The sequence below is a fragment of the Streptomyces sp. NPDC034037 genome (assembly GCF_055575715.1).
The window spans coordinates 1-101,873 of record NZ_JBVISC010000015.1 but is presented as its reverse complement, the minus strand read 5'-3'; the positions used below and the strand labels follow the sequence as shown (position 1 = coordinate 101,873).

105 protein-coding genes and 5 pseudogenes are annotated in these 101,873 nt (G+C 69.7%); 76 read left to right on the top strand and 34 right to left on the bottom strand.

Annotated elements, in window-relative coordinates; translation table 11 throughout:
* Window positions 1-1,141: 1,141 nt before the first annotated feature.
* The gene (locus tag ACZ516_RS33750; protein ID WP_469013587.1) at window positions 1,142-1,762 is read left to right on the top strand and encodes a hypothetical protein; all 621 of its coding nucleotides are present in this window, start codon (window positions 1,142-1,144) and stop codon (window positions 1,760-1,762) included.
* Between the two features lie 55 nt (window positions 1,763-1,817).
* Entirely contained in the window at window positions 1,818-2,237 is a 420-nt protein-coding gene (locus tag ACZ516_RS33745) for a helix-turn-helix domain-containing protein (protein ID WP_451519807.1), read from the top strand.
* A gap of 373 nt (window positions 2,238-2,610) precedes the next feature.
* On the opposite strand, the gene ACZ516_RS33740 is transcribed toward ACZ516_RS33745, so the two are convergent.
* The 11 genes from ACZ516_RS33740 to ACZ516_RS33690 all read right to left on the bottom strand — a co-directional run bounded on the left by ACZ516_RS33740 (window position 2,611) and on the right by ACZ516_RS33690 (window position 12,529).
* The gene (locus ACZ516_RS33740; protein ID WP_469013585.1) at window positions 2,611-3,396 is read right to left on the bottom strand and encodes a hypothetical protein; all 786 of its coding nucleotides are present in this window, start codon (window positions 3,394-3,396) and stop codon (window positions 2,611-2,613) included.
* Between the two features lie 100 nt (window positions 3,397-3,496).
* Window positions 3,497-4,750 (bottom strand): hypothetical protein, encoded by a 1,254-nt coding sequence (locus tag ACZ516_RS33735; RefSeq protein ID WP_469013582.1) that lies wholly within the window; start codon window positions 4,748-4,750, stop codon window positions 3,497-3,499.
* 301 nt (window positions 4,751-5,051) lie between these two features.
* Window positions 5,052-5,522: a hypothetical protein gene (locus ACZ516_RS33730; protein WP_469013580.1), complete on the bottom strand. Its 471-nt coding sequence runs from the start codon at window positions 5,520-5,522 to the stop codon at window positions 5,052-5,054.
* Window positions 5,523-5,751: 229 nt separating this feature from the next.
* The gene (locus ACZ516_RS33725) at window positions 5,752-6,012 is read right to left on the bottom strand and encodes a hypothetical protein (RefSeq protein WP_469013579.1); all 261 of its coding nucleotides are present in this window, start codon (window positions 6,010-6,012) and stop codon (window positions 5,752-5,754) included.
* Window positions 6,009-6,314, bottom strand: a complete 306-nt coding sequence (locus tag ACZ516_RS33720) for a DUF6247 family protein (protein ID WP_469013576.1) — start codon at window positions 6,312-6,314, stop codon at window positions 6,009-6,011. The genes ACZ516_RS33725 and ACZ516_RS33720 overlap by 4 nt, the downstream gene beginning before the upstream one ends.
* Before the next feature lie 355 nt (window positions 6,315-6,669).
* Window positions 6,670-7,065, bottom strand: coding sequence for a hypothetical protein (locus ACZ516_RS33715; protein WP_469013575.1), 396 nt, complete (start codon window positions 7,063-7,065; stop codon window positions 6,670-6,672).
* A 15-nt stretch (window positions 7,066-7,080) separates the two neighbouring features.
* A complete protein-coding gene (gene tpg / locus ACZ516_RS33710) occupies window positions 7,081-7,638 on the bottom strand; it encodes a telomere-protecting terminal protein Tpg (RefSeq protein WP_469013574.1) in 558 nt (185 codons plus the stop codon).
* A gap of 3 nt (window positions 7,639-7,641) precedes the next feature.
* Window positions 7,642-9,774 (bottom strand): telomere-associated protein Tap, encoded by a 2,133-nt coding sequence (tap, locus tag ACZ516_RS33705; RefSeq protein WP_469013572.1) that lies wholly within the window; start codon window positions 9,772-9,774, stop codon window positions 7,642-7,644.
* Window positions 9,775-9,997: 223 nt separating this feature from the next.
* Window positions 9,998-10,807, bottom strand: a complete 810-nt coding sequence (locus ACZ516_RS33700; protein ID WP_469013570.1) for a hypothetical protein — start codon at window positions 10,805-10,807, stop codon at window positions 9,998-10,000.
* Complete coding sequence (locus ACZ516_RS33695; RefSeq protein WP_469013569.1) at window positions 10,804-12,330, bottom strand: hypothetical protein; 1,527 nt, start codon at window positions 12,328-12,330, stop codon at window positions 10,804-10,806. Before ACZ516_RS33695 ends, ACZ516_RS33700 begins: the two co-directional genes overlap by 4 nt.
* Window positions 12,323-12,529: a hypothetical protein gene (locus tag ACZ516_RS33690; RefSeq protein ID WP_469013567.1), complete on the bottom strand. Its 207-nt coding sequence runs from the start codon at window positions 12,527-12,529 to the stop codon at window positions 12,323-12,325. Before ACZ516_RS33690 ends, ACZ516_RS33695 begins: the two co-directional genes overlap by 8 nt.
* Window positions 12,530-12,875: 346 nt before the next feature.
* Between ACZ516_RS33690 and ACZ516_RS33685 the strand changes: the two genes are divergently transcribed.
* The 3 genes from ACZ516_RS33685 (at window position 12,876) to ACZ516_RS33675 (ending at window position 16,370) form a co-directional block, all read left to right on the top strand.
* Window positions 12,876-13,931, top strand: a complete 1,056-nt coding sequence (locus tag ACZ516_RS33685; RefSeq protein ID WP_469013566.1) for a hypothetical protein — start codon at window positions 12,876-12,878, stop codon at window positions 13,929-13,931.
* Window positions 13,932-14,067: 136 nt separating this feature from the next.
* Entirely contained in the window at window positions 14,068-14,469 is a 402-nt protein-coding gene (locus ACZ516_RS33680; RefSeq protein ID WP_469013564.1) for a restriction system modified-DNA reader domain-containing protein, read from the top strand.
* Between the two features lie 98 nt (window positions 14,470-14,567).
* Window positions 14,568-16,370, top strand: a complete 1,803-nt coding sequence (locus ACZ516_RS33675; RefSeq protein WP_469013563.1) for a zeta toxin family protein — start codon at window positions 14,568-14,570, stop codon at window positions 16,368-16,370.
* On the opposite strand, the gene ACZ516_RS33670 is transcribed toward ACZ516_RS33675, so the two are convergent.
* Window positions 16,334-16,564, bottom strand: a complete 231-nt coding sequence (locus ACZ516_RS33670) for a hypothetical protein (protein ID WP_469013562.1) — start codon at window positions 16,562-16,564, stop codon at window positions 16,334-16,336. The genes ACZ516_RS33675 and ACZ516_RS33670 overlap by 37 nt on opposite strands.
* Before the next feature lie 295 nt (window positions 16,565-16,859).
* Here ACZ516_RS33670 and ACZ516_RS33665 point away from each other — a divergent pair, with 295 nt between their 5' ends.
* Window positions 16,860-19,514 carry an ATP/GTP-binding protein gene (locus tag ACZ516_RS33665; RefSeq protein WP_469013559.1) on the top strand — a complete coding sequence of 885 codons (2,655 nt, stop codon included), beginning with the start codon at window positions 16,860-16,862 and terminating at the stop codon, window positions 19,512-19,514.
* 70 nt (window positions 19,515-19,584) lie between these two features.
* On the opposite strand, the gene ACZ516_RS33660 is transcribed toward ACZ516_RS33665, so the two are convergent.
* On the bottom strand, window positions 19,585-19,824 hold the full coding sequence (locus tag ACZ516_RS33660) for a hypothetical protein (protein WP_266542384.1): 240 nt from the start codon (window positions 19,822-19,824) through the stop codon (window positions 19,585-19,587).
* An 89-nt stretch (window positions 19,825-19,913) separates the two neighbouring features.
* Here ACZ516_RS33660 and ACZ516_RS33655 point away from each other — a divergent pair.
* From ACZ516_RS33655 to ACZ516_RS33645, 3 genes and pseudogenes are all read left to right on the top strand, one after another.
* Window positions 19,914-20,889 (top strand): annotated as a pseudogene (locus ACZ516_RS33655) (transposase); the annotation flags it as partial.
* A 118-nt stretch (window positions 20,890-21,007) separates the two neighbouring features.
* Entirely contained in the window at window positions 21,008-21,166 is a 159-nt protein-coding gene (locus ACZ516_RS33650) for a hypothetical protein (RefSeq protein WP_469013558.1), read from the top strand.
* Window positions 21,167-21,328: 162 nt separating this feature from the next.
* A complete protein-coding gene (locus ACZ516_RS33645; RefSeq protein WP_469013556.1) occupies window positions 21,329-21,808 on the top strand; it encodes a hypothetical protein in 480 nt (159 codons plus the stop codon).
* 87 nt (window positions 21,809-21,895) lie between these two features.
* Here the strand turns inward: ACZ516_RS33645 and tpg (ACZ516_RS33640) are convergent, their stop codons facing one another.
* Both tpg (ACZ516_RS33640) and ACZ516_RS33635 read right to left on the bottom strand, forming a co-directional pair.
* A complete protein-coding gene (tpg, locus tag ACZ516_RS33640; protein WP_469013553.1) occupies window positions 21,896-22,213 on the bottom strand; it encodes a telomere-protecting terminal protein Tpg in 318 nt (105 codons plus the stop codon).
* 413 nt (window positions 22,214-22,626) lie between these two features.
* Window positions 22,627-25,965 (bottom strand): RHS repeat-associated core domain-containing protein, encoded by a 3,339-nt coding sequence (locus tag ACZ516_RS33635; protein ID WP_469013552.1) that lies wholly within the window; start codon window positions 25,963-25,965, stop codon window positions 22,627-22,629.
* 619 nt (window positions 25,966-26,584) lie between these two features.
* Between ACZ516_RS33635 and ACZ516_RS33630 the strand changes: the two genes are divergently transcribed.
* The 6 genes from ACZ516_RS33630 (at window position 26,585) to ku (ending at window position 29,649) form a co-directional block, all read left to right on the top strand.
* Window positions 26,585-26,965: a hypothetical protein gene (locus ACZ516_RS33630; protein ID WP_469013549.1), complete on the top strand. Its 381-nt coding sequence runs from the start codon at window positions 26,585-26,587 to the stop codon at window positions 26,963-26,965.
* Complete coding sequence (locus ACZ516_RS33625) at window positions 26,962-27,633, top strand: nucleotidyl transferase AbiEii/AbiGii toxin family protein (RefSeq protein ID WP_469013547.1); 672 nt, start codon at window positions 26,962-26,964, stop codon at window positions 27,631-27,633. The genes ACZ516_RS33630 and ACZ516_RS33625 overlap by 4 nt, the downstream gene beginning before the upstream one ends.
* Window positions 27,634-27,852: 219 nt before the next feature.
* Window positions 27,853-28,053 (top strand): hypothetical protein, encoded by a 201-nt coding sequence (locus ACZ516_RS33620; protein ID WP_469013544.1) that lies wholly within the window; start codon window positions 27,853-27,855, stop codon window positions 28,051-28,053.
* Complete coding sequence (locus tag ACZ516_RS33615; protein ID WP_469013541.1) at window positions 28,050-28,277, top strand: LexA family protein; 228 nt, start codon at window positions 28,050-28,052, stop codon at window positions 28,275-28,277. Before ACZ516_RS33620 ends, ACZ516_RS33615 begins: the two co-directional genes overlap by 4 nt.
* Window positions 28,274-28,606, top strand: coding sequence for a DUF6233 domain-containing protein (locus tag ACZ516_RS33610; protein ID WP_358579860.1), 333 nt, complete (start codon window positions 28,274-28,276; stop codon window positions 28,604-28,606). Before ACZ516_RS33615 ends, ACZ516_RS33610 begins: the two co-directional genes overlap by 4 nt.
* Window positions 28,607-28,731: 125 nt before the next feature.
* On the top strand, window positions 28,732-29,649 hold the full coding sequence (ku, locus tag ACZ516_RS33605; RefSeq protein WP_469013538.1) for a non-homologous end joining protein Ku: 918 nt from the start codon (window positions 28,732-28,734) through the stop codon (window positions 29,647-29,649).
* A gap of 64 nt (window positions 29,650-29,713) precedes the next feature.
* Here ku and ACZ516_RS33600 read toward each other — a convergent pair whose 3' ends face one another.
* The gene (locus ACZ516_RS33600; RefSeq protein ID WP_469013535.1) at window positions 29,714-30,385 is read right to left on the bottom strand and encodes an HNH endonuclease family protein; all 672 of its coding nucleotides are present in this window, start codon (window positions 30,383-30,385) and stop codon (window positions 29,714-29,716) included.
* Window positions 30,386-30,545: 160 nt separating this feature from the next.
* Between ACZ516_RS33600 and ACZ516_RS33595 the strand changes: the two genes are divergently transcribed.
* Together ACZ516_RS33595 and ACZ516_RS33590 are read left to right on the top strand one after the other, a co-directional pair.
* Window positions 30,546-30,785: a hypothetical protein gene (locus ACZ516_RS33595; protein ID WP_469013534.1), complete on the top strand. Its 240-nt coding sequence runs from the start codon at window positions 30,546-30,548 to the stop codon at window positions 30,783-30,785.
* 68 nt (window positions 30,786-30,853) lie between these two features.
* On the top strand, window positions 30,854-31,231 hold the full coding sequence (locus ACZ516_RS33590; protein WP_469013532.1) for a hypothetical protein: 378 nt from the start codon (window positions 30,854-30,856) through the stop codon (window positions 31,229-31,231).
* Here the strand turns inward: ACZ516_RS33590 and ACZ516_RS33585 are convergent.
* The 4 genes from ACZ516_RS33585 to ACZ516_RS33570 all read right to left on the bottom strand — a co-directional run bounded on the left by ACZ516_RS33585 (window position 31,228) and on the right by ACZ516_RS33570 (window position 34,464).
* Window positions 31,228-32,136: a hypothetical protein gene (locus ACZ516_RS33585; protein WP_361088032.1), complete on the bottom strand. Its 909-nt coding sequence runs from the start codon at window positions 32,134-32,136 to the stop codon at window positions 31,228-31,230. The two genes, ACZ516_RS33590 and ACZ516_RS33585, sit on opposite strands and share 4 nt — an antisense overlap.
* Before the next feature lie 10 nt (window positions 32,137-32,146).
* Window positions 32,147-32,962 carry a sigma factor-like helix-turn-helix DNA-binding protein gene (locus ACZ516_RS33580; RefSeq protein ID WP_361088035.1) on the bottom strand — a complete coding sequence of 272 codons (816 nt, stop codon included), beginning with the start codon at window positions 32,960-32,962 and terminating at the stop codon, window positions 32,147-32,149.
* Between the two features lie 125 nt (window positions 32,963-33,087).
* Window positions 33,088-33,297 (bottom strand): hypothetical protein, encoded by a 210-nt coding sequence (locus ACZ516_RS33575; RefSeq protein ID WP_451517575.1) that lies wholly within the window; start codon window positions 33,295-33,297, stop codon window positions 33,088-33,090.
* Window positions 33,298-34,227: 930 nt separating this feature from the next.
* Window positions 34,228-34,464: a hypothetical protein gene (locus ACZ516_RS33570; RefSeq protein ID WP_469013528.1), complete on the bottom strand. Its 237-nt coding sequence runs from the start codon at window positions 34,462-34,464 to the stop codon at window positions 34,228-34,230.
* 75 nt (window positions 34,465-34,539) lie between these two features.
* Here ACZ516_RS33570 and ACZ516_RS33565 point away from each other — a divergent pair, with 75 nt between their 5' ends.
* The 5 genes and pseudogenes from ACZ516_RS33565 to ACZ516_RS33545 all read left to right on the top strand — a co-directional run bounded on the left by ACZ516_RS33565 (window position 34,540) and on the right by ACZ516_RS33545 (window position 43,469).
* Window positions 34,540-37,311: a helix-turn-helix domain-containing protein gene (locus ACZ516_RS33565; protein ID WP_469013527.1), complete on the top strand. Its 2,772-nt coding sequence runs from the start codon at window positions 34,540-34,542 to the stop codon at window positions 37,309-37,311.
* Window positions 37,312-37,547: 236 nt separating this feature from the next.
* Window positions 37,548-38,376 (top strand): annotated as a pseudogene (locus ACZ516_RS33560) (IS5 family transposase).
* A 620-nt stretch (window positions 38,377-38,996) separates the two neighbouring features.
* Window positions 38,997-40,463 carry a hypothetical protein gene (locus tag ACZ516_RS33555; protein ID WP_469013525.1) on the top strand — a complete coding sequence of 489 codons (1,467 nt, stop codon included), beginning with the start codon at window positions 38,997-38,999 and terminating at the stop codon, window positions 40,461-40,463.
* 750 nt (window positions 40,464-41,213) lie between these two features.
* Window positions 41,214-41,891, top strand: coding sequence for a hypothetical protein (locus ACZ516_RS33550; protein ID WP_469013523.1), 678 nt, complete (start codon window positions 41,214-41,216; stop codon window positions 41,889-41,891).
* A gap of 486 nt (window positions 41,892-42,377) precedes the next feature.
* On the top strand, window positions 42,378-43,469 hold the full coding sequence (locus ACZ516_RS33545) for a hypothetical protein (protein WP_469013589.1): 1,092 nt from the start codon (window positions 42,378-42,380) through the stop codon (window positions 43,467-43,469).
* A 634-nt stretch (window positions 43,470-44,103) separates the two neighbouring features.
* On the opposite strand, the gene ACZ516_RS33540 is transcribed toward ACZ516_RS33545, so the two are convergent.
* Entirely contained in the window at window positions 44,104-46,758 is a 2,655-nt protein-coding gene (locus tag ACZ516_RS33540) for a hypothetical protein (protein WP_469013521.1), read from the bottom strand.
* Window positions 46,759-47,915: 1,157 nt separating this feature from the next.
* Here ACZ516_RS33540 and ACZ516_RS33535 point away from each other — a divergent pair.
* Window positions 47,916-48,566, top strand: coding sequence for an HAD family hydrolase (locus tag ACZ516_RS33535; protein WP_469013520.1), 651 nt, complete (start codon window positions 47,916-47,918; stop codon window positions 48,564-48,566).
* A gap of 4 nt (window positions 48,567-48,570) precedes the next feature.
* Entirely contained in the window at window positions 48,571-49,410 is an 840-nt protein-coding gene (locus ACZ516_RS33530) for an NAD(P)-dependent oxidoreductase (RefSeq protein WP_469013518.1), read from the top strand.
* A gap of 7 nt (window positions 49,411-49,417) precedes the next feature.
* On the opposite strand, the gene ACZ516_RS33525 is transcribed toward ACZ516_RS33530, so the two are convergent.
* The 3 genes from ACZ516_RS33525 to ACZ516_RS33515 all read right to left on the bottom strand — a co-directional run bounded on the left by ACZ516_RS33525 (window position 49,418) and on the right by ACZ516_RS33515 (window position 51,956).
* Complete coding sequence (locus tag ACZ516_RS33525; RefSeq protein ID WP_469013516.1) at window positions 49,418-49,987, bottom strand: phosphotransferase-like protein; 570 nt, start codon at window positions 49,985-49,987, stop codon at window positions 49,418-49,420.
* Window positions 49,984-51,021, bottom strand: a complete 1,038-nt coding sequence (locus ACZ516_RS33520; protein WP_469013515.1) for an AAA family ATPase — start codon at window positions 51,019-51,021, stop codon at window positions 49,984-49,986. The genes ACZ516_RS33525 and ACZ516_RS33520 overlap by 4 nt, the downstream gene beginning before the upstream one ends.
* A gap of 182 nt (window positions 51,022-51,203) precedes the next feature.
* Window positions 51,204-51,956: a GntR family transcriptional regulator gene (locus ACZ516_RS33515; protein WP_469013514.1), complete on the bottom strand. Its 753-nt coding sequence runs from the start codon at window positions 51,954-51,956 to the stop codon at window positions 51,204-51,206.
* Window positions 51,957-52,220: 264 nt separating this feature from the next.
* Between ACZ516_RS33515 and ACZ516_RS33510 the strand changes: the two genes are divergently transcribed.
* The 14 genes from ACZ516_RS33510 (at window position 52,221) to ACZ516_RS33445 (ending at window position 64,686) form a co-directional block, all read left to right on the top strand.
* A complete protein-coding gene (locus tag ACZ516_RS33510; protein WP_469013511.1) occupies window positions 52,221-52,619 on the top strand; it encodes a hypothetical protein in 399 nt (132 codons plus the stop codon).
* A gap of 345 nt (window positions 52,620-52,964) precedes the next feature.
* Window positions 52,965-53,573: a hypothetical protein gene (locus tag ACZ516_RS33505; protein WP_469013509.1), complete on the top strand. Its 609-nt coding sequence runs from the start codon at window positions 52,965-52,967 to the stop codon at window positions 53,571-53,573.
* Between the two features lie 418 nt (window positions 53,574-53,991).
* Window positions 53,992-54,174, top strand: a complete 183-nt coding sequence (locus ACZ516_RS33500) for a hypothetical protein (protein WP_361087357.1) — start codon at window positions 53,992-53,994, stop codon at window positions 54,172-54,174.
* A 156-nt stretch (window positions 54,175-54,330) separates the two neighbouring features.
* Window positions 54,331-54,630 (top strand): WhiB family transcriptional regulator, encoded by a 300-nt coding sequence (locus tag ACZ516_RS33495; protein ID WP_469013507.1) that lies wholly within the window; start codon window positions 54,331-54,333, stop codon window positions 54,628-54,630.
* 111 nt (window positions 54,631-54,741) lie between these two features.
* Window positions 54,742-55,098: a hypothetical protein gene (locus ACZ516_RS33490; protein WP_469013505.1), complete on the top strand. Its 357-nt coding sequence runs from the start codon at window positions 54,742-54,744 to the stop codon at window positions 55,096-55,098.
* Between the two features lie 239 nt (window positions 55,099-55,337).
* Entirely contained in the window at window positions 55,338-57,206 is a 1,869-nt protein-coding gene (locus ACZ516_RS33485; protein ID WP_469013503.1) for a DUF2637 domain-containing protein, read from the top strand.
* A 137-nt stretch (window positions 57,207-57,343) separates the two neighbouring features.
* Entirely contained in the window at window positions 57,344-57,895 is a 552-nt protein-coding gene (locus tag ACZ516_RS33480) for a hypothetical protein (protein ID WP_469013501.1), read from the top strand.
* Complete coding sequence (locus ACZ516_RS33475) at window positions 57,892-58,095, top strand: hypothetical protein (protein ID WP_469013499.1); 204 nt, start codon at window positions 57,892-57,894, stop codon at window positions 58,093-58,095. Before ACZ516_RS33480 ends, ACZ516_RS33475 begins: the two co-directional genes overlap by 4 nt.
* A 123-nt stretch (window positions 58,096-58,218) precedes the next feature.
* Window positions 58,219-60,831 (top strand): hypothetical protein, encoded by a 2,613-nt coding sequence (locus ACZ516_RS33470; RefSeq protein WP_469013498.1) that lies wholly within the window; start codon window positions 58,219-58,221, stop codon window positions 60,829-60,831.
* An 11-nt stretch (window positions 60,832-60,842) separates the two neighbouring features.
* Window positions 60,843-61,292 carry a conjugal transfer protein TraB gene (locus tag ACZ516_RS33465; protein WP_469013495.1) on the top strand — a complete coding sequence of 150 codons (450 nt, stop codon included), beginning with the start codon at window positions 60,843-60,845 and terminating at the stop codon, window positions 61,290-61,292.
* An 82-nt stretch (window positions 61,293-61,374) separates the two neighbouring features.
* Window positions 61,375-63,654, top strand: a complete 2,280-nt coding sequence (locus ACZ516_RS33460) for a hypothetical protein (RefSeq protein WP_469013494.1) — start codon at window positions 61,375-61,377, stop codon at window positions 63,652-63,654.
* 40 nt (window positions 63,655-63,694) lie between these two features.
* Window positions 63,695-63,883, top strand: coding sequence for a hypothetical protein (locus tag ACZ516_RS33455; RefSeq protein WP_361087384.1), 189 nt, complete (start codon window positions 63,695-63,697; stop codon window positions 63,881-63,883).
* A gap of 44 nt (window positions 63,884-63,927) precedes the next feature.
* The gene (locus ACZ516_RS33450; protein WP_469013491.1) at window positions 63,928-64,119 is read left to right on the top strand and encodes a hypothetical protein; all 192 of its coding nucleotides are present in this window, start codon (window positions 63,928-63,930) and stop codon (window positions 64,117-64,119) included.
* A gap of 81 nt (window positions 64,120-64,200) precedes the next feature.
* Window positions 64,201-64,686 carry a hypothetical protein gene (locus ACZ516_RS33445; RefSeq protein WP_469013490.1) on the top strand — a complete coding sequence of 162 codons (486 nt, stop codon included), beginning with the start codon at window positions 64,201-64,203 and terminating at the stop codon, window positions 64,684-64,686.
* 81 nt (window positions 64,687-64,767) lie between these two features.
* On the opposite strand, the gene ACZ516_RS33440 is transcribed toward ACZ516_RS33445, so the two are convergent.
* Window positions 64,768-64,986: a hypothetical protein gene (locus tag ACZ516_RS33440; RefSeq protein WP_217144802.1), complete on the bottom strand. Its 219-nt coding sequence runs from the start codon at window positions 64,984-64,986 to the stop codon at window positions 64,768-64,770.
* A gap of 93 nt (window positions 64,987-65,079) precedes the next feature.
* Here ACZ516_RS33440 and ACZ516_RS33435 point away from each other — a divergent pair, with 93 nt between their 5' ends.
* The 17 genes from ACZ516_RS33435 to ACZ516_RS33355 all read left to right on the top strand — a co-directional run bounded on the left by ACZ516_RS33435 (window position 65,080) and on the right by ACZ516_RS33355 (window position 73,208).
* Window positions 65,080-65,850 carry a hypothetical protein gene (locus ACZ516_RS33435; RefSeq protein WP_469013487.1) on the top strand — a complete coding sequence of 257 codons (771 nt, stop codon included), beginning with the start codon at window positions 65,080-65,082 and terminating at the stop codon, window positions 65,848-65,850.
* A gap of 230 nt (window positions 65,851-66,080) precedes the next feature.
* The gene (locus ACZ516_RS33430) at window positions 66,081-66,545 is read left to right on the top strand and encodes an RRQRL motif-containing zinc-binding protein (protein WP_469013486.1); all 465 of its coding nucleotides are present in this window, start codon (window positions 66,081-66,083) and stop codon (window positions 66,543-66,545) included.
* Window positions 66,546-66,574: 29 nt separating this feature from the next.
* Window positions 66,575-67,126, top strand: coding sequence for a hypothetical protein (locus ACZ516_RS33425; RefSeq protein ID WP_469013485.1), 552 nt, complete (start codon window positions 66,575-66,577; stop codon window positions 67,124-67,126).
* Between the two features lie 135 nt (window positions 67,127-67,261).
* Window positions 67,262-67,768 (top strand): hypothetical protein, encoded by a 507-nt coding sequence (locus ACZ516_RS33420; RefSeq protein ID WP_469013483.1) that lies wholly within the window; start codon window positions 67,262-67,264, stop codon window positions 67,766-67,768.
* Window positions 67,765-68,112 (top strand): hypothetical protein, encoded by a 348-nt coding sequence (locus ACZ516_RS33415; RefSeq protein WP_469013481.1) that lies wholly within the window; start codon window positions 67,765-67,767, stop codon window positions 68,110-68,112. The genes ACZ516_RS33420 and ACZ516_RS33415 overlap by 4 nt, the downstream gene beginning before the upstream one ends.
* Window position 68,113: 1 nt before the next feature.
* The gene (locus tag ACZ516_RS33410) at window positions 68,114-68,281 is read left to right on the top strand and encodes a pRL2-8 (protein ID WP_469013478.1); all 168 of its coding nucleotides are present in this window, start codon (window positions 68,114-68,116) and stop codon (window positions 68,279-68,281) included.
* A gap of 94 nt (window positions 68,282-68,375) precedes the next feature.
* Window positions 68,376-69,323, top strand: a complete 948-nt coding sequence (locus tag ACZ516_RS33405; RefSeq protein WP_469013476.1) for an AAA family ATPase — start codon at window positions 68,376-68,378, stop codon at window positions 69,321-69,323.
* Window positions 69,320-69,586, top strand: a complete 267-nt coding sequence (locus ACZ516_RS33400; RefSeq protein WP_469013473.1) for a hypothetical protein — start codon at window positions 69,320-69,322, stop codon at window positions 69,584-69,586. The genes ACZ516_RS33405 and ACZ516_RS33400 overlap by 4 nt, the downstream gene beginning before the upstream one ends.
* Window positions 69,583-69,792 (top strand): hypothetical protein, encoded by a 210-nt coding sequence (locus ACZ516_RS33395; protein WP_469009701.1) that lies wholly within the window; start codon window positions 69,583-69,585, stop codon window positions 69,790-69,792. Before ACZ516_RS33400 ends, ACZ516_RS33395 begins: the two co-directional genes overlap by 4 nt.
* Before the next feature lie 13 nt (window positions 69,793-69,805).
* Window positions 69,806-70,114 carry a hypothetical protein gene (locus ACZ516_RS33390; protein WP_469013471.1) on the top strand — a complete coding sequence of 103 codons (309 nt, stop codon included), beginning with the start codon at window positions 69,806-69,808 and terminating at the stop codon, window positions 70,112-70,114.
* Window positions 70,115-70,207: 93 nt separating this feature from the next.
* Window positions 70,208-70,519: a hypothetical protein gene (locus ACZ516_RS33385; protein WP_469013469.1), complete on the top strand. Its 312-nt coding sequence runs from the start codon at window positions 70,208-70,210 to the stop codon at window positions 70,517-70,519.
* A 90-nt stretch (window positions 70,520-70,609) separates the two neighbouring features.
* The gene (locus ACZ516_RS33380) at window positions 70,610-71,287 is read left to right on the top strand and encodes a GGDEF domain-containing protein (RefSeq protein ID WP_469013466.1); all 678 of its coding nucleotides are present in this window, start codon (window positions 70,610-70,612) and stop codon (window positions 71,285-71,287) included.
* Entirely contained in the window at window positions 71,284-71,493 is a 210-nt protein-coding gene (locus ACZ516_RS33375; protein WP_469013464.1) for a hypothetical protein, read from the top strand. The genes ACZ516_RS33380 and ACZ516_RS33375 overlap by 4 nt, the downstream gene beginning before the upstream one ends.
* Window positions 71,494-71,814: 321 nt before the next feature.
* A complete protein-coding gene (locus ACZ516_RS33370; RefSeq protein ID WP_469013463.1) occupies window positions 71,815-71,979 on the top strand; it encodes a hypothetical protein in 165 nt (54 codons plus the stop codon).
* Complete coding sequence (locus tag ACZ516_RS33365) at window positions 71,979-72,155, top strand: hypothetical protein (protein ID WP_469013460.1); 177 nt, start codon at window positions 71,979-71,981, stop codon at window positions 72,153-72,155. The genes ACZ516_RS33370 and ACZ516_RS33365 overlap by 1 nt, the downstream gene beginning before the upstream one ends.
* Window positions 72,156-72,177: 22 nt before the next feature.
* Window positions 72,178-72,591 carry an NUDIX domain-containing protein gene (locus tag ACZ516_RS33360; protein WP_469013459.1) on the top strand — a complete coding sequence of 138 codons (414 nt, stop codon included), beginning with the start codon at window positions 72,178-72,180 and terminating at the stop codon, window positions 72,589-72,591.
* A 101-nt stretch (window positions 72,592-72,692) separates the two neighbouring features.
* Window positions 72,693-73,208, top strand: coding sequence for a hypothetical protein (locus ACZ516_RS33355; protein WP_469013457.1), 516 nt, complete (start codon window positions 72,693-72,695; stop codon window positions 73,206-73,208).
* A 327-nt stretch (window positions 73,209-73,535) separates the two neighbouring features.
* On the opposite strand, the gene ACZ516_RS33350 is transcribed toward ACZ516_RS33355, so the two are convergent.
* Window positions 73,536-74,105, bottom strand: coding sequence for a hypothetical protein (locus ACZ516_RS33350; RefSeq protein WP_469013454.1), 570 nt, complete (start codon window positions 74,103-74,105; stop codon window positions 73,536-73,538).
* Between the two features lie 833 nt (window positions 74,106-74,938).
* On the opposite strand from ACZ516_RS33350, the gene ACZ516_RS33345 reads away from it, so the two are divergent.
* The gene (locus tag ACZ516_RS33345; RefSeq protein WP_469013452.1) at window positions 74,939-76,204 is read left to right on the top strand and encodes a ParA family protein; all 1,266 of its coding nucleotides are present in this window, start codon (window positions 74,939-74,941) and stop codon (window positions 76,202-76,204) included.
* Window positions 76,201-77,271 (top strand): ParB/RepB/Spo0J family partition protein, encoded by a 1,071-nt coding sequence (locus tag ACZ516_RS33340; protein ID WP_469013450.1) that lies wholly within the window; start codon window positions 76,201-76,203, stop codon window positions 77,269-77,271. Before ACZ516_RS33345 ends, ACZ516_RS33340 begins: the two co-directional genes overlap by 4 nt.
* Before the next feature lie 505 nt (window positions 77,272-77,776).
* Here the strand turns inward: ACZ516_RS33340 and ACZ516_RS33335 are convergent.
* Window positions 77,777-78,001: a hypothetical protein gene (locus ACZ516_RS33335; protein WP_469013447.1), complete on the bottom strand. Its 225-nt coding sequence runs from the start codon at window positions 77,999-78,001 to the stop codon at window positions 77,777-77,779.
* 20 nt (window positions 78,002-78,021) lie between these two features.
* On the opposite strand from ACZ516_RS33335, the pseudogene ACZ516_RS33330 reads away from it, so the two are divergent.
* Window positions 78,022-78,359 (top strand): annotated as a pseudogene (locus ACZ516_RS33330) (hypothetical protein); the annotation flags it as partial.
* Here ACZ516_RS33330 and ACZ516_RS33325 read toward each other — a convergent pair.
* Complete coding sequence (locus tag ACZ516_RS33325; protein ID WP_469013445.1) at window positions 78,323-79,105, bottom strand: oxidoreductase; 783 nt, start codon at window positions 79,103-79,105, stop codon at window positions 78,323-78,325. The pseudogene ACZ516_RS33330 and the gene ACZ516_RS33325 sit on opposite strands and share 37 nt — an antisense overlap.
* Window positions 79,106-79,183: 78 nt before the next feature.
* Complete coding sequence (locus tag ACZ516_RS33320) at window positions 79,184-79,762, bottom strand: TetR/AcrR family transcriptional regulator (RefSeq protein WP_469013444.1); 579 nt, start codon at window positions 79,760-79,762, stop codon at window positions 79,184-79,186.
* A gap of 421 nt (window positions 79,763-80,183) precedes the next feature.
* Between ACZ516_RS33320 and ACZ516_RS33315 the strand changes: the two genes are divergently transcribed.
* Window positions 80,184-80,765, top strand: coding sequence for a snapalysin family zinc-dependent metalloprotease (locus tag ACZ516_RS33315; RefSeq protein WP_469013442.1), 582 nt, complete (start codon window positions 80,184-80,186; stop codon window positions 80,763-80,765).
* A gap of 201 nt (window positions 80,766-80,966) precedes the next feature.
* On the opposite strand, the gene ACZ516_RS33310 is transcribed toward ACZ516_RS33315, so the two are convergent.
* On the bottom strand, window positions 80,967-81,272 hold the full coding sequence (locus ACZ516_RS33310) for a hypothetical protein (RefSeq protein ID WP_469013440.1): 306 nt from the start codon (window positions 81,270-81,272) through the stop codon (window positions 80,967-80,969).
* A gap of 152 nt (window positions 81,273-81,424) precedes the next feature.
* Here ACZ516_RS33310 and ACZ516_RS33305 point away from each other — a divergent pair, with 152 nt between their 5' ends.
* The 7 genes from ACZ516_RS33305 to ACZ516_RS33275 all read left to right on the top strand — a co-directional run bounded on the left by ACZ516_RS33305 (window position 81,425) and on the right by ACZ516_RS33275 (window position 86,426).
* Window positions 81,425-81,799 (top strand): ribonuclease FAU-1 family protein, encoded by a 375-nt coding sequence (locus tag ACZ516_RS33305; protein ID WP_469013438.1) that lies wholly within the window; start codon window positions 81,425-81,427, stop codon window positions 81,797-81,799.
* Window positions 81,800-82,324: 525 nt separating this feature from the next.
* Window positions 82,325-83,077: an RNA polymerase sigma factor gene (locus ACZ516_RS33300; protein WP_469013436.1), complete on the top strand. Its 753-nt coding sequence runs from the start codon at window positions 82,325-82,327 to the stop codon at window positions 83,075-83,077.
* Complete coding sequence (locus ACZ516_RS33295) at window positions 83,074-83,877, top strand: hypothetical protein (protein ID WP_469013434.1); 804 nt, start codon at window positions 83,074-83,076, stop codon at window positions 83,875-83,877. Before ACZ516_RS33300 ends, ACZ516_RS33295 begins: the two co-directional genes overlap by 4 nt.
* A gap of 377 nt (window positions 83,878-84,254) precedes the next feature.
* Complete coding sequence (locus ACZ516_RS33290; protein ID WP_469013431.1) at window positions 84,255-84,383, top strand: hypothetical protein; 129 nt, start codon at window positions 84,255-84,257, stop codon at window positions 84,381-84,383.
* Between the two features lie 11 nt (window positions 84,384-84,394).
* The gene (locus ACZ516_RS33285; protein WP_469013430.1) at window positions 84,395-84,754 is read left to right on the top strand and encodes a relaxase domain-containing protein; all 360 of its coding nucleotides are present in this window, start codon (window positions 84,395-84,397) and stop codon (window positions 84,752-84,754) included.
* Between the two features lie 39 nt (window positions 84,755-84,793).
* Window positions 84,794-85,738: a hypothetical protein gene (locus tag ACZ516_RS33280; RefSeq protein WP_469013428.1), complete on the top strand. Its 945-nt coding sequence runs from the start codon at window positions 84,794-84,796 to the stop codon at window positions 85,736-85,738.
* A gap of 217 nt (window positions 85,739-85,955) precedes the next feature.
* Complete coding sequence (locus ACZ516_RS33275) at window positions 85,956-86,426, top strand: hypothetical protein (protein WP_469013426.1); 471 nt, start codon at window positions 85,956-85,958, stop codon at window positions 86,424-86,426.
* Window positions 86,427-86,485: 59 nt separating this feature from the next.
* On the opposite strand, the gene ACZ516_RS33270 is transcribed toward ACZ516_RS33275, so the two are convergent.
* Window positions 86,486-87,091: an ankyrin repeat domain-containing protein gene (locus tag ACZ516_RS33270; protein ID WP_469013425.1), complete on the bottom strand. Its 606-nt coding sequence runs from the start codon at window positions 87,089-87,091 to the stop codon at window positions 86,486-86,488.
* Between the two features lie 1,416 nt (window positions 87,092-88,507).
* Between ACZ516_RS33270 and ACZ516_RS33265 the strand changes: the two genes are divergently transcribed.
* The 4 genes from ACZ516_RS33265 to ACZ516_RS33250 all read left to right on the top strand — a co-directional run bounded on the left by ACZ516_RS33265 (window position 88,508) and on the right by ACZ516_RS33250 (window position 90,721).
* Window positions 88,508-89,071 carry an RNA polymerase sigma factor gene (locus ACZ516_RS33265; RefSeq protein WP_469013423.1) on the top strand — a complete coding sequence of 188 codons (564 nt, stop codon included), beginning with the start codon at window positions 88,508-88,510 and terminating at the stop codon, window positions 89,069-89,071.
* Window positions 89,071-89,988, top strand: coding sequence for a hypothetical protein (locus ACZ516_RS33260; protein ID WP_469013421.1), 918 nt, complete (start codon window positions 89,071-89,073; stop codon window positions 89,986-89,988). The genes ACZ516_RS33265 and ACZ516_RS33260 overlap by 1 nt, the downstream gene beginning before the upstream one ends.
* A gap of 156 nt (window positions 89,989-90,144) precedes the next feature.
* Window positions 90,145-90,372 (top strand): hypothetical protein, encoded by a 228-nt coding sequence (locus ACZ516_RS33255; protein WP_469013420.1) that lies wholly within the window; start codon window positions 90,145-90,147, stop codon window positions 90,370-90,372.
* A 172-nt stretch (window positions 90,373-90,544) separates the two neighbouring features.
* Window positions 90,545-90,721, top strand: coding sequence for a hypothetical protein (locus tag ACZ516_RS33250; RefSeq protein WP_469013418.1), 177 nt, complete (start codon window positions 90,545-90,547; stop codon window positions 90,719-90,721).
* A gap of 307 nt (window positions 90,722-91,028) precedes the next feature.
* On the opposite strand, the gene ACZ516_RS33245 is transcribed toward ACZ516_RS33250, so the two are convergent.
* On the bottom strand, window positions 91,029-91,379 hold the full coding sequence (locus ACZ516_RS33245; protein WP_469013417.1) for an ankyrin repeat domain-containing protein: 351 nt from the start codon (window positions 91,377-91,379) through the stop codon (window positions 91,029-91,031).
* A 19-nt stretch (window positions 91,380-91,398) separates the two neighbouring features.
* Window positions 91,399-92,673: an MFS transporter gene (locus ACZ516_RS33240; RefSeq protein ID WP_469013414.1), complete on the bottom strand. Its 1,275-nt coding sequence runs from the start codon at window positions 92,671-92,673 to the stop codon at window positions 91,399-91,401.
* A 147-nt stretch (window positions 92,674-92,820) separates the two neighbouring features.
* Here ACZ516_RS33240 and ACZ516_RS33235 point away from each other — a divergent pair, with 147 nt between their 5' ends.
* The 6 genes and pseudogenes from ACZ516_RS33235 to ACZ516_RS33210 all read left to right on the top strand — a co-directional run bounded on the left by ACZ516_RS33235 (window position 92,821) and on the right by ACZ516_RS33210 (window position 98,031).
* Complete coding sequence (locus ACZ516_RS33235) at window positions 92,821-93,402, top strand: CGNR zinc finger domain-containing protein (protein WP_469013413.1); 582 nt, start codon at window positions 92,821-92,823, stop codon at window positions 93,400-93,402.
* A 274-nt stretch (window positions 93,403-93,676) separates the two neighbouring features.
* Window positions 93,677-93,787: pseudogene (locus ACZ516_RS33230) on the top strand (DUF6879 family protein); the annotation flags it as partial.
* A gap of 10 nt (window positions 93,788-93,797) precedes the next feature.
* The gene (locus ACZ516_RS33225) at window positions 93,798-94,646 is read left to right on the top strand and encodes a helix-turn-helix domain-containing protein (RefSeq protein WP_469013412.1); all 849 of its coding nucleotides are present in this window, start codon (window positions 93,798-93,800) and stop codon (window positions 94,644-94,646) included.
* A 326-nt stretch (window positions 94,647-94,972) separates the two neighbouring features.
* A pseudogene (locus ACZ516_RS33220) lies at window positions 94,973-95,119 on the top strand (restriction endonuclease); the annotation flags it as partial.
* Window positions 95,120-95,314: 195 nt separating this feature from the next.
* Window positions 95,315-96,346, top strand: coding sequence for a hypothetical protein (locus ACZ516_RS33215; protein WP_469013409.1), 1,032 nt, complete (start codon window positions 95,315-95,317; stop codon window positions 96,344-96,346).
* A gap of 470 nt (window positions 96,347-96,816) precedes the next feature.
* Entirely contained in the window at window positions 96,817-98,031 is a 1,215-nt protein-coding gene (locus ACZ516_RS33210; RefSeq protein WP_469013408.1) for a hypothetical protein, read from the top strand.
* Window positions 98,032-98,906: 875 nt separating this feature from the next.
* On the opposite strand, the gene ACZ516_RS33205 is transcribed toward ACZ516_RS33210, so the two are convergent.
* Window positions 98,907-101,303 carry a helicase associated domain-containing protein gene (locus ACZ516_RS33205; protein ID WP_469013407.1) on the bottom strand — a complete coding sequence of 799 codons (2,397 nt, stop codon included), beginning with the start codon at window positions 101,301-101,303 and terminating at the stop codon, window positions 98,907-98,909.
* Window positions 101,304-101,873 lie beyond the last annotated feature (570 nt).

The window sequence follows — 101,873 nt, the reverse complement described above, 5'->3', positions numbered from 1 at the left end:
CCCGCGGAGCGGGATATGCCCCGGCAAGCCGGGGCATAGAGCGCGAATTGCGCAAGCGCAATTCGGATTCCCCCGCAAGCGGGGGAATTGAATTCCGCAAGCGGAATTCCTGACGGAATGCAATTCGCGCAAGCGCGAATTGGAGGCGACCGCGCAAGCGCGATCACCGGGGCTGGCTACGAGGGGAGGTGCATCACGCGCGGGCCTGTGTAGGGCTTGGGAATCCCAGTTACCACCCCCGCAACGGAGATGATGGACCGTCGGTCGGATCGGGTGCCGGCCTCACCGTAGTGACGGGCTCCGCTGCGCTCCACCCGAACCCCTCCCCTAGCACCGAATCGGCGCGTTCACGCTTACTGGTACGACGCCAGCATACACGTCTAACCCCCCGAGTGGTGCAGAATCCGCCGCCGCATCACCCGGGCGAGCGAACCCACTGCTAGAGTGATGCATCACGACCACCCGCTGTGTAACGTTTGAGTCCTAGCTGCACCACCCCAGCCCTCAGTGAAAAACTACCGGCAGAATTCGAGATTGCGCGGCCGTGAATTGCTCAGCCACAGAACGGAAGCTCAGATATGCGAGCGCCGGAATTCGACGTGCGGAGGTACCGGAGCTGAACGGCCCCCCGGGGTCGGGCGGCGGAACCGCGCACCGGCACCGGCCACGCCTCCGTGCTTTTGAGCGTCACGGCCGGTACCACCCGGGACTCAGAGCCGCTGCTGCTGTCCAAGGCCCGCACAGGGGCGCGGTCCCGCACGCGAAGCGAGCTCAGCCACGGGGGCCGGCCTCCTCGATCCGGTGGTTGTCGACGGCGACACGCCCGCTGCTGCCAGCTGCTTGTGCCGGGCACCGCGCGGCGTGTCGGCGGGGGTTCGTGTGACAGCCAGGCTCTAGTGACACATAAGAGCGTTCCGCGTCGAAACCGGTTTTGACCTGCGGTGATGTGTAACCGTTTGTTCTAGATCTCCAGAACAAACGCGTCCCGGGTGTTCTGGAGATCTAGAACAAACACCCCCCAAAACTGACGGGTCGTCAGGTGACGGTGAGGCACCGTTTGTTCTGCCCCTCCAGAACAAGCCGGTTTACCTAGTGCTACCGTGCTCCCCGAAACGTTGATCATCTCTGGAGGACTGTGCTGATGGAACAGCTGCCGATCGTCCGCCCCGGCGAGCGCGTCGTCGCGCGGTCGGACGGTAAGGGCGGCTTGATCCTGGGTGTCGAGAAGATCAAGGGCCGCGAGTTCGCCGCGAGCGCGGAGTGCAGCGGCTACGTGCTGGACGCCCGGCTGCTGATGGACGTCCTCGGCAGCCTCAAGATGCCCGGCTCCTGGTTCCAGGTCTGGTGCAAGCTCGTGGCGCTGCAGAACGCCAACCGCGCCGACGACAACCTCCGGGCCGCCGCCCGCGGCTTCGTAAAGACGAGCCAGCGCGACCTCCAGGCCCGGTGCAACTTGTCGGCGGCCTCGGTGAACGAGGCGTCGCAGTTCTTCGCGCACATCGGCTGGATGCGCACCGCCAAGCGCGGGATCCTCCAGCTGAACCCGTGGCTCACGGTGGCCGGCACCTCCGGCGAGCAGGAGAAGTGGCAGGCGCTGTGGAACAGCGCGGAGGGCCCGGCCTGCATCATCCCGCACTCCGACTACCCCACCGAGTGGCGCCAGGCCCGCGAGGCTGAGAAGAAGGCCGCTGAGTCGGCTCGCCGCAAGGAGAAGGTCGTCACGCTGCGGCAGCGTCGGCCCGTGCGCAAGGTGAGCGCATGACCGCGCGCGGCATATCCTCGTTACACGTCAACCGGATCGGAAGTGGTGAGGCTCCGTGAGTAGCTCTTACGTCCCCAGCCCTCCCACCGAGGCACCCGTCACGATCTCTCGTGACGTCCTGCGCCTCCTGGCCCTGGTCGACGTCTCCACCGCCGGCCGCCGCGTCCTGGACCAGCTGCTGTACCTCAGCGACCCGGAGACCGGCACCGCCGAGATCAGCCAGAACGAGATGGCGCGCGAGCTGGGCGCGAGCAAGCCGACCGTGAACCGCGGCTTCAAGGAGCTGCGTGAGTGCGGACTCGCCTGGGGCCTCGAGGACGGTCGCTACCAGCTCCACCCGTTGCTGACCGGCGGTGCGGTGTCCTCCCCCGTCATGGCGGTGCCCGAGATCAAGGCCGCCGACCCCGAGAGCTTCACCGAGCAGCGGCGGGCCCGGTTCGCCGCCCAGGTGGCCAATCTCGCCGCCACCGGCTGAACACCCCACTGAGGCCCCTGAACGGCTCTCCAGCGGGCTCCTGGCCCCGCGAAGACACATAGGCGCTGCACCTCCGGGTGCGGCGCCTCCTTCATGCCTGCCCGCGATCAAGCCGGTAGCACTACGTAAACCGGCTTGTTCTGGGAGAGCAGAACAAACGCAAGCCGTGTCCGCTGCGACAACGGACGGCCGGTAGCACCAGGTGAACCGGCTTGTTCTGGAGGAGCAGAACAACCGGCGGCCCTTCGGAGCACGGACGCTGTATGCAGCAGCCGTCCGCCGTGCGCCCCTGGCCCATGTAAATGCTGCGCTGGACCCGATGCGCGGCCGGGCAGCAGACCACGAGCACGACCAGGACCACGAGCAACAGCGACTACAGCAGAGTCCCGGCCAGGGCCCGGCGATCCCCCGTCAGGGCGTAGCGGCGGGCAGCGAGTCCGTTCTCCACCGTCTCCCCGATCTCGTCGCACAGGAGCGCCAGGACGTCGGCGGCCTCGGTGTCGGACAGGTACGCCGGGGCGACTTCGAGCATCAGCTCTCCGAGCTGGTGCGAGCACGCCGCCAGATCGTCGACGACGGCGCGCAGCGCGGCGTCGGCCGGGTCCGCCGGCGGTTCGACGGGCGCCGGGGGTGGCGCGCTGCGGACGTCGCGGACGGCCTGGCGGACCACGGCGCGCACCGTGGCCGTGTCGAGGGCCTGGAGGCCGCTGTGGGCGAGCGCGGTGAGTCGGCGGGTGATGATCTCCGCGACGGCGTCCGTGCGGCCGGAGACGGCGATCAGGGCCCGCTGGGACAGGCCGTAGTCGAGCGCGGCCGCGGTGCCCGCGTCGGTGTCTCGCGTGCGAGACAGACTGGGGCTGGCGGTGACGGCGTCGTGGATCGCGGCGAGCGCGCGGGCGACGTCGAGGAGCCGGTACGCCTGGGCGCGGCTGATGCCGAACTCCGCCCGGCAGTACGACTCCCAGCTGCTGTGCTCCAGGGGGAGCCAGACGCGGGCAGCGTGCGCGGCGCGGACCCGGGCGGCGAGCAGCGCGACGGAGCGCCGGACGTCGTCCATCGCCTCGCGCAGCCCGGCCGTCATCTCCCGGGCGCGGGCCGCGGTGAGCGGCGGCCGCGCGGGTTCGACGCCGTGCTCCTGGTCCTCGGGGGGCTCGCTCACGACTTCATCGTCCTCCGCGCCGGCGGGCACCACCAGGGCGTGCGGGAGCGCGGGCCGCGAGCTCCACCTCACAGCCTCATACCCTCACAGCTCACCTCGTCTACCTGCGGAAACGGACTGTGAGGCTCATAGGCGGCGCGTCGTCGGGGAACTCGGGGTGTGGAGGTCGGGGTCCGGGGATCAGGGGGCGTGGGCCGCCGGGCATCAGTCCGCGGTTGCGCAGGACCTGGGCCCGTTCGCGGCATCGGGTGGTGCAGAACTTCCGGGGGCGGCGGGTGGCCTGGGGCAGGGGCTGGAGGCAGACCGGGCAGCAGCCGGGAGCGGCAACCGGGGTCAGGCGCTCCAGCAGCCGCCGGACGTGGTCGACCTCTTCCTGGGTGGTGAAGTAGGGGGCGTCGGCGTGGCCGTGGCAGCCGGTGAGGAGTTCGCGGAAGACGGCGCGCAGCTCGGTGAGGTCGCGGCGGCAGGCGCCGAGCAGGTCGAGGAAGTCTTCGACGGGCCAGGAGGCGAGGACGCCGGTGCGGGTGAGGTACAGGCCGACGGTGTCGATCCGGTAGACGTCGGCGGCGTCGAGGAGGAGGTAGCCGGCGAGCTGCCAGGCGGTGCGCTGGGACATCTCCTTGAGCGGGTGGCGGGTGCTTTTGAAGTCGAGCAGCAGGCCGTCGACAGCGAGGTCGGCATCCGCCGTGATGCGGGCGCCGGCGAACGTCGGGCCGCCGTGGCAGTCCTCGGGCCGGGTCCGGGCGCGCACGTCCTGAAGGGGGCTGTGGGTGGCCTTGTGGAGCTGGTTGACGATGTCGTCGACCATGTCGGGGTGCGGGAGCTGAAGCAGGCGCGTGAGGGTGAAGCTGCGGGGGTCCTGCAGGGCGGCCCCGGCGAGTGGGGTGAAGGCGAAGCCGATGGGAGTGCGGGCCAGGACCTGGTACCAGGCCGCGGCGATGAGCATGCGAGCCAGGTCCTCTTCTTCGTCCTGGGCGCGGTCGAGAGGCAGGTCGCGGTTGTCGAGGTCGAGGCCCTGGACGGTCTCGGTCATGCGCGCGGCGAGCTCGTTGCCGACCGCGCGCATCCGCAGGCCCTCACCGTGGCTGCCGATCCGGCCGGTGAGCTCGATCCCGATGAGGGCGGCGTCGTCCACGGGCGCGGCCGCGGTGAAGGCCAGGCGCAGGCGCTGGTCGATTGCCGTGCCGACGGTGCCGGCTTCGGTGCCGACGCCGGGCGGCGGGAGCAGCACGTGGTCGGTGCGGTGCTGGGCGCGGTAGTTCTGCCGCAGCGGGCCTGGGCCGGCGGACAGTTCGCGGTCCAGGAACCGGCGCAGGGGGGAGTGGGGGCTTCGCAGCCCGTCGACCAGGGACAAGGAGGGATCACCACCGTTCGTCGAGCGCCCGCCGGGGCGCGCGGGGGAACGGTTTGGACGGTAGGGAGCGGGACTGACACGGTGTCACCCGCAAGAGGTAGGAACGGGGAGCCGTGGGCGCGGGATTCACCCGGGAGAGGGGCGGCGTGTCACCCTTCGGGCACGGGCGGCCGGGCCAGCTACGGCAGGTACTGCCACCGTGTCACGCAGCCCCTCACAGCCTCATAGACTCACAACTCACTCCGTCTACCTGCGGAAATGGGTTGTGAGGCTCACATCCTCACAGGACGAGGGCGGGGGTTCAGGACTCCGCGACGCCGTGCCCGGCCACCTCCGCGAAGCTGGCGACGCCGATGACCGCCGTCATCCCGACGAGGGCCGACAGCGAGAAGGAAGCGTCGCCCAGAACGGCGGCGGCGAGCTGCAGGCCGGCCAGGGCCAGGCACGTGCCCCACAGGGTGCAGCGGCCGACGACGGTGGAGCGGGCCTCGTTCTGCGAGATGAGCAGCGGGATGCTGGAGAGCAGGGCAAGGACGGCGAAGATCAGGGAGACGAAGAACGCCGGCCACGTGGCGAGGTCGTCCCAGGAGCGGTAGTGCACCAGGGTGTAGGTCATGGAGAAGAGGTAGACGACGGCGCACAGCAAGGCCGCGAAGCCGCCCACCAGGGCGATCAGGGCCACGATGTTCAAGTTGCCGGTGGCCAGGTCCTGCAACGGGCGCTTCGGGCCGGAGGCGTCGCTGTCGGTGGTGGTCTCGTTCTGGCTGCTCACTGGGGCTCCGCGGTGGTGGCTGGGTTGCTGGGGCGCAGAGCGTAGGGGATCACCGGGTGACCGCGTCAGGGGCCTTTCCAGCCACCACGATGGCAGCCGGCCTTCTGGCAACACGGTTGGATACGCGTTGCCGCCCAGGTGGCAACTGGTGGGTACGGCCGTGGCTACGATCGGAAACGCCCTGACCCCGGCAGTTGCGATGCCGGGGTCAGGCCGTTGTCACCGGTGGCTACCCGAGCCAGGTGATGGTCAGGACGGACAGACGGCGCAGGGGCCGGTTCACCCAGTAGGTGAGGGACAGCTGGCCAACGGAGGCGTGGCGCACGTCCTCGCCCTCCGGGTCGTCGGCGTTCCACTGCTGGAAGCCCCACGGAGCGCCGGCGGCGGCGTCCAGGACGTCCCACACCATGTCTTCGACGTGCTCGGGCAGGGTGTCGAGGACCTTCGCAGCCGGAGCGGAGAAGCGGACCGCGTACGGCTGCTCGGTCACCGGCGCCGCCCGCGGAGCTCCGCCATGTCGATGAAGTCGCTGTCGTCGTAGCCGGAGGCGACGAACGCGTCGACAGCCGGAGCTGAGGCGAGACGGCCCTGCCACTCCTGGACGACCGCGTACAGCCCGCCGAGGGAGAACGTGCGCCGGGATTCCTCGAGGGCGGCGGCCCACTCTCGCTCGAAGGCCGGCACCCAGGAGTCGGCGCGCGCGTCGGCGCGCAGCTGGGCGAGGAGTTCGGCCGGCCCTTCGGGAGCGGGGGCGTACGGCGTGACGGGTGCGTGGTCGGGCCGCGCGCTCATCGGCGGGACCTCTTCTTATGGAGTGCCCGTCCGCACACGATCATGTCGTCGTCCGTTCCCCAGCTGCAGAAGGCGCCGAAGGGCACCTCAGCGGAGGTCATGGGAACCATTCCCTCCCAGTTCTTCCCGTGTTCGGCGCAGAGCAGGACGTCTGCGAGGTCTGGATGACGGTAGGCCGCAATAGCGGTGCAAGGAGGAGCGTGGTCAGGTTGGTTACTCATCGTGGCCTCCTTGAAGGGCGTCGCTCCACGGTACGCGCGCCGGATCGCCGTGAATGTGGTGATGAGCAGATCCCGAGGGCCGGGCCCCGGCAGTTGCGATGCCGGGGCCCGGCCCGTGGTGTGTCGACCGGGGGTCAGGCGGCCGGGGTCAGGGCCAGGGTGTAGTGGCGGCCGGTGGCCAGGTGGACCGTGAGGGTGTCGTCGTCGTCGGCGGTGGCGGCCCGGTAGGCGGGGTGGGCCAGGAGCGCGGGGACGACCACGTCGCGGAGCACGTCGGCGGCGGGACCGTCGGCCGGGGCCGGGGCCGGGGCGCCGGTCGACGGGAAGACCTCGCCGTCGGGGCCGTGCTGGAAGTCGAGCACCCAGGTGCGCCCGGCCGCGGTGAAGACGATGTCGCCCGCGGCGCCGGAGTCGGTGACGTCGCTGGCGTCCGGGTGGTCCTCCAGGGCGTCGGCCAGGCGCGCGGCCTCTTCGTCCACGGCGGTCAGGTGGCTCTTGTCGCGGTCGATGGGCGGGAATTGCGTGGTCATGCTTTCCGCTCCTATTCAGTAGTCCAGATCGAGGTAATCGATGTCGTTGATTTCCACGTCCGACAGTCCCATAGCGCGGCCGCCGCCGTCCTGGAAATACACTTCTTTAAACCCTTCGGCGATGATTCCGCGCATCTGCTGGTCGCTGGCGCCCGCGTTGCGGGCGTCGAAGAGGCGCTGCGCGTACTGCGGGGGGAGGTGCACGGTGAGTCGGCGGAACCGTCCGTCGTCGGTCGTGCCGACCGGTGCGGTGTAGCCGAACCGGGCCCTCGTTTCCACCGTGATTCCGCCTGTGGTGGCGGCCTGCTTCTGCCGGCGCTTGCGCACCAGCGGCTGCCACCGCTGCCGTACGGCGTCGTCGATCTTCGCGGCGACGTCGGCGCGGGCGTGCTTGCGGGCGCCGCGCCGGTAGCGGTTGACGGAGTCGGCGGTGACCCCGAGCTCTGACGCGACGGCCTTCGCGCTGCCGAACTGCTTGAGCAGGAAGCCGATCTGGCCCTTGAGGGTCTTGGGCGGGTCCTTGGTGAATGCCTCGCGGTCGGCCCGCTCGATCGCGTCGTCGATCTCCCCCACGGTCTACTCCCCTTCGTCCAGGACGGCGTCGCCGCCCTTGATGTGGCGGGCCGGGTTCAGGCCCTTCTCCATCAAGTCGACCGCCCACAGCATCTGCTGGACGCCCTCCAGCTTCGCCAGGCCGGGCGTGGGCCCGAGGCGGAATCCGCCGGGCTGTGGCTTGCCCGAGGCGGCGTAGGGGAGGAAGTCGAGCGGCGATGTCCCCGGGCTCGGGTAGACGACGCAGTCGGACAGCACGGCCAGCGGGTACAGGCCGGTCATGTCCGCCATGTTGCGCAGCTTGCGGTGCATGTTGACCCGGGCCTTGCTGATGACGGCGGCCCTAATGTCGGGGCGCCACGTCGGCCGGGACAGGGCCGGCCACGTCTCGCCCTCCTTGTAGTGCTTGCCCTGGGGGCGCTCACGGAGCTTGCCGACGCCGCCCTTGACCGTGGCCTTGATTGCCGCGAGGACGGCGGCCAGCGCCGGGTCCTTCTCCTTGTGGTGCTCCATTGCCGCCAGGAACTCGGCGTCGGACAGGTCCCGGGTGACGCCCATGTCGGCGAGGGTGTCGACGTAGGCGTTCTTGAGGCGGTCGTGCCACGGGTCGAGGTACGCACCGGTCTCGCGGCGCAGGTACGCCTCGATCGGGTGCACGTCGTAGCCGAGCTCCTGGGCGTAGGCGAGGGTGTGCGTCTGGTACCAGGCCGGGCCGGCCGGGCGGGAGCCGTCCGGCGTGAACGGGCTGGGCAGGCGCGGGTCCAGCTCGATGTGGGAGACGTCGGCCAGCCAGCTTCCGGGGATCTTCGGGTTGAACGCGGGGGCGTGGAAGTGGTCGGGCGCGCTGAGGCCGACGATCAGGCGGGCCGCGGCGGCGAGGAACGCCGTGTTGAGGTCGAGGCCGACCGCCCACGGCAGGGTGCACTCCTCGTCGGAGAGCGTGTCCACGTCCCGCATCCACTGGTACGCCTCCTCGTTCAGGAAGCCGCCGGTCCAGCCGCTGTTGACGACGACGGGGTGTTCCGGGGTGGCCTCCGGCGGCGCCGGGTCCATGGGCTCGGTGCCGAGGCTGCCCGGGTTGTATCCGGACACCCAGTTTCCGGTGGCTGGGTCTTGCACGGCCTTCGTCGGCGGGCGCAGCGCTGTCATCAGCTCGAGGCCGGAGACGGCGGTGGAGCCGCGCGGGGTGATGACCCGCTGGGCGTACACCCCAAGGACGCGGGCGATGTCGGCTGGCTCCATCTCCGAGACGCCGGGCCAGGAGCGCTCGTCGAGGGCGTCCCAGGACAGGATCGCCAGCTGCACGCACTGGCGGTCGCGGCCCTGCGCCTTGTGGTAGATCCGCGCCCACGGGCCGAACCCGCGCTGGGTGAGCTGCCACTTGGCCTTCGCGACCTGCTTGACGACCGGGTGGTCCTCCGGGAGGCGCAGGGAGCGGCGCTGCTCGTGGCCCTCCAGGCGCTCGGGCAGCCCCAGCTTCACGGCGGCGGCCGCGGTGAGCACGATCAGCGGATCGGAGTCCTTGCCGTACCGGTTGAGCTTCGGCGCGCCGAGACCGGACTCGCGCAGCGTCCACTCCACCAGTTCCGCCACGGTGGTGGCCGGGCAGTCCAGCACGACGCCGCCCACCGCGTACGCGGAGCCGTCGCCATCCAGGACGGCCAGCGGGCCGTGCGGGAAGCGCGGGTCGGTCGCGGGCGTGGCGGCCTTCTTCGCTGCCGGGCGCCGGGACGACGTCGCCGGGCGCCCGGCCGACCGGGAGGGACGCTCCGGCGCGGCGGGTGCGGCGGGCGTCTTTGCCGGGGCGGCCGTCTCGGGGGCCTCGGACGCGGCCGGGCCGGTGAACGTGTCCGGCACCGGGGCGGGCTGAGGCGTGGCCACGGGGGCCGGGGCGGCGGGAGTGCCGTGGGCGGGGTACTTCGCCGCCCACCCTTTGAGGAGCCGCTGGTACGCCTCCAGGCGCGGCGACTTCGGCTCGCTCCGCCCGTTCTCGTAGTTCTTGACCGTCTGCACGGACGACTTCAGAGCCTGCGCAAGGCGGGCCTGGGTGATGCCGGCGGCCTCACGAAGGCGGGCGCGCTCCGCCGGGGGCGGGAGCTGAGGCTCCTCCTCCAGCAACGCGTCGATGTTCGCGAACAACTCTTCCTCGGACGCCATGTCGATCTCCTCTCGTGCCCTCACCCTAGCACCGTTTACCCTGATCTTTAACCTAGTTTTTTACCCATTCGGATTTGCTGGGGAGGCGAAGGTGGACACGCAAGAAGGCCGCTGCGACCGAGCGGGATGGTTGGCGGACGAGCACGATAGTTGGCGTGTCGGCCGACATCAGGATGGCAGCGGGTTCCGACAGCAGATGTCAGCGGTTCCGACGTGAGGTGTGTCAGTAGGTACTGACGTCGTCGGCGTCGGTGAGGCGGAGGCTGTACCGGACGTCGTCGGCCAGGACGGCGGTGCTGTCGTCGGCGCGGACCAGGAGCCCTGCGTCGAGCAGGCCGGCGACGGTGGCTGCGGTCGGTTCCTCGGGGCCGGTGGAGACGGAGCCCTCGTAGGACGCCTGGAACAGTACGGCCGCGTCCTGCCGACTGAGGACGTCGCGTTGGAGCGGCCGGTAGTGCGCATCGCTCGGGTGCCGCCAGGGCTCGGTGTGGTTGGCGGGGTGAACCCAGTTCATCTGCCGGTCGGTGAGGACGTCCAAGCGCGGGCTGAGGGTGAAGTGGGCGGGGGCCGCGCGGCGCAAAGCGTACGGCCCGGCGAGGTGGGGGTATGCCCAGGCGCGTTCGATGGCGTCGGTGACGCGGTCGAGGTTCCAGCCGAGGGATTCGGCGAGGAAGTCGGCGGTGAGCGGGCGGCCGGCGTGGGCGAGCGCGTTGAGGACGGCGAGGGCGTCGGTGTCGGTGCCGGGGGCGGGCTCGGGCGGGAGCTGGGCGTCGAAGTAGCGGGGGTGGTGGTAGACCTCGGCGGCGTACGGGGTGAGGTCGCCGGGGTGGAGGTCGAGGCGTCGGGCGAGTTCGAGAACGACGTGCAGGGGCTGGTTGGGCAGGTTGTCCAGGGAGATGTCGTGCTCGTGGACGCCGAGGAGGTCGGCGAGCTCCCACGCGGTCATGCCCGCGTTGTGCTGGCGGCGGCGTAGTTCCTCGCCCCAGCCGCGGGGTTTGTAGCGCGGGGGCTTGTAGGGGCCGGGGCCGGTCACAGGGCGGCGCCCTGGTCGCTGAGGATGTCCACGTCGAGGCGGCGCGCGGCCATCCAGTCGGTGAGCGGGGCGGGGCCGGCGCCGAGCTGGGTGGCCTGGCAGGAGCCACGGTGCAGCCAGAGCGGATCCACGCCGATGCGGCGGCAGGTGCGCAAGACCACCTCGGTCAGTGCGCGGTCGGTGGCGTCGAGGTCGGGGTTCTTCGGGTCGGCGAAGAAGCGGCGGCGGGTGCCGGCGCCGTCCGCGCGGCGGTGGGCGAGGTGGGCGGCGATGATGTCGGCCGCGTACGGCGGGAGGAGGGTCTTGCCGGTGGTGCGAGCGTAGCTGGGGCACTCGTCCTCGTCGCGGCGGTCGAGCTGGTGGGCCCAGTCGGCGCGGAGGTAGACGGCGTGGTCGGCGAAGGTCGGCAGGTACAGGTAGCGGCCCGCTTCGTCGACGTTGCGGCACAGCAGGTGGGCGAAGCGGTCGGGGGCGGCGGTCAGGTGCAGGGAGAGCACGGTGACGGCGGCGGCGTGGGTGGAGACGGTGGCGCGCAGGGCCCGACAGATGCCGGGGGTGAGCCAGGTGGTGAGCCTGTCGGGGGCGGCGGGTCCGAGGGCGGTGTGCTGCCAGCGCAGCAGGACGCCGCGGGTGAGTAGGGATGCCTGGATGGCGCGGAGGCGGATGAGGGCGAGGCGAGGGCTGGCGGCGGTGCCGAGGCGTTCGTCGCGCAGGTAGGCGTTGAGCTGCCGCTGCAACTCGCCGGGGGTGCGGTTCGGGGTGAGCTGGTTGCGGTGGCGGCGTACGAACTCGTCGGTGCGCTGGGCTTCGGTGCGGTAGGTGAGGTTGAGCTGGTCGAAGGTGTCGCCTGCGAGGCGGCGGCGGCAGGTGGCGAGGAAGAGGGGGAAGTCGACGGCCGGCAGGGCCGGCCAGTCGGCGTCGGGGTCGGGGTGTTCGTCGGGGTTGAGCGGCTGGCGGGCGGCCGGGACGGGCAGCGGCAGCAGGTCCTGGAAGATGCTGATGCCGATCACGCGGACGTCGCGGTGGGGTCCGCTGTGCGGGAGACGGCCGCCGGTGCGGCGGGAGCGGCCGAGGCTCTCGATCGAGTTGCAGGTGCGGGTCGGGTCGGCGGGCGAGGACCAGATCAGCCACAGGTCGGCGTCGATTCGGTCGGCGAGCTTGGCGAGGTCGAGCGGCTCGCCGGGCAGGAGCCGGTGGGCGCGTTCCACGATGACGTCGGTGACACGGGCGGCGGACAGCCAGGCGGCGACGGCCTTCCATGCGTCGGCGACGCTCATGCGCGGGGAGTGGATCGCGGCGGGGTTCTTGCCCGCGGCGGCCAGGACGTCCCACACCAGGTCGGTGGCGGACCGTACAGGGTTGGGGCGGACCACGATCCGGGTGGGTGCTTCGAGGGCGGCCAGGCGCCGGCCCAGGCCCGGGTCGTCGCCGGCGTCGATGACGACGCGGACGGTGCGGTGCGGGACGACGGGCCGGGCGGCGGGGTCCTCGGTCGCCGCGGTGGTGGGCGGGGTCTCAGTCACGCAGGCCGCCGCCGAGGAGGGCATAGGTGTTGTGGACGACCGCCTCGTCGAGGGTGGCCAGGTTCTGCTCGGCGCACAGGGAGGCGGCGGTCCGGAACGGACGGCGCGCTGCACGGCTTGGGTTGACGGCCGTCGGACCGAGGCGGCCCCAGCTTTCGCCGCCGCCTGGGGCCCGGTCGATGCCGGCGAACTGGAGCACCTGGTCGACCAGCTGACCGCAGTGTGGCTGGCGTTACCGGCGCCGACGCATGCCTTACCGGGGAGCTAGCCGACCACTTCCCCCCTCAGCTCCTCCTCCCGCGGGCCGCATGCGTCCGTCCGAGTGAACCGTGACGGTGTTGCCGGTTCTGACTCGGTTACCGGCTGGATGATGGGCGGGTAAGGCCCGAGGCGGGCCACGTTCCGACCGCCGCCCGATCCGGCGCACCGGAACGCAAGGAGCGTGGTACTGCACCGGCCTGCACCACACGGGAATCACATCAGCAGCTCGTCAGTGTTCGTTGACGTGCCGGGATCGGGCAGAGGCGCGTCGGAAAGGCACTGCCGTGAGCGACCGCTCCTCGTGGGAATCCCGCAAACTTCGCTACTGGTCCGAGTGCAGCGGGCAGTACCGCCGCACCGGCCATCGCACCAGCCACCCGGCGTCCGCGGCCTCGCCGGCACAGGCCCGGCTGGAGAGCCTCGTCCTCGAGCAACTGGGCACCGCGCCGGACCTGTGCGCGCACCCCTTCGGCATCACGTCCCTGAGCAGCGCCGCCACGTCCCTCACGCTGCACCTCGACGCCCACATGGGGCACAGGCGGTACTCCTTCCCCGAGCACTGTCTGAGCCGGCTGCTGCCCGCGGCCCCCGCACCAGGAAGCGGCGACGACCCGCACGGGATCTCCGGGCTGCGGATGAGCGGCATCAATGCCGATGGCCGGCAACTGCACCTGCACATGGTGAAAGACCCTGGGCAGACAGCCACGCTCGTGCTCGCCTTGCCCAAAGGGCTGACGGAGAACTGGGCAGACATCGAGCGCCGGCACAGGCGCTGGTGCGAAGACAACGGTCTGCGGCCGCTGTGGACCACCCCCCAACTTGATGGCGTGGAATCCGCCTACCTCAGTGCCTGTCCCAGTCTCGAAGGCTCCCGGGCCAGACGGGCCACGGTGGGCAGCGGGCTGCTGCGGCGTATCGCGCTCTTCCACACCGTCACGGCCTTCTACCGGGTCCAGTGCTGGGACGACGGCGACAGCTGGAAAATCGACGCCCGCACCGCCCACCCCCGGGCCCGCTGGCACGACCAGCTCCTGCAGCGACTGTGCCACCCCCGCTGGGGGCTGTCGGCCCACGTGGCCCACCGGTTCTGCCACTGCGCCGAACCCGACACCCCCTACCAGTGGGATCACACCTGCGCCTTCTACTTCGACGGCCACACCACCGGCAACGACGACCCCATCTACCTGCGCGTCCACGCCAGCCCTGAAGGACACGACTACGACCGGCAGATCGCAACGCTGCGCCAGGTCGGCGCCCCAGCGGACTGGATGGCCCGCGCCTTTCCTGAGCAAGCAGTCCAACAGCATGATCGGCACCGTCAGCAGGAGCAGCTGCGGTAGTGGAGCGGGCTACGAGCGCTAGTAGATTTCTGCTGAACTACTGAGAACGAGAGTAGACGTAAGTAGCTTGTACTGCATAAGGTCGAAGCGAAAGCAAGCGGAAGGGGTCTTGATGCCCCGCCTGACAGGAGACCGCATGGCCACGCTCAGCATTCACTTCGACCCCGCCGTCATCGCCCGTCTCACCAGCGCGAGCGGTGACGACACCATCCATGTCACCCTGTCCCTCGGCGATGGGGCCGATGAGGCGCCGTCCGCGCCCGTCGTCCCCCACGGGCCACTCGCCGCGCTGATGCAGGCCGGCCTGCTGAAGCCGGACACCGTCCTGACCTTCACCCAGCGCCGCGCGGGCCGGTCGGGCCGCGCTGTCGTGACCGCCGACGGCCAGCTCATCGTCGACGGCCACTCCTCCCCGTTCCCCTCGCCGTCGAAGGCAGCGGAAGCCATCACGGGGAACGTCATCAACGGCTGGACCCTGTGGCACACGCCCGACGGCTCCACCCTGGACCAGCTGCGCCAGAAGCTGGACTCCCAGTAGGAGGCCGGGCCCGCTCTGGCCTGCGGCGGTGTCACGCGCGGGCCGGACCGGCACACCGGATCGGATCAGAAGAGCGCGAAGGCGGCCGGGAGACGTTGGTGGAGGAGTACGGCGAGGTGCTCGCCAAGGTGATCGTGCCGCAGCTGACGGCGGGTGCGGTCGCCCAGGAGCAGCCGGTGGTGGTGTTCGTGGCCGGGCAGGCCGGCAGCGGCAAGACGCTGGTGATGGACCTGGTGCAGGCGGCTCTTGACCAGCGTGGTGGTGTGGTGCGGGTGGAGCGGGACACGTACAAGGCCGTCCATCCGCACTACCGCGCCTTCCTGGCAGAGGATGTGCGGACGGCCGGGGTGCGGGTGCGGCCGGAGACCTACCGGTGGCAGGCCGAACTTGAGGCCCACGCGCGTGCACATCGCTACGACGTGGTCGTCGAGGAGGCCTTGGCCGATCCGGCCGCCTTCAGGGCGGCGGCCGCCGTCTACCGGCGGGCCGGGTACCGGATCGAGTTCGTGGCCCTGGCGGTGCCAGAGGCGGTCAGCCAGCTCGGGGTGCTGGACCGCTACCTGCGCCTGGCCGAAGAAGGCCGGGCCCGGTATGTGTCCTGGGACAACCACGACGCCTGCGCCCAGGCGCTCGTGGAGGTCCTGGCGGACATCGAGGCCGGGCACCTGGCCGACCGGGTCGTCGTCGTACGGCGCGGCGCGCAGGTGCTGTACATCAACGAGCACACGGCCGGCGGGCAGTGGTCCCGCTCACCGGGTGCGCGCGAGACAGTGCTGGCCGAACGCGCCCGCAAGTGGACTCCGGCCGAGACCGGCGCGTTTCGCCGTCAGCTCGCAGATGCCGACCGGCGCGCCCACGACCCGCGCCTGCCCGAGGACTGGTCCCTGGCCGTACGGCGCAACGCCGAACGCGCCGCCGCACTGGCGGAGCCGGTGCGACGGATCGCCCAACCTAGGAGTGAGGCACCCGGCGTCGACTACCACCGGCTGACCGGCGAGGAACACCGGTGGATCTTCGACAACCTGATCCTGCCGGACCTCGCCGCGCGCACCAGCCCGCAGGAGAGGCCCGTCGTGGTCTACCTCATGGGCCAGCCCGGGTCCGGCAAGACGAACCTGACGCGGATGATCCTGCGCTCCCTGCGCGGTCGGCCCACCAAGATCAGCGGCGACGACTTCAAAGCCGCCCACCCCGACTACCACCAGCTGCTGCAGGAGGAACCCCGCACCGCCGGCGCCCGCATCCGCGCGGACTACCGGGCCTGGCAGGTCCTGGCCGAACAGTACGTACGCGAGCGGCGCAGCGACGCGGTCATCGAGATCGCCCCTTCCAGCGCGGCCGCGTTCGTCAACGCCGCGATGCTGTACCGGCAGGCGGGATACCGCGTGGAGCTGGTGGTGCTCGCCGTACGGGCCGCCGACTCCCGCCAGGGCACCGCAGAGCGCTGCGCGCAGCTACTGCGGCTGGGCGCAGCGGGCCGGTTCACCACCGCCGAGGGGCACGACGAGCATTTCGCGGCGCTGGGGGAGGCGGTGGCGGCCGCCGAGCAGGTACCGGTCGCCGACCTGGTCACGGTGATGCGGCGGGACGGCAACGTGCTGTACCGCAACGAGCGCGCGTCCGACGGGATGTGGGCGCGGCCGGCGGGCGCGCTCCAGGCGCTGGTCGCCGAGCACCACCGCCCGTACACCGATCGGGAGGCCGCCCGGTTCTGGGCGATCCAGCGGCGGCTGCGCGCGCAGCTGCCGCACTACCGCCGCGACCTGGAGCAGATCGCCCAGCTGGCGCGTTTGTTGATGCCCGAGCACCTGCTGCCTTCCCGGCTGCGCGGGCCCGCCGCGGTGGCCGCCCTGCCCGCGCGGCCCTACACGTCCTCCAGCGCCTTCAGCCGGTCCGCGTAGAGGGCCGCGAGCCGCGCCACTTCTCCGGCGCCGGCTTCTGCGAGTCGGGCGCGGTCCTGGACGCAGGCTCGCTGCTGCGCGAGCAGCTCCTCAAGCCGCCGTGGATCGGTTCCGGCCCGGCGTTCGGTGTGGATCAGCTGGGAGTACCGGGCGATCACCTGGGTCAGCAGCTGTGCCGCCGCCGCATCGTCCACCACTTCCCCCTGCCCGTCCGGAGGCACAGCCCCAGTGTCCTGGCCGGCCTGGGCGTCATCGTCAGGGTTGGGAAGCGCGGGGTCGTGCACAAGAGCCACCAAGTCGAAGGAGAACAAGAAGGGCTCATTCTCAAGCCCCCTGTCGCACCCCGGCAAACCGTCGGCCCCTTGCGAGGGCCCCGCATGCTGCGGCTGGATTCGGCCCGGCAGCGCTGACGGCCGGGTTGGGGCTGCCGGGCGGGGCGGGCTCGGGCATAGGCTGGACTGCCTGGTGATCATTCGGTGGGGGAATCAAGTGACCGATCTGCGTGCCCTGTTCAGCTCGAACGAACCCATCGACACGAGCGAGGCGTTCACCAACCGCGAGCGCCAGTGGGAACTGTTCGCCACCGCGCTCGAAGAGCACCTGCGGCACGTCACCGCACCCGGCTTCGATGCGGCCGACCTCGAGGCGCCGCGCACCAACATCGTGTCCTTCCACGGGGTGGGCGGCGTGGGCAAGTCCACCTTCCTGCGCAAAGTCGAAGCCGCCCTCGGCGGCGCCGGCCAGCGCCCCGCCCAGTGGGGCGAGCCAGTATGGGCCGGGCACACGATCGTGCCCGTACGGATCGACCTGGCCCGCTCGGCCGGCACCAGCTTCGAGGACGTCGTGCTGAGCATCCGGGCCGCGCTCGCCGCCGCGGTGGCCCGGCCGCTGCCCGCCTTCGACATCACCCTGCGCCGGTACTGGGAAGTGCGCCATCCCGGCGATCCGCTGGAGTCCTACCTCGACCGCGGCGGCCTGGCCGGCCGCTTCGGCAAAAGCCTGCCGCAGCAGACACAGAGCGCCCTGAGCGACGTCGCCCAGGCGTTGCTGTTGCCCGGCACCGTCGGCTCGGTGGTCGGGCAGGTCACCGGCGCGCTCGTCGGGGCGCTGCGCGAACGGCGACAGACGGTGAAGGCGCTGGCCGGCTGCGCGCGGCTGGCCCCGCTGCTGGAGGCCGAACCCGACTTCGAGGCACTGTCCTTCTACCCGCACCTGCTGGCATGGGAGCTGGACCGGCTGCCCGCAGGCAGCAAGGTCACCCCGGTGATCCTGCTGGACACCTTCGAGGACGCCGCCGACCGCCACCGCGACTTCGAACGGCTGCTGCAGCGCGTGGTGTGGCTGATGCCCGCCTGCCTGTTCGTCGTCAGCGGCCGCTCGCGCCTGCAGTGGGCCGATCCGGCACTGCACGGACAACTCGACTACACCGGCCCCACCGCCTGGCCCGGCCTGACCACCACGTCCGGCACCGTGCCGGCACCGCGCACGCCGGGCGGGCGGCAGCACCTGCTGGGCGACCTCTCCCCCGAGGACTGCGACGACCATCTCGCCCGCCGCCTGGTCAAGGACGGCCAGCCCCTCATCGCTCCCGCCATCCGCACCGTGATCACCGAGCGGTCCCACGGCCTGCCCCTCCACCTCGACCTCGCGGTCAGCCGGTTCCTGGAAATCCGCCGCACCGGCCTCACCCCCGAGCCGGCCGACTTCGACTGCACCTTCCCCGCCCTCTTGGCCCGGGTGCTGTCCGACCTCACCCCTGAGGAACGCCACGTCCTGCGCTCGGCATCACTGCTGGACGCCTTCGACCTCGAACTGGCCACCCACGCCGCGGGCCTGACACACCAGGCCGTGGCCCGGCGCCTGGTGGAACGCCCCCTCGTCACCGAGAACCCGTTCGCCCTGTGGCCCTACCACCTGCACCGCGCGATCCGCAGCGTGGTGCGCACCGACGACCACAGCGAAGACCGGTGGACCGACACGGACTGGCACCAGGCCGCCGCCCGCGCCCTGGCCGCCCTCGGCGAGCAGTGGACCACCGCCGCGGCCGCCACCCCCAGCCGCATGTTGCTGGTGGCGTGCCTGCGCCAGGGCCTGCTCCTGGCCCGCGACCACCGCCTGACCGGCCTGGGCTGGCTCATCGAAGCCGCCCACGCCTACACCGACGACTCCGTCTGGGAACCCCTCGGCCTAACCGTCTCCACCGACCCGGCACCGGGCACCCCCGCCGATGCCGTGGCCGAACTCCTCACCGCGATCACCCGCCGCCAGCACGAACATCGCCAGCGCACCGCGGATCGCCTCACCGCAGTCCTGGACACTGGACTGCTGCCAACCGAGCTGACCGAGATGGCCCTGTACTACCGGGCCAAGGCCCACAAGGACCTCAGCCACAACGATGCCGCCCGCGCCGGGATGCAGCAGGTCGCCGACGCCGGCGGCCGCCTCGCCCCCAAGGCCCGCCGCGGCCTTGCCAACCTGGCCCGCCTCGCCGGCGACTTCCCCACCGCCCTGGCCGCCGTCCCCACCTTGGGCTGGAAGGGCCGCCACCACCGCGTCCTGGGCGACATCCACTGGTCCCACGCCGACACCGCGGCCGCCGTCGCCGCCTTCGAAGCCGGCCGCGCCGAAGCGGAACAACACGGCGCCGCCGGCGAGCGCGCCATGATGCAGGTTCGCCTCGCCCTCGCCCTCTCCTTCGCCGACCCCGACCGCGCCGCCGACGAGCTCGCCCTCGCCCACCAGCTCCTCGATGGCCTCGACCAGCGCTCCAACACCCTCCTCGCCCAGATCGCCGCCCTGATCAAGGACGCCGGAACCGGCGACGTCACCGCTCGCGCCGAGAGCCTGGGGACCGATATTCAGGCCGCGGGGCTCCCCTTCCTCCACCGGTTCGTGGAGCTCGCCCTCGCCTTCCACCACGCCGCCCGCGGTGAGGATCAGGACCTGGCCGCCACCATCGACCGGCTCCGCGCGCTCACCGTCACTGGCGACTTCGCCTACTTCACCGACATCGCCCACTTCATGGCCGGCCTGCCCTTTCCGGAGCTCTCGACCACCCGCTGGACCAAGAGCGACCACGAGGTCCGCTCCGCCTGGCGCGGCCTCGTCCAGGCCCGGCAGGAACACCTGCTCGCAGGAAACTGACCCCGGACACACCACGGCCCCGACCAGAGGGTGTCTGGTCGGGGCCGCCATCGCGTACGGGCCCGGAAAATCAGCCGGCGTCGGGGCGCTGCCCCACGAGCTGGGTGAGCAGCTCGATGATTTGGGCCTGGTTCCGGTCGATCTTCTTGTCGAGAGCTTCGACCTTCTGGTCCAGGTTGCCGATCTGGAGGCGTACCGCGGTGAGGTCGGACTTGATGATCCCGAACTCCCGGTCGTGCTTCTCCGCGACCTCCTCAAAGCGTCGGGTCAGGGCAGCGAGCTCGCTGTGAGCGATGGGGTCCTCGGGCACTCGGATACTCCTGCCAGATCACAAAAACCGCAGATAAGAGGACTCCACGATAGCGCGCCCGCATCGCGCCTCGTCCCTGCGCTGCAGGGCCGCTGCCGAGGGCGGCTGACGGCCGGCTCGTGCTCGCGGTGGATGTCTCGTCGTGGCTGCGGCCGGACGCCAACACCTGCGCTGACCGGTCCTTTTGTCACACGTTCGGCCGGGGTGAGGGCAAGCATCAGATGGTGCCCGGCTGGCCGTACTCGGTCGTGGCCGCGCTGGAAACCGGTCGCACGTCCTGGACGGCGGTGCTGGACGCGGTCCGCCTGGAGCCCGGCGCCGACGTCGCCGCGGTGACCACGGTGCAGATCCGCGAGGTCGTCGAGCGGCTCGTTGCCGCCGGCCAGTGGCGGCCGGGTAACCCGGAGGTCCTGGTCGTGCTGGACGCCGGATACGACGCCCGCGCATCGCCCACCTGCTGGGCGACCTGCCCGTCGAGATCCTCGGTCGGCTCTGTTCAGACCGGGTGATGCGGCCGAGGGCACGGTCATCCGCCTGGTCGTTCAGACGCTGCCCAGCGGCGGGGTCAACAAGCCGGTCTGGCTGTGGTGGTCGCGCACCGGCGCCGCCGAAGCGGATGTTGACCGCTGCTGGCAGTCCTTCCTCCGCCGTTTCGACATCGAGCACACATTTCGCCTGTTCAAGCAGACCCTCGGGTTGACCAAGCCCCGACTCCGCAGCTCGGAAGCGGCCGACCGGTGGACCTGGCTGGTGATCGCCGCCTATGCCCAGCTCCGGCTCGCCCGACCGCTCGCCGCCGACCTCCGCAGGCCCTGGGAGAGGCCGACAGAGGCGAACAAGCTGACGCCCGCCCGCGTCCGCAGAGGGTTCAGAAACCTGCACGCGAAGACCGGGTCTCCGGCAGGTGCACCGAAACCTTCCCGGCCCGGGCCAGGCAGGCCGCCGGGCTCGAAGAACCGCCGCCCGGCCGCCCGGCACGATGTGAGCAGAGTCCTCGCTACCGGCGAGGCATTCGGTCGTCCCGCTCACCACAAAGTCGGTACGAAACCGCGTCGAACTGGATAAATGACAAGCTGAGTGCTTCAGTTGTCGGGTTGAGCGCAGCCTCCGATCAATGGCCCTCGGGCGGGCCCATGTGCCTTCACTCCCACAATGTGTAACGATCGAACATTGGGAGAGGGACGTGGACGACGAGGAGCAGATCGCGCGAGGTGTGGCCCGGGGCATTGCCCGGCATGAGGCCGCACGAGCGGACGCGCAGGGTCGACAGTTGCTCGGCTGTCTCCTGCTGTTCGCGGTCTTTGCTGGCGGGTTCATTCTGCTCGTCACATACGGCAGCTGAGCGAGACGCACCAGTTCCCTGGTGCTCTGCTTCCGAGCTGGGCTTTCAGGCCAGTCTGGGAGGACCGCTCGACCGAGCTGAGCAGTCCCCTTTGGACGCCGCTGGTACGTGGCCACTTTTGTGCTGTTTCGGTGCGAGCGCGTGCGCTCTACCCTCTGGCTCATGCCGTGGATGACGCTGGTCAGTGCCGTGATCGGTGCCCTGATCGCGACCGCCTCCGCCGCCCTGCTCGACCGCAGCCGCTGGCGCCGCGAACAGGACGATCGACTATTCGGGGTACGACGGGCCTTGTACAGCGATTACCTCACATGCCTCTCTCAGGCCCGAAACGCCTTCCGTAGCCTGGCGCGCAACCAGGAGATGGAATCCCTTGAACGGGCACGCTCCGCCCGTGACAGCTTCGCCCCGTGCTACGGAGTGCGATATCAGATGTCGATCATGGCCGCGTCGCACGTAATTGCCGCTTCCGAGAACGCCTTCCGCCGACTGCGTGACGTACGGGACCTCGCCGCAGCCGGCACCCTTGCTTGGGATGAGGCCTACTCAAGTGGCCGCGCCGAGTACGAAGCTGCCCTCACACGGCTGCGTGAAGCAATGCGTCTCGACCTCGAAGCCGATCGCGTACCGTCCCGCCGGCGCTGAACACTCCACTCCCCAACTCGCGCGCTCACTCGCCAAATGAAGCGCTCAGTCACAGGAATGCCCGGGGCAGGGCGCTTGCGTACGTGCCTACAGGTCGATCTGGATGTGCTCCACGTCGGTGAACTCCACGCTTAGGCCGCCCGCCCGGGTGTTGTTGTTCCGGAAGTCCATCTCCGTAAGTCCTTCGGCCGCGAGGCGCTGGAGCTGCTGCTCGTTGGCACCGCTGTCGCGGGCCTCGAAGAGGCGGTCCGCCCAGCGCGGCGGCAGGGCCTGGCTGATGTCGCGGATCCGAGCGTCGTCGGTCGTGGGGCGGCGGTGAAGCCGAAGCGGGCCCGGGTGGTGACGACCAGGTCGCCGGTGCTCGCGGCCCTCTTCTTGGCCTTCGCCCGAATCTGTGGCTGCCACCGCTTCTTGACCTCACGCTCTATGCGATCCCGGAGGCCGCGGCGGGGCCACTTGAGCTTGCGCGACGTACCGCTCCACGAGCCGTGGTCCGGAACTTCCTCGACCGAACCCCCGGCGACAGCTCCCCTGTCAACATGCAGAGCCCCTCGCTCTGTGAGCGAGGGGCTCTGCAAGAGGGTTTATCCCCTCCGGTATCTGACCACGCCCATTCCCAGACTGACGGCGATAATCACGGGCAGCGGATAGAGCCAGGCATCTTTCGCTCCTGCCCCACTAAGGCTTCCAACTATTCCGCACACGAGATATACAGCGACAGCCACACAGGCAAGAGTGACCATACCTCGTGAGCGGGAGCCTGTCCTTTCGGCGTTCATTCACACCCTTTTCCGCCGCACATGGTCGATGTGCAGTCTCTAAGACAACGATGATTCGATAAGCGCAGAAGTGTTTGCTCCTGCGGCGAAGCAGCCCGCCGTTGAAAGGAATCCACTCTCCGGGCCTGTGGCTGCTTCGCATATCGCTCCGACCACGAATCCCCCGGCGAGGCTCGCTGAACCCCTGGCCGCGCCCACTACGTCACCGGAAAAAAGATCCTTTCCGATGTTGTAGAGCTCTTTCGCGTTTTCAAGTTTCCCGACGACTCCGTCGAAGGCACTCAGCGCCGACAAACCACTTGGGTCGATGCGGTTGACGGGGTCGCCCTCGGCGTAGAGGTAGGGGTTCTCCTCCTGACCCGAGGGGTCGGGGCTGTTGAAGCGGCCGATGTTGGGGTCGTAGTAGCGGGCCTGGAAGTGGTACAGACCGGTGGGGTCCTGGTAGCCGCCGGCGAACCGGTAAGGCTGGCTGATCTTCTCCGAGGTCGTCGAGCGCTCCACGCCGCGCGGGCTGTAGCTGTAGGTGTTGACCTTGGTGCCGGCCTCGTCGGCGAGCGCGACGACGGAGCCGAGCGCGTCGGTGAGGTAGAAGTACGTCTTCCCGTCACGGGTCATGGAGTTCAATGTGCCCCCGGGTTCACGGTTGAAGCCCGTGTCCACACCGGCAGTTGAGGTCGCCGACAGCCCCAGGGGCCCGTTGTGGAAGTAGGTGTCGCCGAGCTTGATGCGCTCGCTCTGGTCGGTGGAGCCGTACTGGCCCGCGTACGTCTTGCCGGCGACGGTCAGCGAGGTGAGCTGGCTGTGGTCCGACCACTTCTCGCCGGTCCGGGTGCCCTCCGGGGTGGAGGCGCCGGCGGTCTCGTTGCCCTCGAGGTCATAGGACCAGTTCGTCGCCGAACCGTTCTTCTCGGTGATCTGCTGGGCGTCGTTGATGCTGTACGTCGTACCACGCGGGCAGCCCTCGGCATTGCCCTGACTGGTGAGATTGCCCGCCAGGTCGTAGCAGTACTGCCAGTCCGACTTGAGCGTGGAGCCCTCGCTCTCGGCCGCGTAGGAGAAGCGACCGGCACCGTCATAGGTGTACTTGGTCTTCCTGCCGGCGACATTGTCGGTCTTGGTGCGGATCTTGTCGCCGTCGGTCTTGGCGTCGGTGCCATATCCGTAGGTGTAGGCCAGGTCGACCAGGGTGCCCTTGCCGGACTTCGCCGTGATCTTCTCGGGGCGGCCGGAGTTGTCGACCTCGAGGCTCTGCACGGTGCCGCCGGGGTAGGCGGTCTCGGTGCGCACGTCGTTGCGGTTGTACTTGTACGTCGTCACCCGGCCCTGCGGGTCCTTGAACTCCTTGAGCTTGTTGACCTCGTTCCAGGTGTAGTCGACCTTGCCGGCCGGGTCCTGGTAGAAGTCGACGTTGCCCGCGGGGGTGTAGGCGAGCAGGGTCTGGGAGCCGTCCTGGAGCGTGCGGACGGTCTCGCGCTGGAGCGGGTCGAAGGCGTACTTGATGGTGCCGGTGGAGTCGGTGCGCTGGGCGAGGTTGCCGTCGCCGTCGTAGAAGTAGCGGACCGTGTCGTTGGTGGTCGAGACGGTCTTGACCCGGTCGAGGTTGTCGTAGACGAAGACCTTCTTGATGCCCCGGCCATCAGTGAGGGTTTCCGTGCGCCCGAGGCTGTCGTAGGTGTAGGTGGTCTCGCCCAGCGGCTTGGGCGGCGTGACCTTGATCAGGTTGCCCTTGCCGTCGTAGGTGAACGACGTCTTGACCGTCTTCGACGCGGTCATCTTCGTTTCCGCCGTGCAGCGCTGCCCCTCGAAGCCGCCGCAGTTTGGGGAGGCAGGGTTGTAGGTGTAGGAGACGTTGCCGCCGCCCGTGCCGGTCTGCGCGACCGACTTGGTGTTGCCCGCCGTGTCGTAGGTGAAGGAGGTCTTCTCACCGTCGGCGTTGGTGGAGTCCTTGGGCACATCCCCGCCGGCGATCGTCTGCCAGCTGGCGACCGCCTTGCCGCCGGTCGGGGACTGCACGCTCTCCAGGTTGTTGCGCGTGTTGAACCCGTAGTCGGTCACGTTGCCGGGCGTGGTGCCGGTGCCCATCGCGTCGGTGGCCGTATCGACGTTGTGGTTCGCGTCGAATTTGGTGGAACGGCTGCGGGTCAGGGCGTCGGTGACGTCGGTGACCTGGCCGTCACCGTCGTGCTTGTACTTCGTCACGTGCTGCTCAGGGTCCGTGACGGTCGTCGTGCCCGCCGCCGTGGGCGAGGCAGCACTGTACTTGTACGTCCAGGTGGGGCCGGTGTGGCCGGTGCCGTTGAGCTCCGTGGCGCGCAGCATGGAGGTGACGCGGTTGGCGTCGTCGTAGGTGAAGACGGTGACGCGGCCTTCGGCGGTGGTGATTTTGGTGAGGCGGTTGGAGGTGTCGTAGCCGAAGGTGGTGGTTTTGCCCTCGGCGTCGGTGGTCTTGTGGAGGTTGCCGTCGGCGTCGAGGTCGAAGACGGCGGTGCGGCCGGAGTTGTCTTTGGCCTGCCACTGGGAGGCGTCGGTCTTGAGCAGGTCGATCCAGCGGCCCGAGCGGGTCTCGGTCAGTTTGAAGCCCTTGTGCTCGTCGCCCTGGTCGTGCTGGGTGACGGTGATGGTGCCCTTGTTCTTGTCGGTGACCTTGGTCAGCGTGCCGTGCTCGTTGTAGCTGTCCTTGGTGTGCGACTTCCAGTTGGCGAGCGTGTAGGTGCCGTCGGCGTTCTTCTTCAGTTCTTTCGAGTAGCCCTTGGGGGTGGTGAAGGAGCCGTCGGTGGCCTTCTTGAACCGCAGGGTGTCACCGGAGGCGTCGTAGAGGACCACCTCGTCACTGAGGACCTGGAGGTAGCGCTCGTACTGCTGCCACCAGCGCTGGGAGACCTTGCCCCATGGCGCTTCCAGCGAGTTGTAGGTGCGCGCCAGGGTCAGCTGCTGGCCGACGCCGGCGACGGAGAAGTCGGTGGCCGCCAGCATCAGGTTGCCGGTGGAGAAGTTGACCCGGGCCGTCAGCGCGTCCGTGACAGCGAAGTCACTGATCTTGTGCCACGGCACATCACCCTGGCCCTCGGGCACATGGGCGGGGATCTCCTGGAGGGAGCGCGCCGTACTGCCCTCGGCGCGCTTCTTCTGCTGGGCCCGCCAGGCGGCCACCGTGCGCGAGGGTGCGCGTTCGGCTTTCGGCGCGACGGGCTTGTTCGAACCGACCTTCACCGCGGGCATCGAGAACGACGGGGCGTCCTTGCCCCACGCCGAACCCGGCTCATCGGCGGCCACCGCGGCCGTGGCCGGCAGCAGGGAGAGGGTCAGGGTGCCGGTGGCCAATACGGCGGCGGTGGCGAGGCTGGTTCTGTTCCGGGCACGCGAAACACGCGCACCCATGGTGCGTTGCGTCAAGGCTTCCCCCCACAGGAAGACACGTCTCGCAGACCCCAGTGGTCACGAGAGGCCCACAACCTGACACATCGCCGACCCTGACCGCGCCGCGATTCCCTCGAACGTCTGTGCTACACGATGCGGAACCGGCCCCTGGCCAAGATCGCGGTGCGGCGGCCGGAATCCTGCGAACGTCCCTCTCTCAACTTGTCTGTTGCGCCCTGCGCACCCGATGCCGGTGAGAAAGTGGCCGGGAAGGTACGTGTATGGGCCCCACACGCCGTGATTGCCGTCTCAATCAAGATGCTCACTCCAGGCATACGACCTCCCCTCCCTGCGGGAGTGGCACCGGGGCAGTGATCTGCCAGACGCGCCCACCGTGCAGATACCGGGGCATAGAGCGGAATGCGCGGGCAGTGGCCCCCCACCGTCGTCTCCTGCCCTGTGTCAGCCCCCTGAGCGCGTCTTCAACTGCTCGCGCGGCGCCTGGTGCCGCCCGGCCTGATCAGGTTGTCCAGCTCCTGAGAGAGAGGACGGCTGGACTCTGGTCGCCGGGCAGGTCGCCGATGAGTTCTCCTGCCGGCCTCCGTGGTGCCCACTGGTGCCCGCGGGCGATACTGGGGGCATGGCCGAGCTGTCCGTGTCCTTCCCCGTGCCGAACGCCGCCTTCGAGGTGCTGTGCGAGCAGTACACGAAGCGGCTCCCCGCTCGCCTGGAGGACCTGGCCGGCCCCACCCACGGCACGGTGGATCTGCCGCTGCACGTGGTCTGGTCGGGCCGCCGCTCCTACACCCTGGACCAGCCCCGCTCCCGGATGGGCCTGTACCGCACCGTCCTGGCCGAGGGCCAGCGCCAAGACCTGATCGACTTCCTCAACCGGGACCTCCTCCTCGCGCAATGGCCTGTGCTGCGCACCCTGATCAGCCGCCCGGCGCGCCACTCGTGGGAAGCCGCCTTCCCCGATCTGACTGGCGCGACTGGCGCCCGTACCACGGCGGCCGTGTGAACCTGAGCGACCTGCACCGCCGGCTCCTGGCCGACGTACTGGCCATCGGCACGCCCTACCCCCTGGTCATCACCGGCGGCTACGCCGTCCAGGCCCACGGCCTGGTCGACCGCCTCAGCCAGGATCTCGACGTCGCCACCGAAAACCCTGCACCCATGGACGAGATCGCCCGCACCGTCAGTGACGGCCTGCTCCAGCGGGGCTGGCGGGTCCGGCAGATCGAGACCAGCCCGCTCTCCGGCCGGCTCATCGCCGCCGACCCCGCCACGGGCGAGGAGTGCGAGATCGACATCCTCAAGGAAGCCTTCTGGTCCCCGCCCACGACGACCGAGCACGGGCCCGTCCTGGCTCTCGATGACGTGATCGGCACTAAGGTCCGTGCACTCGCCGACCGCGGCGCCGTCCGCGACCTCATCGACGTCCACGCTGCCTCCCGGCACCGCACCACCGCCGACCTGGAGGTGCTCGGCCGCCGTCACGCCCGCTTCGAGTTCAGCCTGCACGACCTGCGCGACCGTCTCGCCGGCGCCGAGTGGTGGGACGACGAGGACTTCACCGCGTACGGCCTGGACTCCGGCCAGGTGGCCGCCCTGCGCACCTGGGCCCTGTCCTGGTCAAGCGACCTCGAGGCACGACTCCACGCCGAGGAAGATTCCGGCGACAGCTGACGCGGCGGGCACACCGCGCGACTGGCCCACAGGGCCGAGCACGACGAGGTCGTATTGGGCCTGGGGGTGAGCGCTCACTAGGGGCCTGGGCCGGCTGGCGGTGCGGGCGACGAGCCCTGTCGCAGGAGGACGCCAGTGCGCACGGGCCCCGCGTCGCGCATCTGCTGCGGAACTAGTGACGACTGGCCCAATAATTCGAACACGTGCTCTACTGACGGCATGGTGCACCACAACTACTCCCCCGACCTCGTACAGACCCAGCGCGACTGGACCCGCACCTACCAGACCCTCGCCCACACCCGCGCCCGCCACAACACCGCCCTGCGACGACGCCTCATCGGCCTCTCCCGCCGCCTCGTCCAGGACGTGCCGCGCACCGAGCAGGCCGATCTGCGCCGACGCGCCCAGGGGCCGTCATGAGCCGCCGCTCCTGGACCATCACCGACCGCCAGCGCTCGGTGATGGCCTGCATCCGCGACCGCATCCTGGAGACCGGTGAGGCTCCCACCGTGCGGGAGATCGGCGCCGCCATCGGCCTGTCCAGCCCCTCCTCCGTTCACTACCAGCTGCGCCGCCTGGAGCAGGCCGGCGCCCTCGTGCGCGCCGACAGCAGCAGCTGGAGGACCTACCGGCTCACGCGATGACCGAGATCCGCCGTATCGACGTACTCCGCTTCCTGGAACGGGTCCAGGAGCGGGACCTGGCACGCACCCGCACATGGATCGCGGATGAGGAGCGGCGAGAGGCCGAACGGGTCCGGGGGCAGCAGGCCCGCCCGCCGGCCCCGGACTGGCTGATCCAGCTCGGCATCGGCCAGGGAAAACCCCCGGTGTGCGTACATGTCGGCGGGTGCCACATGGCGGGCAAACGCAGCCGCGGCATCTCCCTCGACCAAGCACGCCAGGCACTGCACGAAGGCATTGCCGCCTGCATCCACTGCCGGCCCGACACCCAGCTCGGCGTACTGGACTGAGGAAGCCGACCCCACCTGCGGGCCAAGACGCGGCACCAGCAGACAGCCGCGGCGCGGCCGGGCATGCGAGCGGTGGCGGGTCTTCCTAGGCTGGTCGTCTCGGGGCTGACCATGGAGGTACCGCCATGCCCGCCCGCCCCGTCTGGTCCGGCGCGATTTCGTTTGGCCTAGTCACGATTCCGATCAAGGTTCTTCCCGCCACCGAGAACCACAGCATCAGCTTCCACCAGTACCATCTGGAGGACATGGGCCGCGTCCGCACCCGCAAGATCTGCGAGATCGAAGACCGCGAGGTCACGACCGCGGAAATCGGCAAGGGCTACGAGGTCAGCAAGGACACCGTGGTCGCCATCGCCGACCACGAGCTGGACGACATGCCCCTCCCCACCGCGAAGGCGATCGAGATCGCCGCGTTCGTCCCCTACGAATCGATCGACCCGGTCCGTATCGGAGAGGGCTACTACCTCCAAGGGGATGGCCAAGTCGCCGCCAAGCCCTACGTACTGCTCAGGAAGGCCCTCCAGCGCAGCAGCAAGGCAGCCATCGCGAAATTCGCGTGGCACGGGAGGGAAAGGCTCGGTCTGCTGCGAGTGCAGCACGACGTGATCGTGCTGCATGCCATGAAGTGGGACGACGAAGTCCGCTCACCCGAGACGATCGCCCCCGCGCCCATGGACCTGACAGACGACGAGATCGATCGGGCCGTCCTGCTCATCGACTCGATGACCGTCGACGACATTACCGACCAGGCGTGGGCTACCGACCGCTACACCGAGGCCCTGGAGGAGGTCATCCACGCCAAGGCCGACGGCAAGCGGCCCCCGCGGGCGGCTGATGAAGAGGAAGAGCCGGCGGGCAAGGTGGTCGACCTGATGGCCGCTCTGGAGGAGTCCGTGCAGCGAGCCCAGGAGAGCCGAGGCGAAGGCGGTGACGCGACCGTGCACGAGATGAAGCCGAAGACCGCGAAGAAGCAGGCCGCCAAGAAGACGACCACCACGGAGGCTCCGGCGAGAAAGACGACCGCCAGGAAGCGCGGCGCCTAGGGGGCGGACCGCCACGGTGGCCATGCGGATGTCCGCCCCGGCGCTCGCGGCCGAGACGCGCGAGTCAGCCAGCGGGTTCGTATTCCACCGTCTCCTGCCCGCACCCGGCGGCCAGCTCCTTCAGCGCCTTCCGCTCGGCCGTGTCGACGGTCAGGTGCCAGCGGAGCTTGGTCGCCACCCAGTGGGTGGTGTAGGTACAGCGGGCATCGGCGAGCGGAGGCTGCCACTGGGCCGGGTCCTGATCCGACTTCGAGCGGTTGCTGCGCGCGGTCACCGCGACCAGCGACCGCTCGTCGCCGAGGTCGTTGGCGTAGGCCTTGCGGCGCCCGGCGCTCCACGAGCTGGCGCCGGAGTCCCAGGCCTCGGCGAGCGGCACCATGTGGTCGATGTCCAGGCCGCGGGGCTGGGTGAGGGATTCGCCGTCGTAGTACGAGTACCACTGGCCTCCGGTGATCTTGCAGCCCGGGCCGATGGTGGGTGCGGTACGGGACTCGGCGATGAGGACCTCCTCGCGGGTGTTGCACCCGTCGCGGTCCTCGTCAATCCAGTGCCTGAACCGGGAGCGTGCGTATCCCTCCCGCGACTCCGCGGCTGTCGGCAGGGCGGCGACCGCCTGCTTCAGCGTCATCGGGAGCGCGACCAGGTCGGCATCGGCGGCCGAGGCCGGGGACGTTGCGGTGAGGGGCAGGGCGAGACAGGCTGCGGCCAGGGCCGCGCGCATACAGGTGGTAATCACGGTCCGGTGATACCGGGGCCCGCCGGCAGCCGAGGGTGGTTCGGGTGAAGCATCACCCGGGTGAGCGCAAAGGTCGTACCGGCGGACCGTGTCAGGCAACGCCGGGACACGACCAGCACGTCGAACAGGAGGGCGACACCCCGGCTTAGGATCCATGTCCGTGGCAGACATCTCCGATGAGCTGATCAAGCTGGAACGTTCCGCCGAGGAAGCACGAGCGAAGCTCGCCGGTCTTGCCGGTGAGGAGTACCAGGCGCAGTGGCGCAGCTGGTACGAGGCGGCAGCCGCCTTCCAGGCCGCCGTCACCGCGCACGCCAAGGCCACCGGCCAGCCGCGGCACGAGGTCGAGCAGGCCGTGAAGGTGGCGGTGCGGCACGCCGAGGAGGATCCTGCGGAGTAGATGAAGCCGCAGCCCGCACCGCCGTCTGGGCGGCCAGCCGGTACTGACGAGGCGTCGAGGAGGACATCGTGGAGGACCTGCCGCTGCACGAGCTGGGGCTGCTGCGCGGGGCAGTGGAAGGTCACGACACCCGCTATCTCGGCTCACTGTTCGCGCTCGACCGGCACGCACACCTCATGCTGCGGGCCGCTTTGATCATCCCGGTCCGGGCCGGCGCGTCGCGAGACGACGCCTGTCAGTTCTACGAGGCCACCCCAGCCGGCCGCGCGTTCTACGCCGCCCATCTCTCCGGCCTGGACGAGCGCGCCATTGGCCGAGCCAACGCCTGGGGCGGCCACCCGCAACTCGTCTCTGCGGCCCGGGCACTGGACCGGCTGCTGGATGCGGTCGAGCACTCGGCTGACGAGCCTCGTGCGCCAGGCGCCACCGGCAGGGGTGAGGGTTAGGCCAGCGCGCCGACGTCGAGGAGGAACCGCATGAACACTTCTCGGTGGTCTGACTTGTGGGGGCGTTCGGAGGGGATCCGTCTCCAGGTGCGGGGGGCGACGGTTTCGCGGAAGTCGGAGGCGCTTTCGGCGTCGGGTGCCGCGAGCTGGACCAGGACGTGGTCGGGCTCCGGCGTTTCGGGGCGGGGGGCGGCGTCGTCGCTCGGTCTGGCGGGCAGAGGGTGCGGGGGCGGGCCGGGACGCTCTTCGTGCCGGTCGGTGAGGGCGGCGAGGAGGATCTGCAGCTTTTCGGCGAAGTAGGGGCCGGGGGCGGGGATCTCGAGGTCGGGGTGGCGACGGTATCCGTCGGTGACGGCCGCGGTGGTGTAGGACATGACGGCGAGAGCGGCTTCGCTGTACGTGCGATCGCTGTCGCCCGTCATCTGGGCGACGATGCGCAGGATCGTGGCGGTGCTGGCCTGGTGGTCTTCGCCTGCGTCAGTGCCGGCGGCGGCCTGGTCGAGCCAGAAGCCCGCGGCGTGTTCATCACCTTGTGCCCGGTGGTGCAGTGACAGGCAGTGGCTGGCGCCGCGCTCTCCTGCGCCGGCGGCGTACTGCCACCAGTAGCGGGCTCCGTCCTGGGCGCCGGCGAGGTGCAGCAGACAGCCCAGGATCCAGGCCCCGCGGGGGCTGGGGAGCTGGTCGGTGATGAAGTCGGTGAGCTGGGGGGCGGTGGCGTGGGTGACGGCGACGGCACAGAGCGAGTGCAGGTGGCTGGCGGCCGTGTCGTCGCCCACGTCGTCGGCGCCGGGGTGTTGGGCGGGAAACTGTCGGGGACGGGTGTCCACGTAGGGGACGGTGTCCGCGGGGATACGCGGGTTCTTCAGGAGGGCGGCGCGGGCGAGGAGGTCATCGACGGTGGTCATATCGGGGTGATCACTCCCGGGCTGTCGGACGAAGGAGCTGTTCCAGCGCTCCTCGTGCGTGGTGGTCGAGGGTGTGGATGTGGGCCGGGGACAGGCCGGTGGCCTCCTGAACTTCTTCAGCGGGGAACTCGCACAGGTAGCGCAGGACGATGACATCGAACTGGTCGGGGGGAAGATGGCTGATGGCGTCGAAGAACGCGGCGACTTCACTGATCTCGACGAACCGGGCCACCGGCTCCTCGATCCGGCTCTGCGCGACCGTCATGAAGGCGGCCGGCCGCAGGTCGGGCCGCCCGTCCGGGTGCCGCCGGACGCGGAGCAGCACCCGTGAGCGTACGAGCCGCCAGGCCTTGCGGGGGAGGTTCGGTCCGGCGGCCACTTCCTCCCAGCCGGCCCAGAGGATGTCGAAGGCCTCGTCGACGATGCGTTCGGGCCGCTCGATGTGCAGCAGTGCCTGGGCGTAGGCGACGTAGTAGTGCTCCATCTTCTCCATGAAGCCGCGGTGTTCCACGGGCCGCTCCTCGGGCCCCAGGGGCTGGACGGCCCGGATGCTTCGTGTGATCCACCTGGTGGGCTTGGCGGCTTCGTAGGCACCGGAGGTCCACAGACGGCGCAGGGGCCAGGGCGGCAGGCCCAGGGCGTGGACCACGCTGTAGGTGATCTCCCAGCTCGGGTAGTACTCGATGCCCCGCAGGAGAGCGGAGATCCGGGTCTTGGAGAAGCCGGAGCGCCGCGCCAGGTCATCGAGGGTGGCGCCGCTGACGGATATCTGGTGGCGCAGCCGCTCCAGCATCGCCTGATGGCTGGGGCCGATCGTCTCCGACATCGGCTCCGCGCGACGGCCCCGCCGTCCAGGCCTGAACGAAGATCTGGGCGCTAAGGACAAGGGTGCGTCGGGGGCGTCACCGGTAGTGGACGGCTCGTCCTGCGGGTCGGAAGAGGGTGAGGACGTCATGGCTGCGGCTCCTGCGGCCGGGCCGGCGCCGGGGCGCTGACCGCTCCCGTGCTGGAGCTGTGTACGGCGGCGAGCTGCTGCACAAGCAGTCCGAGCGATGGCAGCAGCGCGAGGACCGCGGCGAGTTGCCCCAGCGCGGTCATCACTGTGCTCCACGCGAGGACCGCCGCCACGACAGCGAGGGTCCACAGCTTTCTCCTGGGCATTGCACCTTCCCTGAATTCAGGTTGAGGGGTCTGGAAGGCTCCTCCCCCGGCGGTGCTCAAGCGCCGGGGAAGGAAGTGTGCACAGCATGGTGCGCGCCACCGCCGGCACTCAACGTGATCATGGAGTCACGGAACAAATGCGTTCGATGGACTCCTCAAGAGGGAGGAGTCTCGCCAACTACCGTCACAGCAGGGCCAAAAGGAGTCGGGAAGCGTGCGTTTTTGATCGCCATCCTGCAATTGCACGGCCACCCTTCTGAGCAGGGGCACCATGAAAGAGACGCTCGCGCCTGGCGTCACACCTTCCCGTCTGGAAGGCCGCAGGGGCCCCTCGTGCTCAAGAACCATGGAGGGGCCCGTGCCACTCCCGTCCAGCAACCAGGTACTGCTGGACGGGAGCTCAACATCACCGCGCACGACGTGCCCCACGCCAAGACCCAGCACGCCCCGAGGCTCCGCCGCCCCCCCCGCCGGGGTGAGCAGCTCCTCGCCAACGGCGGCGGTCGCTTGGCCCCCGCCGCCCGCCTCGCCGGCGTGATCAGCCTCAGGTTCGCCGGGTAGTCCCTGTCCAAGACCGTGACCAGGCGTGCGTCGGCGTTGCTGGCCGCGGCGAACACCGACCGCCTCGGCCAGGCCGCAGACATCCAGGCCGCCGGCCACCAGCGCCAGCAGGTCCGTCCATCAGTGCGGCCAGGCCCTCGGGACTCTGGGCGCCGCGGGCGAGCAGGCTCCAGTCCAGGCCCCGGCCCCCCGGATGCGCTCGCCATTGAGATCAAGGCGCACCCCTCTCCGGACTACATCAACAACCGGGTCCGGCACCCGAGTGCACACCGACGCGGAGCCGCCCACCTACCGGGGGATGGCACGCCAGCCCGTCCTATGGAGCGGCCTGCCCGCTGCATACGAGTAGGACAACTTCCGTCTGGTGATTCAAGCGATCAGTGCTGTAAGGGCTGCGGTCACCGTCGCGGCGAGAGTGAGGACCGCGGCGAAGGTGGTGGCGGCCCGGATGAGGGCAGCGGGGTACGTAGCGCCATCCAGGCGGGCGAGTTTGCCCGCGCCGGCGGCGGCCAGCAGTGCGACGACGATCACGAGCGCGGTGGTCAGAAGGACGACGGCCACGAGGACTCCCGATAAGTGATGGGCGTTGACGTGGTCGAAGGTCATGGAACCGGTGTTCGCCGGGGTTCGCCGGGACGAGAATGAACACCGGCGAACACATCGGGGCCCCGGGGAAGGTGCATGGACGAGCAGAACGGTCATGGCCCGCAACTCACCGAGCTGCGCGTGAGACTGGCCGACGGGCTGGCCCGGGCCCGGTTGAACCAGACCCAGCTGGCCCAGCGGGCAGGCCTAGGACGGACCACCGTCTCCGAGGCGCTCTCTGCCCAAAAGCCCGTGCCGTCCGCAGAGACGGTGGCAGCGCTGGCACGCGCACTGCAGCTGCCCTTGGCAGAGATGCTGGCGTTGCGGCGCACTGCGGCGCAGCAAGTGGGTACAAATGCGTCAGAGGGGCCGGGCCGCCCCATTGGCGAGTGGGCACCGCATGATCTGGAGGTCCACCGGGCCAGACCCGGCCCGGCGGCCGCGGGCTTAGGCATGACTGCAGATCGGGCCTGGCCCGCCTATGTGCGCCGCGAGCATGACCGCGTGCTGGACAAAGCAGTCGAGGACGCCATGGCCGGCCGCAGCCGGATCATGGTGCTGGTGGGCTCCTCCTCGACGGGCAAGACACGAGCGTGCTGGGAGGCCGTCCAACCCCTTGCCAATCAAGGGTGGCGGTTGTGGCACCCCTTCGACCCGACCAGGGCGCAGGCCGCCCTGGAGCAGTTGCACCGAGTCGGGCCGCGCACGGTGGTGTGGTTGAACGAGGCCCAGCACTACCTCGGCGACCGGGCAGTAGGTGAACAGATCGCGGCAGCCGTGCACCGTCTGCTAATCAGTCCCGAGCGCGGGCCCGTGCTGGTGCTGGGCACGCTCTGGCCCGAGTACGCCACCCAGTACACGGCTCTGCCCACACCGACCGAACCGGATCTGCACAGCCAAGTACGAGAATTACTCGCCGGCCGCCTCCTGGCAGTACCTGATGCCTTCGACGCCCCGGCTCTGGCTGCGGCCAAGGCCCTTGCCGAGGATGGCGACTGGCTGCTGGCCGATGCACTCACCCGTGCACAGATCGACGGCCGGATCACCCAGGACCTGGCCGGCGCTCCCGAACTCCTCAACCGCTACCAACACGCCAGCCCGGCCGCCAAGGCAGTGCTGCAGGCCGCGATGGACGCGCGCCGCCTCGGAGTCAGCCTGCACCTCCCGCAGGCCTTCCTCACCGTTGCCGCCACCGACTACCTCAGCCAGAGCGACTACGACCTGCTCACCGACGACTGGGCAGAACAGGCATACGCCGAACTTGCCAAGCCTGTCCACGGCAAACAGGCTCCCTTACGACAGACCATCCCCCGCCCCTTGCGACGTCCGCCCGCCCCTGCCTCTGCCGGCACCACGGACGCAGAGGCAGCGAGAGGACCACAGTTCCGGCTCGCCGACTACCTCGAGCAACACGGCCGCACCAGTCGTCGTCACCTGTGCCCGCCCGCATCTTTCTGGCATGCCGCGCTCACCCGTCTCGCTCACCCCGATGACCTGAACCGCGTCGCCGATGAAGCTGAGAAGCGCCTGCGGCTGCAGTGGGCTCACCACTTGCGCCACCAAGCCGCCGCCAACGGCAGCCCTGTGGCCCTGGCCTTACTAGCGGTGTTGCGAGCGGAGGCCGGGGACCTGGACGGCGCCGAAGTCCTAGCCCGGCAGGTTGCCGACCACGGCGACACCGATGTCCTGCGCCAAGTGGCGTTGATGCGGGAGGGAGCCGGGGACTCGGACGGCGCCGAAACTCTGGCACGGGAGGCGGCTGGCCTCGGCGACACCAGTGCCTTGCGCCAGTTAGCGGGTATGCGGGAGATAGCCGGGGATCGGGTCGGTGCCGAAGCCCTGCTAGGCCAGGCCGCTAACCTCGGCGACACCAGTGCCTTGCGCCAGTGGGCGGTGATCCGGGAGGAAGCCGGGGATCGGGTCGGTGCCGAAGCCCTGCTAGGCCAGGCCGCTAACCTCGGCGACACCAGTGCCTTGCGCCAGTGGGCGGTGATCCGGGAGAAAGTTAAGGACCGGGAGGGTGCCGACGCCCTGATTCAGCAGGCTGCCGACCTCGGTGACACCGACGTTCTGCACGAACTGGCGGTGACGCGCGAACTCGCCGGGGACTGGGACGGTGCCGCAGCTCTGCTTCGCCAGGCCGCTGGCCTCGGCGACAGCGATGCCTTGCGTCAGTTGGCTGAGATGCGGGAGGAAGCTGGGGACCGGGACGGTGCCGAAGCCCTGATCCAGCAGGCCGCCGACCACGGTGACACCGACGCCCTGCACCAACTGGCGGTGACGCGCGAACTCGCCGGGGACCGGAGTGGCGCAGAAGCCCTGGCCCGGGAGACCGTCGTCTACGGTGACGCCATCGCCCTGTGCCGGCTGGCGGTGATGCGGGAGTCTGCCGGGGACCCAGCCAGCGCGGAAACCCTGGCCCGGCAGGCTGCCGACCACGGCGACACTGATGCCTTACGTCAGTTGGCGGTGATGCGCGAGAAGGCCGGTGACCGGGACGGTGCCGAAGCCCTGAGCCAGCAGGCCGCTGACCGCGGTGACACCATCGCCCTGTGCCAGCTGGCGGTGATGCGGGAGGAATCCGGGGACCGGGTGAGCGCGGAAATCCTGGCCCAGCAGGCCGCCGACCACGGTGACACCATCGCCCTGCGCCGCCTGGCGGAGATACGGGAAGTCGCCGGGGACCGGGCGAACGCGACACTCCTAGCTGGGCGAGCTGCCGACTACGGCGGTGCCTCTCTCAATTACGAAGACACGGCGTGGGCCTCGATGCTCCGCGCGCGATGGCCGCACGGTATGGATCCGGACGGCACTCCGACGTCCCCCTGGCGCCCGACGGTGAATGTTCCGCATGGCCCGCTCAAGTAGCGCGGCGCCTAAGGACGGATTCGCCAGGCAGTCATGCGGGGTGTCCGCCCCGGCACCGGGGCGAAGACGCATTGGTCAGCCGGGCGGGCTCGTACTCCGCCGTCTCCTGCCCGCACCCTGCGGCCAGCTCTGCCAGGGCCTGCTGTTCGGCCTTGTCGACGGCCAGGCTCCAACAGCGCCAATACGGCCTAGGCAGTGTCTTCAAATGATCACCGCTGGCGGATCATGGTGTTGTGATACGTCGTCATGAACTGTCCGATGCTGAGTGGGAGTTCGTCCGGCCGCTGCTGCCCGAGTCATTGCGGGGGCGTAAGCGGCTGGATGACCGCAGGATCCTGAACGGGATCGTGTGGAAGTTCCGGACCGGGACGGCCTGGCGGGACGTGCCCGGGCGTTACGGTCCCTGGGGCCACGCTGCATACGCGTTCTCGCAGGTGGGCGGCGGACGGGACGTTCGACCGGATGCTGCGGACTGCGCAGGCGAAGGCGGACGCGGCGGGCGACAACCAGTGGCTGGTATCGGTCGATTCCACGGTCGTCCGGGCCCACCAGCATGCGGCCGGAGCTCGAAAAGGGGGCTCTGCGACCCGGCCCTTGGCCGTTCCCGAGGCGGGCTGACCAGCAAGATTCACCTGACCTGTGACGGCAGGGGCCGTCCGCTCGGCTTCGTCGTCACCGGTGGCAACATCAACGACTGCACCCGGTTCACCGCCGTGATGGAAGCGGTCCGGGTGCCCCGGATCGGACCGGGGCGGCCCCGCACCCCGACCCGATCACGTCCTGGGCGACAAGGACTACAGCTCGAAGGTGATCCGCACCTGGCTCCGCCGCAAGGGCATGCACACGATTCCCGAGCGGGCCGACCAGGTCGCCAACCGGGCCCGGCGAGGCAGCCGTGGAGGCCGCCCGCCGGCCTTCGACCGTGAGGTCTACAAGCACCGCAACGTCGTGGAACGGTGCTTCAACCGCCTCAAGCAGTGGCGCGGTATCGCCACCCGCTACGACAAGACCGCCCGGTCCTACGAAGCAGCCGTCACCTTGGCATCGCTCCTGATATGGGCGTGACATTTGACGACAGAACCTAGGGGACTCGGCGGGGCCGGATGTAAGGCCAGTTAGCTATCCCGTTCGGCTTGGCGCTCCTTCTCCTCCTCAGTGATCCGGCATTCCGTGCACAGTCCCAGCTTCATCTCTTGGCTCAGCTTGTTGAGTCCGCATCCGCAAACCAGGCATACATCCGACGGCTTTTGGTGGTAGCCGCACGATGCGCAGATGCGCACGTCGCTGGCACGGAACACCCGGGGAGACCCGCAGAACTGGCAGTCCTGGGGGCGGCCGCCCACCTCGCCGGGGTGTTTGAAGTGGGGCCAGGTGTTGCGCCTGTCGGGTCGGAAGGTAATCCGCTGAGTTCGGCTCATGGTCCAGAGATCGGCCTTCGGAGAGCAGCTCCTAATGCCCCTTGTGGGTGCCCTGTTCTGGGCTCGGGTGACCCGCGGCCTCGATGTGAGGCTGCGGGTCAACGAGCGGTGTCACAGAAGGTCCCCCGGGGGGAGGACATCCTGGCGACTGCAGGCCCATCACCGCAAGGGGCGAGTGTTGGCGCCGCCGCAGCCGGGGCCGTGAGTCCGTGATGCTGGGCTCGTCCCTGAGCGGGGCTTCGCATCCCGGACCGTGAGGAGAGTGGCATGGGCAAGCGTCAGCGTCGCCGTAGGCGAGAGACCGCTCGAAAACAGCCGGCCCCCCAGCCCTGGTTGGTGGACCTGCCGGTGGAGGCTCCTCTGCTCCGAGTTGTCGGCAGGCCAGAGGTGAGCGAAGACGTCCGCGAGCTGTGCGTGCAGTACTGGTCACTGGCTGACGACGGCACGTGGGCCAAACGCACCAGTGAGTTGGGCAGGGCCGCGACGGTCAGCGCTACGGTCGCCAAGGCCTGTCACGCGATGCTGCTTGCCGTCACGTGCCTTGGATGCGGGGAACCTGTCGAGGTCACCTCTCGGGCGCAGGCGATCAGTTTGGCCGGGCCTCGTCTCGCCCGGGCCAACAAGTGGTTCCGGTGCCCGCCGTGCAAGGAAGCTTTGAGCGCAGAACGGGCTGCCCTCAGGGAGCAGCAGCAGGCCGAGGAAGCTGCGGCCGAGGACCGTGCCCGGAGGGAAGAAGAGAAGTGGCAGGCCAGGTTCGCGGCCTTCCGGGAACGTGAGGACGCCAGGCAGCCGATCGAGGAACCGCTGCTGCCGCATCGGGCTGCAGGCAGTGCCGCGGCGGTGTACTTGGCGATGCTGGACTTCGCGCACGCCTCACCAAACCGCCCGATCCCCAACATCGAGGACCTGGATACAGGGTGGACCGGTGACCCAGAAGTTGACGTTGCGGCAGTTCAACATCTGCGAACAGCGGGGCTAATCGCGATTCATCCCGACACCGCTGACTCGGCGGTGGGTCGGCACGGGACAGATAGTATCGGCTTCTACCCCACGCTGGTGAAGTGGCGGCTAGTCGGCGGCACCCAGCACGGGCAGCGCATGAAGGCGTACATCCAGAAGGTGCTGGAGGTCGCGCCGGGCGCACAGGCTGGCGAGGCCCGCAAAGATCTGGCGCAGCTGGTGGAGTCCATGGAGGTCGCCAATGTGGTGTCATACCTCGATGGACTGCTGATGCTGCAATACCGCTACCCGGAAGTGCCCCCTGCGCGCCGCCATGAGCTGGACGAGGTCGTCAGGGGCGGCTTCGCGCAGGGCTTCACCCCGGGACAAATGATCTGTTTCGCGTGGCGGGCGGCCGACTCCGCCGCGTCCTGGAAGGAACGCAAGCACCTAGGCGAGGCAGAGGCATCCTCCGCCGTCGTCACCATCCTCAGCGGCAAGATCGTGGATGCCATCGAGCGGCACTCCGCCGTGCCGGAGTACGAGCCTCCTCACTGGCACCAGACAATGCCCGCACTGGCACCCGGCCGGGCCCTGGTCGCCACAATGCGCAAAATCCGCTCCCCCGAGGCCATTGCCGCCTGCCTCGTGTGCGACAAACAGGGGTGGGCCGACGGCGAGCGGGACGGCAGGCCGATCGTGTATCGGTGCACCCACCCCATCGATCCTGAGATCGAGGAAACCGGTGGGGAGACCGAGGACGAGTCGGAGGACCTGACAGCCTTCCCCTCTTGACCTCTCGGCCCGCCGTCTACTTCGCGGCTGGTGTCCGAACTGGGATTCCTGGGCCGGCTCAGAGGGCGGGCCGTTGCTGGTGGCGTACTTCCAAGCCGCGGCGCCTTCGAGAGTTGCACAACAAGCAACGTCCCCAACCCGGTGGTGCTACTGGATCCACGGCGCCTCGGGGGTGGATGGAGCAACCTGTGGATGCGGCGCGTACCGCGCTGGAGAGGGGAGCGAGCGTCTCAGCTGCCTCGTGCAGTGCATCCTGCATCTCCGTCACCTGCGTCGGGTTGTCCGGCATGAGGTCGAAAGACAGGTCATTGATCACCGCCAGCTTGGCCCGAAAGCGGCCGATGACGGTATTCGGTTGCTGGAAGGGTTCTTGCATCACATCCTGCCCTCGGCGTGCTGCTCGGGGAGCGGCTGAGTCTCTGGCACGGCCTGCTCCTCAAAGTCCCATGTGCTGTACCTCCACCAACGACCACGGAGCAAAAACGCTTCGGGGGTTGGTCGATGGCGAGCTGTTGCCAGTGGAGGCCCTCCGCAGACTGGACGGGGACTCGCCACCAAGGCCGGGCCTTGGTGGCCTGGCGGCTGACCGTGACCAGAACGCAGATCGGGTGGCTGTGGACTCGCCGGGTCCCGATCTGACCAGCCTCCTAGCGCCCGGCGACGCACGGCGCTGACTCACCGGCCTGGGCCGAATGGGCGACCCGGCCCGGCGGCCCGCCTCCTGGCAGGAACAGCGGCGTTGATCCGGTTGTGGAACTGGGAATCGCAGAGTCGTCCGTCACGATCAAGACCCTGTCGGTGAACGGCAAGCGGATGCCGAAGGCGCTCTATAGTCAGCTGCCGCAGCGCTCCCTGCTGGCCGAGAGCGACTGCGAGGTGGTGGGCCGCCCCTGGGGCCGTGTGGTGGACTCCAAGTGCTGCCACGACGCCCGCCGGAAACCGCACTCGCATGTCCTGTACGAGCACGACGGCGAGCTGTTCGTGTGGATGGCGCTGAAACGGCTGGAGGACGCGCCCTGGCACCTCCAGGACGACGGGTACATGCCGCGCTCGAAGGCGGGTACGGCTTTCGTGGACGCGTGCCTGCTGGAGACACATCTGGGGGCCACCGACTTCTTCCAGGGCAAGGTCTTCGGCCTGATGTCGGAGGGTGAACTGGTAACGCGGATCGAGGGCATCACGGTCTATCTGACCTGCTCGAACGAGGCCAACAGACTCCGTTCGGCCCGCGAGCGGTGGCGGGGCCACCCCAACCTCGAAGAAGCGGAGAAGGAACTCCGCGCCCTATACGAGAAGCGGGGCAAGGGTGCCCAGGAGTGGTACCTGGAGCTGGTCGCGGACGTGAAGCTGGTGAAGCAGGCCCGTGCCAATTACTCGGCGGCGCTGGAGATGGTGGCGGGGCTGCCTCAGCTCTTTCTCGGCGCCTGAGCGTTCACCGCGCCCGGCGCGGTGCGGGCGGTGGGTCCCCGCACTCACGGGCCAGGCCTCGGCCCTGGGCCCTTGCATCCTCGGCCCCTTGGGCGCGGTCCTCGGCGTCTCGAGCGAGGTAGCGGGAGGACTCGTTGCCGACGGCGTCAACGAGCCGGTGCAGCGGCGCGGCCCGGCGCTCCAGGTAGTCCAGGCGGCTGTCGGTCGTGGCGGCGGGGCCGCTATACCGCTATTTCGCCGCCTCCCGCCCCGCGGCCACCAGCCGATTCAACGTCGTCACCTCTGGCAGCAGCACAGCGGCCGGCTGCGGTGGGCCACGGCGTACTCGGCGACGGCGGTCTGCACGGTGCCCTCGCGGCGGACGGCGACGGCCCGGGCCGGGGAAAGCGCCCCGCCAGCAGCGGGTCGTGCGGTCGCGCAGGTCGGGGAAGTGTTGCCCGGCCAGCGCGAATGAATGCACAGGACAATTACAGTTATCCTGTGGCTATGGTGGCGCCCGGTCTGAACGGCCCCGAGACGAGCGATGTGACCGACCAGGCGGAGGGCTCGGCTACGTCCGACCCGCCTTCTTCCGCCCGGGCGACCAAGAACGTACAGCGCCGCCTCGGCGGGGCTCAGGAGCTGGACTTCCCCCCGGTTCCCAATGGCATCGACTACCTGGTGAGCGTCGTCACCCACCTGCAGCCGGACACCGGCGGCACCCCCCGCGACATCAAGTACGCGGTGCTCCACCTCCAGGCCGCCGCCGAAGTCCTACTGAAGGCCCGGCTGTCCCACGAGCACTGGAGTTTGGTGTTCAAGGACCCGAGCAAGGCGGCCCACGGCGCCTTCACCGACGCCTCGTTCGAGAGTTGCACCACCGAGGACGCGGTGAAGCGGCTGCGCAACATCGCCCGCCTCGACATCAGCGCCAAGGACGCGGAGGCCCTCGACAAGCTGGCCAAGGACCGCAACCGCCTCCAGCACTACGGTTTGACCCACAACGCACAGGCCGTCGAAGCCCGGGCCGCCACTGTCCTGGACTTCCTGGTCCGATTCATCGACGACGTCCTGGTGCCGAACCTCCCCGATGCTGAACTGAAATCGGTCGGGTCGCAGATAGCGTCGGTAAAGGAGGGGCTGTTCGCCATCCAGTCGTTCGTCACCCGACGGATGAACCGGCTGCGCGGCAATGAACTGCGGGGTGCTGAAGAGCGGACGCTGCGCTGCCCGGACTGCCAGCAGTTCGCACTGCTCCACGCGGCCCGCACCACCAGCGTCTGCTGCTTCTGCGGCGGGGGATGGCAACCGGACGATCTTGCCTATGTACTCACCGACGCGTCCTTGGGCAGTCCGCTCATGGAGTGCCCCGGCTGTCACGCCCCGACCCTCGCCGACGCCGCGGAGTTCGCCGACGGCCGACGCACCCTCTTCTGCACCACCTGCGCCGCCCGCTTCGACCCAACCAGCCTGGGCAACTGCGTCGGCTGCGGCTGCTACTGGCCCGCAGCGGACGTCATTCCGGAGACCAATCAGCTGCTGTGCGCCGACTGCCAGCGACGCATACGCGAAGAGGAAGAATCGCCTTACTGGACATAGCTCGCGACCGCGGCGGGCTCTGACACACCGCCGGGAAAGGACTCCATGACCCGTACCCATGTACCGGCTCGCCCGTCACCCGCGACACTCGCAACGCAGCACCGCGACCCGCGCGATCTGTAGCCGGAGCACGCCCGCAAGCTGTACGACCACTTGGTGGCGCTGTAGGGAGAATGCCCGCATCAACGAAACCTGCGTAGGCGAACACGTCGGCCGTCTCGCGCGTTACGAGGACAAGCGGGCATACTCGCATCCGCGGGCGAAGCATCATGGACGGTGATTGCGTCCACGCCTGTTCACCTCGTGCGGTGAAGCTGTGCCACCGGGTCGGCGGCTGATTGCTCAGGGCCGGGACACGGTGGCGGGACGCTCGATGGTCAGAGTTCGGAACGGGCAAAGACGCGGTCTCCGTAGGCGTCGAGACTCGTACTCGATACATGCTTGTCTCTCGTACTCGATACGCGCGAGCGCGAAGGTCGTACCGGCGAACATGCCAGGCATTTGCCGGGAAACGACCAGCACGTCGAACAGGAAAGCCAAAGGGTTCTTTCGAGGGCGGCCGCACACCGATCGGCACAACTGTCCAGGCCATCGGCGTCCGCACAGCGGAGCGGTGCTCGGTGCCCAAGGGGCATCAGCCGCCGACGGGAGCGGCCAGGGCGTCATCGGGCAGGGGCCGGATGGCCATCTGCTGCAGGCGCCTGGTCCAACTGCCCTGGACGTCTGCGTCATCCGGTGTGCACTGTCGGGCGTCTGTGGCAGTGCACTGCTCCTGCAACCGGGTCTTCAGCAGGCAGTGGGCGGTGCGTTCACGCGCCCGCTGCGCGGCCTCGCGGGCAGGCGCGTCAGCCCGCGGACCAGTGAAGTAGCAGTCGTAGGAACGCCGGGCCTGCTCGGCGCCGTAGGCCCGGTGGGCCTCGGCTTCAGCTTCTGGAGAACGCGCCAGCGCGGCCAGGGCGGTCTTGCGGGCCTCCTCGAGCAGTTCGCTGGCTCGGGCTTTGACGGCGTAGGCAGCGCAGGCAGCAGCGGCCTGCGGTTCCTCGGCGGAGCGCTCCCCCAGCGCGGCCAGCAGCTCCTGCCCGGCCCGATCCGCTTCTCGCCGCAGACTGGTCAGAGCCCGGTCCCTCACGGCGGCCAGCTGGCGAGGACCGGAGAAGCCGGTCGCCGTCCAAGCCGCCTCCGTCTGCGCCGCCTGCTGGAGCAGCTCATGGGTCTGCCGTCGGTGGCCGCACACCTCGCACAAGCCCGCTGCCTGCTGCTGCCCGCAGTCTTCGCACGGCCGTGCCTGGCGCACCGCGTCGGCGGCGGCCGCGGCCTGGCGCTCACGCTCTGCCTGCTCCTGAGCAGCCGCACGGGCCCCCTCCCGGCGGGCCTGCTCCGCGCGGGCCCGCTCCCGACGCCGTGCGAGGTCCTCCGCCTCGACGGCGGCTTGCTCCCGCAGCCGCTCCTCAAGGACGCGCCGACGCTCCTCGTCGCTCAGCCCGGGCAGCTCCTGTTCAATCTGTGTTGCGATCTTCGCCCGCCGGGCACGGCGGATGTGGATCACGTTGCCGCACATCTCGCAGTCAGCGCCGGTGTCCAGCCGGATTCCGTCGTCGCAGCGCCGATCCGTGCATGACGGCCGCCGCACCAAACCTCGGCCAATCAGCCATCCGAACGGCTTGTTGACCAGAGCCTCGCCCCCGGTCTCCACCAGGCGGTCGGTGAGCCGGTCGGCCAGCAGCCGCGGCGCGCTCTCCGGCGCCACCCCCAGCCCGGCCAGGTGCGCCAGCTCCGCCTTCGCGGCGGCCTCCACCTGGTCCTGCTGCCACCCCGACAGCCGCTCCCACAGCCAGGAGACCGGCCCCAGCGCTACCCGCAGACGAAGGTCAGCCGGAAGGGCCACCCGCCTCTGCTGCTGCGCCTTTTCCCACCCCGCGGCCGTCGGCCGGCCACCGGCACCAGCCCCGGCAGAACGCTGCCCGACCCGCTCATCGACCGGGGACTCCTTCGGTTTTTCCCCGCGCAGCGGGCCGTCCTCGGCCACCGGCGACCCGCTCGCGGCAACGTCGGTCTCGCCGTCGACGGCCTGGTCCTCGCCCGCGCACACGCGCTCCGGCCGACGGCCTTCACCCCCACGGCCTTCGCCGGAAAAACCACAATCAAGCTGCGGAGAAACGACGGTAGTAACCCCAGAAGCGTGGTCTGCGTGGAGCTCTGCACCATCGGGACGCTCCTGATGCACCGCATCCCCGGGCCCTTCGGCACCGCCGATCCCAGACGTACCAAGGGCACCAGCAGTCCCAGCCGGACCATGATCTCCGCACGCACCATCGGGACGCGCCGAAAACACCGACCCGGCCCCCGAAACAGCCTCCACAGAGGCCAGGCGACGGCCGTACGCGCGGGCGACCGGCAGCAGCATGACCCGGCCCCGGCCGCGCATCCGCGTCGACGTCTCCCGGTGCTGCCGCGCCACGACACCGGCCTCCGTCAACCGGGCCAGCACCTTCCGCGCCCCCGACGGCGAGCAGCCCAGCAGCCGGGCCAGCGTCGCCGCCCCGCGTCCCTCACGCTTCTTCACCGACCCGCCGCACAGCTGCAGCCAGCCCGACGCCCTCGTGTTCAGGACCATCAGCAGCAGCCCGAGCCGGTCGGTCGCCGCGCCTTTGCCCGTACGGCCGGCCAGCAGCCCTGGCGGCGTCGGCTCCTTGTCCTTCGGCGTCCAGCCGTGCCCGAACAGCGCCTCACACAGGTGAAGCAGCGTCGCCAGCTCCGCCTTCGTCAGCGCCAGCGGGTGCCCCGCGCCCTCGCCGTGGTGAGCGCGCCACAGAGGCATGACCAGGCAGTCCAGCCCGGTCGGGTGCCCCTTCCCGTCCCTCACGACCTGCGTGTGCACCGCGCCCGAGCCGCGGAGCACCGGCAGCACCTTGTGGTGGACCGTCGACTCCTTCATTCCCATCCACCGGCCGAGCTCCGCGCCCCAGGTCGAGGTCTGGAGGTCGTCCTCCTCCCCCTTCGGCGCCCGCGACTTCGCGTACAGCACCACGGCCGCCAGCTTCGGCGCGTCCTTCAACCCGGCGATCGACGGGTCCGCCAGCAGCGACTGGACCGCGTCGCGCAGCCGCAGCCGCATCGCCCGACCGAGGCGCAGCGGATCCTCCGGACCGTCGCCGTCCGGTTTGCCGGAGGCCGGCACCGACCGCAACGCGTTCCGCTGTGGGGGAAGCCGGGACGCGTCGACGGAGTTGTCGACGTCCTCCCACAGGGGGTGATCCAGCACGGCGGCCGGTGCCGCTACGGCGCTCATCGGCCCACCGCCGGGACACGAGCGGCAGGCACTGCAAGGACCGAGGTCGTCTTCTTCGTCGGGCCGGTGTACACGCGAAAGCGGACACCCCCCGCAGCAGGCAAAGCGCGCGCATCGTGAGCCATCCGCCGACTCTGCACGGGACGGCCTGTGGCCAGAGGCCGTCCAGCCGTGAATACCGTCGGCGCTCCCGCCCGACAGCTGTTGATCTTGCTGCTGGTTCCGTCAGACGGAACGGTCTTAGCGAGCAGAGTGGTAGAGGTCGTCACATCTGCTGCAGGTGTGGAAAACGATTCTGGTGTGACAGATCGGGGTGATGAATCCACTTCCGGCGCGGGTTCTGCAGGAGGAACCGGACGAACCGGCGTGTGACATCCCGCTCGGTCGGCACCACTCGCCTGGCAGACCGGGGTGAAACGGGCATAGCTGGGCTGGAAAACGGCATTGCAGTCCTGCACAATGGCTCCTGTCGTGGAGGCATCGCCAAGACGGCATGACGAAGCCCCCAGTGGGTGCTTCGTGGTTCGGGGAGAACCAAGTACGAGCGTCTGGCCGGCTGCTAACCGGGCGGACGACCCCTTCGGATGGGGCTGCTAACTCCATCCGGTGTCAGGGGGACGCTCAGCCAAGGTGTTGCTGCACCTTGGGAGCTGGGCGTCCCAGCGGCTGGAGCGATGGCTCGCCGCCTCAGTCAGCTACAACGTTGAGGCCTCCACGAGACTGATCCGGCTGCGCTGTCCTCCAGCGCAGAAGCCGTGAGAAGCCGGGCGGATCATCGCCGCGGGCACGTGGGAGGCATCGATGCGCGTACGCGGGTAGCCCACCGGAGCGACGCTCGGGCGTCGCTTCAACAGCGGGGTGGTGTGTGTCCACGCGCGGGTGCGGGTACCCTGCATCACGCGGCCGCCTTTCTCACGAAAAGGTGGGTCGCCGGGTCGGGAGTCTTCTCCCGGCCGAGAGCCCCCACGGACTTGCCTAAGGTCCCGGGGGCTTTTTCCTGTACTGCTTCGGATCAAGTCCGCAGCCACCCTACTCCCCCGGCACCCCACAGAGTGACGACAGGTGACAACGTGTCGGGCCACGACTTGACGGACTGTCAGTGTCCTCCGGACACCCGCTCGACTCACACGCGAGATGGTCTCGGTAGGGTCGTCGGCGTGCAGACCCTGGCTCTCTTCGATCTGGACGGAACGCTTACGGACCGCGCTTCCGCCTACAGCATCGCGATCGCCAATCTGTGCGTCGCCTACGGATACAACAAGCAGGTCGAGCACTGGCTCCTCGCCGAACTTGCCGACCGGGCGAACCCCGACGACTTCATCCGGCTCTGCGACGTCTTCGCATTGACCGAGAGCCCAGTAGCGTTGTGGCGCAGCTACGTCGGCTGCATCGCCAGCTCCGTCACCTGCCGACGTTCCGTCCTGGACGGCCTGGCCGCGCTCCGGCAGGCGGGCTGGACGATCGGCATCGCCACAAACGGCGCCTCCAACATCCAGAGGGCCAAACTCGCCGCGACCGGCATCCTCGACCTCGTTGATGGGATCGCCGCTTCCGGCGACATCGAGGTTCGCAAACCCCACCCGCGTCTTTTCGAACTCGCTGCCACCCGTTGTGGCACCGACCTCGCGGACGGCGGCTGGATGATCGGCGACAACCCGGCCGGAGACATCGGCGGCGGCCACCAGGCTGGCCTGCGAACCATCTGGCTGCGCGGCCGCCCTTGGCCCGACGCACTCCCCACTGCTCACCACGTCGTTGACGACGTCACCGACGCGATCACCATCCTGCTCAACGAGACCTCGGAGTAGCGCCGTGGCCCAGCCGACCGTCGGCATCCTCCACCCCGGCAGCATGGGCGCCGCTGTCGCCGCCTGCGCCACGACCAACGCGGCCGCAGTTTTGTGGTGCGAGACCGGGCGCAGCACCGCCTCGGTGGAGCGCGCCGCCCAGTTCGGGCTGATGTCCGTGGCCTCGATGGCCGAGCTGCTGGACCGCAGCGACATCGTCATCAGCCTCTGCCCGCCGGCCGCAGCCGAGGACCTGGCCCGCGACGTCGCCGGGCACCGCTTCACCGGGGTATACGTGGAGGCGAACGCCATCAATCCTGAACGCATGAAGCGGATCGTCGGGTTGCTCAAACCGACCGCGACTGTCGTAGACGGCGGCGTCGTCGGTTCCCCGCCGGTGCGCGGCAAGTCGCCGACCTTGTACCTGTCCGGGCCTGCGGCCGCCACCGAACGCATCGAGGCGCTGTTCGCGGGCACCGCCGTCCAGACGGCGGTGCTGGGCACGGAGATCGGGAAGGCGTCCGCGCTGAAGCTGTCGTACGCCGCGTTCCAGAAGACCTCGCGGGTGCTGGTGGCACTCGCGATCGGGATGGCCCGCGAGCACGGCGTCGACCAAGAGCTCATCGAGGTCGCCTCGAAGCGCACCGACTCGTACCTGTCCGAACCGCAGTACGTCGCCAAGACCGCGGCCCGCGCCTGGCGCTGGGGCCCGGAGCTCGAGGAAGCCGCCGACACCCTCGCGGCCACCGGCCTTCCACCGGAGATGCTGCGCGCGGCCGCGTCCACACTGGCACGGTGGCAAGAGGTCAAGGACGACAACGAGCTCACGCTCACCGACGCCCTGGACCGACTCGCCCACCCGTAACCCGCGCTCATGCCGACGCCGCCCCCGCCCGGCGCGCCAGCAGCTGGTCGATGAGCCGCGCCGCGTCTTGCGGGGCCGCCTCCGTGGTGTCCACGGTCAGGTCCCAAGTCGTACCCGGGTGCGCGTCCAAGTCCTCGCGGGTCGCGTCCCACGCCGCCAGGCGCGCCGCGGTGTCGCTGTCGCCGCGCCCCGCCGACCGCTGCTCAGTCACCTCGCGCGGACACCACAGCAGCACCACCGACCAGGCGGCCGCGTAGCCGTTGACCAGCGCGCGGACGCCGTCGATCTGCCCGAGGTGCACCACGGGCACCCCGGCCGCGAACGCCGCGTCGACTCCGGGCCGGTCGATCACGTACGTGTTGCCGTACCTGGTGTTCGCGTATACGACGTCGCCTGCGGCCTCCAGCTCATGTAGCTGCTCCGCTGTGCCCATCCGGTAGCCGGCGGACTTGCCCGTCCCCACCTTGAGCCGCGTGAACTGCGCGTACCTCGAGTTCAGCTCGGTGAGCGCGGCGGTGACGGTGTCCTTGCCCGACGCCGGCGGGCCGTACAGGATCACGCCCTGCTTCGGGTTCACGCGTACACCGCCCCCATCGCCTGCCGGGCCTGGTCCGCGAGCGTCACCGCGGTCCCCAATCGGTTGTCGACGACCAGGTGCGGCACGGCCGGGCGCAGGTCGAGGTCGATCGTGGCCATGTACTCGTCCCACCGCTGAAGTTTCCACGCGTCTCGGGCCGCGGAGCGGAATCCGATGTACTCGCGCATCGACTCCTCGTCGCAGCGCACCCATACGGGGAAGACGTCGACTCCCATCGAGCCCGCTCGGTTGGTTAGGCGCTGCATCCAGTCCGGGTCGGTCATCTCGGCAATGAACGGGGCGGTCAGCACGGTGGAGATGCCGCACTTGATGTTGGCCATGGCCGACTGCATCAGGCAGTCGTACTCCACCGGCCGGACCTTCTCGCGGTAGAGGTCGGTGTGCCGATCGTTCGCGTCGCCGCCCAGCGCGACCAGCAGGCGTTCCACGAGCGGGCGGGTGAGCGGGTCCTTGTCGAGCAGGGGCCAGCCGGTGAGCTGAACGAAGAAGCGGGCGAGCTCGGTCTTGCCACTGCCGGCGAAGCCGCCGACAAGGATGAGGACGGGGCGGTGCGGGTCGCCGCCCGTGTGCCGGCGCTTCCACGCGTCGATGATCCGCTGCTGCAGGTCGAAGTGGTCGGCCTCGTCGGAGCCCGGCGCGATGCGATGAATGGCGCGCTCAACAGCCAGGACATGTGATCCGTTGAGGCGGTCGTCCAGCGGCGTGAGCTTGAAGGAGGACTCCTCACCCGGTAGGGCATTGCGGAACCCCAAGTCGGGTTCCGTGGCCCGGTAGAGGAGGCAGTAGGCGCGCCGGTAGTGGGGGCCGGGGAAGACCTCGCCCTGCTCGTGCTGCCACAAAGTCTGAGGATTCGCGGCGGGGATGCCCTTGAGCTTGGCCTGCTCGGCAACCGCCCGGAGGCGCTCGCCGGCCTTCTCCAGGGTCAGGCCGTGAGCCTCCCGCTGCTCGCGCAACCGGTCTGGCCGCCACCCCGCTCGCTGCTTCCCCACCCTCTGCCCCTCCGTCATCGTCATGGCCGCGAGCCTAGAGCTCGGGCCCCAAATCCCGTGTGTACGTGGATGTTGAAAGCCCGTGAACGGAAGCGTGCACGGGCTTCGACAAGCCTTTGTGATGTTGCGCTGCGGCGCTCGCGAGTGTGATGGCCCCCACAAGACGACCAGTCATGAGGGGGTTCGGAATGGGCGAGTTGGCGCACTCAGGCATTGAACGCGTACTCCAGCACGTAGGCCGCGCTGTCCATGGTCATCTCGTTCACTTCGACGGCCTCAAGCTCAGCGTCGAAGGCCGTGCGGCACAGCTTGATGACGGGGCGCTCCAGGGGCATGGCCAGTCCTTCGGCCTCCTCAGCGACGGGCAGCCGACATCGGATCTCTTCGCGGAAGTGAGCGGGTGCGTGCCCGATCTCAGCGAGTCGCGCGTACGTGCCACCTTCCCCGGTGTCCACGCTCATGATCGCAGTGCCATCGGCCAGGCTAAGAGGGAGGTACGAGGTCGCGAGCATGACGGGCCTGCCGTCCAGCACGAAGCGTCGGGACCGAGCGCAAACGAGTTCGTTCTCGTCAACGTCCAGCATCTGGGCGATGTGCGGTGGTGCGGCCACGGTGTCCACACGGACGTCGATCGTGACTGGGCGTTCCTCGTCAGCGGACCAGATGGACTTGCCCGCGCCCCACTGCTCGCGTGCGAGTCGCTGGATGCCGTGACGCCGGATCGGGCGGAACTCGATGACCCGAGCGCCTGCCCCCTTTTTCGTCTCCACCAGGCCCTCAATTCGAAGGATCTTCAACGCCTGGCGGGCGGTAAGCACAGCGACCTCGTACTGGGCGGCGAGCGCGCTCTCGCCCGGCAGCCGATCGCCGGGGCCGTACTCGCCGGACTCGATCGCCGCCTTCAGGCCGTCGGCAATCCGTTGGTACTTGGGCCGCTGGGCGCCCGTCTCACTCGCCATAAATCTCCCTACCTCGTTAGCGATCCTACGGCTGCTTGCTATCGAGGGGCCGACAAGGGCGCCCTGGTATGCGGGGAAGTCGCCGGTAGAGCGTACCTCGCTAACGTACTTCTTGACATCGCTAACGAGCGCCGCTGTACTGAAGGAGAGCCAAACCTCGCTAACGAGGTGAGGGTGAGGGAGCCGAAGAGGCGCTGTTTCGCCCTGCCCACTCGTCGTCGGGACGCCTCCCGAGCTCAGCACATCCGAGAGGAGCACCACTCCATGAACGTCATCTCCCGCCCCGCCGTCAGCCTCGCTACCGAGGACTTCGACGTTGAAATCCAGGAGTTGCTGGCCGCGATCGAGGTGGAGCTGCCGGATTTCGGCGATGTCGACCTGGACGTCGCGTTTGGTACGCCGCTGGAGATGCACGAGTTCGTGACCCCGGGCGAGCTGGCCCGCTGGGACGCCGCTTCCGGCCTGGAGAAGGGCCGGAAGGCCGCGCAGGACAAGGTCGCTCACGACTTCGTGGCGCGCAGGGCGGCTGCCGAGGACATCCTCGCGACAGACCCCTCGATCACCGAGCTGGTCCGTGAGCGCCTGGTCGACGTGCTCCTCCCCTACGCCGCGCAGCTGCGCACCGCGCCGTCGGACGCGGCGCCTCTCCCGATCGCGGCCTGACCTTCGCACCTCCGCCGGGTCTTCGGACCCGGCTCCCCCACCCGGAACTGCCCCCGCGGGCGGCGCCGGATGAGGGAGCCGGACCCTCGGTCTCCTGTTCCAGCCGAACCATTGCAAGACCGCAGAAGTCGTCCGCCCTTCGGGGCGGCCGGGGTAGTCCTCGGGGTCACCCAGGACGCGAGAGCACCATCGAACTCCCCCGGAGCCTGACGGCACGACGACTGCGTGCACGTCGCAGCGCTGTGCGCTGTCTGTCCTGCGGGACGCCGGCTTCGCGCCGTGCGGCCTGGAGGGCGGAGAGAGCATCGCGACGCTCCCCTGCCACTCCGCCCCTGAGGAGTCCAGATGTCTGCTTCGACCGTTGAGCGCACCGCCCGGCCCCGCAAGAGCCGGACCCGCTCCCGCACCGTCAGCGGCCGCCCGGCGCTGGCCCTCTCCTCCCTCAAGGCCCACCAGTACGACCTGCGCCCCGCCTGCGTATCGCTGGTCTGCCCCGACTGCAAGACATGGGTGCCGATCACCGGCCTCGGGACCAAGACGACCAAGGTCGTGCCGCACGACACCGGCCTTGCGAACAAGGACGCGTCCGTCCGGTGCCGCCTGGGCAGCAACCGCCTGGTCACGGTCAACGTCACGGTGAAGAAGTGGCAGGAGCGCCTGGAGGACGGGCACGCGGAGACCGGCCACCGTCGCAAGACCACCGTGCAGCGGAAGCCGAAGGTCGCGGTCGCCCCGGCCGTCAGCCAGATCGCCGCGCAGAAGCAGGCGCCGGCGGATGACGAGCACGGTGACGGTCGACCGATGTGGCTGCTGCGCGAGATGAAGTGGGCGTCGACCGAGTCCGCGGTTCGCGACGCTGACACCCGCCGCGCGCAGCTGCCCGCCGGTGCTGCGCCGCTCGGTGCGCCGCCGGTGCCGCTCAAGAAGCTGACCCCCGGGCGCCACGCGAGCTGACTCGCTCTGGACGAACGACCAAGGCCCCGGCCGCCCCGCAGAGGGGAGGCCGGGGCCTTGGCTGCTCGTACAAGCAGTCAGCTCCCCAAATGGGGAGTGATCGCGACAGCCCTTGGGATTGCGGCCCGGGAGCTGTCCAGGACCTGACTGGAGGACCTGAGGCAGCACAGCATTACACGCACCACGGCGCAGCCGCGGGCCGGAGTCATCGACGACATCGAGCGCGAGGACGACTCCAAGGGCTACGAGCCCGAGGACGCCGCCCACGTCGATGTCGTCCTGGTCCTGGTGCCCAACCTCGCTCCGGTGCTGACCGGTTGGGAGGTGGCGGCATGACCGACGCCGAACGCGAGGTGCTCTCGCAGAAGAACAGGGAGCAGAACCAGCGCTCCGAGAACGAGCGGGCCGGGGACAACCGGTGAGCGCCCGACCCACCGACGACCTGTTCGTCCGCTACATGAAGGCGTTCGAAGACTCCACCACGCACACTGCCGACTGCCCGGCTTGCCAGGGCGAGACGCCGTGTGCGGCGGGCGTTCCGATCCACGAGCGGTTCGCCCGACTCCAGGACACCTACACCGCACGCCAGAAGCAGCGCTGACCCCGGCCCTGCCCGTCGTCCCCGCGCCTTCCCGGCCGGGGCCGGCGGAGAGCGCCGGGAGCTCCCCCGCTCCGGCCGTACGGCCGCCGACACAGAACAGCCCCAGGGTGGCCGCCCCGGGGCTATCTCCTGCACTGGACCTTCTGGGAGGCCCTGATGAACCGCTCCATCGTACGCACCCCGTACTACGGCGCCGTCTCCACCGCCGTCGCACCGGCCCGGCCCCGCCCGGCCTGCGCCGACGAGGACCCCGAGCTGTTCTTCCCGATCGGCGACACCGGCCCGGCCCTGCTCCAGGTCGAGGAGGCCAAGGCTGTCTGCCGTCGCTGCCCGCTGATGGAGAGCTGCCTCCAAGGCGCCCTGGAGCGGGGCGAGATCGCCGGTGTGTGGGGCGGGCTGTCCGAGCCCGAGCGCCGCGCCCTCAAGCGCCGCGCCGCTCGCAACCGAGCTGCCTGATCCGTTCTGACGGTTGCCTGATCCGCTCGCACCGACCGCTGCACCACGGCGGCCGGGACGGGCGGTGACGGGGAGCCGGACAGCCCGGACCGACAGTCGAGGGAGGGCCCCATGGCCACGACGATGACGCTCCAGCCCGGCACGGAAGCCGCCGCCAAGGCCGCCGCGTTCGCAATCTTCGGCAGCGACATCCCGCCGATCGACCCCGACGACTACGACGGCAGCTGGCGCACCACCCTCCACGTCATCGCGGAGGAGTGGGTGGGCGAAGGTCGTGTCGAGCGGCACGCCGCCCGCACCGCGACCGCGATCAACGACCTGCTGAACACCGAGAAGCTGTTCGGCGAGGGATCGCCCGAGGCGCGCACCGCCGGGACCGCGCTCAAGCCGCTGATCGACAAGTGCCGGATCTACGGCATCACCACCGACGACCTCCGGCGCCACGGCGCGCAGCTCCCCACGAGCTGACTTCGCGCCCGCCCGGCGGGAGCCGTTCCCAGTTTCGAGACCGCCCCGCGGCACTTCGCGAGTACGGCCGCCCGCCCCGCGGGCCGCCGGCCTTTTCGTGCGCGCGGAGCGGGTAGAGCCGGTGTCCGGTTCGCGAGCAACGATCCGCACCAAGAGCCGCTTCGGGAACGCCTCACCGCGTTTCGGGAGCAGCCCCCGCCGTTTCGCGCACGCCCGAACGACCCCTCTCGGAGGCCCCCATGACGATCACCGACTGGCCGCACACCGCGGCTGAACCCGACTCCGACTCGGCTTCACCGGCTGCCGTTTCGGGAACGTCCACGCCGGTTTCGCAGACGGCCGACGCCGTTTCGGATACGGCGCAGTTCGTTTCGGAGACGGAAAGCGGAACCGGAACGAAGCCCTCCCCGGGACGACTGACCGGAACCCAGAAGTGGGCGGCCGGTGCGATCGTGATCGCCGCGCTCGTGCTCGCGGGCATCGGCCTGTACCTCAGCTTCGAGCACGTCGCGATCTTCGCCCACGAGGAGCTCCGCTTCGGCTCGCTGGGCAAGGGCCAGCTCTTCGCGGTCGGCGTCGACGTCGGCATCATGGTCATGATCGCGGTCGACCTCCTGATGGCCTGGCTCAAGCGCCCCATCAGCTGGATCCGCTACCCGGTGTGGCTGCTGACCGCCGCGACCGTTGTCCTCAACGCCGCGTCCGGCGCCCCGGAGGGCGCCTGGAAGCTGATCGACTACGTCGCGGCCGGCGCCCATGGCGTCGTCCCGGTCCTCTTCATCACCGTCGTGGAACTGGGCCGTGACGCCATCGACCGCGTTGTCCGCCCTGACCAGGCCGAACGCGACTCGATCCCGCTGCTGCGGTGGATCCTCGCCCCGATCGCAACCGCCCGCATCTTCCGCCGGATGCGGCTGTGGGGCGTCACCTCCTATCCGGAGATGATCCGCCGCGACCAGGACCTCATCGCCTACGAGCAGTGGCTCAAGCGCAAGCACGACGGCGACATCTCCGAGGCCACCGAGGACGAGCTCCTGCCGATGAAGATGGCCCCGTACGGCTACACCGTCGCCCAGGCCCTGGCCATGCCCGATGTGCAGGAACAGGCAGCTCAGGAGCGTGAGGAGGAGGCGGAGCGCCGCCGCCTGGACGCGGAGACCCGCAGTGAGGTCGCCAAGGCGGAGTCCGAAGCCGAGCGGCTGCGGGCCAAGGGCAAGGTGGAGTTGGTCCAGGCGGAGGTCGACGGCCAGACCGGCCAGGCTCGCGCCCACGCCCGGGCCCAGGTCAGCGCCGCAGAGCGGGCCGCTGAGCTGGAGCAGAAGGCTCTCGACAACGCCGTGGTCGCCGAGGCCCGCGCCCGTGAGGCGCAGGCGGAGCGCCTGGAGGCGGAGGAGCGCAAGGGCAGGGCCGCCGCCGACCTGGCGAAGGCCGAACTCGAGCGCAAGGCCGCCGAGCAGCGCAGGACGGCGGCCGAGGCGGACAAGGTCGCGGCGGCGGAGGCCGGCGCGATCAAGACCGAGCGGATCGCCCAGGCCCGCAAGGCGACGGCCGCCGCCGACCTGGAGGCGGCCGAGCTGGAGCGCCAGGCGGCGCAGAAGCGGAAGGAAGCTGCGGAGGCCGACCGGGTCGCCGCGGCGGAGGCACAGGCCATCGAGACCCAGGCCATCGCCGAAGTCCGCAAGGCCGCTGCCGAAGCGGACCGCCGTGCTGCCGAAACGGAGAAGGCCGCCGCCGAAACGCGGCGCGCTGCTGCCGAAGCCGACCGCAAGAAGGCGGAGGAGGACCGCCGCCGGGAGGCTGCTCTCGCCGACGTCGCGCGCTCCCAGAAGGAAGCTGCCGAAGCTGAGCGGGCTGCTGCCGAAACGCGGCGGGCCGCTGCCGAAATCGAGCGGCGCGCGGTCGAAGCCGAGGACGCCGCGAAGCTCAAGCCGCGCGAGCGGGCGGTCCGCAAGGTCGCCCGGATGATCCTCGCCGTCGGCGGCGACGCCGACCGGCTGCCGCTCGCCGAAATCCAGCACGAGCTGGCGGTCACCTCGCCCGGCACCGCCTCCGAGTACCGCCAGGAGGCAGCCGAGCTGCTCGCCGGCGGATACCGCCCGGAGCAGTGACCTGCACGAACCGCAGTTTCGACGGTTCCACCGGCCCCCGAGACGAAGACAGCGCCTCGGGAGCGCGGTGAAGGCGCCGAAACGCCACGACAAAGCCTCCCAGATCGCCCCCGCCCCGAGAAGGAGATCCCCACCTCATGGATATCAACGCACTGTTCACGGATGAGGGCCTGCGGGCCTTCACCGCCACCGTCCGCGACCAGCACATTCGCGATGCCCAGCAGTACGGGCAGATCGCCGACATCATGCGCCGGCGCCTGGAGCAGACGCCGATCGAGGGCGACCGCTGGATGGCCAAGAAGCTCCGCGCCTGGAAGGTGTCGCGGCAGCTCAGGGCCATGCAGAAGGCGTCCGGCGAGGCCGCGAGCAAGGCCGAGGCCCTGTACGCGACCTACGTCAACGCGGTCCTGGAGCTCCCGCAGCGTAGGGCGGTCGCGGAGGCCAAGAAGCTGGAGCGCAAGAACGACCGCCAGGCCGCCGTCGGCGCGGCCGTCGCGAGCTCGCTGAACAAGACGGTGACCGCGCTCAACACCCCTCACGAGCAGGTGCCGGGCGCGGCCGGGCAGGCGAGGCTGACGGAGTTCGTGGCCCCGGACAACCCCTGGCAGCAGTGGCCGATGGCGGCCGGTGGTGAGCAGGCTCCGACCCGCTCGATCAACGACTACTTCGCGAAGGGAGAGCAGGGGTGACGACACCTCGGCAGACGCAAAACCGTGCGAAGTACTGGAACGGGCGGGTCGCGGCGGCGGAGACCGAGAAGGAGCGGGCCGGGGTCTGGTTCGACGCGTGCCGGACCCTGGCCCGCCAGGCGGAACGCAACGGCACGCCGAACCTGTGGCCCGCGCTCACCAAGGCGCTGCACGACTTCTACAAGAACAACGGAGGGTGACGAAGTTCTTCTTCATCACCGCCTCCTCCTCGCCGCCCGGAGCACCCCAAGGAGCGCGCGTGTCGTGCGCGCGCGAGGGTGCCCCAGGCGGTGACCGTCTGTCAACTCCGAGAGGGAGACGTCATGGCCGACGACGACGGCCCCAACAACTTGATCCACTTCCCCCGTGTGGGCTACACCGCCCCCGCCGAACCCCCGGCGGAAACCCCCGCTCCGGCCCCCGCCGACGTGCCGTTCGCCGCACCCGCAGACGCCTCCCCGGCCACCCCCGAAGCGTTTGCACCCGCGACGCGAACCGACCCGATGGGCGTCATCGCGGCCATCCCCGAGCCCGGTCACCGTGCCCCGTTCTCCACCGACTCGGGGGCCGCCACGACCCCCGAGTCGACGGACGCGATGGTTCCGGCGACCTTCCGTTCGGAGGGCGCGCAGCCCGCCGCACCGCGCCTGGGATCGCTGTCCCTGGCGGCGATCCTCGCCGTGTCCCTGGCCGCCATGCGCGGCATCCACTCCGCCGTCGCGGCGGGCCGGGCCAACCGGGAGCAGCGCGAGGCGGTCGCGAAGACCGCGAGCACCGCCAAGGACGGCTCCTCCGGGGGCGGTTCGAAGAAGCAGGTGCAGCCCAGTCACGAGTACGGCCGCAAGACCCTCCAGCGCGGCGCTGGCGGCCCGGGAGGCCGCTGGGGCGGCTTCGGTCAGGGCAGGTCCGGACGTGGCGGCAGCGGCTCGTTCAGCGGCTCGGGAGGCCGGGGGCGCGGCGGGTCGACGACCAAGTCGCCCAGCGGCTCCGGCGGCGGTTCCGGTGGTGGGCGCGGACGCGGTCCGGGCTCCGGCTCGGGCGGCGCCGGAGGCCGCACCAACTCGCCCAAGAACGGTTCCGGGATCACCCCGCTCAAACGCACCTCGCAGGGCGGCGGCGTGAATCTCAAGAAGAACCGCGGCCCCGGATCGTCCGGCGGATCGGGCAGTTCGGGAGGCGGCGGCAGCAAGGGCCCGAGCAACAGCGGCGGCGGAGGCGGCAGGAAGAACCGCGGCCCCGGAAGCGGCGGCGGGTCCGGATCCTCCGGCGGCGGCTCCACCACGAACCGCAAGCGGGGTCCCGGCAGCACCGGCGCCGGGGCCGGCGGTTCATCCGGCGGTCCGGGCAAGAAGCGCGGACCGGGCTCCGGGACGGGCACCGGCAAGACGACGGGCCCCGGCACCAAGAGCCCCGGCACCAGCAAGGGTTCGGGCGGGAAGACGACGCCCGGCACGACCAGCTCGAAGGGCCCCGGCACGGGTAAGGGAACAGGGACCGGCGGGACGAAGAAGTCGCCGCGCGGTACGACCGGCCCGTCCGGGATCCTGCGCAAGAAGCCCGGCACCACCACCTCCGGCACCGGCCCCAAGACGAAGCCGAAGGGCAAGGGCAGCACCGGCGCGGGCACCACGGCGCCCGGCAGCAAACGCGGCGACGGGAAGAAGGGCAAGACCCGCTCCGGCAAGGGCGGAACGATCCCCTCCCCGGTGCCCACAGCGCCGGGCGGGAAGTCCCGCAAGGGCAAGAAAGTCAAGCTCACGCCGGGGATCGCGCACGGCACCATGGCGGCGTCGGACACGTACGGCTGCCGTTGCCGCAAGTGCCGGCGGTTCGACCGCGAGTACGGCAAGAAGATGGACGCGGCGAGGAAGTCTGCCGCGCGCGGCCGGACCACCTTCGGCGAGGCCGTGCAGGAGACCGCTGAGAAGCGGTTCAAGCGCCGCCGCAAGAAGATGGGCCCGCCGGTCGTCACGAAGGTCAAGGTCAAGAAGCCGAAGAAGAAGACCGGCCCGAAGACCAAGACCACCAAGCCCGGCAGCGCCACGCCCGCCGGTCCCGCCGCGAAGGCACCGACCGGTCCGGCCGCGAAGGCACCGACCCGCCGCACGCCCTGGTCCACGGCCAAGGCACGGGCCCGCAAGCGCGCCCGGATGCGCACCACCACGGTCCCCGGGCCCCGCCCGGCACCGGCGGCCGGCACGACCGCACCGCCCCCGCCGCCGGGCCCGCCGCCCGGTCCTCCGGCAGCTGCCCCGGCCCCGGCCGCCGCAGTCGCCGGGGCCGCCACCGCCCCGGCCCCACTGGGCGGCGGCACGGTGCCCGGCACCGGCACGCCGCGCCTGTCGCCGTTCGAGGCGATGGGCATGGCGACGGCGGTGTCCGCTCCGGCTGGTCCGATCACGGTCGAACGGGCCGACTCTCCCGGGAGCGGCCCGGCGACGTCCGGCGCGGGTCTTCCCGCCGGCACCTCGAGCACGAGCACGAAGGAGAACAGCGTGAGTGACGCCTGGCTGACGAAGTGGGGCAGCGGCAGCGTCGCGGACATGGACGCCCAGCACGAGACCGAGGTCACCCTCGACGACACGCTCGACGTCCTCGAGGAGCTCACCGCGCAGTCGTTCAAGGCGCACGAGACCTGCCGCAAGCTCTCCGTCAAGGCGCGGGGGGTTCGGTACGAGCTGGACGAACTCGCCGCCGACCTGCGCTCCAGGCACAACGTCATCGGGCGCCTGACCGGCGCCGCGATGGCGAAGCTGGCGGAGTCCATGGAGCTCCTGGCCCGCAAGGCCGACGAGATGGCCGTGAAGTCGCTGACGGCGGCGGAGCTCTCCGAGAGCGCGGAGAACGCGATGTTCGACGCCTACCGGCCCCTCCAGCAGGCCACCGAGGACGCGGGCCTGGCCGTGCCCGCCGCCCGCGTACACAACGAGAACTGAGAGGAGATCACGTGAGCGACAACCTCCCCGCCATCCCGGGCATGAACAACGGCGTCGCCAGCACCGGCGGCGGCGCCAGCAACGGCAACGGCTTCCTCGCCCTGGCCGGCCGGACCGCCAAGCTCGCCGCCTCCGCCCTCCTCCTCAAGGAGGGCATGCACCTGCTCCGCTCCCACATGCAGGCCAACGCGAATGCGGCCATGCGCCTGTCGGAGATGTGCGGCCAGGCCGAAGTCGAGCCCCAGTTCACCTCGATGATCGAGGACACCTCCACCGCCCTCACCGGGGTCGCGGAGGCGTCCGGGGAGATGGTGAACGCCGCCGACTCCGTCGACACCAACGCCCGCGGCTTCAACAACGCGCACGAGCGGGAGTACCGCCCCGGCTACGAAGCCTCCAACGGCTCCGGAGTCCGGCAGGCCAAGCCCGGCTTCTACCGGCGCTCCGGCCGCCGCCGCTGACCCACCCCACCCCCACCGCAACAGGGACCGCGACCACACCGGGCGCGGCCCCTGCTGCCCCTGCCCTCGAACGGAGGCTGTGTTGAGCACCATCGACCAGGCGGCGCCGACCGCCGACACCACCAAGAGCGTCCCGAGCCACGTCATCTACCGGCGCGTCCTGGCCGAACGCACCTCCTACGCCCTCGCCGCCGCCGGAATGGCCGTCGGCCCCCAGCTGGACGACAGCGCCTGGTCCTACCTCGCCTCCGGCGGCATCGGACTGGGCACCCTCGCCTGGCTGTACGCGAAGACCAAGGACCCCGACCAGGGCCTGGGCATGCTGACCCGGGCGCAGCGGGCCATCCCGTTCCTGACGGCCGCCGGCACCTACGTGGCGAACCTGATCACCCCCGGCTTCAACTGGTGGGAGGTCGTCGCCCCCGCCGCGTGGGCGTCCCTGATGGGATGGATGGCGCCGCTCACCCACAGCGCCGGCCTGGTCCTGGAGCTCACCGAGCACCAGGCGCAGGCCGGCCCCGCCCGGGAGCTGACGTACACCGAGTTCCTCGCCGCGAAGTGGGCGCAGGCCACCGGCGACGGAACCCGCCTGGTGTCCATCGCGCCGTTCCGCGCGGACCGGCCCGACTTCGAGGCCGTCGTCGTCGCCCAGGCCGGGAAGGCGGTGCCCACCTTCACCGAGGTGCAGCTGGCCGCCGCGTTCGACTTCCCGGTCGGCACCGTCAAGATCCGCCCGGTGCAGGGCTCCGGGCCCGGCCGGATGCGGCTGGTCGCCCGCCCCACCTCCGAGGATGTTGAGGCTGTAGCCGAAGGTATCCGGGGCCTGTGGGACAGCGCGGTCTCCGCCCCGGGCAAGGCCGCCCCCGGCGTCGACCTGGTCAACTACCGGGCCGAACCGCACCGCATCGTGCTCCATGTCGCCGCCCCGCCCGGAAAGGAGATCCACCTGCCGCACCGGGCGATCTGCTCCGCGTTCGGCATCGACGACCCCTCCCGGCTGGTCATCGAGACCGACGGCATCCGACAGGGCGTCGTCTCCATCTACAAGACGAACCCGCTGATGAAGGTCCGCAAGGCCACCGTCGCAGACCTGACGATGGACTCCAAGGGCCGTATCACCATCGGCGTCTGCCACGACGGCAAGCCCGCCCGGATGCGGCTGTGGGACCCCGAACTGGGCGCACTGCGCGGCATCACCGCCGGCGTCACCGGCGCGGGCAAGTCCGTCCTGCAGAACCTGATCCTCGCCTCGGAGAAGCGCTCCGGCGTCGTCTCCTGGGTCGGCGACGTCCAGGGCGGCATGTCGCTGCCCGAGGCGGAAGGCCGGGTCGACTGGTTCGCCAAGGGCCCGGTGGAAACGCTGCTGATGCTCACGGCCGCGCACGCGGTCATGAAGTACCGCGAGCGGATCTCCAACGAGATGGGCCGCGGCGACTTCGCCCTGAACCGGCCGTGGCCGCTCATCAACATCACGCTGGACGAGATCAACCGGCTGCTGTCCCACCCGGACGAAGCGATGCGCAAGGCCACCGCCTACCTCATCGCCGACATCCAGAAGACCGGCCGCAAGGTCGGCATCGGCATCCGGCTCGCCGTGCAGTCCCTGCACCTCAAGGACCTCGGTGATGACGACGCGATCCGCCAGCAGGGCAAGGTCGGCGCGCTGTTCCTCATGCGCACCGCCTCCTCCTCCACCAAGGAGATGGGCCTGGACGGCATCGCCCCGACCGGCTTCCAGATGGAGAACATCCCCGCCCGGATCTACGAGGACGGGCAGATCGAAGCCCTGTTCTCCGGCAAGGACGACGAGGACGGCGAGTCCACCGCGGGCATGGCGTACATGTTCCTCGACGGGCGCGCCAAGTTCATGCGCACCTTCTTCGCGAAGAAGGTCGACGGCGTCTACCCCGACCTGATCGCCCTGTACGGCGACGAACCGGCGAACGGACTGACCGAGGGCGAGGCCAAGGCCGCGCAGGCCGGGGCCGCGATCTACGGCGTACGGCACACCAACCCGTACGCCGACTGCGAGACCCTCGACCAGGCGTTCTCCGACGCACCCGGCAGCAAGCCCACGGCCGGCCCCCCGGCCGCCGACGCCGACGCCGATGAGGCACCCGCCCCGTTCGACGCGCCGTTCGGCATCCCGTTCGGGGACAGCGGTCCCGACCTCGGTGAGGAGCCCGGCCTCCAGGACCAGATCCTCGAACTGCTCGCCGACGGGCCCCAGCAGCTCAAGGACCTGCGCGCCGCGCTGCCCGGCTTCCAGCCCTCCAGCGTCAGCAACGCCTGCACCCAGCTCAAGGCGAAGGGCCTGGCCATCTCGCGCAAGCGCGGCTACTGGCAGCTCGCCGACAGCTGACCCCCACCCACCGCCCACTCACCGAAGGAAACCGATACCCGTGGCCCTGTCGATCTCCCTGGTCCTGCTCCTCGGCATCATCGTCTTCATCCTCGTGCGCACCGGCTACCAGCGGATCATGCCGGGCATCGCCGTCGCCCTGTTCGGCTTCTTCCTCGCCAGCACCGGCATCGCCCCCACGATCAACAGCGCCGTCTCCTCCCTCACCGGATGGATCAGCAGCTTCTGACCAGCCCCGCCCGACCCCGCCGAAACGAGAAGGAGAACACGACGATGAACCGACCCCTGGTGCTCCTGGTCGACGACGCCGCCGACGTCCTGGCGGCCAGCCCCGAGGCCCGCGCGCTCGTCAACGAGCTGCTGCGCACCGGCCGCCGCAACGGCCTGGTGGTCCGCTCCGAGGGCCGCCGGCCGCTGCAGTACCCGACGCCGGACGCGCTCGAGGACGCCGCCGCCCAGCAGTAGCCCGCACCACCCCCCGCCCCCGCGCCCTCCCCGCCACCACGGCGGGGAGGGCGCCCTCGCACCTGCTGAACGGAGCCCACCGTGGACTTCAACCACGTCACCCGCCCACTGTCCGACTCCGAAGCCAAGACCGAAGCCGAGCGGATCATCGCCGAAGCGATGCGTCCCGAGCGGCAGTTCCCGACGTCGTTCCGCGACGAATCCAAGGTCCCGGCCTACGGCGACACCCCGCCCGTCCATCAGGACGACAAGCGGATCGTCCCGGCCTGGGCGGCCGGGATCGCGGTCGCCTCCATTGGCGTCGGCGCCGGCATCACCGGAGTCGGCTGCGGCGCCTGGCTCGTGCTCCAGGGCCTGGCCTCCGTGACGCTCTACAGCGTCCTCATGGTCACCCTGCCGTTCGCGGGCGTCGCCATGGTCGCCACCGCGATCGGCGGCGCGATCAACAAGGCCCGCAGCGCCGTCACGAACAACGTGTACGAGGGCCCCGTCGTGCAGAACACGCAGATCAACAACACCAGCAACCAGCGCGGAATGTTCTCCCGCACCCGCAACGACGTCCGCTGAGTCCGGGCGCCCTGCCTCGTATCCGACACCTCGCCCACGGGCCGGGGCTCGGGTGCGGGACAGGCCGTCCGGCCTCACGGATCAGTCGTAGTCGATCCAGATCCGGCCGTGGTCATCGACCTCGGCACCCCGGATCTGCCCGTCGACGATCGCCCCGTTGATCGTCACCTCGACGTCGTAGTCCACGTCGATCCACAGCACACCGTCGTCGTCGGTGAACGCGGGCCAGATCTGCCCGTCCGTGTCCACGACCTCTTCGAAGACGACCTCTTCCGGCTCATCACGGGTGAACCACCCCATCGCAGCCGCCCCCTTCCTCTTCGGTCCCGTCGCTCACAGCTTGGCCCACTCGCACGCTCCGTGAACCCCGCATCGACAACAAGGAGTTGCCCCGTGCAGTCCAACGACAACACCCCCCGCACCGACCGCCAGGAGCTCACCTACCTCCCCGTGCCCTTCCCGACGGCACCGCCCAAGGAGCCGCGGTTCGCCGCGCTGCGCACCTGGTGGCAGGAGGCGTGGGAGGAAGACGGCGTCCTGCACGCCATGTGGGAGGACGTCCTCAGCGCCCCCGAGGACGGCTTCCGGTACATGGCCCCCTGGCTCCGGGCCGTCCTGATGGTCGCCGGAGTGTCCTTCGTCGTACTGATGGCCAAGGCCGCCGGCGAAGTCGTCCTCCAGGGGTTGCACACGCTGCTCACCGCCGTGCCCAAGGTGCAGGTCGGCGTCGACACCTCCAGCGGCGTGTTCGCCGTCGTCGACCAGCCGGTGCGCACGTACATCGCGCAGCACTCCGCCGGCCTCGCCGTCGAAGGCTCCACCGTCTACACGCTGTGGCTGCTCACCGGCATTGTCGGCCTGGTCCTCGGCTACCTCTCCCGGAACAACGGAGTGCGCGCGATGTGGACCGTGTGGGGCGCGGCCACCGTGTTCATGGTCTGGACGACCACCCCGGAGGCCGGCTGCACCGTCGCGGCCGGGCTTGCCGTCCTCGCCTGGACGTTCCTGTCCGCGTTCGCGATGCGCGGCCTGACCCTGCGCCGCCGCGTCGTCGCCGGACGCCCGGCGAAGGTCACCGTCAAGCCCGAGATCCACGTCCCTGTCCAGCCCCCGGCCCCGGCCGCCGAACAGCACCCGCACAGCGGCTGCCCGTTCCGGGACTGATCTCCGGTCGCTCCGCCTGGTCCTCGCCCACCCGCTCCTGGGTGGGCGAGGGCTGGACAGGCCGACCGGCCATCTCGCGTCCCGCCGACAGCACGATGTCGGCGGGGCGCGGCGCTTGCTGTCCACCGACACCAGGAGGAACCGCTCGTGCTCATTCCCCGCCCGCGCCGCCGGATCGGCCGGCCCCGCCCGCAGCGCCCCGCCCGGCTCCCCGGTACCTGGAGCCGGTGATGCCCCGCCCTCGGAAGAAGGGCCGGCGCCGCGAGGTCAAGAAGGTGCCGCGCAGCACCGCGACGCTGGAGGAGTTCGACCGGCGCTCCTGTCCCGAGGGCCTGGTCACCAGACGCCAGCTGCGCGAGCGGGGCCTGAGCCCCGGCGGGCACGGCCCGGTCGCGGTTCTGCGCTGCAAATACTGCGCGTACCGGCCCGACCAGTCGTGCAATCACCCGACCAGGGGCTGGCTGTACCGGCTGGACCTCGCCCGGCTGAAACGCGTGCCGACGATGGCGCAGGAATGGGCGCTGGACCGGGCGATGGCTGCGAGGTCCACGTGCCCGCAGTGCCGGCGTCGGTACTACTTCTGCCTTCCGCTGCGCACCCAGGGCTGCTGCGACCCCTGCGCCCGGGGCTACGAGCCCAGCCCCGACACCTACTTCGCTTCCACGGCCCCGGTGACACACCGGCTGGCCGCCTGATCAACGACCCTCCCGAAGGAGAAGTCACCATGCTCAGCAGCCTGTTCGCCCGCCGCCCCGACGCGCAGGACCCGGCCCTGTGGACGCCGCCGGGAACCATCGTCGTCCAGCGCTACCGCAACACCCTCGGGCCGCTGGAGGGCGCGATCGTCCTCGTCTACACCTCCGCCAGCGACCGCAGCTCCTCCTACGCTGCCGCGTGCCTGGGCTGCACCTACCGCGCGGCCCGCAACGACCGCCGTGTCCGGCTGACGGAGCCGGAGGCCGCCGACCTCGCCAACGTGCACGCCGCCCACTGCCGCGCGATCAACCGAGGCGTCCCGGCGATCCCCGACGACACGGACGCCGCGCAAATCGTGCGCAGCCGCCTGCAGAGCAAGCGCCCGCACGGCACCTCGCCGCACCCCGTGCACCTGACCGACTTCCTCGAGGACCGCGTCGACCTCCAGCGTGACGACGACTTCGTCAAGCAGGCGATGTTCGACCTCGTGCGGACCGAGGGCCACTTCCTCCAGGCCGCGCCCGCGTACAGCGGCACCGGCACCCGGTTCCTGGTCCAGCCGCACCCGCCCCGGAAGTAACCGCCACACCGCACAGACCATCGCCCCGGCCGAACCGGCCGGGGCGACAGCGCCTCCGCGGGGCGACCGCAGCATCGGCAAGAGGCCGGCCGCCCCGCTCCCCGTCACCCGAATCGAGATCAGGAGAACTGCAGCATGCATCGTCCCGCCGCCTTCGCCGCCCTGCTCGGACTGACCCGCGCCGCCAGCGCGGTCGGCGACTTCTGGGTCCAGAACGACTTCTGCGCCCGCGTGAAGGGCGCCTCCGACGACGCCCCGGTCACCTACGAGGACCCGGCCACCAAGGAGAAGACCACCCACGGCAGCGCCGACGGCCGCAAGGCGTGCCTGCACCACTGCCTCACCTACACGGCCACGCAGGCGATCGTCGCCGGACTCGGGGCCCGCGCGCTGGGCATCCGGGTCCACCCCGGCGCAGCCGCGGCCGCGCTCGCCCTGTCGTTCGGCACGCACTACATCGCGGACCGCCGAGTGCCGGGCCACGGAGTTCTGGAGAAGCTCGCCGACAAGACCGGCAAGACCAACTTCTACAAGCTGGCCGACTTCGGCATGAACGGCGCCTTCCACCTCGACAACTCCTGGCACCACGGCTGGGAGACCGTCGCCGCGCTCATCGCCACGACCAAGGCCACCACCCGGTGAACGGCCGACCCCGTACGCGACTGGAACGCGTCCGCGCCTCGGTCGGGATCGCCTCGCTGGCTCTCCAGCAGATCGAGGACGACCTCAGCGCCGACGACGTCGACCAGGAGGAGCTCGCCGCGATCCTGCGCGAGCTCATCGAGGACACCGACCCGCCCGGCGGCTTCATCGCCACCGTCGCGCAGCTGCTCACCGCCGCCGCGCGCCGTGCCGAGCAGATCGAGCCCGACCGTGACGGCGACGCCTCCTGCCCGCTGCATGAAGCCGCCGCCCTGATCACGGACCACGCCGGGATGCGCCTGATCTGGGCTGCCCGCGCCCTTCACCCGCAGGGAGACAACTGAGATGGCGAGCAAGAAGGCGACGAACCCGCCCCGGGGGCAGTGCACGCAGTGCTGGTTCCACGCGTACGCCAGCCGTCAGGCGCACGCCGGGCTCGCTCCGCGTGAGGACTGCCCGCAGTGCGTGGACCACATGAAGAACGGCCACCCCGCCCACATGATCGTCCGCTGACGGCGCTGCGCGAAGCCGCCGTTCTGCTCACCGACAACGCCGGGCAGCGCCTCATCCGGGCTGCCCGGCACCCCTCATCCGCAAGGAGATCCGTATGACCGCGCCGTACTACCCGCAGATGCCCGAGAACAGCCTGGTCGTCCTCATCGGCCCCTCCGGAGCCGGGAAGACCACCATCGCGAACACCTGGCCCGCCTCGCAGGTCCTGTCCCTGGACGCACTGCGCGAGACGGTCAGCGACGACGCGGGCGACCAGGACGCGACCGGCGACGCGGTCGCTGCCCTGCACCTGCTCCTGGAGGCGAGGATGCGCCGACGGCTGTTCACGGTCATCGACGCCACCAACGTCACCCGCGCTTCCAGGGAACCACTGATCGCCGCCGCCAAGCGGCACGACATGTTGCCCATCGCGCTCATGGTCCCCAGGCCCGGCACGGTGTGTGTGAACCGGCAGGGCGCGCGGCCGGCCAACCGCCGCGTGCCGGAAGAGGTCGTCATCCGGCAACGCCAGGACATGGTCGACTCGCAGCGGCGTGGCCTCAAGTCGGAAGGCTTCATCGAGGTCGCCTACTCCGAGAGCCTCTACCAGCTGCTGCCGTTCCTGGAGCGGCTCAGTGAGACCCGGCAGGCCGACCTCGGGCTGGACGACGTGACGGCCTCGGTGATCTGCTGCTCCCCCGCCGGATGTTCGGCCCGGAGATCCTGCCGCTGTGGCGGTGGAAGCCCGGCTCAAACGTCGCCGGGGCGACCGCGTCGCGGAGATCCGCCTCGGTCAGCAGTACCTCACCCTCGCCCTGCGCACCGACGTGAACGGCGAGGGCGACATCGGGTTCGACGTCGCGGTGCCGTGCCCGCACGACGACGAATGCACCGGCCACGCCTGGGCGCCCGCCTACAGCGTCACCTGCCTCGCCGGGCGCTCAACGGCGACCTGGACGACGACGAGGACATCGTCTGCACCGTCCACGGAGCCAACGACGGCGACGACCAGGAGGACTGCGCCGACCTCGAAGCGCAGGCCCTGGAAGCGATCAGCGGATGACGACCACGACCCCCGCGTGCGGCTGCGACCAGGCCGTTTTCCGATGCGGCCGGTGCGGCACCGAGCACACCGCCACCACCGAGACCGACTACCTCAAGGCCGTCGGCGTCCACGGTGACGCCCACGCGGTGTGGAACCGCCTCAACCCGATCGAACGCGACGGCCTCGCCTCGATCCTGCGCACCATCCTGTCCGCGCCGGAGCTCACCGCGGAGCTCCTGGCGCTCGCCGACCGGCAGCCGACCGAAGGCGAGAGCAGGTGAGCCGCGCCACCGACGGACTGCACCCGCACCCGCTCACCCCGGCCGACCTCCCACCCAGTGAGGACTGGTCCCTCGGCTGCCCCGAGTGCCACCTGCCCATCCAGGGCGGGGGCGCCGGCCTCACCGCGCACCGCCGCACCGTCCACAACCCCCGCCGTGACTACGGCGACCGCCGCACCCCCATCACCATCCGGCTCGACTTCTGACAAAGAGGCCCCCATGGCCGTCCAGACCGCTCAGGCCGACACCTTCACCGCGCTCGACACCTGCTTCACCGCGGAGCTCGCCGCCCTCATCGGCAGCGAACCGCCGCGCGGCCTCACCCCGACCCGGTTCATCGACCTGGTCGAAGAGGTCCGCGACGTCCTCGCCGACTCCAGCCTCGGCAACTTCCAGGACGCCAGCGACGACCTGGACTCCGCCGCCACCTACCTCACCGACGCACTGACCGAGCCCGGCGCCGACCAGCCCGCGCTCCTGGCCCGCGCGCGGACCCACCTGCGCGACGCCATCGAGACGGCCAGCTGACCCCTGCCTGAGTTGAGCGCACTCTGTGCCGCCCCGGACCCCGCACCCGCCGGGGCCGGGGCGGTCGCAGTGGCCCCTCAACACAGAGAGGAGATGGACGTCATGCCGCTGCCCTACTTCGAGGTGGACGTCCCAATACGCAACACCCAGACGCCCGGCCTCAAAGGCGTGCACGTCTTCACCGGCTGGGCAGACAGCGGCGGCGCCGCCGTCAAGGCCGCGCACGAGGTCTACGACGCGGCGCGCGCCGCCGCCGAAGCCGGACGCGAGATTCCCCACGCAGGTCCGGACGGCTGGTGCGCCTGCGGATACCGGCCCGGCTGGGAGCTCGACTGGCCCGCCGCGACGGCCGGCCCCTGGAGGAGCCCGTACAGCTGGCTCAACTCCAAGCCCTTCGAGATGTAGCTCTGCCCCGGGACGGCCGCCATCGGCCTGGTAACCACGTCGACCGCCCCGGGCCCCCAACCCGTACGAGACGAGAGGGAGATCCTCAGTATGGACTCCGTCCTGCACGCTTCGGGCCGGATCGGCCCGCGCACCCTCCTGATCACCACCGCCGCCGTGCCACTGACCGGCTGGGCGGTGCACGCCGTCGCGCTGCACAAGCGGCTCGCGGCGACGAAGCGCGACCCGCTGACGGGCCTGCTGCGCCGCGACGCCTACACCGCCCGCGCCCGCCAGCTCCTGGCCCGCCACGGCGACAAGGTGACCGTGGTCATGGTCGACGCCGACCACTTCAAGCAGATCAATGACGGCATGGGACACGCGGCCGGGGACACGGTCCTCGCCGCGATCGGCGCCCGGCTCACCGCATGGGCGGGCCCGCGCGCGTCCGTCGGCAGGCTCGGGGGCGATGAGTTCGCCGTGGTCCTGGAGCTGCCCTCCGACCGCCGCACGCACCGCCTGGAGCAACTGGTCCGGATGCTGCACACCCCGGTCACCCTGGACGACGGCCGCACCGTCGACGTCGCCGCCTCGGTCGGCGCCGCGGCCCCGGCCTCGATCGGCTCCCGCGACCTGACCGCCTTGCAGAGGGCCGCAGATGCCGCCCTCTACGACGGCAAGCACTCCGGCCGCGCGGCTTTCGCGACGGTGCAGCACGTCACCGTGCCGTCCATCAACGGCCGCCGGGCCGGCCGTCCGGGCACCAGCGTGTGGGGGCGGGCCGCATGAGCACCGCGACCAGGCCCGAGGGCGATCACGCGCTCGCCTACCCCGAGCCGCCGGCCTCTCCGTTCTGGCATCGCCACTGCGCCGCGAAGGCCCGGCCGCTCACGCCCGCGGAGCAGAAGCGCAACTGCGAGCTCCTGGTGCTCGCGCAGCGCACCACCCGACCCCGCTCCCCTCGCACCACCGAGACCCTGGCGGAGGCACGCTGATGGACACCAAACACTGCGCCGTTGACGGCTGGGTCGACGCCATCCCCGCCCCCGGCCGCCGCTCGGGCACGGCCACCTTCGACCTGATCGTCCGGCCCGTCGACATCGACACCGTCGCCGACGACGCGCCCGACACGGTCGTCTCCTGCATCAGCGGAGACCCCCCGGATCACCCACGCGCTGCTGACCGGCATACAGCCCGGCGACCTGCTGCGGGTCACCGGCACCCTGGTCCAGCCGCAGGCGCTCGGTGAGGACGCCCACCTCACCGTCGACGCCCTGGAGGTCCTGGACACCGCGCTCATCCCTGTCCTGAGCGACATGGTCCTCGACCGGTACGCCGACTACGTCGTCGTCTTCGACGGAGAGCGCGACCAGGTCCCCGTCTTCACCGCGAGCGGCCGGTGGGTCGGCCTGGCCGACAACCCCGACGCCATCGCCACCCTCATCGACATCGACGAGCGCGTGAACGGCGGTGACGCCTGATGGCCATCGTCGCGCCCTCCCGCACCGTCCTGGAGCGCTTCCCCGCCGGCCACCCCCGAGGCTCCTGGCCCGCCGATGAATACGCCGCCGCCCAGCGCGCTCAGGGCCTCGACGCACACGTCGTGATGGACCTGCGCACCGACCAGTTCCTCGTGGTCACCGACACCACCCGCTGATCCACTTCACCGAGAGGTACACATGACCGAGACCGAGACCACCCGCTACACCGCCGACGTGGTCGTCCTGACTCCCGACGGCCACGTCCTGCTGATCGAGCGCGACGGGGAGCCGTTCGAAGGCGACTGGGCTCTGCCGGGTGGCCATCAGGACGAGGGGGAGGCCAGCCGCATGGCGGCCGCCCGGGAACTCCTCGAGGAGACCGGGGTCCGCGTCGACCCCCACCAGCTGCACGCGATCGGCACCTGGGACCAGCCGGGCCGCGACCCGCGCGGCAGGTACAGCACCGACGCCTACCTCGCCGTCGTCCCCGCCGGCACCCGGATTGTCGCCGGCACCGACGCCCGCACCGCCCGCTGGTGGCCCCTGGACGCGCTGCCGGAACGACTCGCGTTCGACCACGCCGACATCCTCCGCGCGGCCACGGCCTCCTGAGACACCGCCACGCAACACCAAGCGCCGCGCCCCGACCGGAAGGCCGGGGCGCGGCGCTCCCTTGTTCTCTCCCCTCACCAGCACACCAGAGGAGCCTCCGCATGTTAGCCACCCTGATCACCGCCGCCCTCGCGATCGTTGCCACCCTGCTGGGCGCGATCGTCAACGGCCGCTTCCAGGAGCGCGCCGCCGAACGGCAGGTGCGCGTCAGCCACGGCGAGGCGATCCGCCGCGACCGCCTGGAAGCCGTCACCGCGCTGGCCTGCGCCGCCAGCGACCACCGCACGGCGATGTGGAGGCGCGGCGACGCCGTCCTCAAGGGCGCCGGCCCTGAGCGGATCGAAGCCCTGCGCGGCGAGAGCCACATGACCCGTAGTGCGATCACCCGCCCACTGGTCGCGCTCCGCGTCCTCTTCGAGGACCAGGCCGTGCGCACCGCCGCCGACCGCATGATCACGCTCACCTACGCGATCCGGGATGCGGACGCCACCACCGAAGACCTGACCGCCGCCCGCCAGGCCGCGAAGGTCGCCCACGACGACTTCGTCAACGCCGCCGCCCACTACCTGCGCCCGGCGAGCACCCACCCCACCTTCGAACAGGAGCCCCCCCGATGAAGCGTCTCTCCTTCCGCCGCTGCGGGACCGCGCCCGGCGCCATCTCCCCCGAGGACCAGGTCGTCGTCGACCAGGTCCGCGCGATGCTTACCGCTGTCCGCAACCCGCAACCCGCAGCCCTGGACGCCCGGCAGCGCCCAGGACATCGCCGAGCGCGTGACCAACCCAGTCTTGTGCGAAATCGAAACCTGACAGACCGAAGGCCCGGCTTCCTCGCAGATCCACTGCGGGGGCCGGGCCTTCTTGCGTTTCAGGTGATTGCCGGTGCCGGGTGACCTCGAAACCCGTGAGATTCGAGGTCACTCCGCACGCGGATAGCGGGACTCCTCAATCCTTACACCCGTCGATGTCGTCGTCACACCCGTCCACATCGCCGGGTGCGACCGTGTGGAGACGCCATGCGATGAGTCCTGTGCCGTGGTGGTCGGGGTCGAGGTGGGCTGTGAAGGGTTTCCCTGCAGGGAGGTTGAACTGGTCCGCCTGGCGGTCCCCGCAGCCCAGCCCGTATGCCTGCTCCTCTTCTCCCCGGGACAGGGTCAGGGTGAGCTCCTCGACCTTGTCGGTGTCGCAGGTGATGTCGAGCCGGTACGGCTTCTCACCGCTTGCCGGGAAGGATTTGTCGAGCCCGGATCCGACGTGTGCAGTGCCGGAGTCGACGACCTCCGGGTGTGTGCCGTCGTCGGCAGCGGCGTCCAGCGCGCGCTCCGCACGCTGCAACGCGTCGTCCGGCTCCCAGGAACGAGTGGTCCGGGAGGACGCGGACGGCTTCGACGGAGCGCCGGTGTTTGCCGACGGTCTGTTCCCGCTGTCCCCGTCCCCGCTTCGCCCCTCTGCACAGCCGGACATCAAGACGACTAGAGCGGCTACGAACAGAGGAAGTGCATGACGTATCCGCATGAAACGATCCTATCCGGGAGGAACGAGCTGGTATTCGCGCCCCAGTGCGTCGGCCTGGGTGTTGCCGTAGATGGATACCTCGCCGTCGGACCAGCGCACGAAGACGCGCTTCCTGGAGATCGCCTGCGACGGGTTCACACCGGAGGGTCTCCGGCGGCCCGTTCCTCCGCAACTTCGACGGCAAGCGGGAGACGTCATCGGCGTCATCCCGGCGGCTACGTCTCCTGCTCCTCGTAATTCGACGCCGATGTCGTACGGCCTTACAACCCAGGCCGTGAACGACTCCACGCCGGACAAACCCTCCACGCCACTGCCGCGCCCACCGGCCGGTTTCATACCTCGTCACAGAAGACGAAGGACGGCGACTTGGTCGAGGGCGGCGGCCTCCATGGCGAGCAGCAGCTCCTGGCCCCCAACGTCCTGTAGAAGGAGTGCGGCCGAACCTGCTCGACATTGCCCCCAGGCCCCGCGCCGGGCGCCCGCGTCCCGGGGACGCCGCGGCGCGACTCCCCCTGCACGCGCCGCCGTTCATCGCCGGGTCCAGGCGGGCCTCCGCTGCCGACTATGTCGCTCCCCTGAAGGAGCTCCACGCTCGCGCACCAAGCTCAGTCCGATGACAAGAAGCCGTCAGGACCCACTTGAGGTGCAGAACCACCGCTCCCCTCTGCTATTACGACGTAATAGCAGAGGGGAGGTCGGCGCACAGGCTCCGGAGTCCGTGCACCCATTACGACGTAATAGCCGGCACTGCGGTGCGTCCACTGCGGTCACCGGCTCGGGCTAACTACCGTGTCAGTGCAGATGATGATCTACGGCGTTAGTAAGGTGTCCCCATGAGTACGCCAGCCACCTCCAGCGACCGCGAGAAGGTCGTCTCCAAACTGCCGGGATGGCTCCGGCAGTCCCTCAAAATCAGAGCAGCACAGCATCGCGTTGAGATCCAAGTCGCTGTGGAACAGGGCATCCAAGCCTGGACCCGCCTCGCCTCCAGCCCGCCATCCATCGACACCGCCGGCGCTGACTCCTTCTCAACCTTCCTCCCGGAAGGCCAGTGGGACACGTTCCGAGCGACTGCCGCCGAGCGCGGTGTCTCACTCATCCAGGGCCTGGCGCAGTCCGTGCAGCTATGGCTCGACGCCAATCCCGCACCGCATGTTGAACGGCCCGCCATCACCCGGCGCTTCATCGTCTGCAACCAGAAGGGCGGAGTAGGTAAGACGGCGATCACGGCCGGCATCGGCGAGGCCCTCGCCGAAGACTCCAACACGCTCTACCCCGTACGCGTCGCCAAGCAGCTCACCAAGGCCCTCCGCGCCCGCGATGGTGAAAACCCCGACCAGGGCCCCGCCGAAGACCCCCTGGAAGTCGAGAACCTCCCGGGACTCGGACTGCGCGTCCTCCTCGTCGACTTCGACCCTCAAAGTCACCTCACCAACCAGCTCGGCGCCACTCCCCTGCCCATGAACGGTGACAGCCTCACGAACCACATGGCCGGAGACCCCAAGGGCGACCTGCGGGACCTCATCGTGCCCATTGAGGACGAGTCGTTCGACGGACGCCTGCACCTCTTGCCGGCTTGCACCGACGCCTTCCTCCTCGATGTACGGCTGTCCGCGGTACGCGCCCGCGAAGCCGCTCTGGAACGGGCTCTGGCCCCGCTCGAGAATGACTACGACGTCATCCTGGTCGACTGTCCCCCCAGCCTTGGCCTGAGCATGGACGCTGCCGCCTACTACGGACGCCGACGCGACGGAGAAAGGCCCGGCCGGTCCGGCGTTCTCATCGTCGTCCAAGCAGAAGACAGCTCCGCAGACGCCTACGGTCTGCTGACCGCCCAGATCGATGACCTGAGCAATGACCTCGCTCTGGACATCGACTACCTCGGCATCGCTGTCAATCTCTACGACGGACGCCGCGGATACATCGCCACCTCCTCCCTCCAGGGATGGGTCGACATCAAGGACCCGCGGGTCGTCGGACTCATCGGAGATCTGAAGGAACAGAAGGAAGCAGTACGGATGAAGCGCCCCCTGCTCACCTACGCACCCAAGTCGCAGCAGGCCGTCGGCATGCGCGCCCTGGCCCGGGAGATCGCATGAGCAAGGCGGACCAGCTCGGCGCCGGGCGCTTCGGGAGCGCTGCCGGAATCAGCAGCCGCCGGGCAGCGATCGGCGCCGCTACCGGCGTGCCGACCGAGGGAGTCGCACCGCCGACCAAGCTTCCCGTCGCCCGCATCAGCGTGAACCCCGACAACCCACGGACCGCTCTCGGTGACCTGACAGACCTCGGCGGAAGCCTGAAAGAACACGGGCAGAAGCAGGCCATCACGGTCATGAACCGTGACGCCTATGTGAAAGCCAACCCTGAGCGCGAACACGAGCTGGAACCCGACACCACTCACGTCGTGGTCGACGGCAGCAGCCGGCTGGCGGCCGCCAGGGAAGCCGGACTCACGCACCTGAAGGTCATGGTCGATGACGAGCAAGGCGCCGACGGGGACGAGATCCTCGAGTCGGCACTCGTCGCAAACGTCCACCGCCGGGACCTCGAACCGCTCGACGAAGCACGCGTCCTGCAGAGGCTGCTCACCATCCATGGCACACAGACCGCGCTGGCCAAGCGTCTGCACAAATCACAGGGCTGGGTCTCGCAGCGCCTCGCGTTGCTCAATCTCACGCCTGAGCTCAAAGAACGTATCGGCCAGGAGCCCGTCGATCTGCTGCGTGCCGTGGGCAACAAGCCGGCCGAACAACAAGAAGCAGCGCTGGAGGAGCTGAAGCAGCAGCAGTCGCTCCAGCAGCAGGAAAGAGCAGCACGGCGACGGAGGAAGAAGACCCGAGGGCCGAGCTCTGACAAGGCGGCAGACACAGCGACGAGCCCGGGATCCGGCGGTCATTACGACGTAATAGGGGAGTCGGGCCAGAGGGCGGCCCCTGAACCGGTCAGGAGCACCACCCCTGCAGAGTCGGTGCCCGAGCCCCGCACAGGCAGCGCACCGGAGGCGGGAGCGGACGACGACTCCGCGCCACGGCGGCTTCCGTATCACGATGGCCCCTTCGTCGCCCGGCACCTGATCCACAAGATGTCCGACAGCGAGCTGGATAAGATGCTGCTCGTGTTGAACGAGCACCAGCAGCAACGGAAGGCCTCAGCCGGCACCGCATAACGCTCAGACGATCATGGTCCGTTTTGCCTCCCGCTGGGGAAACGGACCATGACCATGTCGCCTCCTCCTGTTTGTCACCCAGACAGCCACAGACAGAGATGGGCGCCATTACGACGTAATAGCGGCGCGCGGCTCAGGAACGCGAGCCAGAGGGCCGGCAGAGGTGCGGGGCCGGGCACGCCCGCTCTGGCGAACAGGGTGAGCGTTGTTCTGGACGGCCCCGAGCGCACCGCGTGCCGACCCGCTGCCAGCCAGAGAGCGCGGGCGGCGCAGGGGGCCATCCCCGGGTCGAGGCGGAGATCGGCGGCTACGCCCGCCCGCATCGCTGAATGTTCTTTTGGCTGCCGGCCCTGGCGCCGAGCGGTTGTGACGCTGCATGTGTCTGGGCCACCCGGGACGTGTCCTGGACTTCCAGGAGCAGATGGCGACGTTCGGCTGCGGACATGCTCCTATCACGGCGGGACAGGAGCGTGTCTACTCACAGAGCGCAGCATGGCCGTAGGCCTCAGAGATCCGCTGCGTCTTCGTCGAGTGGTTCCGGCTCGCGGGTGTACGCGAGGTCCAGGACGTAGCGTTCGTGTGCGGGGCACTGGGTGAGGTAGCTGCGAGTCTGTTCGAGCGTCCAGTCCTCGATGCCCTGCTCGAGGTAGCTGTCGTAGTAGTCGGCTGCGGCTTGCCGGCTGCTCCACCAGGCGTGGCCTTCGTAGACGCCGGGGCGGGGCAGGGGCATCTCGCCGGCGGGGCCCGACTCGAGCTCGCCAGTGGGCCCGGAGGAACAACGTCGAGCTGTGCTTCACGCCGACGAACGCGTCCTGGACGGACCCGGTAGAGGCGCACTTCGGACCTCTGCGGCAGTTCACTCTCGCCAACTCCTACCACCCCAACCACACCGTCCAGACCCAGGAGTTGCACCACTATCTGCGCTGGCGCAACCAAAGACCAGGCACCCCGAAGTGCTGGCCGCCCAGCGGCGCGAGCGTGCCCGCGTCCGCAGCGAGAAGGGCATCCGCTGGGGCGGACGTCTCCTCACCGCCCCAGCCCGGCAGTCGTCTCACACCGTTTTGATGCCGCCGCCCTCGACGACGTAATCGGCGCCGGTCACGCTTGCCGCGCGGTCTGAGGAAAGAAACGCGACGACGGCCGCGACCTCGTCGGCCTCGACCATGCGGCCAGTGGTCATACCCATCGTCGCGGGCACCCCGGCCACGAATTCGCGGTGCCCGACGCCGTTCGCCTCCGCGAGGCGGGCACCGAAGCCGTCGGCGTCCTCCCACATACCGGTACGCGTCGGACCGGGAGAGACAGTGTTCACACGCACACCCTGAGGGCCGAACTCCTCGGACAGCGCCTTGCCGAACGCGTTGAGACCCGCCTTCGCGGCGCCGTACTCGATCGGGCCCGTGCCCGGCAGGCGGGCACTCATCGACGAGATGTTCACCACCGAACCGCGGCGCTCCAAGATGCTCGGCAGCAGCCGACGGGTGACCCGGACCGTGCCGAACAGGTTGACCTCGAAGGCCTGCGCCCACAGGGCATCGTCAGTGGCGAGGAACCCGTTCAAGGTGAACGTGTCGCCGCCGCCCAGGTTGTTGACCAGGATGTCCACGCCGCCGAGTTCCGCGAGCGCCTGTGCCCCCAACTCCTCGGCACCTTCCGGCGTGCTCAGGTCCACCGCTACCGGGTGGGCACCGGCCTCCTTCAGTTCGGCCGTGATCGTGCGGGCCGCACCCACCACGCGGACCCCCTCGGCGACGAGCTGCCGGGTGATCGCGAGGCCCACGCCTCGGCTGGCCCCCGTGACGACCGCAGTCTTTCCGGCGAGATCGAGCTCCATGTCAGACTCCTTGAATGTATTTGAATTACAGGTACAAAATTAGGCCGCAAAGAGGGCGACACCAAGCGGCGGCGCCGACTACAGTGCCGCCATCGCCGCGTCCACGACCCGCCGCAACTGCCCGGCGTCCTCAGCCGTCTTCGCCAGCACTCGCATGCCGATTACCGTTGCCAGCAGCCAGGCGGCCGTCGCCGCCGCGTCGCGGTCACCGGCGATCTCGCCGGCCCGCTGGCCTTCCTCCACGGTCGCCCGGAACTGGCTCTCCGTACGCGCGAACATTTTGCGCACCGTGTCAGCTGTCCCGGCATCCGAAGTGGCCAGCTCAGCGGCAGTGTTGACCGCCATGCAGCCGCGCCGGTCCGGGTCGCTCAAGTCGAGTTGGACCAGTGCCTCCAGTGCACCCCTCAGCCGATCCTTCGCTGAACCGGGGTGATCGAGAAGTGCCTCCAGCCACGCGGCCTGTGAGTCGCGGTAGCGCGTTAGTGCCCGTTCGAACAAGGCATGCTTACTGCCGAAGGTGTTGTACAGACTGCCCTTGCCGATGCCGATCTCATCCACGAGATCCTGCGGCGTCGTCGCCGCGTACCCCTTGCGCCAGAACACGCCCATCGCGCGCTCCACCGCCACGTCCGGATCGAACTGCTTCGGCCTGCCCATGACGCCACCGTAACACCGTTTTTGACCGTAAGGTAAAAAACAAGTGGCTTCTCGACGCCCACCGCCGCCACATCCTGGGTGCCGACCCGGTAAAGGTTTCCGGTCAGAGCACTAGCTGGCATCGGCCTCGCCGCGAGAGGTGCCGTCGTCGTGGCCGGAGTCGCCTCCACCAGGGATCGGCAGTCCAAGTCGAACTGCATGGCCACCGCCGGGTACAGCAACTGGATACAGTCCGCCGTCTCCAACGGCTGATCGCGGCGACGCAGGGAAGCAGGCGTCGCCGCCTTGGCCCGGCACTGCGTCGTCGTCACGGGCCCGGCAGGCAAGTAGTTGACAGGATTGGCATGTCCGCGACACTCGTCTTGGTTCCCTCTCTCGATTCCCACAGGGTCCGAGAACCCCTACGTGTGAAAGGACAGTGATGGTGCACTTTCTACGGTTGGGTATAGCCGGCGCCGCGGCAGGGATGCTGCTGACCGCGGTCCCGGCGGCGCACGCCGTGTCCACGGCCGAGCCCACCAGGTCGAAGCGCGTGGCCGCACAGGTCACGCTCCGCTATGACGCCAGCCGAGCGGCAGGCTGGGAGCAGGCGATCTCTGCCGGGGTCGCCTCGTGGAACGGCAACGTCGGCAACATCAAGCTGGTCAAAGCCGCCCCTGGCAGCCGAGCGGAAATCCAGATCGTGGCCACCACCGGCTGGCCGCAGGCCACGCTCGGACCGGTCCGGCCGGGCGGCCGGGGCAGGGTCGAACTGGGAAGTCAGGCGGTCTCCCAGGGTTACGACAAGACCCGCATCGTCGCCCACGAACTCGGCCACAACCTGGGCCTGCCGGACACCAAGCCCGGCCCCTGCTCACAGCTGATGTCGGGCTCCAGCGCCGGTACGGGCTGCCGTAACGCGGTGCCCGACACGGCCGAACGCGCGCGGGTCGAGAACGCGTACGCGGGCGGCGCCGCGGCATACAGCCCGACTGGTGGCCGCGTGCTGGTGGACACACCCTAGTCGGCAAGGGCCACCCCGAGGTGACGGTGCCTGACCCCAGCCATACCGCGGCCAGGCATCGCCACCCGCGCGTGTGCAGCGGTGAGCGAGCATGTCCCCGCCGACAGCTTGGAGCAGCAGCAAGGTGGCCGGCCTGAAGCTTCACGCCGACATTCCAGGTCAAGCGGCGGTACGTCCCGCACGACGTCAACAGGGCTCTGCTCAGGGGCCGCTGAGGACGTCGTGGGTGCCGATGCGGCGCCAGATGACGTATGGGGTGCCGGGACGGTGCTCGGGTCCGTACTCCCAGGTGGCGCGTCCTGCGGGGCCGGTGCCCATGGACCAGGTGAGCTCGTAGATGCCCCGCGCTCGTTGGACACGCTTGATGCGGAGGCCAGCGCGGAAGCGGCCTCCGGTGCGCAGGTCCTCGACGAAGGCCGCCACGGTCTGGCGGAAGCGGCGGCGCTGTTCCGGGGTGAGGCGGTCCAGGTCGGCGGCGAAGCGCGGCAGGGTCTCATAGGTCGGCACGTCGGTCCTCCAGGCAGCAAGAAGCCCCCGGCGGTTGCCGGGGGCGGAGAGTGGGTGACGGGTGCAGGGGGCGGCGTCTTTAGCCGGTCGGTGGGGGAGCGGTACGTAGATGTGCACTCGTTGGCGTTGAAGGCGTCTGCTGGCGGTTTCCGGTGTCGGTGAGGCGCGTGTGGCGGGGGTGCCGCGCAGCATTTACATGGCCCTGGCGGTGTCCGCCGGGCGGGTGCGGTGGCCGCGAACGCCCGCCGGGCGGGATCGGAGGGGACGAGCGCCGCCTGCGGAACTGGTACGTCAACTTCGAGCGCCCCACCCGCCGCACCGAGGCCGGGTTCGACACCGTCGACCTCACCGTGGACCTGGTCGTCGCGCCCGACCTCACCCGCTGGGAGTGGAAGGACGAAGACGAGTACACCCATGTGCGGCGCCTCGGCATCATCTCCGACACCGAGCACCGGGCCGTCGACGCCGCCCGCAGCGAGATCCTGGCGATGCTCACCGAACGCTCCGGCATTTCGCGGCCTGGATGACTACATCGCCGACGCGGCCCTGTCCCGGCAGCTTGCACAGGCCCTCGCCGCCGTGATGACCGCGACCGTGACGCCCGCCGACTTCTGGGCATCGCGGGCGACGAGGGAGAGGGAGTCGACCGCCGCCGCAGTGACCGCGCCCGTTTCGTACAGCCCACGAGGCGGCGCGGGCTTGGGCCCGGTTTCCAGGGCATCGGTACGGCCCGCTGGCGGCTGACATCGGAGCTGTTGGGCGTCTCTATGTTTGATGTGCTCAGGTCACGCGAAGCGCGACAGCACCCCGCATCACCGCAGATGAGAGGGATCACGCATAACGTGTGCCCCACGAACATCCGTGTTTCGGCTCTTGCTCCGTGTACTAAGCGAGAGGGTCCCCGCCCTCTCCTTATTCCCCGAAAGGAGCCGAGTCCCTATGGCTTGGCAAGACTTCCCGCACGGCGGCGAGGTGGCGGTCCTGGCTACCTTGACGTTCCTCACCGTCGTGACGAGGACGCTGGCCCCGGCGGTCTGGTTGTGTGTGACCGGATGGCTGCAGATCCTTCTGGAGCGCGAGCGCCGGGCGACGATCACTACCGTCACTACCGCCGCGCCTGCGGGGACGACGGTGACTGTCCTGGACGGCAGGCGGGCCTGGCAAGCGCGAACGCCGTTGCCGCGTTTCTTGGCCTACTCGCGTGGGTCGGTGCGGTGACGACACCAAATCCTGCAGCGGGAACGCTCGGCCCAGCGTCCCTTTCACGCACCGTATTTGAGGCCACGGTCGAGGAGCACCACCCGGATCTCCTCAAATGTGCCGAATGGCGCACGGCCGGTGACCCGCATCTCGCCGCCGACGTTCTCCAGGACGTCTATGCCAAGGTGCTTCGGCGCGTCGCCCGGGACCTGGAGATCCCTGGTGATCCGGACGCGCTTGTGCAGTACATGCGCAAGGCGATCGAGAACATGACCAAGGATTACTACCGCAGTTACGGCCGGAAGGTGATCCCGAAGGGGCTCACGGTCCCGCTGGCACGGGAGGAGTCCGAGGAGGAGACCCCCGAAGAAGCAGTGCTCGCCTACGCCTACCGCCAGGTGGCGGCCGGGGTGAACGGCCTCATAGAGACGCTGCCCCTGCGGCAGCGCCAGGTTGTGCAACTTATGTTCTGGAAACAGATGGGCAAGGACGAAGTCGCTCAATACTTGGGCATTAAACCCGAGTCCGTGATCAGGTACCTGCGCCTGGCTAAGAAGAACCTCAAAGTCCAGGCACAGCAGATTCACAAGGAGGTGGTCGCGTGAAGTACGGGGATTTGCTCATCGTCGACGAATTGCACCGCCTCGACCGCGTAGCGGCTGATTTGCTCCAGCTGCTCATCGACCGCTGGGTGTCCTTGCTGTCCAGCGGGCGGGCATCCATACAAGACGAATTGAGCGAGACGGTCGGCCGCCACCAGGCGGCCGGCCGCCCCGGCATTCATCCCCACGCATGCGGGGATGAACCGGAGGCCACCGATCGCCGCGCCTCCTATCCCCGCGTATGCGGGCATGGGCAGGAGAGCGACATCCCTCCTCCCCGGACGTACGGATGCCGTCCGGAAGAGGAGTTGTGGGAGATCCTTCACTTGGAGCACGCCGTCACTGGGGCTCAAGCCAGACGCGGGGCCGAGCTGCTGGAACTGCTGGACGAGGAAGAAGCAGCACTGTGCTGGTGGAAGCTGGCGGCGGCTCTCGGGGACGCCGACGCCATTGACTACGTGGAACTGCTGCAGGAGGAGGCGTTGCGGGAGACGACGCCGCCCAATCCATCCTCCCAGTCCAGGCACTGCAACTCCCTGCAGCTGCACGGGATCGAGGAACTGCAGCCAGAACGCGTGGGGGCAGCACTGGGATGCAGGCCCGAGCAGCGGGCCACAGCTGCTGCTCCGACAGGCCCGGAGGATCCCGGTGATCTCGCCGCACGACTGAGTCGGGAGGGAGCAGTGCAAGGACTGCGTGATACAGCGCAAAACACAGCTCGATCCACAGTTGCCGCACTGCAGGTAGATCGAGGAATGACATGGACACCGGAGGAAGACGCATGCCTAGCTAGTGGTAGATAGGGCTCTTTGTTGCCTGTTCTTTGAACGAATGGAAGGCATTTCATAGATCGCAGCAGGCCGAGGCTGGCGACCGGGAGAAGCGGTCGCCAGCCTCGGCCTGCTGCGTTGGCAACACCAGTGTCTTCGCCGCGTCGCTCACCCAAGAGACCACCAGTGCGGGGTGCCGGGTCGTTTCGACGGGCCGTACTCCCAGTTGGCGCGTCCTGCAGGTCCGTAGCCCATGGGCCAGGTGAGTTCGTAGACGCCCGGCGCGCGGCGCACCGCCTTGATCCGTAAGCCGGGGCGGAAGGTCCGGCCAGCGCGGAGGTCGGGGACGAAGGTGTCCAGGACGACGCGGCGGAAGCGACACCGCTACTACCTTCGAGTACGAGGTCGCGGTGATCCGCTACGGCAAGGACGGCATCTACCGGGTGAGGCCGCCCGGCGGTCTGGTCGCCGCCCGCTTCCGCCACTACGAGGCGAGGTCGGGCCGGCCCTTCTGCATGACCATCTGCTGCTGTCGGTGAAGGGGCAGCGCATGGACGGGAAGTGGGGCTCGATCCACACCACGGCCCTGCACGAGAACACCGTGGCGGCCTCCTCGCTCTACAACGAGCTCGTGGCCTCCGAGACCTGCGAGGCGCTGGGGCTGGCGACCGAGCCGCGCATCGTCACCCCGGGGCGCCGGCCGGTGATGGAGATCGCCGGGGTGCCGCACGAGCTGATCCGCTGGACCGCCCGGCGCAGCGACCAGATCGCCGTCTGCCTAGCCGAGCTGGAGCACGAGTACGTCACCGCCGTCGACGACGACGGCGAGCTGAAGTTCCTGCCCGTGGTCTCCGAGCGGGCCCGCGCCAAGATGCACGCCGTCGCCGCCCGCAAGACCCGCCCGCCCTAGAAGACCCAGCCGCTCGCGCAGCTGCGCGCCTGGTGGAAGGTGAGCGCGATCCTCACCTCCAAGGTCGCCGCCGACGTCATCACCAACCTCATCGAGCACGCCCGCGCTGCGGCCGCCGCGATCCGGGCCCGCGTCGCGGCCGTGGTCGACATAGCGCTGGCGGCCGTCGACGTCACCGCGACCGTGTTCGTGATGAACGAGGGTGGCCGCTTCCACCGCCGGCACCTGCTCGCCGAAGCCCGCCGCCACCTCGCCCTGGTCCTGCGCGGCCGCCGCCGCGACCCCGGTCTGGACGAGGAGATCGTGGCCGCCGCCATCTCCAACCACTGCCTGGACATCAGCGAGCCGAAGACCACCATCGGCCTGCTGGCGGACTACCGCCTCTACACCGCCCGGTGGGACCTGGCCGACCTCCCCGCCCGGCCCCGCCCACCCACTCCCGCACCTGACCCGGACCGGCAGCCCCCGACCGATCCCGGCGAGCCGGCTGCGCTCCGGCCGCCGGGCCAGGACGCGGGGGAGTGGGAGATTCCCCGCATCCCGCTCCAGTACGACCGTGCCGTCCTCGCCGGTGCGGTGGTGCGGGAGAAGCTGCGCACCACCAACACCGCCGCCGCCGTGAGGGACCGGGCGTACGACGTCGTCGCCCACCAGCAGGTGGCGATGCCCGAGCAGCTGCTCGCGCCCGAGCCGGCCGACCCCGAGCACGACGACCAGGAGCCGAAGGCCGGCCGCGGGGACGCGATCGACATGACGGCGCTGCGGGCCCTGCGGAAGTCCCGCACGGACGTCGAAGCCCTCGATCTCACCGCCGACCGACTGCGCCGCATCCAGGAGGCGGCCACCAAGATGGTCAACGACTCCCGCGCCCGCGACATCGCACAGGCCGACGCCGACCCGGTGCGCCCGGTGCGCTCGGCCGACCAGCAGGCGCACCGCCCACAGCAACCCGGACCACACCGCGGCCGGGAGGCCGGCCACTGAGTGGACTCGGTGGTGCGCGCCCGGTGCGGTGGTGTGCACCGACGACGCCCGGATCCACTGAGGGGGACGACGGTCCCCCCTCCCGGTTTGTCCGGTGGCCAGAAGTCTGGTCTGTCTGCCGTCGAAGTTGGACGGCGAGGCCTTTGTCCTGGTGCCTGTATGGGTGAATCAGGCTGGAAGCCCACCCCCGCATCCGCGAGTTCGTTAGAAGGGGTGGATGACGGAATCTGAGGACCTGCGGCTGATCCACGCGATGTGGCGGGCGGCTGATCTCACCCGGGCCTATCTGTCTCAAGAGCGGGGTCAGGTCGCGCGGTGCCTTGCGGGCTTGGACATCCCCCAGCTGGAGCGCGTTCTGACATGGCTGATTCTTGATCACGACGCGCTCTTCGGTGAGCTGGGGGAGCCGTCTATGTCGGTGCGGGAGCTTGACGGGATGGGGGCACTTGCACCGCTGGAGACTGAGCTGGCGGTGATGACGGCCGTACGTCAGGTCGCCACGGGGGAGATGGGTCTCACCGCGGCGGTGGAGGGCCTGATACCGCTGGACCGGGTGCACGCCCTCGCGATCTGCACTGCGGTCATGATGCTGGAGGCGCGCGGCCGTAGCGCAGCTCTGGAGAGCCTCGATGCTACAACGGCGAGGTACGGGCAGATGGGATACTCCAGGCCTTCCACGGCCCCTTGATCCGTACCGGAGGCCTCCGCTCGCGAGCAGAAGCCGACCGTTGTCGGACCACGGGAGGTTCAACCCTCGACACCGGCGGCATGCAGGGCATCGATGATGAGCGCGTAGCGCTCCGCAGTCTGCGGAAACCGCTGCACGCGGTGGTGTACCTCCCTCAGTGCCTTCCCCGTTGGTGTTGCGCCGCGAGCGAGCAGATGGTGCACCATCTGCACCTGTCCGAAGAGGGCCGCCCACTCCAGAGGCGTCCTGTCCTTCATCACCGCATCGATGTCCGCCCCATGGTTCAACAACAGGTCCACAGTCTGCGGGTGGCCGTGGTCTCCCGACGTCGCCGCCAGCACTATCGGCACGTAACCCAGCCTGCCTTGGGCGCCGATGGGGGCACCGGCATCGAGAAGGGCCCTGACCGCTTCTGTGTGGCCGTGCATCGTTGCCTGGCACAGAGGCGTCGTCTCGTCGCACTCGCCTGTTCGCTGTTGCGGGTCCGCCCCCGCCGCGAGCAGTAACCGGACGATCTCGGCATGCCCCTCCCGCCCCGCGAGATCCAGTGCGGTACGCCGAGCCACGTTCGGGGTGTCCACCTCAGCACCCTCGCTCAGCGCCCGTGCCACTTCAGCCGCGTCACCATCCTCGGCGGCCCGTGTCAACTGCTCCGCTTGGTCCATGGCGTGATCATGCCTGGCCATCCAAGTTCACTGACAAGCGGTCCAGTTCGACGTCACAGGACACCTGGCTTGATCACGATGCGGTCACGACGGAGAGGTTTTTCGAGGTCGGCGTCACACGAAGCCCGAACTCCACACCTGTACGAGGTGAATGGCGGGAGAGGCCCGCCCCACCTCCAGGAGCATCCCTTGGCGACCGCCGGCGATCCCGAGCAGCCCCTTGACCGGACCGAACAGGCCCCCTCCGTGGGCCCCTCCATCACCCCCTCCGTGCCCCGTCACCACGGGCCGGACGTTTCCGCAGGTCAGGAGCGGTGGACAGGGGGTCGCCGCAGGTCCGACAACCCTCATGTAGAGGTAGCGAGGAAGCCAAAGCACAGGCTTAAGGCGCTTGGCGGCCTGCCCCGCGTCGTACTCGGTTCGGTGCATGAGATCACCTCTCGCTCGTCCGCCGGAAGCGACGGGACAGAACATGACAGAAAACATGAAAAGCTGTCAAGACCCTTTAAAGGCGCGCAAGTTGGACGCGCTCCGCTAGGACTGCGCTCGTGTACGCGAAAGGTGTACGCCCGTCCGGATGGCACGGGAGTGGTCCGCCGACCCGCGGTATTGACCGGGCGTGCAGGGCGCGGGAGAAGCGCTGGAGCCGGACGATCTTGAGCGCCTGGTCCTCGCCGCCTCGACCCGAACATCGACTGCGATTTCTTGGCGCGGCAGGTTGGCCGAGCGTCGTGCGCTACGTGCAGTCACTTCTGTTCGGATACGAACAGATACGAACGCAAACGGAAAATCTTCTGCGGAGCAGGCCTGGAGTATCGGCTTCCGGGCCGTTGGTCACGGGCTGACCTGTGATGGGGGCGCGTGGTGCGCCGGTGGTGCGCCGTGCGGGCGGCGGGGGCGCATGTGCGGATGCGCACGCGTGTGTGATGTGCATCACGTGCTAATGGCCGGGGTGCAGGTCACGCGCTGTAAACGCCTTCGGGCGTTCACGCTCCGCTAAGAAGATGGTCTGTTGAGTTAACAAGCGGCCAAGGTTGAGCGGTTTGGTGGGTGAAGAGCATCCGCTCGCCCGGCCCGCCAACGCGGCAGCCGAGCAACCCATTTGGTAGGAAAAGGAGTGTCCGTGGGGCACCTCAGCATCAGGCGGGCCGACCGGCCCAGCCCCGGCCGGCCGCCCGCGGCCCGGTCCGCCGTCTCCGGCAGGCGCGGCCTGTGTTCGGGCGCGCCCGCGACTTGGCCGGGGCACCGCTCCGGCCCGCCGCTCCGCACGCCGCAGGCCGCCGTCGCCTCGTGCTCGCCCTCTCCGTCGGCACTGCTGCGCTCGCTGCAGGCCCGCTGCGACGACTGTCCCGGCCCGCGTGGCGCCGTCCGCGCCGCCTGCGCGGCCGCGGCAGGACCGTGTTGTCAGGGGGCCCGGTGAACGACTTTCCCGAGCAGGACTTCCCGTTGGCCCAGCCGGCCCAGGACGAGGACTTCGTCCGCTTCTTCGCCCAGCACAAGGACGAGTTCTTGCGTACGGCCATCAGCTGGACCCGCTGTCTGGAGGACGCCGACGAGATCCTGATGAACGCCGCGGTGAACATGTGCCGTAAGTGGCCCCGTATCAAGGTCCACAGCAATCCCATAGCTCTGGCCCGCACAATGCTGAAGGCCGCGCGCTCCGACTTCTACCGCCAGCAGGCCCGCCGCGTCCCGGAGGTCTCCTTCACCGACCTTGCGTATACCGAGCCCGTCACCGTCGACGACCTGCTCGCCCTGCGCGGCTACGAGCGCCTCGAACAGGCCCTCAGCCGCCTGCAGGCTCGTGCTCCCCAGCAGGCCGAGTGCATCCGCCTGCGCTTCACCGAGGACCTCACCACCGCCGAGGTCGCCGCCCGTCTGAACATCAGCGAAGGAGCCGTCCGCACCAACGTCTGCAAGGGCCTCAAGAACCTCAAGCACTTCATGGACCTCCCCAACACGGGGAAAGGGGATTCCTGATGACCGACCGTCCGCTGCGCAGCACCACCACGCAGCAGTCCCATCCGGACACCGACACCACTACCACCGGCGACCACACCACCCCCACACCCGCACACTCGCCCGCGTCTGCGCCCGCATCCGCTTCCGGCGGGCCCGGCCGCCCGGCCCACGACGTGCCGGACGACGAGCCCGCCGAAAGGGGCTGCACAGAGGTCATCGACGCCCTCAAGGCCGAGGCACGGGCCGTCACCGACATGGTCAGCACCCATGACACCCACGACTTCCTGCGCCGCCTGGCCGCGCGCGTCGCCGAACAATCCGCCCGCCCCCCACGCATCCAGCGTGAAACCACCCCCGCACCGCCCCGCGCCACCGGAACGGGGGCACCGGCAGCCACGCCCTCCGCCTACACCCTGCGCCCCTCCGGCATCGCACGGCCCCTCGCCCGCCGCACCCGGCGCCGCCGCCCCACCCCGATCATCACCCACGACCCCACCGCCCACCCCCAAGTCGTACGCGCCTACCTGCGCCTGACCTGCGAAACAGTGCTGCGCAGCGACGACTTCGACCACATGCTGTTCTTCGACCGCGACTACAACCCGGCCGGCGCCCGCACCTTCGCCTGCCTGCTGTACTGCATCGACCGCACCGAAAGCGCCCTGTTTTGGTGGGCCTTCGCCGCCGGCGTCGGCGACCCGCTGGCCGCCCACCTCCTAGCCGTCTACCACGCCCTGGACGACACCCACACCCAAGCCCCCGCCCGGGCACGCGCCTGGCGAGCCTTCGCCCGACTACTCCACTACCACCCCGAACACCACCTGCCCCGCCCCGTCCAAGGTGAGCCCCGCATCGCCGAAGGCCTCGCCCGCCCCGTCCCCTGGAAAGCAGAAATCCGCGACTTCATGATGCGCGACCCCGCCGAACTGACCCGATAAACGAACCCCCGGACCAGCTGGTCCCTCTGCCGGCCCCACCCCACTGCTACACAACCCCGCTCACCCGCTGACCCAGCCGCGCCCCTTCCTTCTTCATCTCCATCACGCCGCTGCGGCCACGCGGGCCTCACCCATGCCCAGAACAAGGAGCACCCGATGACCACCCCTCCCCAAAACCCCGCCACCCCCGCCGAACTCTCCACCCCGCGCGCCAAACCGGACGGCCACCCGCCCACCGGTACACCACGTGCGCTCACTACCCGCAAACGGCTGCACCGGCTGCGCCGCACCGCCGCAACCCACATCTTCCGGGGGCTCTGCTACGGCCTGGGTACCGCCGCGTCCGGCCTGCTCGGGTACTGGATTCAGCAGCAGTACCTGTGAGAAGTCGTCACTGAAGTGGAGTCACACCATGGGGAGAACGGTCAGGGCGGGGGAGGCAACCTGCACGAGATGAAGCCGGAGCTCGCGCGGCCGCCAAGAGTCGTCGGCCTCGTACTGCGCGAGGCGGAAAGCCGGTCGTTCGCGGCTTCGCTTGCGGGGAGCAGACCCAACCGTGCTGCACCACGTGGTCGACGTCGGCACGGCATACCCGGAGCCGGGCGGAGGCCTGCTCGGGTCCGAGCGGGGTGTCGGCGGCGACCAGGGCCGCCAGGCCCTCGTGCTGGCAGACTTCCGCGACCTGGTCGGGGTGGTGCAGCGTTCCGTCCGGGTTCGCACTCAGGACGACTAGATCCGCGCCCACGTACGCGAGGGGCAACATTCACCCGCCCGGGCCTCCAACAGCCCCGTCGCCACCCCCTCGGGGCGAAGGCCTGCGAACCGCCACCCGGCCGCCGCGGCTGCTGATGTACTGCCGCCCCAAGACCAGGGAGAGGGGCAATGGCCGGGTACAGCAGGGGCTCCACGGTGAAGGTCCGGGGCGCATGGTCCCGCTGGACCTGCGAGCGGGAGGGCTGCGGGCAGACCGGTACGCCGCGCGGCGACCAGCACGACGACGTCGCCGCGGTAGGGGCGGCCCGTCACCAGCAGGAGGCCCACTACGAGGCCCTCATCGGCGACACGTGGTGTTCGCGGAGGTTGGGGTCGGCGCCGTGGGCGAGGAGTTCGCGGACCGCGGCGAGATGGCCCCACGCGGCGGCGCCGCACAGCGGGGTGCAGTCCGTGAGGCCGGAGCTCTCGGGGTCGGGGCAAGCGCCCGCCCGCAGCAGGGCCCGCACCGTGGACGCGGCGCCGTGCACCGACGCGGTGTACAGGGCCGTCGTGCCGTCCGCATCGGGGAGCTCCGGATCAACGCCGGTGCGCAGCACGCGGCGCACGGTGTACGTGTCGCCGACCGCCGCCGCCCACACCAGCCGGCGGGTCAGCTTCTTCTGCTTCCGTCTGTTCACCGGTTCTGCTTCCCTTCGTTCACCGGCGCGGACCATCACCGGCGTTCGCCCTGGCGCGCCGGTGCCCGTACTGTCCGGCTCGCTGCGTGCCGACGGCGCGGCGGTTGGTAAGCAGGGCCGCTCCGAGCAGAGTGGCGAGGACCTGGCATGCGGCGACCGCCAGCAGCAGGGCACTGGTGCCGACGCCGCTGAGGGCTCCCGCGGCGGCCGCGCCCCCGGCGGCGGCGGTGCTCTTCAGCCCGGCACCCAGGGTGAAGATCTGGGTACGGACCTCGGTCGGCGCGTACCGTTCCCGGGCGGCGAGCAGCGCGCTGAAGAGGGGACCGGTGCAGGCTCCGGCGAGTACGAATAGCCCTGTCGTCACGCTGAGTTCCGGTTCCGCTGCCGCCAGGGCGAGTGGCAGGCCGGTCCCCGCCAGGCAGCCCAGCACCACACGCTCGGGGTGCGTGTCGGTCCACGGGCGTACCGCGTAGATCAGCGACCCGGCCAGCCCACCGACGGCGAACGCGGTCATCAGGCCGCCCGCAGCCCACCCGGCGCCGTACTGCCGGGCAAGCAGCGCGGTCAGTACGGGCAGCGCGCCGACGCCGATCTGGCCGGCGCTGCTGGACCAGGTGACCGCGCGCAGGGGTGGGTTCCTGACCAGTTCCAGCAGTCCGGTGACCAGGTCGGCGGGGCGCAGGCGCACACCGTGTCCGATCGCTTCGGTCCTGGGGGCCAGCGGCAGCGTGAGCATGACGAGGCCCGCCACCGCCCCGGCCGCACCCAGTGCCAGCAGAGCGATGGCCGGGCCCGCCGCCGCGGACAGGGCGGCGGCCAGGGCCGGTCCACAGATACCCGCGAGGTTGTACGAGGTGGAGTCGATGCTGAAGGCCCTGCTGAGACGGTCGGCCGGAACCAGCTCGCCGAGGAGGCTGGTCAGACCTCCGGTGACGAGCGGTGCGCAGCATCCGGCCGCCGCGACGAGGGCGAGGGTGCAGCCGGCCGGTATTCGACCTACCGCGAGTGCGGTGACGGCGAGTCCAAGGCCGTAGGTGAACAGGCACGAGGCATGTAAGAGGCGACGGCGGGGGACACGGTCAGCCACGGCGCCGAGGACCGGTGCCGCCACGACGTGCGGGATCATCAGCGCCGCGACCAGCGCGCCGCCCAGCCCCGCGCTGTGCGTCCGCTCCAGCGCGAGCAGGACGAGGGCGATCCGGGCGCCCTCGGCGGCGAGCCGGGCGGGTATGGCCACCCCCAGGTAGTGGATCAGCCGGGGAGTGGCGGTGACGGGTGCGCCATGCGTGGTCATGTGCCCTCCTGCCCGGCCGTGGCTGTGGCCGCGGTACGGGTTCGGCGGGGCGTTCAGCCGTCCCGGCATGCCCCGCTCTGCGTCATCGGTCAAGGGTATGATTCCACGATCTTGCCGTGCCATGCCGACGAGCGCCACACTGGGGTCGTGGACTTCACCTTCGTCAGTGATCACCTGGCCCTGGATTTCGCCGCGACCGTGAGCTGGCGCGCCACTTACCCCATCGAGCTCCTGGCGGAGCCGGCGGACCTCGCCGCATGGGCGACGCAGGCCGGGCTGACCGACCACCCGGGCCAGGTCTCCCGCGCGGGGCTGGACCGCGCCCGGTCGCTGCGCGAGGCCATCTACCGGACGGCCGTCGCAGCGGAACAGGGCGCGGACGCCGCCGTGGCCGACGTGCGGCTGATCCGCGAGTGCGCCCGCGGCCCTCAGGTGGTCGTGGCCCTCAAGGCGCTGGGCGAGGTCGAGCGGCGCGGCGGCGTCGACGAGGTCCTGGCCACGGTCGCGACCAGGGCGGGGGAATTGTTCGGCGGTGACGATCGCCGTCTCGTACGCGTGTGTGCCGGGACGGAGTGCACCCGGCTCTTCCTGGACCGTTCGCGCGCGGGCAATCGCCGCTGGTGCGACAAGCTGTCGTGCGGGAGCCGGGCCAACGCCACCGCCTACCGCCGCCGCAAGTCCGCCGCGCACCCGTCCGGGGCCGCGCCATTTGGCCCGTGCGACGAATGATCCGCCAACGGGCGGGGGTAAGACGAGTGCTTCGTCGGGGTGCGTACCGCGGCGTGGTCGGTGGACGTGGCCGTCATCCGGCCGAGGTGGGTCGGCCCGTTCAGCCCAGGAGAACGACCCGACGTCAGACACGCTGCCCGGCTCGGGGCTGGGTTGGTCGACCTCGGCCGCGCCGATCTGTCCCGCGTACTGCACGGAGGACCAGACTCGGCTCTCAGCAGCGGCTGAACGGATGGACCGTGGTACCGAACAGCTTTTGCGCCACCGGGTCTACGGCAAGGAACGCACCACCGACCCGGCCGCCGTCGCGCTGTGCCACGCCGCCTTCGAGGCGGTCTGGGAGCGCGCCATCCCGCACGAGAAGTACACCCTCCAGGCCCACTGAGTAGAGCACCGTGAGTACATCCCCATCGTCCAGCGCCCAGGCCGCCCGCGAGGCGCTGGCCGTGCGCTTGCAGCACCTGCGCAAGGGCGCCGGCCTCACAGGGAAGGAACTCTCCGCCCTGTGCGGCTGGCACCCGGCGAAGACCACCCGCATCCAGAAGGGCGACGCCCCGCCCTCCGACGCGGACATCCGCACCTGGTGTTCGGCGTGCGGCGCGGACGACCAGGCCGACGACCTCATCGCCACCGCCCGCGCCGTCGACTCCATGTACCTGGAGTGGCGCCGCCTCCACAAGGACGGGATGCGCAAGCTCCAGCAAAACCTGAACACCCTGCACGAACGGACCCGCGTCTGCCGGGTCTACGTCTCCAACGTCTTCCCGGGCTTCTTCCAAACGCCGGCCTTCGCCACCGCCCTCATGGGGCAGATCACCACGTTCCAGGGCACGCCGAACGACGTCTCCGAAGCCGTCGCCGCCCGGGTCGCGCGCTCCCGGTTCCTCTACGAGGGCGGCCACCGCTACGTCGTGCTCATGGAGGAGCCCGTCCTGCGCTTCCGCACCGCCGACCCCGAGGCCATGCGCGGGCAGCTGCGCCACCTCCTGACCGTGATGCCGCTCGCCTCGGTCTCGCTAGGCATCATCCCCTTCACCGCACAGCGCACCGTGTGGCCGCTGGAAGCGTTCTACCTCCACGACGACACCGTGGCCGTGGTGGAGACCCTGACGGCGGAGATCAAGGTGACGCAGCCGCGCGAGCTCGCCGACTACGCCAAGGCGTTCGCGGGCCTCGCGGAGATGGCCGTCTACGGCGCCGCCGCCCGCGACCTCATCGGGGCCGCGATCGACGCCCTGGGGTGAAGTTCCGCAATTTCCCGCAATCTCGTTGAGGACGGAGCCGAAGCCTCCGTAGCGTCGACGCCACCGACGCGACCACTCAGCACACGGAGGCGGTGCCCATGAAGCGCACCCACACCCGCCGGACCCGCACCCGACGGACCCGGCCTCCAGCGGCCCGACTTCGGCCGGCCTTCACCCGCGCTGCTGGAGCGCGCCGTACGCGCCTATACCCGCTTCCTCGCCGACCCGGACCCGGACGCCGACAGGGGCGACCACGGCCAGGCCGGCGACGCGGCGGGCCTGCGGTGAGCGGGGCCTGTGCCGTGCTCCACGATCCCGAGGGCCTAATGGACGCCGAACTGCCCCTGGACCGCGCCCCGCACGAGGCCCTCGTCACCGCCGTCCTCGCATGGAAGAACCCGGACCTCGCCCCGGGCGACTACGAGCAAATCGCCCTCCAGCTCACCGGGCACGCCCGCGCGGTCGCCGCCGACGAGGTGGGCCATCGACGCCGACCCGAAGGGCATCGGCCCGCGGCTGCTGACCCTCGGAAGCAGCCTCTGGTGGAGGGGAGATGACACTTCGAGGACAGCTCGTAGAACCCCTTGGGGGGCGGTGCCCTGCGCAACCGACTACGGCTGTCAGTGCCTCGCCCTATGCTCCGTTCAGGAAGACGCGAAGGGGACGAAGTGGCCAACCAAGACATCGACCACCGAGCGATTGAGAAGCACGTGAAAGCCCTTCAGAAGGCGTACGAGCGTGCGGCGAAGAAATACCCCGTCACCGTGCCAGTGACGGGTAAAGGGTTCTCAGTCTCCGCAAGCACCGGCGTAGGGATCGAACAGGACCCGCAGCTCGTTCGTTTTCTCATCTGGGTCGGTGACCATCAAGAGCACCAGTTCGCCGAGCTCGACGCCTACGCCGAACGCGTCAGTATGCCGAAGGACGATGTGCACGTCTTGGCCCTCGAGCTCGAGCGGGACGGGCTCGTTGACTCCATGGGCTCGTTCGGTGCCGACGACTCCTACCGAATGACCGCTGACGGGCGGGTCGAGCTACGACGACTTGCCCGGCTGCGAAGCTCACCCGACGCCCGGCACCGCTATGCGACAGACGCTTTCCTGCGCTGGCTGTACGCCACCGCCCATGATCGGAGGCATGTCGACCCGGCGCAGTTCATGACCACGACCGAAGCGTATTTCGCCGGAGAGGATCTGTCGGCTACCGAAGTGGACTACGCGGTCGCGCGACTGACCAGCTCCCACCTCGTCGACATGGCCGGCTCAGCCGTGGCCATCACGATCGACGGCATCGACTGCGTACTTTCTGGAGCAACCGTGAGCGACTACCTCAACCGAACCCGGCCCGGCGACTACTACAGCATTACCGGCAACACGAACGTCGTGGCCGGATCACAGGGCAAGGTCGAGCAGCACAACCACAACAACGCCTTCGATCCCAGGGCGATGCGCGAGTTCGCCGCCCTAGTCCAGCAGCTCGCCCCGACCTACGGCCTCGACCCTGCGCAGCAGGCCGAGCTCATCCATGAGGCCGAAGTCCTCGATGAGGAGGCTGGCAGCGAGACCGCCCAGCCTGGACGTGTCCGCGCTGCGTACGACGCCGTTATGGGCCGGCTGACCCAGATCGGGGCCGCCTCGGCTGCCCTGACTACGACCCTCCAGCAAGGCCAGCAGGCATACAACGCGGTCTTCGGCGGGTAGATCCCGTGCCCGTCACCTGTACTGGGATCCGCGCCCGGCTCGTACGGGCTTCCTGCACCCGGCTGGACCGCCTCACCGAACCCGCTCCGGTCGTCCCGTAGTTCGCCGGGGGAGCGCCCCGAAGATCCCAGGCCCTACACGCACACCAGTGTGATGCCGCAGCTCAGAACCCCGGGCATCGCACCTCAGTGCGTGTAGAGCCTGGGAGCGGTGCCGCTGGCCCCGGACAGCGAAGGACCCCGGGCCGCGCTGCGCCCCGGGGTTCTGCCGTCGGTCTCACCACCACAGCTCACCGCCAACGTCACGCCACCCCCACCTCCGGTCCAACGGCGTCGGTGCTTGGTGCGCTCACCAAGCACCGGGCTGCTGTCCACCCATGAGATTGGCTGGCTGTAAATCTGGAGGTAGCGGGTGCGTGCAGGTCTCTACGATCGTCAGATGATCCGCGTGAACTGGTCAAGGAGGACTCGGTGGGCGAAGTAGTACGGCACCCGGCAAGCGACCTGATCTCGGATAGCGAAGTCCCCCTGATCATGGCGGAGATCCGGCCTCAGTGGCAGTCCAAGGGACTGATCGAACGCGTTCGTCGTCTGCTGCCGGTGGATCCAAGTAGCGCATGCCAGCGGCTGCTGAACGCAGCTGTCCAAGACCTCCGTGAGAAGGTCCAAATTGCCGGTATCGACATCGCCTCCGAAGTGGCCGCAGCGCACAAACTGCCACCGATCAACCGGGGCGACCGGGGTGCCGAAGACATCGAGAACTACTCCACCGCCAAGCTCATCGATCTGTCGTACAGGATGGGGCTGCTGAGCCGGCCCGAGTGGCGCAAGATGACTCGCGCCTACGACATCCGCCGCGACCTGGAGCACGAGGACGCCGAGTACGAGGCCGGCATCGAGGACTGCATCTATATCTTCAAGACCTGCGTCGACGCGGTTCTCTCCCGCGACCCCATCACGCTCATCCACGTCTCAGAGGTCAAGCAGATCGTCCAGGCCTCGGGCCCCGTCGCCGCCGACCCCGACCTTTTGACCGACTACGAGCACGCCCCTGACACCCGACAGCTGGAGATCCTTAAATTCCTGCTGAGCATGGCGCTGAGCGACTCGGAGCCCGAACTCGTCCGAGGGAACTGCTACGCCCTCATCACGGAGATCTCCCCCTGCACGCGCGACGGTGTACGCGTTGACCTGGCTAAGTACCAGATGGACAAGGTCGGGCGCGTGCCGCTGACCGAGCTTCAGGTCCGGGTCGCCCATGCAGCCGGCATCCTGCCGTACTTCCGCAAGTCTCAACGAGCTGCTTTCTTCCGCAGCCAGCTGGAGGCCCTAGAGAAGATCGGACACAGCTGGAGGGCCCACGCCTCCCACGGGCCCGCTCTCCGACTGTTCCCCGAGTTCGGCGGACTCGCCGCGGTTCCACCTGACGTACGGGTGAACATTGTTCGCTGGATGGCCCTGTGTTACATCGGCGAAGAGGGCGGTTACGGCACGATGGGCCGTAACCGCAAGGTCTTCTTCAGCAACAGCGCCGCGCCTCTGATCGAGCAGATGTTCAAGGAGGACCGCGAGATCATCCGTGACGACGTCAGCGGCCTTCAGAAGGATCGCGCCGTGAAGCGGGCCTGTGCGGATGAGTACGTGGCTCGCCGCTTCCAGGACCTCTTGGACCTTGTGGGTGCCTAGACAACGGCTCGGGCGCCAGGACAACGACCTTTGCGCCCGAGCTGCGGCGGCTCCACGATGCGCGCTGGGGGCCACCCCCCCGAGCTGCTCCTGCGAGCGCAGTTCTCAGGCCGGAGCCTGCCGACCTCGGCCCGGTGCCGGACAGATTGGAACCTGACGCAAATTTCCCGCAAATTACATGCGGGGCTGTGCCTACAGCGGGTTACCCGGCCGCCCGGCCGCCCGGATTGCTGGACTCAAGAGAACCTGGGCCAGCGCCAACCATCTCCACGCCAGAGCACTCGATCAAGTTGGCCCGGCCGCCCGGCCGGGTAACGCTGTGCTGACGGCAGCGGCGGTGCAGCTGTCATCAGGCTCAACTCCCCTTGCCCAGAGCGCCCGTGGCCTCGCACGACACCGTGTAAGTTGGAGCCGCTTCCTCGTGAAGAACCTTCGGAGGGGACCGCGCTGTCGGGTCCTCGGATCCGGGACCCGACAACAAGGTGTCGGTTCCACAACCCCGAAGGGGATTCAATGGGGAAGCATGCGAGGCCAAAATCGGCGCGCTGGAAGCGGAGGCTGAAAAGCATCCGACTCTGGATCGCTCCGACGGCGGCGACCGTGTTCTGGGTAGGTCAGATGGTCCGCACCTGGTGGTACCGCAACTGACGCCGCCCCTAGCTACTCGAGAAAGCTAGGGACGGCACCCGACACGGTGCGGGGCCCTTGCCGTTCCAGCGGCGGGGCCCCCTCCGCTTTCAGTGGGCGCCGACAACTAAGGCCCACTAATTCGGTGTCTCACTCTAACGCACCACGTGTTGCCCGTCTGCGATTTGCGTACGTAGGTGCGTACGCACCTGACCGACATTTGCGCAGGTCACGCTGCCGCAGCGCCGCTACGCCGCCGCCCACTCCAGTCCGAGGCCGGCGAGCGCGGCGAGCTTGTCGGCGGTCAGCTTGGCCCGGCGGGTCTTGGTGTTGGACAGGAACACCCCGAGTTTGACCTCCGTCCCGTCCGGCAACGCCTCTACGTGCCCCCTGGGGACCTTTACAGAGCCGGTGCGGTCCTTGTACTGCGCCAGGGCCGCAACGCCCCTGTCGAAGGCGCTCACGGGGGCCGTGGACGGTTCTGCGGACGCGTCCGGCTCCGGGGCCGGAGCGGCGAGCGGGGTGATGCCGACGGCCTCCAGGCGCTCGCGCTGCCCGTCGGCCAGGGCCGCCCACACCTCGGGCCGCCGCTGCCTCGCCATCCACTTACCCACGTCCATGCCGTGCACGGTGAAGCCGGGCAGGACCTCTGCCGGGCCTTCCTCGTCCCGCACCAGCTCGCGCAGCGCGGCGTAGTGTCGCTGCCACTCGATGGGCCACAGCGGGTTCCAGTCCTCGTCGATCTCCTTCAACGCGGCCTCCCACTCCGGGTGCCCGTCCAGCGCGCTGGAACGGCGGAGGTTGGACAGCCACTGCCCGATCGGCTTGTCCAGCGCGGCCGCCGACCTCGGAGCGCACAGCGTCCAGTGCTCCGCGAAGTAGACCCGGGCCGCCGCCAGGTTCTCCTGGAACCGCGCATCAGCCGCCGTCCAGGCCATGCCCAGCTTCTCCAACCGCGCCGCGCGCCGACCGTTCATCTGCCCGGCCCCGTACGCCCGCCGCTGCTCCGCGACCCAGGTCCCCAGCGGGAACGCCCCCTCCTTGTGCTCGTATGGCACACTCGCGTTCCCGACCCGCTCGACGTACTCCTTGAGCTTCGCCCAGCCGCGCGCCCAGTCCTGCCGTTCCGTGTCGATCACGTTGAAGGACACCCAGTTCGCGACCATCACCGGATCACGCGGAGCCGCGAAACGGAGCAACAGACGGGTTTCTTCCTCATCATCCCCCGGCGCGGCACCGATGTATTCGGAGGGCTGCGCGTAAGCCTTCTGAGGCTCTTGCGGGATCGCCAGCAATTCCACAGCCTCTTCATCGTGAGCCCGCAGACCTTCCAACACTTTCACCAAAGGCTTGTACGAACCCGAGGTGAACATATCCTCCGGGCTTTCATCGGGTTGGAGAAATACCGGCACGATCAAAGAGGCGAGCTTTCCCTGTCCGGGCTTTTGCCGCAGCGCGCGGCCGATCGCCTGCACGATGTCGTGCGGCGCGCCCTTGGGGTCCAGCAGGGCCACGGAGTCCACGGCCCGGATGTCCACGCCCTCGCCCAGGACGCGGCAGTTCGACAGGACCGCCCGCCGGGCGGTGGAGCCGAACTTGCCCAGCACGTCCCGCCGGCGCTCCGGGACGTGCTCGCCGCACAGCCAGTCCGCCCAGATCTCTGCCGGGTACTTCTCGGGCTGGTCGGCGTGCAGCCGCTTGGCAACCCGCTGAAGACCCTCCGCATACGCCGCGGCCTCTATGGTCCGGTGGTGGAAGGTGATGCACGTCGACAGGTTGTGCTGCTCCATCGTGTGCAGCAGCGCGGCCTGGAGCGCTCCGAGGCGCTGCCCGCGGACCTCCTCGGTGTGCCGCTCCTCGCCCATCAGCCGGTCCGGGGTGACGACCGGGTCCTGGAGCTCCAGGACGATGATCTGGTACCGCGCCAACAACTTGCGGGACACCGCCGATGCGAGTGAGAGCTTGTAGAGGACCGGGCCGAAGACCTTCTCGTCGTCCATGGAGGCCGCCATCTCGCGCGGCAGCGGATCGCGCACCCCATCGGCGACCTCGCGGTTCAGTCGCTCCTCCCAGATCCGGGGCGTCGCCGTCAGGTATAGCCGGCGGTGCGCCGGGATCTTCGCCTGGTCGTGGATGTCCGCCCACGCCTTCCCCATCGACCCCGACGTCCGGTGCGCCTCATCGACCACCGCCAGGTCCACCGGGGCGAGCTTCTGCCCGTAGGCACCCTCGAACGCCTCCACGAGCACGCCCAGCGAGGCGTAGGTGGCGTAGATGGTCACCGGCCCCTCCTTGTGCCACAGGGCCAACTGCAGGGGGTTGGTGGTGCTCCGGACCCCCAAGTGCCACAGCTCCGGGTCGTCCAGCGGCGAGCACACCATCACGGCCGGCCCCTTGTGCCCGGCGCCGCTCCACGCCTTCACGGTCTGCGCCAGGAGATCCAGGGTCGGCACCACCACGAGAATGCGGCCCTTGGGCACAATCCGCTTTGCGGAAGCCGCCGCGATGATGGTCTTTCCGGTGCCGCACGCGGCGTGCACCTGCCCGCGCAGACCATTCCAGGGAATGCCGCCCGGCGGGATATCGAGGCCGCGCACGATGGCGGCTACGGCCTCAATCTGGTGTTCACGCAGTTTCACGGCCATTCCCGTGTTCTCCTTTTCGCGGAATGCGACGCGTAATAGGAATGAGAGTCCGGCGCGGTGAGTGGCGGGCCGGGGTGGTGGTGTCTGGGCCCAGACTCTACACAGTCAGTACCCTTGATGCATCATCCTTGCGGCGGCTTCCCCATGTAGGCTGACACTTGGCTGAACCCCGCCCCAAGGGCAGGGTTCATAGGGTATGCTGGCGGGGTAGGTGAACGTAAGCGGCCGGTTTCGAGGGTGGGGGGAGGGGTTCGGGTGGAGCGCAACGGAACTCGTCACTGCGATGGGGCCGGCACCCCATCAGGCCGACGGTCTGTCACTTCCGTTGCGGGGGTAGTGACTAGGATTCCCAAGCCCTACACAGGCCCGCGCGTGATGCACTCCCCCCTCGTAGCCAGCCCCGGTGATCGCGCTTGCGCGGTCGCCTCCAATTCGCGCTTGCGCGAATTGCATTCCGTTCGGAATTCCGCTTGCGGAATTCCATTCCGGCGCTTGCGCCGGAATCCGAATTGCGCTTGCGCAATTCGTGCTCTATGCCCCGGCTTGCCGGGGCATATCCCGCTCCGCGGG

Excerpts from the sequence above, each read along its gene's own strand:
- ACZ516_RS33390 (WP_469013471.1), top strand. The coding sequence starts at position 69,806 with ATGGCCGTCCAGACCGCTCAGGCCGACACCTTCACCGCGCTCGACACC.
- ACZ516_RS33255 (WP_469013420.1), top strand. The coding sequence starts at position 90,145 with ATGACCACCCCTCCCCAAAACCCCGCCACCCCCGCCGAACTCTCCACC.
- ACZ516_RS33750 (WP_469013587.1), top strand. The coding sequence starts at position 1,142 with ATGGAACAGCTGCCGATCGTCCGCCCCGGCGAGCGCGTCGTCGCGCGG.
- ku (WP_469013538.1), top strand. The coding sequence starts at position 28,732 with ATGCCCGCCCGCCCCGTCTGGTCCGGCGCGATTTCGTTTGGCCTAGTC.
- ACZ516_RS33450 (WP_469013491.1), top strand. The coding sequence starts at position 63,928 with ATGAACCGACCCCTGGTGCTCCTGGTCGACGACGCCGCCGACGTCCTG.
- ACZ516_RS33580 (WP_361088035.1), bottom strand. The coding sequence starts at position 32,962 with ATGTCGGAGACGATCGGCCCCAGCCATCAGGCGATGCTGGAGCGGCTG.
- ACZ516_RS33505 (WP_469013509.1), top strand. The coding sequence starts at position 52,965 with ATGTCTGCTTCGACCGTTGAGCGCACCGCCCGGCCCCGCAAGAGCCGG.
- ACZ516_RS33270 (WP_469013425.1), bottom strand. The coding sequence starts at position 87,091 with ATGGACCAAGCGGAGCAGTTGACACGGGCCGCCGAGGATGGTGACGCG.
- ACZ516_RS33360 (WP_469013459.1), top strand. The coding sequence starts at position 72,178 with ATGACCGAGACCGAGACCACCCGCTACACCGCCGACGTGGTCGTCCTG.
- ACZ516_RS33205 (WP_469013407.1), bottom strand. The coding sequence starts at position 101,303 with ATGGCCGTGAAACTGCGTGAACACCAGATTGAGGCCGTAGCCGCCATC.
- ACZ516_RS33410 (WP_469013478.1), top strand. The coding sequence starts at position 68,114 with ATGGCGAGCAAGAAGGCGACGAACCCGCCCCGGGGGCAGTGCACGCAG.
- ACZ516_RS33380 (WP_469013466.1), top strand. The coding sequence starts at position 70,610 with ATGGACTCCGTCCTGCACGCTTCGGGCCGGATCGGCCCGCGCACCCTC.
- tap (WP_469013572.1), bottom strand. The coding sequence starts at position 9,774 with ATGGCGTCCGAGGAAGAGTTGTTCGCGAACATCGACGCGTTGCTGGAG.
- ACZ516_RS33315 (WP_469013442.1), top strand. The coding sequence starts at position 80,184 with ATGGTGCACTTTCTACGGTTGGGTATAGCCGGCGCCGCGGCAGGGATG.
- ACZ516_RS33630 (WP_469013549.1), top strand. The coding sequence starts at position 26,585 with ATGGCCGAGCTGTCCGTGTCCTTCCCCGTGCCGAACGCCGCCTTCGAG.
- ACZ516_RS33570 (WP_469013528.1), bottom strand. The coding sequence starts at position 34,464 with ATGACCTTCGACCACGTCAACGCCCATCACTTATCGGGAGTCCTCGTG.
- ACZ516_RS33540 (WP_469013521.1), bottom strand. The coding sequence starts at position 46,758 with ATGAGCGCCGTAGCGGCACCGGCCGCCGTGCTGGATCACCCCCTGTGG.
- ACZ516_RS33340 (WP_469013450.1), top strand. The coding sequence starts at position 76,201 with ATGAGCAAGGCGGACCAGCTCGGCGCCGGGCGCTTCGGGAGCGCTGCC.
- ACZ516_RS33430 (WP_469013486.1), top strand. The coding sequence starts at position 66,081 with ATGCCCCGCCCTCGGAAGAAGGGCCGGCGCCGCGAGGTCAAGAAGGTG.
- ACZ516_RS33470 (WP_469013498.1), top strand. The coding sequence starts at position 58,219 with ATGGCCGACGACGACGGCCCCAACAACTTGATCCACTTCCCCCGTGTG.
- ACZ516_RS33320 (WP_469013444.1), bottom strand. The coding sequence starts at position 79,762 with ATGGGCAGGCCGAAGCAGTTCGATCCGGACGTGGCGGTGGAGCGCGCG.
- ACZ516_RS33620 (WP_469013544.1), top strand. The coding sequence starts at position 27,853 with ATGGTGCACCACAACTACTCCCCCGACCTCGTACAGACCCAGCGCGAC.
- ACZ516_RS33335 (WP_469013447.1), bottom strand. The coding sequence starts at position 78,001 with ATGCCCCTGCCCCGCCCCGGCGTCTACGAAGGCCACGCCTGGTGGAGC.
- ACZ516_RS33440 (WP_217144802.1), bottom strand. The coding sequence starts at position 64,986 with ATGGGGTGGTTCACCCGTGATGAGCCGGAAGAGGTCGTCTTCGAAGAG.
- ACZ516_RS33355 (WP_469013457.1), top strand. The coding sequence starts at position 72,693 with ATGTTAGCCACCCTGATCACCGCCGCCCTCGCGATCGTTGCCACCCTG.
- ACZ516_RS33385 (WP_469013469.1), top strand. The coding sequence starts at position 70,208 with ATGGACGTCATGCCGCTGCCCTACTTCGAGGTGGACGTCCCAATACGC.
- ACZ516_RS33365 (WP_469013460.1), top strand. The coding sequence starts at position 71,979 with ATGGCCATCGTCGCGCCCTCCCGCACCGTCCTGGAGCGCTTCCCCGCC.
- ACZ516_RS33285 (WP_469013430.1), top strand. The coding sequence starts at position 84,395 with ATGGACGGGAAGTGGGGCTCGATCCACACCACGGCCCTGCACGAGAAC.
- ACZ516_RS33495 (WP_469013507.1), top strand. The coding sequence starts at position 54,331 with ATGAACCGCTCCATCGTACGCACCCCGTACTACGGCGCCGTCTCCACC.
- ACZ516_RS33575 (WP_451517575.1), bottom strand. The coding sequence starts at position 33,297 with ATGCCCAGGAGAAAGCTGTGGACCCTCGCTGTCGTGGCGGCGGTCCTC.
- ACZ516_RS33275 (WP_469013426.1), top strand. The coding sequence starts at position 85,956 with ATGACGGAATCTGAGGACCTGCGGCTGATCCACGCGATGTGGCGGGCG.
- ACZ516_RS33715 (WP_469013575.1), bottom strand. The coding sequence starts at position 7,065 with ATGACCACGCAATTCCCGCCCATCGACCGCGACAAGAGCCACCTGACC.
- ACZ516_RS33425 (WP_469013485.1), top strand. The coding sequence starts at position 66,575 with ATGCTCAGCAGCCTGTTCGCCCGCCGCCCCGACGCGCAGGACCCGGCC.
- ACZ516_RS33565 (WP_469013527.1), top strand. The coding sequence starts at position 34,540 with ATGGACGAGCAGAACGGTCATGGCCCGCAACTCACCGAGCTGCGCGTG.
- ACZ516_RS33325 (WP_469013445.1), bottom strand. The coding sequence starts at position 79,105 with ATGGAGCTCGATCTCGCCGGAAAGACTGCGGTCGTCACGGGGGCCAGC.
- ACZ516_RS33545 (WP_469013589.1), top strand. The coding sequence starts at position 42,378 with ATGGTGGCGCCCGGTCTGAACGGCCCCGAGACGAGCGATGTGACCGAC.
- ACZ516_RS33610 (WP_358579860.1), top strand. The coding sequence starts at position 28,274 with ATGACCGAGATCCGCCGTATCGACGTACTCCGCTTCCTGGAACGGGTC.
- ACZ516_RS33480 (WP_469013501.1), top strand. The coding sequence starts at position 57,344 with ATGGATATCAACGCACTGTTCACGGATGAGGGCCTGCGGGCCTTCACC.
- ACZ516_RS33585 (WP_361088032.1), bottom strand. The coding sequence starts at position 32,136 with ATGACCACCGTCGATGACCTCCTCGCCCGCGCCGCCCTCCTGAAGAAC.
- ACZ516_RS33635 (WP_469013552.1), bottom strand. The coding sequence starts at position 25,965 with ATGGGTGCGCGTGTTTCGCGTGCCCGGAACAGAACCAGCCTCGCCACC.
- ACZ516_RS33300 (WP_469013436.1), top strand. The coding sequence starts at position 82,325 with ATGGCTGCAGATCCTTCTGGAGCGCGAGCGCCGGGCGACGATCACTAC.
- ACZ516_RS33350 (WP_469013454.1), bottom strand. The coding sequence starts at position 74,105 with ATGCGGATACGTCATGCACTTCCTCTGTTCGTAGCCGCTCTAGTCGTC.
- ACZ516_RS33615 (WP_469013541.1), top strand. The coding sequence starts at position 28,050 with ATGAGCCGCCGCTCCTGGACCATCACCGACCGCCAGCGCTCGGTGATG.
- ACZ516_RS33420 (WP_469013483.1), top strand. The coding sequence starts at position 67,262 with ATGCATCGTCCCGCCGCCTTCGCCGCCCTGCTCGGACTGACCCGCGCC.
- ACZ516_RS33510 (WP_469013511.1), top strand. The coding sequence starts at position 52,221 with ATGAACGTCATCTCCCGCCCCGCCGTCAGCCTCGCTACCGAGGACTTC.
- ACZ516_RS33370 (WP_469013463.1), top strand. The coding sequence starts at position 71,815 with ATGGTCCTCGACCGGTACGCCGACTACGTCGTCGTCTTCGACGGAGAG.
- ACZ516_RS33520 (WP_469013515.1), bottom strand. The coding sequence starts at position 51,021 with ATGACGATGACGGAGGGGCAGAGGGTGGGGAAGCAGCGAGCGGGGTGG.
- ACZ516_RS33555 (WP_469013525.1), top strand. The coding sequence starts at position 38,997 with ATGGGCAAGCGTCAGCGTCGCCGTAGGCGAGAGACCGCTCGAAAACAG.
- ACZ516_RS33680 (WP_469013564.1), top strand. The coding sequence starts at position 14,068 with ATGGCCACGCTCAGCATTCACTTCGACCCCGCCGTCATCGCCCGTCTC.
- ACZ516_RS33260 (WP_469013421.1), top strand. The coding sequence starts at position 89,071 with ATGACCGACCGTCCGCTGCGCAGCACCACCACGCAGCAGTCCCATCCG.
- ACZ516_RS33490 (WP_469013505.1), top strand. The coding sequence starts at position 54,742 with ATGGCCACGACGATGACGCTCCAGCCCGGCACGGAAGCCGCCGCCAAG.
- ACZ516_RS33485 (WP_469013503.1), top strand. The coding sequence starts at position 55,338 with ATGACGATCACCGACTGGCCGCACACCGCGGCTGAACCCGACTCCGAC.
- ACZ516_RS33345 (WP_469013452.1), top strand. The coding sequence starts at position 74,939 with ATGAGTACGCCAGCCACCTCCAGCGACCGCGAGAAGGTCGTCTCCAAA.
- ACZ516_RS33515 (WP_469013514.1), bottom strand. The coding sequence starts at position 51,956 with ATGGCGAGTGAGACGGGCGCCCAGCGGCCCAAGTACCAACGGATTGCC.
- ACZ516_RS33405 (WP_469013476.1), top strand. The coding sequence starts at position 68,376 with ATGACCGCGCCGTACTACCCGCAGATGCCCGAGAACAGCCTGGTCGTC.
- ACZ516_RS33720 (WP_469013576.1), bottom strand. The coding sequence starts at position 6,314 with ATGAGCGCGCGGCCCGACCACGCACCCGTCACGCCGTACGCCCCCGCT.
- ACZ516_RS33645 (WP_469013556.1), top strand. The coding sequence starts at position 21,329 with ATGCCGTGGATGACGCTGGTCAGTGCCGTGATCGGTGCCCTGATCGCG.
- ACZ516_RS33400 (WP_469013473.1), top strand. The coding sequence starts at position 69,320 with ATGACGACCACGACCCCCGCGTGCGGCTGCGACCAGGCCGTTTTCCGA.
- ACZ516_RS33375 (WP_469013464.1), top strand. The coding sequence starts at position 71,284 with ATGAGCACCGCGACCAGGCCCGAGGGCGATCACGCGCTCGCCTACCCC.
- ACZ516_RS33240 (WP_469013414.1), bottom strand. The coding sequence starts at position 92,673 with ATGACCACGCATGGCGCACCCGTCACCGCCACTCCCCGGCTGATCCAC.